Genomic DNA, 112,384 nt, shown 5'->3' with positions numbered 1-112,384 from the left:
CATCGCGGCCGCGACCGCCGAGCAGCTCGGCCTCGCCTTCCTGTTCGTCGGCGTCAGCTACCTGTTCCTGACCGGCTACGACGCGCTGGCCCTGCGCCAGCTCAAGATCAAGGTGCCGTACCGGATCACCGCGCTCGCCTCGTTCACGAGCTACGCGGTGAGCTTCACCCTCGGCTTCCCGCTGCTCACCGCCGGGACGATCCGCTACTGGATCTACGCGCGGCAGGGCCTCTCGACGGCCAAGATCGCCGCGCTCACCGTCATCGCCGGCTTCACCTTCTGGCTCGGCATGGGCGTGGTGCTGGGCCTGAGCCTGATCATCGAGGCCGGCCAGCTCGCCGGGCTCGCCTTCACGTCGATCCGGATCAACCAGGGTGTCGGCCTCGCGGCGCTCGCCCTGGTGCTCGGCTACCTGGCCTGGGTCTCGGCCAAGAAGCGCAGCATCACCGTGAAGCACTGGCGCCTGGAGCTGCCCGGGGCGTCCGTGTCGATCGGCCAGATGATCGTCGGCATCGGCGACGTCTGCGCGGCGGCGGCTGTGCTCTACGTCCTGCTGCCGCAGGAGACGACGCTGGGCTTCACCACCTTCCTGGCGATCTACGTGCTGGCCGCCATGCTGGGGATCGCGTCGAACGCGCCCGGCGGCATCGGGGTGTTCGAGGCCACCGTGCTCCTCGCCCTGTCGAGCCTGCCGCGCAACGAGGTGCTGACCTCGCTGCTGCTGTTCCGGGGCTGCTACTACGTCGTGCCGTTCGTGACCGCCCTGGCGATGCTCGGCCTCTACGAGATCGTGAAGCGTGCGGGCGGTGCCCGCGATCCCGGCCCGCCGGAGGGCACGGCCGGGCCGTCCGGCCGGGCGTGGCGCGACGAGTCCGAGTCCCGCTGATCGGCCGGCGCGCCCGCCATGTCCGGCCGCCTGCGCAGCTCCCCCGCCTGGACTGGCGCCGCGATCGCCGCGGGCCTGCTCGGGCTCGCCACCGCCCTGGCCGGGCGGCTCGACCTCCCGCTGATCCTGATCGGGCTCGCGGCGGTCTGCCTGGGCGGCTGGCTCGGCGGGCGCGGCCGCGAGGCCCCCGTCGCGCGACCGGCCGCCGCCACGCCGCGCCACGCCGTCGCCGAGGCGCTGCTCGCCCACGTGCCGGACCCGGTCATCCTCGTGGACCGGCGTACCCTGGTGCTGGAGGCCAATCCCGCCGCCCGGGCGCTGCTGCCGGCGCTCCATCAGGCCCGGCCCCTGTCCTTCGCGCTCCGCGACCCGGAGGTCCTCGACGGCATCGAGGCGGTGCTGAGTTCCGGCCTCCCGCGCCGGGTCGCGCTGTCGACCCGGGTGCCGCTGGAGCGGACCTTCGAGGTCCAGATCGGCGCGCTGCCGATGCCCGACGGGTCCGGCGTGAGCGCGCTGCTGTTCCTGCGCGACCTCACCTCGGCCCGGCGTCTCGAGGCGATGCGGGTCGATTTCGTCGCCAACGCGAGCCACGAGCTGCGCACGCCGCTCGCCACCCTGATCGGCTTCATCGAGACCCTGCAGGGTCCGGCCCGCGACGACGCGCAGGCCCGGGAGCGCTTCCTGGAGATCATGCGCGTCCAGGCCCAGCGGATGACGCGGCTGATCGACGACCTGCTGTCGCTGTCGCGGATCGAGCTGCGCGAGCACGTGGCGCCCACCGCGGTGGTCGATCTCGGGGCGCTCGCCCGCCAGATGGTCGACGCCCAGGGCCTGCCCGCCGAGGCGCGGGGCGCCACGATCCGGCTGGAGGAGGGGGCGGGCCCCTACGCGGTCCCCGGCGACGCCGACGAGCTCGCCCGGGTGATCGAGAACCTGATCGAGAACGCCGTGAAGTACGGCGGCGGCCGGATCAGCGTCGGGCTCGCCCGCGAGGACGACCCGCGCCTCGGGCGCCGCGTCGTCCTGTCGGTGGCCGACGACGGGCCGGGCATCCCGCCCGAGCACATCCCGCGGCTGACGGAGCGCTTCTACCGGGTCGACGTCGCGTCGAGCCGCGCCCGCGGCGGCACGGGCCTCGGGCTCGCCATCGTCAAGCACAGCCTCAACCGCCACCGCGGGCGGCTCGCCATCGAGAGCGCGGCCGGGGAGGGCACGACCGTGCGGGTCAGCCTGCCGGAATACGGCGCCGCGCCGCCGCAGGCCGCGGCCGATCAGGCCGGCCCGGCGTAGGGGCCGATCCCGAGCCCGCCCTCGACGCGCCCGACCCAGGCGCGGATCGCCGGGTAGTCCGCGAGGTCGAAGCCGCCCTCGTGGGCCATGCGCGTGTAGGCGACGAGCGCCACGTCGGCGAGGGTCAGGGTGCCGCCCGCCATGAAAGCCGAGCGCGCGAGGGTTCGTTCCATCAGCCGCAGGGCGTCGGCGCCGCGCTCGGCGAGCTTCGGGTCGAGATCCTCCGGCGACCGCGCGAGATAGTGGAGCTGGTAGCGGCGGACCGCGATGTAGGGCTCGTGGCTGTACTGCTCCCAGAACATCCACTGCAGCATGCGGGCGCGGGGCAGGGCCTCCGCGGGCACCAGCGCCGAGCCCTCCGCGAGGTAGACGATGATCGCGTTCGATTCGGACAGCACGGTGCCGTCGGACAGGACGACGATCGGCACGCGGCCGGCGGGGTTCAGGGCGAGGAACTCGGGCCTGCGCGTCCCGCCGCCCGGGACGTCGACGTCGCGCCAGAGCGCCGGGATGCCGAGATGGGCCGCGACCCACTTGACCTTGAGGCAGTTCCCGGAACCCGGGTCGCCGTAGATCGTCAGCGCTTCGCCCATCCGTGTCCCCGCCGCTCCGGTGGCGCGGACCTTGGCCGGGCGCGCGCGATTCGACAACGGCGGCGGCCCCGCATCGGCGGGCCCGACCGGGGAGGTCGCCCGCCAACCCCTTGACCTTCCCATGATGGGAAGCCCCATCTGACCGGGCATGGACGCTTCGAACCGGATCACTGCCATGTCGAAATCCGTCGCCCTCACCCTGCCCGTCGAGGGCATGTCCTGCGCCTCCTGCGTCGGCCGCGTCGAGCGCGCCCTCGCGGCGCTGCCCGGCGCCCGAGACGTGGCGGTGAACCTCGCCACCCACCGCGCCAGCCTCGTCCTCGACGGCGCCACGGGCCCGGGCGACGTCGCGACGGCGCTCGCGGATGCCGGCTACCCCGTCCCCGAGACGCAGAGCCTGCTGGCCGTCGAGGGCATGTCGTGTGCGAGCTGCGTGGGCCGGGTCGAGCGTGCGCTGGCCGCCGTTCCGGGGGTGACCGGGGCCAGCGTCAACCTCGCCGCGGGCCGGGCCGCGATCCGCCATCCCGAGGGCGTGGTGCCGATGGACGCGCTGGTGGCGGCCGTCGAGACGGCCGGCTACGAGGCCCGGCCGGTCGAGGCCGGCCATCCGGCCGACCCCTCGGCCCGTCAGGCCGAGGAGGGCCGCGCCCTGCGCCGCGACCTGATCGTCGCCGCCCTGCTGTCGGCGCCCGTCGTGGTCCTCGACATGGGCGGCCACCTCCTGCCCGCCCTGCACGGAGGCCCCGTGACGGCCCTGATCCAGGCGGTGCTGGCCACCCTGGTCCTCGCCGGCCCGGGGCGGCGCTTCTTCCTGCGCGGCGTTCCGGGCCTGCTGCGCGGCCATCCCGACATGAACGCCCTGGTCGCCCTCGGTGCCGGCGCCGCCTACCTGTACTCGCTGGTCTCGACGCTGGCGCCCGATCTCCTGCCGGCGGGGGCGGCGCACCTCTACTTCGAGGCGAGCGTCCTGATCGTCACGCTGATCCTGCTCGGCCGGACGCTGGAGGCGCGCGCCAAGGGGCGCACCGGCCAGGCGATCGCGCGGCTGATGGACCTGACGCCGAAGACCGCCCGCGTCGTCCGCGACGGTGCGGAGAACGAGGTCCCCCTCGACGCCCTGCGCGTCGGCGACGTGGTCCGGGTGCGCCCGGGCGAGCGCGTGGCGGCTGACGGCGCCGTGGTCTCGGGCACCAGCCACGTCGACGAGAGCATGGTCACGGGCGAGCCGGCCCCGGTGCGCAAGGGGCCCGGCGATCCCGTTGTCGGCGGGACGCTCAACGGCCGCGGCAGCCTCGACCTCCGGGTCGGGGCCGTGGGCGGCGCCACCGTGGTGGCGCACATCGCCGCCATGGTGGAGCGCGCCCAGGGCGGTAAGTTGCCGATCCAGGCGCTGGTCGACCGCGTCACCGGGCGGTTCGTGCCGGCGGTGATCGGCATCGCCGCGGTGACCTTCCTGGCCTGGCTGATCCTGGCGCCGGCCCCGGCCCTGGGGCCGGCCCTGGTGAACGCCGTGGCGGTGCTGATCATCGCCTGTCCCTGCGCCATGGGGCTGGCGACGCCCACCGCCATCATGGTCGGCACCGGGCGCGCGGCGGCGCGCGGCGTGCTGTTCCGCGACGGCGCGGCGCTTCAGGGCCTGCGCGACGTGCGGGTCGTGGCCCTCGACAAGACCGGCACCCTGACCGAGGGGCGCCCCCGGCTCACCGAGATCGTCCCGGCCGCCGGTGTCGCGGAGGACGCGGCGCTGGCCCTCGCCGCCGCGCTGGAGACCCGCTCTGAGCACCCGCTGGCCGGCGCCGTCGTGGCGGCGGCCCGCGACCGCGGCCTCGCCACGCCCGAGCCCGACAGCTTCGAGGCGGTGGCGGGTTTCGGGATCTCCGGACGGGTCGCGGGCCGGGCCGTGGCCCTCGGCGCGCCGCGCTACCTGGATCGCCTCGGAGTCGCCCTGGACCCGGATCTCGCCGCCCGGGCCGCGTCGCTGGCGGGCGCGGGGCGGAGTCCGATCCACCTCGTCCTCGACGGCCGCCACGCGGCGATCCTGGCGGTGGCCGATCCCGTGAAGCCGGGCGCCCGCGCGGCGGTGGCAGCCCTGAAGGCGCGCGGGCTCGCGGTGGCGATGGTCACGGGCGACGATCCCGTCACGGCGGCCGGCGTGGCGCGGAGCCTCGGCATCGACGCCGTGGCCGCCGGCGTGCTGCCCGGCGGGAAGGTCGAGGCCGTGCAGCGGTTCCGGGCCGCGCACGGGCCGGTGGCCTTCGTGGGCGACGGCATCAACGACGCGCCGGCGCTGGCCGAGGCCGATGTCGGGCTGGCGATCGGCACCGGCACCGACATCGCCGTCGAGAGCGCCGACGTGGTGCTGATGTCGGGCGACCTGGAAGCCCTGGTCGAGGCTCTCACGCTGTCGCGGGCGGTGATGGCCAACATCCGCCAGAACCTGTTCTGGGCCTTCGCCTACAACGCCGCGCTGATCCCGGTGGCGGCGGGCGTGCTGGTGCCGTTCGGCGGCCCGGCCCTGTCGCCGGTCCTGGCCGCGGGCGCCATGGCGTTCTCGAGCGTGTTCGTCCTCGGCAACGCCCTGCGGCTGCGCCGGGCCGGCGGGCGGCCCGCGGCGGCCGCGACGCCGGCCCTCGCCGCGAGGCCGGCATGAGCGCGGCGAACCTGACGATCGGCGAGGCGGCGCGCCGCACCGGCGTCTCGGCCAAGATGATCCGCTGGTACGAGGCGACCGGCCTGCTTCCGCCGGCCGCCCGGTCCGAGGCCGGCTACCGCCATTACGGCGAGGCGGACCTGCACACGCTGCGCTTCATCCGCCGCGCCCGCGACCTCGGCTTCAGCGTGGGCGCGATCGCGGATCTCCTGGCGCTCTGGCGCGACCGGGCCCGGCCGAGCGCCGGGGTGAAGGCGATCGCGCAGGAGCAGATCGCCGATCTGCGCCGCCGCATCGCCGAGATGGAGGGGATGGCCCGGACGCTGGAGCATCTGGCGGAGGCCTGCTGCGGCGACGCGCGTCCAGAATGTCCGATCCTCGATGATCTCGCGGCGCCGGATCACGGGCCGACGCGGCAGCGGGCGATCCGCGCGCTCGCCAAGCGTGGCCGTTGACGGCGGCTCTGGCCCCGGCTTTGCTGGTCCGACCCACCCGCAAAGGCCACGAGAGCCCCGACCCGATGCCCGTCCTCGAACGGATCCACGCCTTCGCCGACACGATGACGGCGTGGCGGCACGACCTGCACGCCCATCCCGAGCTGCTCTACGACGTCGACCGCACCGCCGGCTTCGTCGCCGAGACGCTGCGGTCCTTCGGCTGCGACGAGGTCGTTACCGGTATCGGCCGCACCGGGGTGGTCGGCGTCATCCGCGGCCGGGGACGCAGCTCGAACCGCGCCATCGGCCTGCGCGCCGACATGGACGCCCTGCCGATCCAGGAGGTGCGCGACCTGCCCTACCGCTCGACCGTGCCGGGCAAGATGCACGCCTGCGGCCACGACGGGCACACCGCCATGCTGCTCGGCGCTGCCAAGTACCTCGCCGAGACCCGGGATTTCGACGGGGCGGCCGTGCTGATCTTCCAGCCCGCCGAGGAGGGCGGCGGCGGCGGCGAGGCGATGGTCGACGACGGCCTGATGGAGCGGTTCGGGGTCGAGTCGGTCTACGGGATGCACAACATTCCCGGCATGGCGGTCGGCACCTTCGCGATCCGGCCGGGGCCGATCATGGCCTCGACCGACCGCTTCACCGTCACGATCGAGGGACGGGGCGGGCACGCGGCCCTGCCGCAGAACGCCGTCGACAGCGTGCTCGTGGCGAGCCACGTCATCATCGCCCTGCAGAGCATCGTGTCGCGCAACCTCGACCCGGTGCAGTCGGCCGTCGTCTCGGTCTGCGCGCTGGAGGCCGGCGAGGCCTTCAACGTGCTTCCGCAGACCGTCACCATGCGGGGCACGATGCGCACCCTGTCCCAGGCCGTGCGCAGCCAGATCAAGGCGCGGATCGAGACCCTGGTGGCCGAGATCGCCGGCGGCTTCGGCGCGCGGGGCCGGGTCGAGTACGGGGCGAGCTACCCGGTGACCGAGAACCATCCCGCCGAGACCGACTTCATGGCCGGCGTCGCCGCGGCGCTGGTGGGTGGGGAGAACGTCGACCGGGCGGTGGCGCCGATGATGACCGCCGAGGACTTCTCCTACATGCTCGGCCGCCGCCCCGGCGCGTACATGTTCATCGGCAACGGCGACAGTGCCTCGCTCCACCACCCGCACTACGACTTCAACGACGCGGCCGCGCCGTACGGGGCTTCCCTGTGGGCGCGCCTGATCGAGACCGGGCTGCCGCGCAGCGCCTGAGCGCGCCGCCCGCCGCCCCGTCGCTGGCCGAGGCCGTCCCGGTCTGGCTGCGGGTGGCGGCGCTCTCCTTCGGCGGGCCGGCCGGGCAGATCGCCGTGATGCACCGCATCCTGGTGGACGAGCGGCGCTGGATCTCGGAGCGGCGCTTCCTGCACGGGCTCGGGTTCTGCACCCTGCTGCCGGGGCCGGAGGCGCAGCAGCTCGCCACCTATATCGGCTGGCTCATGCACGGGCCGGCGGGCGGCCTCGTCGCCGGGGGGCTGTTCGTGCTGCCCGGGCTCCTCGCCCTGATGGCCCTGAGCTGGCTCTACGTGCTCTACGGCCATGTCGACGCGGTCGCCGGGCTGTTCTTCGGCCTCAAGGCGGCGGTGCTCGCCATCGTGCTGCACGCCCTGTGGCGGCTCGGCGGCCGCGCCCTGCGTGACCGGACGGACCGGCTCGTGGCCCTCGCGGCCTTCGTGGCGATCTTCGCCCTCGCGGTGCCGTTCCCGCTGGTCGTGGTCGCCGCCGGCGCGCTCGGCCTCGCCCGCGGCCGGCGCCCGGCCGCCGAGCGCGCGGTGGATCCGGCGGAGGAGGCGGACGTCCTGATCGGCGAGGCGGCGCTGCCGCGGGAGCGCGTCGGCGCCGCGTCCTCGCTGCGGACGGCCGCGCTCTGGCTCGCGGTCTGGCTCCTGCCGGTGGCGGCGCTGCTGGTCCTGCCCGGCGTGCCGCCGGTCTTCGGGCAGGTGGCGCTGTTCTTCTCCAAGATGGCCCTCGTGACCTTCGGGGGCGCCTACGCGGCGCTCGCCTACGTGGCGCAGCAGGCCGTGGAGCAGTTCGGCTGGCTGAAGCCCGGCGAGATGCTCGACGGACTCGGGCTCGCCGAGACCACGCCCGGCCCGCTGATCATGGTGCTCCAGTTCGTGGGCTTCCTGGCGGGCTTCCGGGCGCCCGGCGCCCTGCCGCCGCTGCTCGCCGGGACGCTCGCCGGGCTGCTGACGACCTGGGTCACCTTCGTGCCGTGCTTCCTGTGGATCTTCGCCGGCGCGCCGCTGATCGGGCGCCTGCGCGGCAGCCGCCGGCTGGCCGGCGCCCTCTCGGCGATCACCGCCGCGGTGGCGGGCGTGATCCTCAACCTCGCGGTGTGGTTCGGGCTGCGGACGCTGTTCGCCCAGGTCGAGACGGTGCCGCTCGGGCCGCTCAGGCTCGACCTGCCGGTGCCGGGCAGCCTGGACCCGGCCGCCCTGCTGCTGACCCTGGCGGCGATCCTCGCGGTCTTCCGGTTCGGGCTCGGGACGCTCCAGACCCTGGCGCTGTGCGCCGGGGCCGGGATCCTGCTGCGGCAGGCGGGGCTCGTTTGAGCCGCTCCGTCGTCCCGAGCGCAGCGAAGAGCGGCGATCAGCCGCCGTAGCGGGCCTTGAGCAGCGCGTAGGTCAGCCGCGCGGTCTGGACCTCGCCGCCCTCCGGCCGGCCGGGCTTGGTCGAGGGGTTCCAGCCGTAGAGGTCGAAATGGCCGTGCGCCCTCGTGTTGGGCGCGAAGCGGCGCAGGAACAGGGCCGCGGTGATCGCCCCCGCGAACGGCCCGCCGGAGACGTTGTTGAGATCGGCCACCTTGGAGTCGAGCAGGCTCGCGTAGGGCGCGTGCAGCGGCATGCGCCAGACCGGATCGATCGCCGTCCGCCCGGCCCGCGCCACCGCCTCGGCCAGCGCGTCGTCCTCCGTGAAGAAGGCCGGCAGGTCCGGCCCGAGGGCCACCCGGGCCGCACCGGTCAGGGTCGAGAAGTCGAGGATCAGCTCGGGCGCGTCGGCGTCCGCGAGGGCGAGCGCGTCGGCGAGGATCAGCCGGCCCTCCGCGTCGGTGTTGCCGATCTCGACGCTGAGCCCGGCCCGGCTGGGCAGCACGTCGCCGGGGCGGAAGGCGTTGCCCGCGACCGCGTTCTCCACCGCGGGGATCAGCAGGCGCAGGCGCAGGGTCAGGCCCGCGCCCATGACCATGTCGGCGGCGGCCAGCGCCGCGGCGGCGCCGCCCATATCCTTCTTCATCAGCAGCATCGCGGCCGACGGCTTGAGGTCGAGGCCGCCGGTGTCGAAGGCGACGCCCTTGCCGACCAGGGTCACGCGCGGCGCGTCCGCCGGCCCCCAGGTCAGGTCGATCAGCCGCGGTGCCCGGGGCGAGGCGGCGCCGACCGCGTGGATCAGCGGGTACCCCTCGGCGAGGGCCGCGCCCTCCGTCACCGTGACGGTGGCGCCGTGACGGTCGCCGAGTGCCCGGGCAGCCGCCTCGATCTCGGCGGGTCCGAGATCGTTGGCCGGCGTGTTGACGAGATCCCGGCCCAGCGCGACCGCGGCGGCGATCCGCTCGACCTCGGCCGCGTCGATGCCGGCCGGCGCCGCGAGCCGGGCCTTGGTCCCGCCGCCGGACCGGTAGCGGCCGAAGCGGTAGCTCCCCATCAGCCAGGCGAGGGCGGCCTCATGCGGCTCGGCGGCGTTCTCGAGGCGGAAGATCCCCTCCGGCAGCAGCCCCGGCAGCTTGCCGACGAGGAGACGGTCGTAGGCGGCCGCCTCCGGATCGCCGAGGCCGAACAGGACCCGCGCGAGGCTGCCGTCCGGGCCGGGCAGGAGCGCGAGGCTGCCCGCCTTCGGCGTGAAGCCGATGGCCTGGGCGAAGCTCCGCTGGGCCGGCTCCAGGCCGGACTCGACGACCGCCCAATCTCCCGTCGTGACCAGCGTCACCGGTACGGCCTGGGTGTCGCCGGGCAGGAGCCCGCGGGTCGTCGCCGGAATCTCGGCCTGGGTCATGTGCCTCTCGCGTGCCGCCCGGAGCGGCGGCTTAACCGGTGATTAGGGTTAACGCTCTATCACCGGCCGGCCGGGAGCGTGAAGCGCGTGCCATCGCGTCCGGTCCAGATGCCGGCGGAGCGCACCATGATGACGGCCCTGTTCCGGGTCACCCAGTCCCAGGCCCGTGCCGGACGCCGCGCGGCCCTCGCGGCCGCCGTCGCGCTCGGCCTCGCCGGCTGCAACACCGGCTCTCCGGAAACGACCGGCTCGATCGGCCCCCTCGGCGGCCCATCCGCGGCCGCCGCGGCGCCCTCGCGGCAGGACGTCGACCGGCTGGCCGAGCGCTTCAACGCCGACCCCGCCGACGGGCGCACGGCGATGGCCTACGCCCGCGCCCTGCGGGCCACCGATCAGATCAGCCAGGCCTCGGCGGTGCTGCAGCAGGCCGCCCTGCGCAACCCGCGCGACCGGGCCCTTCTCGGCGCCTACGGCAAGTCGCTGGTCGAAGCGGGCCGCTTCCGCGAGGCGATCGACGTGCTGGCCAACGCGCACACCCCCGCCAATCCCGACTGGCGCATCCTGTCGGCGCAGGGCTCGGCCTCCGCCCAGCTCGGCGAGCAGGCCCGCGCGCAGGGCTTCTACGAGGCCGCCCTCAAGATTCGGCCGAACGAGCCCTCGCTCCTGTCCAATCTCGGCCTGTCCTACGCGCTGTCGCGCAACCTCGATCAGGCCGAGCAGACCCTGCGGCTCGCCGCCGACCAGCCCGGCGCCGACGCGCGGGTGCGGGCAAACCTCGCCATGGTCCTGAGCCTCAAGGGCCGCTTCGCCGACGCCGAGGCCGTCCTGCGCCGCGACATGAGCGCCGAGGAGGCGGCCACAAACGTCGCGTCCCTGCGCCGGCTCGCGGCCCAGCCGAACCGGTCGAAGGCGCTGTCCGGCGCGGGCGCGCCGGGGCAGGGGTGATCGGCGACCCGACGGCCGGCCGCGCCGTCATTCCAGGGGGCCGAAGGCGAGGCCGGAGGCCAGGACCAGCGTCGCAGCCGGATCGCCCCGCGCCGGCGACTCTGGGTTCCGGGCTCCGCTGCGCGGCCCCGGAATGACGTTGCACTGCGGCGCGGGGCTGGCCCCGCGGTCACAGGGGACGGCCCGCGCCAGCCGACCGGAGCCGTATCTCTGCGCCCCGCGCCCGACAGGAAAACGCGCCTGTCATGACGACCCGGTAGCGGCCAGATTCGAAAAGTTCTATATCCCTCCGCGGCTGCGCCGCGCGGCATCACGGGCGTCCAAATCGCCCCCGCGCATCGTCCTGCCCGGGCACTCCCGGGGCGGCGCGCGCCCGTCGGGCGCTACACAGGCCGAACACAGATCTCGTAGCGCAGGTCTTGCCTGCGCGTGTTCGACAACCCGCAGCGAGGATAGAACCAGCCGTGCCCTCACTCGACAGCTTCAAGGCCCGCCAGACGCTCGAAGCCGGCGGCAAGACCTACACCTACTACTCCATTCCCGCGGCCGAGAAGAACGGCCTCGCCTCCGCCGCCGCGCTGCCCTTCTCCATGAAGGTGATCCTGGAGAACCTGCTGCGCTACGAGGACGACCGCTCGGTCAAGAAGGCCGACATCGAGGCCGCCGTCGGCTGGCTCGACCAGAAGGGCAAGGCCGAGGTCGAGATCGCGTTCCGCCCCTCGCGGGTGCTGATGCAGGACTTCACCGGCGTGCCGGCGGTGGTCGACCTCGCCGCCATGCGCGACGCCATGGTGGCGCTCGGCGGCGACCCGCAGAAGATCAACCCGCTGGTGCCGGTCGATCTCGTGATCGACCACTCGGTGATCGTCGACGAGTTCGGCACCCCGAAGGCGCTGGCCGACAACGTCGCCCTGGAATACGAGCGCAACGGCGAGCGCTACACCTTCCTGAAGTGGGGCCAGTCGGCCTTTGACAACTTCTCGGTGGTCCCCCCGGGCACCGGCATCTGCCACCAGGTGAACCTAGAATACCTTGCCCAGACCGTCTGGACGAAGTCGGAGAACGGCGCCGACGTCGCCTATCCCGACTCGCTCGTCGGCACCGATTCGCACACCACCATGGTCAACGGCATGGCCGTGCTGGGCTGGGGCGTCGGCGGTATCGAGGCCGAGGCGGCCATGCTCGGCCAGCCGCTGTCGATGCTGATCCCCGAGGTCGTGGGCTTCAAGCTGTCGGGCAAGCTGCCCGAGGGCACCACCGCCACCGACCTCGTGCTCACCGTCACCCAGATGCTGCGCAAGAAGGGCGTGGTCGGCAAGTTCGTGGAGTTCTACGGCCCCGGCCTCGACGACATGGCCGTCGCCGACCGGGCCACGATCTCCAACATGGCGCCCGAGTACGGCGCGACCTGCGGCTTCTTCCCGGTCGACCAGAAGACCATCGACTTCCTGAAGGTCACCGGCCGCTCCGACGATCGGATCGCCCTGGTCGAGGCCTACGCGAAGGCGCAGGGCATGTGGCGCGACGCCCAGACCCCCGACCCGGTCTTCACCGACACGCTGGAGCTCGACATGGGCGAGGTCCGGCCCTCGCTCGCCGGCCCGAAGCGCCCGCAGGACCGGGTGCTCCTCGACGGCGCCAAGGCGGGCTTCGCCGCTTCCATGGAGACCGAGTTCAAGAAGGCCGCCGACCTCGCCCGCCGCTACCCGGTCGAGGGCACCAACTTCGACATCGGGCACGGCGACGTGGTGATCGCCGCGATCACGAGCTGCACCAACACGTCGAACCCCTCGGTGATGATCGGCGCGGGGCTGCTGGCCCGCAACGCCGTCGCCAAGGGCCTGCGCTCCAAGCCCTGGGTGAAGACCTCGCTCGCGCCCGGATCGCAGGTGGTCGGCGAGTACCTGGAGAAGTCCGGCCTGCAGGAGCCGCTGGACGCGCTCGGCTTCAACCTCGTGGGCTTCGGCTGCACGACCTGCATCGGCAATTCCGGCCCGCTGCCGGAGGCGATCTCGAAGGCGATCAACGACAACGACGTCGTCGCCGCGGCGGTGCTCTCGGGCAACCGCAACTTCGAGGGCCGCGTGAACCCCGACGTGCGGGCGAACTACCTCGCCTCGCCGCCGCTGGTCGTCGCCTACGCGCTCGCCGGCTCGCTCCAGATCGACATCACCACCGAGCCGCTGGGCCAGGGATCCGACGGCAAGCCGGTCTACCTGAGGGACATCTGGCCGTCCTCGGCCGAGGTGCAGCAGTTCATCGAGGAGAACATCACCTCGGCGCTGTTCAAGTCCCGCTACGCGGACGTGTTCGGCGGCGACCAGAACTGGAAGGACGTCGAGGTCACCGAGGCCGAGACCTTCGCGTGGAACCCGGGCTCCACCTACGTGCAGAACCCGCCCTACTTCGTCGGCATGGAGAAGACCCCGAAGCCGGTCGAGGACATCGAGGGCGCGCGCATCCTCGGCCTGTTCCTCGACTCGATCACCACCGACCACATCTCGCCGGCGGGCAACATCCGCGCGGCGTCGCCGGCCGGCGAGTACCTGCAGTCGCACCAGGTGCGCGTGCAGGACTTCAACCAGTACGGCACGCGGCGCGGCAACCACGAGGTGATGATGCGGGGCACCTTCGCCAACATCCGCATCAAGAACCAGATGGTGAAGGACGCCTCCGGCGGCGTGGTCGAGGGCGGGTGGACGCACTTCCAGCCGTCCGGCGAGAAGATGTTCATCTACGACGCGGCGATGAAGTACGCCGAGCAGGGCACGCCGCTCGTCATCTTCGCCGGCAAGGAGTACGGCACCGGCTCGTCGCGCGACTGGGCGGCCAAGGGCACGAAGCTGCTCGGCGTCCGCGCCGTGGTGGCCGAGAGCTTCGAGCGCATCCACCGCTCGAACCTCGTCGGGATGGGCGTGGTGCCGCTGGTCTTCCAGGGCGACACGAGCTGGCAGTCGCTGGGCCTGAAGGGTGACGAGACCGTCACCATCAAGGGCCTCGCCGGGGAGCTGAAGCCCCGCCAGACGCTGACCGCGGAGATCAAGTCCGCCGACGGCTCGGTGAAGCAGGTTCCCCTGACCTGCCGCATCGATACGCTCGACGAGCTCGAGTACTTCCGCAACGGCGGCATCCTGCCCTACGTGCTCCGCTCGCTCGCGGCCTAGCCTCCTGCGGCGGCCCTCGGGCCGCCCGACCGACCCATGAGGCGGCGCTCAACCGGGCGCCGCCTTATTTGTTTCACAGGCCCGGCATTTCGCTTGCGCACAACCTTGTTTCGCGCGCGAGGCGCCCCATAACCCGGCTCCCGAAGCCAGGATGGGACCTCGATGAAGCATCTCAGCAAGACCCTCGCCGCCGCCGGCCTGACAGCCCTGCTGTCGAGCGCGGCCTTCGCCGCGCAGGTCGAGCGCGTCCGCGGGACCGTCGACAAGGCCGACGGCAGCACGCTCACGATCAAGACCGAGGACGGCAAGACCGAGACGGTCGACGTCGCCGGCGCCAAGTTCGCCTGGGTGGTCCCATCCAGCCTCGACGCGATCAAGGACGGCGTCTTCATCGGCACCGCCACCAAGGGCGAGAACCCGATGACCGCCCTGGAGGTCGTGCTCTTCCCCGAGTCCATGCGCGGCACGGGCGAGGGCCATTACGGCTGGGACTCGATCACCGACCACACCGCGGGCGCCGGCGCCAAGGTGAAGAGCGCGATGACCAACGGCACCGTGAAGGCCGAGTCGTCGAACGCCCCGAAAGTGAAGAGCGCGATGACCAACGGCACCGTGAAGGCCGACAAGGCCGCCTCGGGCGGCGAGCGCACCCTGACGGTGAGCTACGGCAAGGATGGATCCAAGGAGATCGTGGTGCCGTCCTCGGCGCCGATCGTCGCCTTCGAGCCCGCCGACAAGGCGATCCTGACGCCCGGCTCCAAGGTCTTCGCCGTGGTCGCCAAGGACGGTCCCAAGGCGGAGGGCAAGCTCGTGGCGGTCGGCAAGGACGGCCTGACCCCGCCGATGTGAGAAGGACCGCGGGGCCGGGCGCCGGACAAGACCGCTGCCCGGCCCCGCGGAGATCTCCGCGCGGTCGGCTGCACGGCAGAGCCGGTTCCCGACCGCGCCTCGCCACCCGTGCACGCGGAATATGCATACAGGCGGCGGCCAACGGGATTAAAAACGCCGGCTCAGCGTGTCGCGCGCTGGCACCCTGCACACAGATCGCGCATGGTCGCCCGCCGAGCGGCCCGCCAACGAGGCCGCGGCGGAGGAGTCCATCATGAGTGCTGGAGTGGCAGGCGCGATCGCGCCTGAGGGAACGCCGAGTCTGCTGTCGCGCGAGCGGATCGTCGCCAAGCCGGGCTTCAATCGCTGGCTGGTGCCGCCGGCGGCCCTGGCGATTCATCTCTGCATCGGGATGGCCTACGGTCTGTCGGTGTTCTGGCTGCCGCTGACCCGGGCGCTCTCCGTGGGCAAGCCGGCGCCCGCCGCCTGCCCCGACATGGGCGTGATGACGGCCCTGTTCACCACCACCTGCGATTGGCGCGTCAGCGACCTCGTCACGGTCTTCTCCATTGGCATCGTCGTGCTCGGCCTCTCGGCCGCGCTGTTCGGCGGCTGGCTGGAGCGGGCGGGCCCGCGCAAGGCCGGCATCGCGGCGGCCCTCTGCTGGGGCGGCGGCTTCCTGATCGGCGCCTTCGGCGTCTACATCCACCAGCTCTGGATCGTCTGGCTCGGCATGGGCCTGATCGGCGGCGTCGGGCTGGGCCTCGGCTACATCTCGCCGGTCTCGACGCTGATCAAGTGGTTCCCGGATCGCCGCGGCATGGCAACCGGCATGGCGATCATGGGCTTCGGCGGCGGCGCGATGATCGGCTCGCCCCTGGCCGACAGCCTGATCAAGGGCTTCCGGACCGCGGATTCGGCCGGCGTCTGGCAGACGCTGGCGGTGATGGGAGTCGGGTACATCCTGTTCATGCTGGGCGGCGCGTTCGGCTACCGGGTGCCGCCGGCCGGCTGGCGGCCGGACGGCTGGACCAGCCCGACTGCCAAGAACGCCATGATCGCCTCGGGGCACGTCCACCTGCGCGACGCCCACAAGACCTTCCAGTTCTGGATGATCTGGCTCGTCCTGTTCCTCAACGTGTCGGCCGGCATCGGCGTGCTGGCCCTGGCCTCGCCGATGCTCCAAGAGATCTTCGGCGGCGAGCTGATCGGCCTGCCCGGCACCGGCTTCTCGGCCCTCGACGCCGGCCAGAAGGCGCAGGTCGCGGCCATCGCGGCCGGCTTCGTCGGCCTGCTGTCCCTGTTCAACATCCTGGGCCGGTTCTTCTGGGCCTCGATGTCGGACCGGATCGGGCGGAAGGGCACCTACGCGATCTTCTTCGCGCTGGGCGGCCTCCTGTACGCGGCGGCGCCCTGGGCCGCCGGCATCGGCTCGCAGGCGCTGTTCGTCGCGATCTTCTGCGTGATCCTGTCCATGTACGGCGGCGGTTTCGCGACGGTGCCGGCCTACCTCGCCGACGTGTTCGGCACGCAGTTCGTGGGCGCGATCCACGGGCGCCTGCTCACCGCGTGGTCGATGGCCGGCATCGTCGGGCCCTTCGTCATCACCAAGATCCGCGAGGCGCAGGTCGCCGCGGGCGTGCAGGGGGCCGATCTCTACGGCCGGACCATGTACGTGCTGGCGAGCTTCCTGGCGGTCGGCTTCCTCTGCAACCTGCTGGTCCGGCCGCTGGCGCAGCGCTGGTTCATGTCCGATTCCGAGCGGGCCTCCCTGGACGTCCGCGCGGGCGCCACGGCCTCGGGACCGTCCGGCTCCTTCGGCATCGGCCGCGGCGGGTTCAGCGCCGGGGCCGCCGTGGCCTGGGCGGTGGTCGGCATCCCGATCGTCTGGGGCATCGGCATCACCCTGTCGAAGGCGTTCATCCTGTTCCGCTGAGCGGGCGCGCTCGGTTGTGGCGGGCACGGCGGGTCGCTAGGTTTCCGGCGCCTCGCCGTGCCGGGATGCCGTCGTCGTGATCGACAAGCTGGACTTCCTGCTCGCGCTCGCCCGCGAGCAGCATTTCGGGCACGCCGCCGAAGCCTGCGGCGTGACCCAGCAGACGCTCTCGGCCGGCGTGAAGCAGCTGGAGAACCGCTTCGGCGTGCAGCTCGTGCTGCGCGGCTCCCGCTTCCAGGGCTTCACCCCCGAGGGCGAGCGGGTCCTGGAATGGGCGCGGCGCATCGTGGCCGACGCGCGGGCCATGCACGAGGAGGTCACCGGCCTGCGCCGGGGCCTGACCGGCCACCTGCGCATCGCCGCCATCCCCACGGCGTTGCCGATGATCGTGAACCTCACGACGCCCTACCGCGAGCGGCACCCGGACGTGCGGCTGACGGTCGAATCCGCCACCTCGGCCGACATTTTCTCGTTGATCGAGAACCTGGAGGCGGATGCGGGCCTGACCTACCTCGACAATGAGCCCCTCGGGCGGGTGATCTCCGTTCCCCTCTACCGGGAGCGCTACCGCCTCGTGACGGCGATCGGCGGCCCGTTCGACGATCGCGCCAACGTCACCTGGGCCGAGACCAGCCGGCTGCCCCTCTGCCTGCTCACGCCGAACATGCAGAACCGGCGGATCATCGACCATCAGATCCGGGAGGCGGGTGCGGATCCCGCCGCGACCCTCGAATCGAACTCGATGATCGTGCTGCTGACCCATGTGCGCACCCTGCGCTGGGCCTCGATCATGCCGGAGATTCTGGTCGACGCCCTCGGCCCCATGGCGGGCGTGCGTAGCCTCCCGATCACCGCGCCGGACCTGGAGCACACGATCGGCCTCGTCGCCCCGCGGCGCGAGCCGTCCACGCCGATGGTCACGGCCCTCGTCTCTATCGCGCGGTCCCTGGCGCGGACGCTCGATCCGGATCTGGCAGCGTCGGGGCCCGCGTGAGCGATCGGCTCCGCGCCCGGACCGGGGCGCGGCGTGCCGGGAGCAATCCGCGAGTCGCACGGAGCGCGTGCACCGGCAGCGTCAGGAGGAGCCAGAGCGCGAGTACCGCCGCGGTGATGAGAAGCGCCAGCAGGATCCGCTGCATCGAACCCGCCCTCCACCTGTCGGGCTGGCCGAACCCGCGGGCCGGTGATCGGCCGGCGAATCGAGCAGCCTCCGGGACGAGCGACGGTTAACGATTCGTGCTGGTGCCAGGCTGTCGGCCGTTCGGGCCGCGGCGCTCCGAGTTCGCCCGGCCGCGGGCGGGATCGCGGTGTCGGGCAAAGAAAAAGCCGCCCCGTGTCGGAGCGGCTTCCCGTCGGCCGTGGGGCCGCGATGCGGCCCGCGGGCTTACTTGATCTTGGTTTCCTTGAACTCGACGTGCTTGCGCGCGACCGGATCGTACTTGCGCATCGTCAGCTTCTCGGTCTGCGTGCGGGAGTTTTTCTTGGTGACGTAGAAGTAGCCCGTGTCGGCGGTGGAGACGAGCTTGATCTTGACGGTGACGGCCTTGGCCATGGCGCGGCGCTCCTGCAGGGTGCGGCATTCCGCGTGAGCGAAACGCAAATGGCCGGGAGGGCCCGGCCGAATACGGGCGGGTGAATGCCCGATCGGGCCCGGCAGGTCAAGAGCGGGCGCGTCGGCGCTCCGTCGCGGCGAGCCAGCCGGCGAAGGCCAGGAACAGGGCGAGCAGCGCCAGCGCGAACCCGTTCGGCGGCACGAGGTCGAGCCCGCCGCCGATCACCGGCGGTCCCAGCATCAGGCCGACATTGTAGAGCACCACGAAGGCCGCGTTGGCGCCCGCGAGGTCGTTCAGCGGCGTGCGGTCGCCCAGCATCGCGAGGCCGACCGTGTAGAGGGTGCCGGCGATGCCGCCCCAGACGAGGAGGAGCAGACCGAACGCCGCCGGATGGCCGGCCGCGAGGGGGATCAGGGCCGAGCCCGCGGCGCCCGCGAGGCCCGCGCCGAGGAGCACCGCGCCCCGGTCGAGGCGGTCGGCGAGCCAGCCGAACGGGATCTGGAACAGGACGTTGCCCAGCGCGATCAGGCTGACGAGGCCGGCCGCCCCCTGCGCGTCGTAGCCGAGGCGCAGGCCGTAGAGCGGCAGGATGGCGAAGATGCCGGTCTCCACCGCCCCGTAGGCCAGGGCCGCCGCCAGGGCGCCGGGGGCGAGCCGGACGTAGCCGAGGATGCCGCGGCCGGAGCCCGTCTCGATCGTCGGGGACAGGCCGCGGGCCAGGGCGATGGGCAGGCCGCCGGCCAGCATGAGGGCGGCCCCCGTCGCGTAGGGCGCCAGCCCCTCGGTGCCGACCAGGGCCAGCAGCAGCGGTCCGACCGCGAAGCCCGCCGCCAGGACGGTGGCGTAGATGCCCATCACCAGACCGCGCCGCTCCGGCGGGGCGGCGGCGTTGATCCAGTACTCGGAGAGGACGAACAGCGCGCCGAGCGTCGCCGAGAAGACGAAGCGCAGGGGGAACCACAGGGCGATGCCCGGCAGGAGCGGGAACAGCGCGAGGCTGACCGCCCCGACGAGGAGCGCCAGCCCGAGCAGCGGGGCGACGCCGACCCGCGCGGCGAGGCGCGGCACGAACGGCACCGTGCAGATGCTGGCGATGCCCGCCACCGCGGTGTTGAGCCCGATCAGCGTGCTCGAGGCGCCGCGACGCTCCATCTCGATCGAGAGGAGCGGGATCGACAGGCTGAGGCCGATGCCGACGACGGTGACGCAGGTCACGGCCGCCGAGATCGCCGCCACCTCCTCCGACCTGATCCCGCGCCGCTGCTCCTGCTCCAATCCGTTGGAACCGCTCACAAGGCCACCCGCTCGCGCCGCCCGTAGCGCTCGTAGTGGAAGGGGATCATCCGGTAGGGCGCGAAATCGGCGGCGATCTGCGCCTCCAGATCGTCCAGGATCGCGCGGGTTATGGTGGGCAGGTCGAGCTTGCGGGCGGCGTCGAGCCTGACCCAGGCGAGCTCGGTGAACTCGGCGTCGGCCTGGACCCGCCCCGGCTCCTCGGCCGCCACCATGCGGCGGTCGACGGTGAAGAAGCGCGTGTCGAAGCGGCGCACCCGCTTCGGCGGGGTGATCGCGCGGGCGACGAGGTGCAGCGCCTCGAGGTCCGGCAGGACGCCGTGCCGCGCGAAGCCTTCCCAGCCCGCCGGAACGTCCTCGGGAGCGCCGTGCTCGGTCGTGCCCAGCAGCAGGCCGGTCTCCTCGTAGGTCTCGCGGATGGCGGCGAGCGCCAGGGCCCGGCCGAGATGGTGCGGGGGCCGGGAGACCTGCCGGGTCAGCGCCGCCTCGGCGTAGTCGGGCAGCGCCCCAGCCACCGGCATGTGGCGGTCGCCGAGCTCGATCCGACCGCCCGGGAAGACGAACTTGCCCGGCATGAAGGCGAGGTTCGGGTTGCGCCGGCCCATCAGGACCTTCGGGCTGCCCCGTCCGCGCCGGTCGATCACGATCATGGTCGCGGCGTCCCGCGGCCGCAGGCGCGCGGCAGCGGCGGGCTTCCGCTCAGGAGCTGTGGCGATCTGGGGCTCCTGCTGCGGCAGCGGCAAGGCGTGTCTCCTCCGGTCCTGGGGCGGGGCGGCTCCGCGGTAGCGTGGCGAAGCCGTGCATGCCAAGGGCGTATTGCAGCCCGACGACGGCGCCCTTCACGGGCTGGAGCAGGACCAGCGCGAAGACCAGGGTGAAGACCGGCCAGACGCCCATCTCGACCCAGAGCGGCACGTCGTAGGCGCTCTCAGTCTCGAGGATCAGGTAGCCGACGATGTGGGCGACGATGAAGATCACCACGTAGGGCGGCAGGTCGTCGGCCCGGTGGTGGTGCAGCTCCAGGCCGCAGACGTCGCATGCCGGCCGCACCTTGAGGAAGCGCCCGAAGATCCGGCCTTGGCCGCAATGCGGGCAGCGGCCGATGAAGCCCCGGGCCATCGCGGGGATCAGGCGGGTGCGCTCGGGTATCGCGTCGGCGGCCATGTCCAGGGTCTACACCGCCCGGGTCAGCGGCGCGAGCCGCGGTGGCGCGACCCGGTGTTGCGGATGCCGGGGGGGCGGCCGGGCGGCGCGGCCTTGAAGGCCCGGCCGCCGGCCTTCTTGCCGGGCCCGGCAGTCCGGCCACCGGAGCGGGTCCGGCCCTCGCTGAGCAGCTCGAAGCGCAACGCCCCGGCCACCGGTGCGGCCTCCACGAGCCGCACTTCGACCCGGTCGCCGAGGCGGAACGTCTCCCCGGTGCGCTCGCCCACCAGGGCGTGGCGGCCCTCCTCGTGGCGGAAATAGTCGGCGCCGAGCTGCGAGACCGGCACGAAGCCGTCCGCGCCGGTCTCGTCGAGCTTGATGAACAGGCCGGCCCGGGTGACGCCGGCGATCTGGCCCGCGAAGGTCGCGCCGACCTGGTCGGCGAGGTGGTGGGCGATGAGCCGGTCGATCGTCTCGCGCTCGGCCGCCATGGCGCGGCGCTCGGCCGCCGAGATCTGCTCGCCGATCTGCGCCAGCTCGCCGAGGGAGACGTCGCTCGCGAGCCCGTCCGATCCGAGCCGGCAGGCGGTGATCAGCGCCCGGTGCACGATCAGGTCGGCGTAGCGCCGGATCGGCGAGGTGAAGTGCGCGTAGCGGCGCAGGTTCAGGCCGAAATGCCCGAGATTCTCGGGGGCGTAGACGGCCTGGGCCTGGCTGCGCAGGATCACCTCGTTGAGGAAGACGCCGTGCTCGGTCTCGGCCGCCGTGGCGAGGATCCGGTTGAACAGGGCGGGGCGCAGCGCCCCTTCCTTGGGCAGCTTGATGCCCACCGAGGCCAGGACCTCGCCGAGCGCCCGCATCTTCTCCAGGGCGGGCTCGTCGTGGACGCGGTAGATCAGGGGCTGTCGGGCCTGCTCCAGGGTCTCGGCGGCGGCGACGTTCGCCTGGATCATGAACTCCTCGATCAGCCGGTGGGCGTCGAGGCGATCCGGCACGATCACCCGGTCGACCGCGCCCTCGGGCGAGAGCAGGACCTTGCGCTCGGGCAGGTCGAGGGCCAGCGGCCCCCGGCGGTCGCGGGCCGCGCGCAGGGCCGCGTAGGCCGCCCAGAGGGGGCGAAGGGCCGTCTCCAGAAGCGGCCCGGTCGCATCGTCCGGGCGCCCGTCGATGGCGGCCTGCGCCTGCGCGTAGGCGAGCTTCGCGCGGGAGCGCATCATCACCCGGTGGAAGCCGTGGCGGCGCTTCTCGCCGTCGGCGGCGATGACCATCCGCACCGCCAGCGCCGGCCGGTCCTCGCCCTCGCGGAGGGAGCAGAGGTCGTTCGAGATCCGCTCGGGCAGCATCGGCACGACCCGGTCGGGGAAGTAGACCGAGTTGCCCCGTTCCAGGGCCTCGCGGTCGAGGCTGGAGCCCGGCCGGACATAGGCGGCCACGTCCGCGATGGCGACGGTGAGGATGAAGCCGCCGGGATTGGCCGGGTCGGGATCGGCCTCGGCCATGACGGCATCGTCGTGGTCCTTGGCGTCCGGCGGGTCGATGGTCAGGAGGGGCCGGTCGCGCCAGTCCTCGCGGCCCTTCAGCGTGGCGGGCCTGGCGGCGTCGGCCTCCGCCAGGGTCGCGTCGGCGAAGACGTGCGGGATGTTGTGGAGGTGCAGCGCGATCAGGCTCACCGCCTTCTCGGAACCGAGCGAGCCCAATCGCTCGCGCACACGCCCCTTCGGCAGGCCGAACCGGGTCTCGCGCTCCAGCGAGACGCTGACGAGGTCGCCGTCGCGGGCCTGCCCCTCCTCGCCGGGCGGGATCAGGATCTCGCGGCCCTGCGCGCGCTTCTCGACGGGCACGATCCGGCCGCCCTGCGCGCCGGCCCGGTAGACGCCGATGATCTCGGCCTTGTTCTTCCCGATGACCTTGACGACCCGGCCGGCGTAGCCGCCTTCCGCGTCGCGCTCGACCCGGATCAGGGCGCGGTCGCCGATGCCCGGGGCCGGGCGGTTGCCCTTCCGGGGGCCGCGCGGCTGCACCAGAACGATGGCGGGCGGCTTGCCGGTCCCGGTCCACTCCACCGGGATCGCCAGGAAGTCGCCGTGGCGGTCGCGGGAGCGGATGTCGGCCAGCACGACCGGCGGCAGGTGGCCCGCCGGGGCGAGGCCGCCGCGGCCGCGGTCGAGGGCGCCGTCCTCTTCGATCTCCTTCAGGACGCGCTTCAGGTCGATCTTGGCGGCCCCCTTGATGCCGAAGGCCTTGGCGATCTCCCGCTTGCCGACGCACTCCTTCGACTCGGCCACGAAGGCGAGGATCTGCTCACGGGTGGGGAAGGGCTGCGGAGCGGCGGGCTCGGCCGCCGGGGCGGTGGTGCGTCGTGCCAAAAGGGGGGTGCCGGAGAGTTCTGCGATAGACGGGACCCGCGTGCGGGCGCGGGACCGAGGCGTCGGTCCTGTGAGGCTAACATGGGTGTCCGGCCCGCGCGCGGCAACGCCGTGCCGGCACTCCTCAACAGGCGCGATCAGCCGGTCGAGGCGCTCTTGCGGATGCGCGCCACGGCCTGATCCACGTCGAGGCCGGGTGCGAGGAGCTCGTCCAGGGTGAAGGGGCAGGCGCGCGGCAGGGTCAGGTTCACACGGCCCTCCAGCGGCGCGAGTTCCGGGCTCTCCGCCGCCTGGACGGCGAGCGTCCAGGCGCCGTCCATCCGCAGGCTCTCGGGCTCGGGCGGGTCGCCCGCGAGGTCGGCGAGCTTGGCGCGACCCGCGTCGCGGCAGGCGCGGCTCAGGCCGTCATCGGAGAGAAGTGCGGCCTTGATCAGCTCGGCCAGGGCATCCCTGACCCGTTCGACGCTCGCGTTCATGGGCATCCGTCTCGAAGGCCGCGGCCGGTCGCAGGTGCGTGGCAAGCCGGATGCCAGCGCGCCTCGTCCCGTCGCCGATGGTCTCCCGCGATCCGTCGGGTGTAGAAGGCGCGGATGATCCCGGTCCTGACCCGCCACACCGAGGCCGTGCCGCTCTACGCCGCGGCCTGCGCCGAGCTGCGCCTGCGCGGCTTCGAGGGCGACCTGACGCTGTCGGATGCCGACCGCACGGTCTTCTCCACGGACAACTCGATCTACCAAGTCGCGCCCGGGGGCGTGGCGTTTCCGCGCACCCGCGACGACCTCGTGCGCATCGCCAAGCTCCTCGACGACCCGCGCTTTTCCGAGATCGTGATCCGGCCCCGGGGCGGCGCGACCGGCACCAACGGTCAGTCGCTGGGCCACGGCCTCGTGGTCGACACCTCCCGGCACATGAACCGCATCCTGGAGATCGACGTCGTCAACCGCGTCGTCCGGGTCGAGCCGGGGGTGGTGAAGGACCAGCTCAACCGGGAGCTGGCCAAGCACGGCCTATTCTTCGCGCCCGAGCTCTCCACGTCGAACCGCGCCACGATCGGCGGCATGATCTCCACCGATGCCTGCGGGCAGGGCTCATGCCTCTACGGGAAGACCCGGGACCACGTCCTGGCCCTGACCTGCGTGCTCACCGACGGCACGGTCTGGACCGCCGAGCCCCTGGACGCGGAGGGCCTCGCCGCCGCCAAGGGCCGCGACGACCGCGTCGGCGAGATCCACCGCACCGTCGACGCCGTCGTCACCGAGAACGCGGCGCTCATCGCCGAGCGCTTTCCCAAGCTCAACCGCTGCCTCACCGGGTACGACCTCGCGCATCTGCGCGACGCGGCCGGCCGATTCGACCTCAAGAGCGTGATCTGCGGCTCCGAGGGGACGCTGGCGCTGATCGCCGAGGCGCGGCTCAACGTTCTGCCGATCCCGAAGGCCGCGGTCCTGGTCGCGCTGTCCTACGTGGATTTCGACGCGGCGCTCCGCGACGCGCAGGCGCTGCTGCCCTTCGGCGCCGCCTCGGTCGAGACCATCGACTCGACCGTGCTGGCGCTGGCCCGCAAGGACCCGATCTGGGCCGAGGTGCGGGCCTTCTTCCCCGACGACCCGGCCGGGCGACCGGTGGACGGCATCAACCTCGTGGAGTTCGTCGGCGACGACGAGACCGTCGTGGAGGCCGCCCTCGCGCGGCTCACCGGGATGCTGGAGGCCGAGCGCGGCACCGACACCAAGCGCCTCGGCTTCACCATCGCCCGGGGCGAGGCGATCGAGCGGCTCTGGACCATGCGCAAGAAGGCGGTGGGCCTGCTCGGCGCCGCCAAGGGCGACGCGCGCCCGATCCCGTTCGTCGAGGACACGGCGGTCCCGCCGGAGCGGCTCGCCGACTTCATCGCGGAGTTCCGCGCGCTGCTCGACGGCAAGGGGCTCCGCTACGGCATGTTCGGCCACGTCGATGCCGGCGTGCTGCACGTCCGGCCGGCCATCGACCTGAAGGATCCGGCCCAGAACGGCCTGATCCGCGAGGTCACGGAGGGCGTGGTCGCCCTGACCGCCAAGTACGGCGGCCTGCTCTGGGGCGAGCACGGCAAGGGGTTCCGCTCGGAATTCGTGCCGGCGACGTTCGGGCCGCTGATGCCGGCGCTGGAGGCGGTCAAGCGCGCCTTCGACCCGGGCGACCGGATGAACCCGGGCAAGATCGCCTCGGCCAGGGGCGCGGGCCTCACCCGGATCGACGGCGTGCCGCGGCGGGGCGAGCAGGACCGCGCCATCCCGGCGCCGGTCCGGCACGACTTCGACGCGGCGCTCCACTGCAACGGCAACGGCGCCTGCTTCAGCTTCGACGCGGACGAGGCCATGTGCCCGTCCTGGAAGGCGACGCGGGAGCGGCGCCACTCGCCCAAGGGTCGTGCCTCCCTGATGCGCGAGTGGCTGCGCCGCGCGGCGGAAGCCGGGGTCGACCCGGCAGCCGAACTGGCGCGGCAGCGCGCCGGGTGGCTGCGCGACGTGGCGGCGACCCTGCGGAGCCGCCTCCGCGGCCGGTCCGAGGCCGACGACTTCTCCCACGCCGTCAAGGAGGCGATGGACGGCTGCCTCGCCTGCAAGTCATGCACGGGGTCGTGCCCGATCAAGGTCGACGTGCCGACCTTCCGGGCCAAGTTCCTGGCGCTCTACCACACGCGCTACGCGCGGCCGCTGAAGGACCATCTCGTGGCGGCGCTGGAGCCGCTGCTGCCGCTGGCGGCGCGGGCGCCGCGCCTGAGCAACGCGATCCTGGCCAATCCGGTTGCCCGGCTCGCTCTGGCCCGGGCCGGGCTGGTGGCGATCCCGGCCCTGTCGCCGGTCGCTCTCGCGGCGCGGCTGGCGGAAAGCGGCGTCGCCGTCGCGACCTCGGACGCCCTGGCCCGACTGGACGCGCAGGAGCGCGCGCGGTCCGTGCTGGTGGTGCAGGACGCCTTCACCAGCCACTTCGACGCGGCGGTCGTGGCCGACAGCTGCGACCTCCTCGTCGCCCTCGGCTTCCGGCCCTGGCTCGTGCCCTACCGGCCGAACGGCAAGCCGCTGCACGTGCACGGCTTCCTGGCGCGGTTCGCCGCCGTCGCCCGGTCCAACGCCGCGATGCTGCGCGACCTCGCCGGGCACGGCGTGCCCCTGGTCGGGATCGACCCGTCGATGACGCTGACCTACCGGTCGGAGTACGCGCAGGCGCTGGGCGGCGATCTGCCGAAGGTCCACCTCCTGCAGGAGTGGCTCGCCGCCCGGCTCGACCGGATCGCGCCGGGGCAGGGCGGGCGCACGCTGCGGTTGCTGCCGCACTGCACCGAGCGCACAAACGCGCCGGGTGCGGTGCGGGACTGGCAGGCCGTGTTCGCCCATCTCGGCCTGCGGCTCGAGGTGCCGGCCGCCGGCTGCTGCGGCATGGCGGGGACCTACGGGCACGAGGCGCGCCACCGCGCCACCTCCGAGGCGATCTACGGCCTGAGCTGGGCCCGCCACGTCGCCGAGGCGCCCGGCTGCACGCTGCTGGCGGACGGCTATTCCTGCCGCTCGCAGGCCAAGCTGGTCGACGGCGTGCGGCTGCGGCACCCGGCCCAGGCGCTGCTCGAGCATGTCCGTGCGGCCGCGGCGGCCGCCGCGCCGTTCCATCCCGAGCGCGCCGCGGCGGTGGCGCCGTGAGCCCCGCCATGAACGTCGCGGTCGTGGGGGCCGGCGCGGTCGGCTGTTACTACGGATTTCTCCTGGCGCGGGCCGGCCACGCGGTGACGCTGATCGGCCGTCCCGCCCTGGTCGAGGCGGTTGAGAAGGACGGTCTCGTGCTGGAGAGCGCGGCCGGGACGGCCTCGGTGCCCGTCCGGGCGACCGATGCGGGGGCGGGCGTGTCGGGCGCCGACCTCGTGCTGGTCTGCGTGAAGTCGGGCGACACCGAGGCGGCGGGCGCGATGATCGCCCCCCACCTCGATCCGGCCGCCACGGTCCTCAGCCTCCAGAACGGCGTCGACAACGCCGAGCGGCTCGCCGCCGTGCTGGGCCGCCCGGTCGTGCCGGTGGCGGTCTACGTCGCCACCGCGATGGCGGGCCCCGGCCACGTCCGGCACAACGGACGCGGCGACCTGATCCTCGGCGCGTCCGAGACGAGCGCGCGCGTCGCCGCCGCGTTCGCGGCGGCCGGCATCCCGACCACCGTCTCGGCGAAGGCCGTCGACGCGCTCTGGGCGAAGCTGATCATCAACTGCGCCTACAACGCCCTGTCGGCCCTGACGCAGCTGCCCTACGGCCGCCTGGTGGAGGGCGATGGCGTGGCCGCGGTCATCGCCGACGTCGTCCAGGAATGCGCGCGCGTCGCCGAGGCCGAGGGCGTGTCGGTGTCGCCCCGCATCCTCGACGACGTGATGGCGCTCAGCGCCGCCATGGCCGGCCAGCGCTCGTCCACCGCCCAGGACCTGGCCCGCGGCCGGCCGAGCGAGATCGACCACCTCAACGGCACGATCGTGCGCAGGGGCGCGGCGCACGGAATCCCGACGCCGGTCAACCGGCTGCTGCACGCGCTGGTCAAGCTCGCCGAGCGGCGGGACTGAGGTCGTCCTTGCACGGGCATGGACGTCGGCGGCCCGGTCCGCGGCGGGCGGTCACGCCCGCGCGGCGGCGTTGGCCTTGCGGGTCGCGGCGGCCTTCCGGGCGGAGGCGGAGCGCTCCGCGGCCGTCCGCCCGGCCGAGGCCTTGCCGCCGGACGCGCCGCCCTTGTGGGCGGCCGGGTGGCCGGTGGCCTTGCCGCGGCCCGATCCGCCCGGCTTCTTGCCGCCGCCGTCGTCCTTGTTGACGGTGGCCCAGGCCCGGGCCTCCGCCTCCTTCTCCGGCACGCCGCGGGACTCGTACGCCTCGGCGATGTGCTCGGCCTTGCGCTTCTGCTTGTCGGTGTATTTCGACTTGTCGCCCTGGGACATGGGCCGTCTCCCGAAGCTCAGCCCACGCCGGTCGGACCGTCGAGGATCGCGCGCACGCGGCGGATCAGCTCCGTGCGACGGTAGGGCTTGTTCAGGAGATCAAACTCCGAGCCGCCGATATCGGTTCGCTCCAGGCTCGCCTCCGCGTAGCCCGTCGCGAGCAGGACCTTGAGCTTGGGCTGGCGGCGCCGGGCCTCGCGGGCCAGCAGCACCCCGTTCATGCCCCCCGGCATGATCAGGTCGGTGAAGAGCAGATCGACCTTCCCGCTCGAGTCCAGGATCTCCAGCGCCTCGCGGGCGTTGCTCGCCACCAGCGTCGTGTAGCCGAAGTCCCGCAGGATCGTGCGGGCGAGTTCGGCCACGTCCTCGCGGTCGTCGACGATCAGGATCGTCTCGGTGCCCTGGCGGTCCACGGCCCGCAGCGAGACCTTCGCGGGCGCGTTGACGTCGCCGTCGGTCGCGGGGAACGACAGGCGCACCGTCGTGCCGGCCCCCACCGCCGACTCGATCTGCGCGGCGCCCCCCGACTGCTTGGCGAATCCGTAGACCATCGACAGGCCGAGGCCCGTGCCCTTGCCCTCCTCCTTGGTGGTGAAGAACGGGTCCATCACCCGGGCGAGCACGGCGGGCGGGATGCCGGTGCCGGTGTCCTTGATGGCGATGCTGACGTAGCGGCCGTCGCGCAGCGGCCCGATCTCGCGACCGCGCGAGGCGACCTCGCTGTTCTCGGTGGAGATCCGGACGGTGCCGCCCTCCGGCATCGCGTCGCGGGCGTTGATCAGGACGTTCAGGATCGCGACCTCGGCCTGGGTCGGGTCGACGCGGCAGTTCCAGAGATCCGGCGCGAGATCGAGTTCGACCTTCACGGCCTCGCCCACCGAGCGGGCGACCATCTCGCCCATGCCCTCGATCAGGGTGTTGAGGTTGACCGCGCGTCCGTCCAGCCGCTGCTTGCGGGCGAAGGCCAGCAATTGCTGCGTCAGCGTCGTGGCGCGCTCGGCCGCCTGCCGGATGTTCTCGGTGGCGCGGCCGAGCCGCGCGCGGTCGGCGTCGGGCTTCTCCAGGCCGGCCGCCAGGATGTCGACGTAGCCGACGATCACCTGCAGCAGGTTGTTGAAATCGTGCGCGATGCCGCCGGTGAGCTGGCCGAGTGCCTCCATCTTCTGGGCCTGACCCAGCGCCTCCTCGGCGTCGCGGCGGCGCGAGACGTCGAGCTGCGAACCGAAGTAGTACACGAGCTCGCCGTCGGCATTGTAGACCGGAGAGACGAACAGGGCGTTCCAGAACGTCGAGCCGTTCTTGCGGTAGTTCAGGATCTCGGTGGCGAATTCCCGCTTCTCGGCGATCGCCGCGCGGACCTGCGCGACGCTGTCGCGATCGGTGTCGGGACCCTGGAGGAAGCGGCAGTTGCGCCCGATCAGCTCTTCCGGCGTGTAGCCGGTCATCGCCAGGAATGCCCGGTTGGCGAAGATGATCGGGTTGTCGGGCTGGCGCGGATCGGTGACGATCATCGGCATCCGCGTCGTCTCGACGGCCGCGAAGAAGATGTCGCTCTTGCGGTCGCTGATGTCGCTCGGGGCGCTGTCCCGGATCGGCGGACTCGGCCCGGAGGGCGGCGTTTCTGGCGTCTCAGACATGCGAGGCGGTCGTCACCTTCCAGGCCGGGAAAGACCTCTGCGCGCGGTCGATCACGAAATGCGTGCGCGAGATTAGCGGCCGGACGGCCGAAGTCGACCTTGTATCCCCAGCGGCGGTGTCGCGCGACGAGCTCATGCCGCGGCGGGCCGCGCCGCCTCGGAGGGCGTGCCCACGGGCGCCGGGACGAGCCGGGGCGGCGCGGGTTCACGGCAGGCGCCCAGCACCGCCGACAGCGCCTCGTTGAGCGACGTCACGAGAAAATCCGCCGAGGTCGCTCGGCGCAGCCGCTCCAGCGTCGCCGGATCGCGCTCCCGCCAGAAGCCGACCATGATGCGGACGCCCGGCACCGCGGCCCGGGCCTGCCGGACGGTGAACCGGATCTGCGACAGGCTCACCGGCTCCAGGTAGGAGAAGCAGATCAGCGCGAGGCCGTCCGGGTTCTCGGGCCGCTCCCCGGCGCGGATCGCCGCCATGGACAGGATCTGCGAGGCCAGCCCGTGGCGCGCGAGGATCTGGCTCAGCATCAGCGTCGCCGCCTCGTCGAATGGGCCGCGGCTCGACACGCACAGGACCGGCGTCGCGCTGCGCCAGTTCGGCGCGAGGTCCTCGCGCTCGAGGACGATGCCGGCCACCTGCCGGTCGGGTCCGACGGCCGCCAGCGCCGCCGCGGTCTCGGTGTCGGGCCCCCGGCCGGATCCCCGCCGGGACCGGCGGCCGACCGGTGCCGTGCCGAGGCGGTCCACCACCGTCCGGATCGCCGCGCCGACCTCCTCCTGCCGCGCGCGGTCCAGGGTGCCGCGCGACAGATCCTCCTGCGCCAGCAGCAGGCCCGCGAGGGCGACCTCGTCGTAGTAGGTGACGAGGGCGCGTTCCTTCAGGAACTGCCAGCCCTGGTCGATCGCCTCCACCGGGTCGCCGGCCAGCATGCGCTGGTAGAAGATCTCGGGCGGCGACAGCGCGGGCTGATCGCCGAGCAGCACGTCGAGGTACCAGAGCCGCTCCACGTGCCGGCCCAGCACCACCAGGCACACGGTGAGCGGCGTGGCCAGCACGAGGCCGATCGGCCCCCAAAGGAACGTCCAGATCGTCGCCGCCAGGATGACGGCGACCGGCGAGAGGCCGGTGGAGTGTCCGTAGAGCAGCGGCTCGACCACGTGGCCGCAGATCGGCTCGACCACGAGGAACAGGGCCGCGGTGGCGATCACCATGCTCCAGCCGGGATCGACGGCGGCGGCCAGGATCAGCGGCAGCAGGGCGCTGATCGCCGCGCCGATGTAGGGCACGAAGCGGAGGATCGCCGCGAGGACGCCGAACAGGGTCGGGCTCGGGACGCCGATCACCCAGAGTCCGAGGCCGATGACGAGGCCGAAGGCGATGTTGAGGGCGAGCTGGGCCAGGAAGAAGCGGCTCAGCCGGCTCGTGGCGTCGTCGATCGCCGCCGTCGTGCGCCGCAGATCGCCCGAGCCGCCGGCGAGCCGGATCGCCCGGTTCCGCAGGTCCTCGCGCTGGAGCAGGATGAAGATCGTGAAGATCAGGATCAGGCCCGTCGTGGCCAGCGGGTGCAGGATCGGGCCCGCGAAGGTCTGAAGCGTGTCGACGACGCTGGCGCGGGCGGGGGTGAGCTCGACCGTCAGGGGATGCGTGCGCGATCCGGGCTCGCCGCGGACCTCCGCGGCCGGCGGCGGCTGCAGGGTGGCGCTGAGATCCTGCACCATGTCGACGATCCGCGAGAGCGTGCCGGTCCCGGCCGTCGCCCCGCGCAGATCCTTGATCTTGGTGCGCATCACCTGGGTGTAGCGCGGCAGGTCGGAGGCGAGCTGGGACGCCTCGCTGGCGATCAGGCTGCCGATGCCGAACAGGGCGCCGAAGACGATCACCACCACCAGCAGGACCGCCGGGGCGCGGGGCACGCGCAGCCGCCGCAGCACGCGCACCGCCGGCACGAGGACGAAGCTCAGAAGGATCGCCAGCGTCACCGGCACGAGGATCTCGCGCGCCAGGTACAGGGCCGCCATCGTGGCGACGACGAGGAGGATCGACGCCAGCGCAACGAAGATCGGCAGGCCCTGCCGCAGGCGCTGGGCAGTGACGGGATCCTCGCTCACGGACACGCTCCACTCACATCGGGTCTCGGGGCCACAGGTCGCGCGTCCGTCGCGGGTCAGCTCGCCTGCGCGGTCTCGCCCAGGGCGGCGCTGATCTGGCTCAGCAGCTTCGAGAAATCGACGGGCTTCGGGTGGTAGTCGTCGCAGCCCGCCTGGATCGCCTTGTCGCGGTCGCCCGACATGGCGTGGGCCGTCAGCGCGATGATCGGGATCGCCCGCGTGTCGGTGCCGGATTTCAGCGTCCGGGCGACCGACCAGCCGTCGAGGACCGGCAGGTTCATGTCGAGGAGGATCACGTCGGGCTGGCCCGAGCGGGCCTGCCGGACGCCGGCCTCGCCGTCATGCGCGAGGATCACCTCGTAGCCGCGCCGCTTGAGGCGCCGGGAGAGGAAATCCCAGATCTCTTCGTGGTCCTCGACCAGCAGAATCTTCGCCATCAGAACTCGTAACCCCCGGCTCGCGTCGTGCCGGCCGGATGCCCAACGCGCGGCAACGCACAATCGCCCAACGTTCCTGCCGCGATTCCGGTCCCTGGAGAAGTGGCGCTCCGGTCCGCGGTTGACCCGTCGGTTCGCCGGTAAGAGCGTGCACGCCCACGAATCGACAATCCTCGGACGGGACGGAACGGCCAGTATGCCTGACATCGAGCTCTATCATTCGCCCAATACCCGCTCGTCGGGCGTGCGCGTGCTGCTCGAGGAACTCGGCGTCCCGTACCGGCTGCACGCGCTCAACATGCGCGCCGGCGAGCATCTCCAGGACGCCTACCGCGCCGTCAACCCGATGGCGAAGGTGCCGGCGATCCGCCACGGCGACGCCCTGGTGACCGAGCAGGCGGCCGTCTACCTCTACCTCGCCGACCTGTTCCCCGAGGCGGGGCTCGCCCCGGCGCCGACCGAGCCCGACCGGGCCACCTACCTGCGCTGGATGGTGTTCTACGGCTCCTGCTTCGAGCCGGCGGTGATCGACCGGTACCTTCAGCGGGAGCCGGGCCCGCGCGCCATGTCGGCCTACGCCGATTACGACAGCGTCATCGCGCGGGTGAGGGAGGCCCTGACGCCCGGCCCGTACCTGCTCGGCGCGCGCTTCAGCGCCGCCGACGTGCTGTGGGGCGGCGCCCTCGGCTGGACGACGGGCTTCGGCCTCGTCGCGCCCGATCCGGTGCTGAGCGCCTACGTGGAGCGCATCCGGTCCCGCCCGGCCTCCCGGAAGGTCGCGGCCGCGGACGCGCAGCTCGCCGAGGCGCACCAGGCGGCCGCGCCCGCCTGAGCGCGGCCGGACTCTTGCTGGGGCTCGGGCCGGGGGGCGGTTCCGGCGCGCGGTCCGGTCTCCCGCCGCCGGCTCACTCCGCCGGGCGGCCCCCTCGCGCGTCCGGAACCCGTCGGCCCATGCGTCTGCTCGCTCCCCTCCTCGCCGCGCTCCTTCTCGCCGCCCCTGCCGAGTCCGCCGAGCTCACCGGCACGCTCAAGAAGATCCACGACAACAACAGGCTGGTCCTCGGCGTGCGCGATACCGCCACGCCGTTCAGCTACCTGGACCAGAACCAGAAGGTCGTCGGCTTCGCGGTCGACATCTGCCTGAGGATCGCCGACGCGGTGAAGCGCGAGCTGAAGATGCCGGGCCTCGAGGTCGGGATGGAGTTCGTCAACTCGTCGTCCCGCATCCCGCTGATGACCAACGGCACGGTCGATCTCGAGTGCGGGACGACCACCAACAACGCCGAGCGCAAGAAGCAGGTCGACTTCACCAACACGCACTTCCTGACGGCGACCCGCTTCGTGTCCCGCAAGGACCAGCACATCGCCGGCCTGGACGACCTGCGCGGCAAGACGGTCTCGTCGGTCGCCGGCTCGACCAACATCCTGATGCTGATCAAGGCCAACAACGAGCGCAAGCTCGGCATCACGGTGATCGCCGCCAAGGACGTCCCGGAGGGATTCCTCATGGTCGAGACCGGCCGGGCGGCGGCCTTCGTCATGGACGACGTGCAACTCAGCGTGATCGCGGCCCAGTCCAAAGAGCCCGCCGCCTACGTGGTCAGCGAGGAGACCCTGTCCAACCCGGAGCCCTACGGGATCATGCTGCGCAAGGACGACCCGGCCTTCAAGGCGGTGGTCGACCGGGCGACGGCCGATCTCTACCGGAGCCCCGAGATCACGGCGCTGTACGACCGCTGGTTCCTGAGGCCCGTGCCGCCGCGCGGCCTCAACTACAACGTGCCGCTGTCGTCGGCCCTGCGCTGGGCCTTCGCGCACCCGACCGACAATTCGGATCCCGCGTTCTACGCGCACTGATCTGTCGCGCGGCGGGGTTCCGCTCCGGCGAGGGAGATGCGATGCCGCGAGTCTGATCCCGCCCGCGTCGCGAAGCGTGCCATGACCGACAGCACAGAGCCGGCTCTCTCGTCCCGTGCGGCCGTCTCCGCGCCGCCGGCCACGTCGATCCCGCGGCTGATCCTCGTGCTGGCCTGCGCGGGGTTCGGAAGCACCTTCGCGCTCCGCTCGGTCGAGCCCCTGGTCGGCGTGCTCGCGCGGGATCTCGCGAGCGACGCCCACACGGTGGCGCTCCTCTCCACCGCCTTCGCGTTGCCCTACGCCTTCATCCAGCCGGTGCTCGGCCCGATCGGCGACGCGCTCGGCAAGGAGCGGGTGATGAGCACCTGCCTCGCGGTGCTCGCCGTCGCGCTGACGCTGTGCAGCGTCGCGCCGGATATCGGCAGCCTGTTCGGCCTGCGCATGCTGGCGGGGGCGGCCGCGGGCGGCTGCATCCCGCTCTCGCTGGCGCTCCTGGGCGACCGGGTGCCGATGGAGAGCCGTCAGGTGGCGATCGGGCGCTTCCTCGTGGCGGTGATCCTCGGCCAGCTCTCGGGCTCGACCTTCGCGGGCCTGATCGAGGCGGCGATCGGCTGGCGCGGCGTCTTCGCGGTCACCGCCGCGGTGGCGGCCCTGGCCTGTGCGGCGACCGTCTTCGGCTTCGACCGGGCCGGCCGGGCCCCGGCCCGCCGCCCCGCCTTCGGCGAGGCGGTGACGCGCTACCGGACGATCCTGCGCAATCCGCGGGCGCGGGTGCTGTTCGCGGCGGTGTTCATCGAGGCGATCGCGATCTTCGGCGTGTTCCCGCATCTCGCGCCGCTGATCGAGGCGCGGGGGGAGGGTGGCCCGCGCGAGGCCGGTCTGGTCCTGGCGGGGTTCGCGGTCGGCGGCCTGCTCTACTCGGCGCTCGTCGGGCTGCTGGTGCGGCTGCTCGGCCTGCCGCGGATGCTGATCGGCGGCGGGCTGATCTGCGGCGCATCGCTCACCGTGGTCGGGCTCGCGGGCTCCTGGCAGGTCGACTGCGCCGCGCTCACCGCCATGGGCCTCGGCTTCTACATGCTGCACAACACCTACCAGACGCAGGTCACCGAGGTCGCGCCCAAGGCCCGCGCCTCCGCGGTGGCGCTCCACGCCTTCTCGTTCTTCTGCGGTCAGGCGCTCGGCGTCGCGGTGATCGGGCAGGCGCTGCTCCGGCTCGGCCAGCTCGGGGCGCTCCTGGGGTGCGCCGTCACCATCCTGGCGCTCGGGATCGCCACGGCCATCGCCCTGCGGCAGAAGCCGGCGCCGGTGGCGTTCCCCGGCTGAGGTCAGGGCCGCCGCAGCGCCAGACCTTTCAGGTCGAAGTCCGGATCGGCCGCCTGGTCGGGCGTCAGCGGCGTTCCGGCCGTGAGCAGGCGCCGCGCGATCATGTGGTCGCCCGCCCGGTCGACGGATTCCACCGCGCTCAGGTGCCCGTCGCGGAAGCGGAAGACCGAGAAGGCGTCGCCGGTCCCGCGGACGACGCTGGCATCGCCGGGCCCCGACAGGCCGGCGATCTGCAGCTTGTGGGGACCCTGGTCGCTCCAGAACCACGGCAGCGCGCCGTAGGAGGCGGGCTTGCCGGTGAGCCGCGCCGCGAGGCAGCGGCCCTGGTCGATGGCGTTCTGCACGGACTCGATCCGCACCGTCCCGTCCGGCGTCAGCCCGCGGGCGAAGGGGATGGGGAAGCGGGCGCAGTCGCCGATCGCCGAGATGGCCGGGTCGGGCGTCGCCAGGAACGCGTCGACCCGCACGCCGTCCTCGGCCGGCAGGCCGGCCTCCGCGGCGAGTTCCCGGTTCGGCAGGACGCCGATCCCCACGAGGATCAGGTCGGCCGCGAGTTCCCGTCCGTCCGCCAGGGCGACGCCGGCGGCGCGGCCGTCCCGCCCGACGATCGCCGTCACGCCGGCCCCGAAGGCGAAGCGCACGCCCATCGCCGCGTGGGCGCGGCGGAAGAACGCGCCCATCTCGGACGAGACCGCCCGGGCCATGGGCCGCTCGGCCGCCTCGATCACCGTCACCGGGAGGCCGCGCGCGGCCGCGACGGCGGCGAATTCGAGCCCGATGAAGCCGGCCCCGACGACCACGATGGCCCGGGCCGTCGCGAGCGATTCCTTGAGGGCGTCGGCATCCGCGAGGCCGCGCAGCTGGCGCACGCCCGCGAGCTCGGCGCCCGGGACCGGCAGGGGGCGGTTGCGCGCGCCGGTGGCGAGCACGAGGTGGTCGTAAGGGAGGTCGGTGCCGTCCGAGAGCTGCAGGCGGCGCGCATCCCGGTCGATCGCGACGGCGCGGAGCCCCGGACGGTGCGCGACGGCGTGCTCGGCGAAGAAGCCGGGCGGGCGCAGGAACAGGCCCTCCTGGTCGGTCTTGCCGGCGAGGTAGGCCTTCGAGAGGGGCGGCCGCTGGTAGGGCAGGGCGGCCTCGTCGCCCACCAGGGTGATCGGGTCCCCGAACCCGCCCTCCCGCAGGGAGGCGGCGAGCTGGAAGCCGGCCTGCCCGGCCCCGGCCACGACGACGCCGGCGCTCACGCCCTGGCTCCCGCCGGCACGAGACCGCTCTGGGCGACGCCCGGGAGGCTGCGCGCGCCCTCCGACATCAGGTAGGACCAGACCGCGGAGGCGGCCGGACCCAGCACCTTGTCGGCGCGCCGGACCGCGTACCAGTCGCGCCGGATCGGCAGGCCCCTGACGTTGAGGAGGACGAGGCGCCCGCTCTCCAGCTCGGCCGCCACGGAATGCACCGAGAGCAGCGCGATCCCGAGCCCGGCCATCACCGCCTGCTTGATGGTCTCGTTCGACCCGGTGTCGATGTCCAGCGGCGCCCGCTTGACCAGGACGCCGCTCATGAACTCCTCGAAGACCATGCGGGTGCCCGAGCCCTCCTCGCGCAGGAAGAACGGCTGGTCGGCGAGGTCCTCGCGGTTCAGGTCGGTCCTGCCCGCCAGGGGATGGCCCGGCGGCGCGATCAGCACGATCGGGTGCGGCCCGAACGTGGCGGCCTCGATCGGGAAGTCCCGGGGCGGGCGGCCCATCAGGGCGAAGTCGATCTCGTAGCCGCGGAGTGCCTCCACGGTCTGGCCGCGGTTGCGCACCGACAGGCTGATCTCGACGCCGGGGTGCTTCTTGACGAAGCCCGCGATCACCTGCGGGGCGAAGTACTTGGCGGTGGAGACGACGCCCAGTGCCACGCGCCCGCCCTCCGCGCCGCGCAGGGTGCGCAGGCGGTCGGTGCAGGTCTCCAGCACCGTGTTGATGCTGTCGATCGCCCAGAGCATCTCGCGGCCGGCATCCGTCGGCTTGAGGCCGCCCGGCGTCCGGTCGAACAGCAGCAGACCGGCCTCCTCCTCGAGCTGTCGGATGCGCGCATAGAGGGCGGCCGAGGTGACGTTCAGCTCCTGCGCAGCCCGGGTCATGGTGCCGAGGCGGGCCACGGCAGCGACCGCCTGAAGCTGCTTGAGGGAGAGGTTGCGCATGGCGGATTTCTCGGCGGACATCTCGTTTTTTTCGTCCTATGGCACAAGATCGCACAGAAATCTTGAAGGCCCGGCCGCGGGTTCCTGTCGATCCGGCGGCAGAGACCGCTATCCTGGCAGCGAGGCGGCCGCTACAGAGCCGGCGCGGAACGCGCGATCCCGGCGGACGGGATCCGAGCAGGAGGAGTAGGCCGATGGCAATTTCAGCGGCGATCGGGACCCCCCTCGAGACCTGCCTGGCGCAGGCCGTGGACGCCAATCCGGCGCTGAAGGACGCCGCCGCGGTGGTCGCGGCCGTGGCGCGGTCGGCGGTGGAGATCAGCGAGCGGATCGGGCGCGGCGCGCTCGGCGGCGACCTCGCGGCGGCCGGCGATCACAACAGCGACGGCGACGTCCAGAAGGCCCTCGACGTCATCGCCCACGAGAGCGTGACCGCGGCGCTGCGGGGCGCCCCGGTCGCCGAGGTCGCCTCCGAGGAGGCCGAGGAGGTGATGCGCCTGAACCCGGACGCGCCTCTGGCCGTCGCCATCGACCCCCTCGACGGCTCCTCCAACATCGGCGTGAACATGGCCGTCGGGATGATCTTCGGCATCCGGCCGTCGATCAAGGATCCCGCGAACCCGCTGGCCTCGTTCACGACCCCCGGCTCGACGCAGATCGCCGCGGGCTTCGTCACCTACGGCCCGGCCACCGCGCTGATCCTGACGCTCGGCGAGGGCACCCAGTCCTACGTGCTCGACCGTGCCGAGGGCCGGTTCAAGCTGACGAGCCCGGCCATGTCGGTGCCGGCCTCCACCAAGGAGTTCGCCATCAACGCCTCGAACGCCCGGCACTGGGACGCCCCGGTGAAGGCCTATATCGAGGATTGCCAGCGCGGCACCGAGGGGCCGCGCGACAAGGACTACAACATGCGCTGGCTCGCCTCCCTGGTGGCCGACATCCAGCGCGTTCTGACCCGCGGCGGCGTGTTCCTCTATCCGGGCGATGCCCGGAAGAACTACGCCCGCGGCCGCCTGCGGCTGCTCTACGAGGTCGCCCCCGTGGCGATGCTGGTCGAGCAGGCCGGGGGCGCCGCCACCGACGGCCAGACCCGCATCCTCGACATCGTGGCCAACGGCATCCACGAGCGGGCGCCGCTGGTCTGCGGCTCCACCGAGGAGGTGACGTGCGTCGCCACCTACTATGCCGGCGGCAAGCCCGATGCCGGCCGCTCGCCGCTCTTCGGCCAGCGCGGCCTGATGCGGTCATAACCGCACCGTGAAGTCGTAAAGGCATGTCGGCGCGGCACCCCATCATCTCGGTGACCGGCTCCTCCGGGGCCGGGACCACCTCGGTGCGCAACACCTTCGAGCAGATCTTCCGCCGCGAGGACGTGCGGGCGGTCTTCATCGAGGGGGACGGCTTCCACGCCTTCGACCGCGACACGATGCGGGCGATGATGGCGAACGAGCCGACACTGTCCCACTTCGCGCCGCGGGCCAACCTCCTGCCCGAGCTGGAGGCGGTGTTCCGCAGCTACGCCGAGTCCGGGACGGGCCGGACCCGTCACTACGCCCACGATCAGCACGACGCGCAGGTCTACGGCATCCCGGAGGGCAGTTTCTCGGACTGGGAGACGTTCCCCCCCGATTCCGACCTGCTGTTCTACGAGGGCCTGCACGGCTGCGTCGCCGATCAGGACGTCGACATCGCCCGCTACGCCGACCTGAAGATCGGCGTCGTGCCGGTGATCAACCTCGAATGGATCCAGAAGCTGCACCGGGACCGCTCGTTCCGCGGCTACTCCACCGAGGCGGTGACCGACGTGATCCTGCGGCGCATGCCCGACTACGTGCAGACCATCTGCCCGCAATTCTCGTTCACCGACATCAACTTCCAGCGGGTGCCGACGGTCGACACGTCGAACCCGTTCATCGCCCGCTGGATTCCCACCGCCGACGAATCGATGGTCGTGATCCGCTTCAAGGACCCGAAGGGGATCGACTTCTCGTATCTCGTCTCCATGATTCACGACAGTTTCATGAGCCGGGCCAACTCCATCGTGATCCCCGGCGGCAAGCTCGACCTGGCGATGCAGCTGATCCTGACACCGATGATCATGCAGCTCGTCGAGCGCCGCCGCCGGCTGGCCTGAGCCGATCCCGAAAGCCTCCCATGCTCGCACCCGTCATCGCCCCGTCGATCCTGTCCGCCGACTTCTCGAAGCTCGCCGAGGAGACGCGCGCCGTGGACGCGGCCGGGGCCGACTGGATCCACCTCGACGTGATGGACGGCCATTTCGTGCCCAACATCACCTTCGGGCCGCCGGTGGTGAAGGCGCTCCGGCCCCACACCCAGAAATACTTCGACGTGCACCTGATGATCGCGCCAGCGGATCCGTACCTGGCGGCGTTCGCGCAGGCCGGCGCCGACGGCATCACGGTCCACGCCGAGGCCGGGCCGCACATCCACCGCTCGCTTCAGACCATCCGCGACCTCGGCAAGCGCGCCGGCGTGGCGATCAACCCGGGTACGCCGGCCGCCATGGTCGAGCCGGTGCTCGACCTCGTGGATCTCGTGCTGGTGATGACCGTCAATCCCGGCTTCGGCGGCCAGAGCTTCGTCAAGGGCGCGATGGAATCGGTGGCGCGGGTGCGCGCCATGGTGGCGGGCCGGGACATCCGCATCCAGGTCGACGGCGGGATCGATCCCGAGACCGTGAAGGTCGCGAGCCGCGCCGGGGCCGACACGTTCGTTGCCGGCAACGCCGTGTTCAGCGGCGGCCCGGACGCCTACGCCGAGCGCATCGCGGCGATCCGCGAGGGCGCGGAGGGCGCCTCCGGTCGCGACCTGTCGTGCTGAGGGCGCTGATCTTCGACGTCGACGGGACCCTCGCCGAGACGGAGGATCTGCACCGGCAGGCGTTCAACCGCGCCTTCGCGGAGCTCGGCCTGCCCTGGCGGTGGGACGAGGCGCTCTACGCCGACCTGCTGGCCGTCATGGGCGGCAAGGAGCGGCTCGCCCACTTCATCGACAGCGCGCACCCGGCGGACGCGGAGGCGCTCCACGCGCGCGCGCCGGAGATCCACGCCCGCAAGACGCGCGCCTACGGCGACCTCGTCGCGCAGCACGGCCTGCCGCTGCGTCCCGGGATCGCCCGGCTGATCGCCGAGGCCCGGGCGGCGGGAATCCGGCTCGCCGTGGCCACCACGACGAGCCGCCCGAACGTCGACCGGCTGCTCGCCGCCAACTTCCCGCCGGGCGCCGCGCCCTTCGACGTGATCGCGGCCGGCGACGAGGCGAGCCGCAAGAAGCCCGCACCCGACGTCTTCCTGCTGGCGCTCGCCGGTCTGGGCATCCCGGCCTCCGAGGCGGTGGCCTTCGAGGATTCGGCCGCCGGCATCAGCTCGGCCCGTTCCGCCGGTCTGCCGGTCCTGGCGACCCGGAGCCGGTACACCGAGAGCCACCGGCTCGACGGCGCCTTCTCGGCTGTCTCGGATCTCGGCGAGCCGGAGCGGCCGCATCGGCACCTCGCGGGCGTCGCGTGGCCCGGCGGGGTCGTGGATCTGGCCGCCCTGATCCGGTGGCACGAAGCGCCGGACGGTCAGAGCGCGCCGTTCGAGGCGATGGGCACCGGCCGGTAGCCCGACCCGTCGCCTGCGCCTGATCGGCATCGCGATCGTACATCACGTGCCAGTCCGGGTGCTTCAGGAAGAGGGTCGGGATGTCGGTCACGTCGGACCGGGCCAGAGGGCGTCCGTCCCCGATGCGATCGCGACTGCCGTGTGGCCCGGCCTTCGGCCGGGCGCCGCTGCCGAGACCCAGGGCAGCCCCGCCGGCGAGCGCGCCGCGCACCGGATCGCGACGGTCCGTGACCGGCACCGGATCCTCCCAGAGGCCCGCGCCCACGGGGCGCGACGTGGCCCCGTGGGCGAGGCCCTCGCGGCGGCGCGACGGGCCCGCGAAGGCCCGGGTCCTAGCGTCGGCCCAGCCGGCGGTCGGCGCGGGCATCCGCACGTCCGTGCGCCTCGGTGGCGAACAGCATCGTGCCGGCGACGACACCGAGCGCGGCCGCGAGCCCGAACTTGAGCCAGCGGGGATCGGCCGCCGCGACGTCGCCGGTCGCGCGGGCGTCGAAGCGGCCGTGGGCGCCGGGATCGGTGTCCACCGGGTCGTAGAGGTTGTCGGGGCGGTTCTTCTGTGCCTGCACGCCGGTCATCTCCCCGCGATAGCCGTGCCGGGCGAGGTAGCCGTCGATCCAGCCCGGAATCAGCATGTTCCCGATGATCGCCTTCCAGGCCGAGGCCCCGATCCACATTTCCCGCGGCGCGTCGTGCGCCGCTCGGAAGACGTGCCGGGCGATGGCCTCGGGCTGGTAGATCGGCGGCACCGGCTCGAGCTTGCGCGGCAGCCGCGAGCGGGCCCAGTCGAACTGCGGCGTGTTCACGGCCGGAAGCTGCACCATCGTCAGGCGTACCCGGCTGCGATCGTGCAGCAGCTCGCTGCGCAGGGAATCGACGAAGCCCCGCACGGCGGCCTTCGCGGCGCAGTAGCTCGCCTGGAGCGGGATCGACCGGTAGGCGAGCGCCGAGCCGACATGCACGATCGTGCCCCGGTCGCGCGGCACCATGTGGCGGAGCGCCGCCAGCGTGCCGTGCACCTGGCCGAGATAGGTCACCGCGGTGGCGCGGTGGAACTCCTCCGGGCTCGTCTCCTGAACGGGCGCGTAGACCGTCACCATCGCGTTGTTGACCCAGACGTCGATGCCGCCGAACGCCTCGGCCAGCTCGTCGGCCGCCTGGGCGACGGCCTCCGCGTCGGCGACGTCGGCCGCGAAGGCCAGGGCCCGGCCTCCGGCCCGCTCGACGTCGCGGATCGTGCCCCGCAGCCCCGCCTCGCCGCGCGCGATCAGCCCCACGTTCCACCCGTGCCGGGCGAACTCGTGGGCGACAGCGCGGCCGACGCCGGCGCTCGCACCCGTGACCATGACCGTGCTGCGTCCGTTCCGGCTCGACATCGGGTTCCCAGCTGCGCGTGAAGTCCAGCGCCAACGCCCGAGGCGGCCGTTCTTTCCGCGGTCACGGGATTGCGAAGTCCGGGCGAGCCTGTCCGCCGACGCTGTATCGGACGGCGGCGGGCGCGTTGCTTCGTCCGAAGGCGGCGGCCTATATACGGCGCGACCTCACAGCCGCGACGGCGGGGTCCCGCACGCCCGCCCTCGCCAACGAACAAAAGTCTGAACCGTCATGGCAGGCCATTCGCAGTTCAAGAACATCATGCACCGGAAGGGCCGGGTGGACGCCGTCCGCTCGAAGGTGTTCGGCAAGCTCGCCCGCGAGATCACGGTGGCGGCCAAGCTCGGCACGCCCGACCCGGCGATGAACCCGCGCCTGCGTGCCGCGATCCTGGCGGCCCGCGCCGAGAACATGCCCAAGGACAATATCGAGCGCGCCATCAAGAAGGCCGCCGGCGCCGACGGCGAGAACTACGAGGATATCCGCTACGAGGGCTACGGGCCCGGCGGCGCCGCGCTGATCGTCGAGGCGCAGACCGACAACCGCAACCGCACCGCCTCGGACGTGCGCTCGGCCTTCACCAAGTCCGGCGGCAGCCTCGCCGAGACCGGGGCCGTCGCCTTCATGTTCGACCGCGTCGGCGTGATCGCCTATCCCGCCTCCGTGGCCGATGCCGACACGATGCTGGAGGCGGCGATCGAGGCCGGCGCCGACGACGTCAGTTCCGGCGAGGACGGCCACGAGGTCATCTGCGCCCAGGATTCCTACGGCGAGGTCACGAAGGCCCTCGAGGCGCGCTTCGGTGAGCCCGCCCGCACGGGCCTGATCTGGAAGGCGCAGAATACCATCAACGTCGACGACGAGACCGGCGAGAAGCTGATCCGCCTCGTCGAGGTGATCGAGGATCAGGACGACGTCCAGCACGTCTACGTCAACTTCGCCCTGTCGGACGCGCTGGTCGCGAAGCTGCAGGCCTGAGAGGCGTCGCCGCCCTGCCGGGTCTCGCTACCCGTGAGACGAACGCACCGCCATTCCGGTGCGCCGCAGGCGAGCCCCGGCTCGAAGGGGCCCGCCGAGGTTCTGAATGCCGGGCGCTGCCACGCAGTCCCGGAATGACGGAGCTCCCGCTCCGGGACGCGAGACGGTCTTGAAGCCCACGTCCGTTCCTCAGGTGCCGGCCGCCGCGAGCTCGGCCCCGAAGCGGTCCTGCGCGTAGCGCTCCACCGAGAAGGTGTCGTCGGGCAGCTGAACCATGAAGCGCTCGGCCACCTCGGTCAGCACGATGTTGGGGCGGACGCGCTCGATGTACGACCAGTCCAGCGAGGTGCTCCAGACGAAGTGCACCTCGCGGAACGTCTCGGCCAGCATGATCGTCAGCATGTACGGCATGACGTGAGAGAAGGAATCGCCGAACAGCGCCAACCGGCGCGGGTCGGTGGCCTTCGTGTTCCCGTAGATCACGTGCGCACCGACATGCAGCGTGTGCAGCAGGCCGGCCTTCTCCCGGGCTTCGACGATCGGGCTGCCGTAGATCCGGACCGCGTCCTGCTGCATCTGGACGGTGCGCGAGCGCGCCCGCCGGGGCGGATCGAAGGCGCTGCCCAGATCGCCGTCGTGGTCGGTCTCGAAGGACGGCCGCTCCCGCAGATCCTGCCGGGGCTCGGCGCCCAGCGCCCGGCAGATCTCCGCGTAGGCGAGATAGCAGCCGTCGGCGGACCAGTGGGTGTCGGTCCGGCAGTAGAGGTCGGCCGCGTCGCGCTGCGCCCGCATCGGCGTGACCAGGTCGATGCAGGTCTGCTGCCAGCGCTTCCGTCGGCGCCAGGCCGCGTACAGACCGACCGGACCCGGGAAACGGCCCGCCGGGGGCTCGCTGTGGAGGAGCCGGTAGGCCGGCGACGCGCTCGGCCGGATGGCGAGCCCGTCGAGCCGGTGATCGTAGATCATCAGCTTCTCCGGGGCGACGACGTGGCGGTACAGGATCCCCTGGGCGCGCAGGCGCCGCTCCCGCGTCGTCACGAGGCTGCGCCACTGCCAGATCAGCTCGGTCGTCTCCTCCGGCCGCTCGTACTGGCCGAGCACGTCGTTCGTTCCCGTCTTCAGGAACAGCCAACCGTCCTGGCCGACATGGATGTGGTCGGGCGTAGTCGAAGCCATGGCGCACTCGTGGGGGCGAAACGCCCGTCCCGGCGGCCGCCGCGGATATCGAATTCGGCCGCAAGGAGCGGGATGCCGGCGCGGCAGCGGACCGACACAGTCCTGCGCGCGTCATCCACCACCCGGCAGGCCCCGTCATGCCCCTCCTCAACGCCTACGCCAAGCCGCATAGTGCCGCCGCCATGAGCCCTGTACCCGCGACAGACCCCGACGATGCCGCGCGCTGGGCAGCCCTCGCCGCCCGCGACGCGCGGGCCGACGGCACCTTCGTGTACGCGGTCCGCACCACCGGGGTGTACTGCCGGCCGAGTTGCGCCGCGCGCGCGGCGCGCCCCGAGAATGTCAGCTTCCACCGGACCTGCGCCGAGGCCGAGGCGGCCGGCTTCCGGCCGTGCCGGCGCTGTCGTCCGGACGAGCCCGCCCTCGCCGAGCGCCGGGCCGAGGCGGTCGCCCGCGCCTGCCGCTCGATCGAGACAGCCGAGACGATGCCGTCCCTCGCCGCGCTCGCGCGCGCCGCCGGCCTGAGCGCCTACCACTTCCACCGGGTTTTCAAGGACGTCACCGGCGTGACCCCCAAGGCCTACGCGGCCGCCCACCGCGCCGCCGCGGTGGCGCGGCGGCTGCCCGGCGCCGCGTCGGTGACGGAGGCGCTCTACGAGGCCGGCTACGGCGCGGCGAGCCGGTTCTACGCGGGTGGCGCGCCGCGCCTCGGCATGGCGCCCGCCGCCTACCGGACGGGCGGCGCGGGCCTGCGCATCCGGTTCGGCATCGGCGCCTGCAGCCTCGGGGCGATCCTCGTCGCCGCCACCGAGGCGGGCGTCTGCGCGATCCTCCTCGGGGACGCGCCCGAGCCGCTCCTGCACGATCTCCAGGACCGCTTCCCCGCCGCGGAGATCGAGGGCGGCGACCCGGCCTTCGAGGGCTGGATGGCGCAGGTCATCGGGTTCGTGGAGGCCCCGGGCACCGGCCTCGACCTGCCGCTCGACATTCGCGGCACGGCGTTCCAGCAGCGGGTCTGGGCGGCGCTGCGCGAGATCCCGGTCGGCTCCACCGCGACCTACGCGGAGATTGCCCGGGCGATCGGCCTTCCGACGGCGACGCGCGCCGTCGCGCAGGCCTGCGGGGCGAACCCGGTCGCGGTGGCCATTCCGTGCCACCGCGTCGTGCGCTCGGACGGCGCCCTGTCGGGCTATCGCTGGGGCGTCGCGCGCAAGCGCGCGCTGCTCGATCGGGAGGCGGAGGCCTGAAGCGTCCCTGTCCCGCGCGCTCCGGTGCTCAGCACACGCTGCCCTAGCGTCGACCACCGCCGGGACCGCCAGGACCGCCGAAGCCGCCGCCGAAGCCGCCTCCGCCCGGGGCCGGGCCGGGTCCGCCGGGCGGCCCGCCGAAGCCCCCGGGTCCGACCGGGAACGCCCCGGGGCCTGCGGACGGCGCGCCGCCGAAGCCGCCGCGGGGCGCCCCGAAGCCGCCGGGGCCCTCCGATCCGGGGACGACCGCACCGCCCGGCCGGGTGTCGATCGCGGGGCCGCGCGGCTCGCCGATGCCGCCCAGGCCACCCTGGCGGCCGCCGGACCCGGCGCCGAAGCGGCCGGGCAACTCGTCGGGGAGGTTGCGCAGGTCGAGCCGGTCGCGCTCCCGCTCGAACCGCGGGGCGTCCGGTTGCTGCGGCTCGGGCGCGACGCGGTTCTCGATCCGCAGCCGCTCCACCGTCAGGTCCCCGTCCCGCGCGATCGCCGCGGTCAGCACCGCCCGCACGCTCCCGTCGCGCGGAACCCGCGCGACCGGACGGCCCGCCACGGCGTAGCCCGCGCCGATGTCGAGCCCGCTGCCGGCCCGGCCGATATAGGCCTCGATCGACACCCGCTTCAGACCCGGCGGGAAGGGCAGGCCGACCTGCGCGGCGCTGGTCACGGTGAGGACTCCGTTCGCAGCACGGCCCGTCACCAGGGCGCGCTTGCCCGGCGGCAGGGCGTCGGCGCCCGCGAGCCGGAGGCCGCCGATCCCGAGGCCGCCCGCGAGACGCCGCACCGGGCCGGCGACGCGGTCGGGACCGGAATCCCGCGGCTCGATCAGGCTCGCCACGATCACGCCGTCGGGCCGGCGCAGCCCGCTCACCGCGACCCGCGCGCCCGGCTGCCACGCGCCGCTGAGACCGGCGGTCGAGACCCGTTGCCCGAGCACCACGAGCCGCCCCGGCGCGACCGATTCCACCGGCCCGACCACCTCGCTGGTGACGTCGATCCGCCGCGTGGCGAGCCCGCCGCCCTCGGACCGCGCCACCACGTGGACGACCTGCCCGATCTTCAGGTCGGCGGCTCTCGCGGCCGTGCCGTCGATGCGCACCTCCACCTCGGGTGGGTAGGCGATGCGCAGGTCGTTGACGACGATCGAGCCGAAGCGGCGGATCGTGCCGATCACGCCGGTGCCGCCGATGCCGCGGTCGCCCTCGCCGAGGGACCCGTTCCGCGGCTCGTCGGTCCGCATCATGCCGGTGCCGCCGATGCCCTGGTCGCGCGGCGATTCCTGCGACCGGATCGTGCCGGGCAGCAGGGTCGCGGCGCCAGCGAGCAGGCGCAGGACGAACCGGCGGTTGAGCGAGGCGCGCACCGGCCGGCCTCTCACCGCTCGTCCGCTTGCCGCGCCGGCGGCGCCGCCTCGGTGTAGACGTAGAGGCCGAAGTTCCAGCGATGCGTGCCGCCGGGATCGGTCTGGCAGGCGGCGTGCGCCTCCCGGTTGGCCTGCTGCAGCGCCTCCATGGCGATCTCGCGGGCGCGTTCCTCGAGCCTGATCGCGAGGTCCTCGGACAATCCGTCGTAGTGGACCGCCCGCTCCAGGAAGCGGGGCGCGTCGCCGACGATGTTGGCGACCGCGGCCGCGATGTGGTCGTGCAGGTTGCGGCCGAAATAGTAGAGCTGCGGCCCCTCGGCGCCGTCGCCACGGGGGACGTAGGCGGCCTCCGCCAGCACGATCCGGTCCTGCGGATCGGTGAAGGCCAGCCCGCGGTCGAGCCACTCGTCGAGGACAGCGCGGGGCCGGAGATCCCGCGTCACGCCCGCGACCAGCGACTCGAACGAGGGCGCGCCGCCCTCGGCCGTGCGCGGGAGCTTCAGGGGCTGGCCCTGCGGATCGGTGAAGGTCGGGTCGGCGATCCAGCGGGCGATGATCCGACTGGTGCGGGAGACGACCGCCGGCACGGCGCTGACCGGAGCACCGGCGCCCCGCAGGCGCCGAACTTCCTTGCGGTGGATGCCGGTGAGGAGGGAGACGCGGCTGTCGGTCTGCTCCTTGCCGGTGAGAGCGAAGTCGTACTCGGCGACGTTCACGTAGAGCTCGCGCAGCAGGTCCGTGAGCGCCGGGAAAGTGATGCCGCGGGCGACGAGCAGGCGCACGAGAGGGCGCAGCAGCCGCGCCAGCGGCGCGTGCAGGCTGGCGCCCTCCCGCGGTGTATCGGCAGTCTCAGACATCGGCGCATCGTGACGGCTCGCGTCGTGGGATACAATCCCACCAAGTGTGGCGGCGCACACGCGACCGCTCTTTTCGCGTTGACGTGGGATTTTTGCACACGTACACCGATCTCGTGGTCAAATTTCCCACGCCAGTCCAGAGGCACCGGCCGATGACGGTTGAAACGCGCATCCTCGTGGCGAAGTCCCTGCCGCCGCTCACGCTGCCCGTGGCCCCGGCGGGCCGCCCGCGCCCGAGCGACACCCTTCCGCGGCTCCGGCGCCTCGTCTGCGTCGTCGCCGCGCTCTCGCTGCCCGTCCTCGGTGTCGCTGTCGCGGAAACGGTCCACCGCGCCAGTTCATCGCGGGCGCCGCAGGCCGCCGCTCCCGCCTTCCCCTCAGGCGGGGCGGCGGCACCCTCGAACGCCGTCGTGCCCGGGCGCGCCGCGCGGACCGCGAGGATCGCGGCCCGTTCCGACGAGAACCAGTGGGTCCGGTCGTGAACGCCCTGTTCGTCTCCGGGAGCGCCCGCGCTGTGCCGACCTGCGGCGGAGCGGCCATCCTCGATCTCGCCCTCTGCCTGATCCTGTCCGTGACCGTCGTCGGCCTGCTCCTCCTGGCCCTCTGATCCCGCGGCGCCGCCGCGTTCCAGAACGAGACACCCATGAACGCTCGAATTCACGCAGCCCTCGCGGGCGCCGCTTTCGGCTGCCTGGCCCTCGCCGCCCAGGCGGCGGATCTGCCCCGCCGCGCGCCGCCGCCGCCGCCGCCGTCGCTGCCGGTCTTCACCTGGACCGGCTTCTACGCCGGCGTGAACGCCGGGTACGCGTTCCCGACCGGCAGCGGCGGCTTCACCGACCCCACCTACGGCACCGTCACGGGCGGCGGCCGGTCCGGCGGCTTCGCCGGCGGCGGCCAGGTCGGCTACAACTATCAGTTCACGCCGGGTTCCGGCGTCGTCGTCGGCGTCGAGACCGACATCCAGGGGACGGCCTTCGCCAAGGCGGACGCCGCCTATCTCGGCACCGCGCCGTACTACAGCGTCCGACCGAGCCTCGACTATTTCGGCACGGTCCGCGCCCGGCTCGGCTACGCGTTCGACCGGGTCCTCGTCTACGGCACCGGCGGCTTCGCGTACGGCGGCGGGGCGCGCTCGACCTACGCGGCCTCCTACCCCTACACCCTGCCGTCGACCGACCGGACCGGCTACGCGGCCGGCGGCGGCATCGAGTACGCCTTCACCGAGAAGCTCTCCGCCAAGGTGGAGGCCCTCTACCTCCATCTCGGCCGCGGAACGACCGCCGCCACGTACTACAACGCCAGTGTTCCGGCATTTTATGGCGCCGGCAAACAGGATTCCGGCCTCGCGTTGGTCCGGGCCGGTGTGAATTACCGATTCTGAGTAGTATTCGCAGGCCGAGAGCTTGACGGGACGGCCGGGCTGGGCCGCAATGCCCGGCGTTCGGCTTCGCGAATCCGTCGGCCGCGCGAGCCTGTCCACGGCCGAGGGCTGTCGGTGAAGCCGGATACCGCGCGGGTCGCACCCCGCGGGACCAGGGTCTCTCTCCGAGAGGATCGGCCGTGAGCATTCCCAGCACGACCTCCCTCACGACAAGGCTGCTCGCCGTCGCGCTCGCCGCCTGCGCCGTCCCGGCGCGGGCCCAGGAGATCGTCCCGCCCGGGCCCGCCGGGCGGGGCGCCATCTTGATCTACGGGAACTTCTGCGGCCCCGGCAGCCGCGGCCCCGGCTACCCGCCGATCGACGCGCTGGACCTCGCCTGCGCGCACCACGACGCCTGCTCCCCCGAGCCGACCGCGGGAACGCTGCCGACCTGCGCCTGCAACCACCGCCTCCGCGTCGAGGCGGGGCTCGTCGCCCGGGATCCGGCCGCGCCGGCCCAGACCCGCCAGACCGCGCAGTTCATCTCGGATTTCGCCGCGGCGCTGCCCTGTCAGTAGGGCACGCCGCGGTGACCGCTCAGGCGGCGTCGGCCGGGTTGGCGGCCGCCTTCGGGCCACCCTTGGCGACGCCGACCAGGGCCGGGCGCAGCACGCGCTCGCCGATGACGTAGCCCGCCTGCACGACCTGCACGACGGTGCCGGCCGGAACCTCCGCGTTCGGCACCTCGAACATCGCCTGATGGCGGTTCGGGTCGAACTTCTGGCCCTGCGGCTCGACGATCTTGACGCCGTGGCGCTCGAGGGTCTTGGCGAGGTCGCGCTCGGTGAGCTCGATCCCGTCGATCAGCCCCTTCAGGGCGCCGTCGGCCGTGGCCTTCGCGTCGGCCGGGACGCTATCGAGGGCGCGGCGGATGTTGTCGGCGACGTTGAGCACGTCCCGGGCGAAGTTGGTCACCGCGTAGGCGCGCGCGTCGGCGACCTCGCGCTCCGTCCGGCGGCGCAGGTTCTCCATCTCGGCGAGGGTGCGCAGCGTCCGGTCCTTGAGCTCGTCGCGCTCGGCGGTCAGCAGGGCCAGGGCCTCCGCGACCGGATCGACGGTGGCCGACTCGCTGCCCTGACCCGCGGGCGCGGGATCCTGGGCCGCGCCGGCACCGGCTTCGACCGTGGTCTGGCGCTGGTCATCCTGGGGCATGTCGTTGCTCGTCATCACGTTTCAGTCGTGGGCGGGAATCGGTGAGGGATGATGGAATCGGCGCTGATATCTGGCCACGGGGCCGCGAAATCAACCCGCACGCTCACGCCTCGCGCGGCGGCGGCGCCGCCACGAGCGCCTCCAGACCCTCGGCCTTGAGGGTCGCGACGTCGTGCGCGAACACGTCCATCACGGCGGCCCGGATCGCGGCCTGCCGGTCGGGCTGCGTCACCCGCGTGCCGGTCAGGTCGGTGACGTAGAAGACGTCCACGGCGCGCTCGCCGAAGGTCGCCACGTGCGCCGACGTGATGTTGAGCGACAGCCGGCTGAAGGCGGTGGTCAGCTCGTAGAGCAGGCCCGGCCGGTCGAGGCCGGTGATCTCCACCACGGTCTCCCGGCTCGACAGGGCGTTGTCGATGATGACGTCCGGCGGGACCGGGAAGGTCTTGGCGCGGGTGCTCGTCGGCGGGTGCTTGTCGGCCACGAGGTCGGCGATCTTGATCTCCCCCTTGAGCGCCCGCTCGATCGCCGCGGTGATGCGCTTGGTCCGCCGCAGCTCGTCGTCGTCGCGCTCGAAGGCGCGGGAGATGAAGATCGTGTCGAGGGCGAACCCGTCCGTGGTGGTGAAGATCTGCGCGTCGACGATGTTGCTGCCGGCCGCCGCGCAGGCGCCGGTGACGATGGCGAGCAGGCGGGGATGGTCCGGCGAGTAGACCGTGATCTCGGTCACGCCCCGGACGGGATCGAGGGCCACGTCGGTCGCGCTGGTCCGCCCGTCGCGCACGACGTCGCGCAGGAAGATCGCGTTCTTGAGCTGGCGCGTGCCGTCGACCTTGAGCCAGTAGGCCTGGCTGTGGCGGGCCGCGTAGGTGTCGAACTCCTCCGAGCCCCAGCCGGGCAGCTGCTCCCGCAGGCCCATCTGGACGAGGCGCACCCGGTCGGTGCGGGCGATCTCGGAATGGCCGCCCGACAGGTAGACCTCGGTCTCGTCGTAGAGCGTGCGGAGCAGCGTGCCCTTCCAGGCTGTCCAGACGCCGGGCCCCACGGCGGTGATGTCGGCCACCGTCAGGATGGTCAGGAGCTTCAGCCGCTCCAGGCTCTGCACGCTCGCGGCGAAACGCTCGATGGTCTTGGCGTCCGAGAGGTCGCGGCTCTGCGCGGTCATCGACATCAGCAGGTGGTGTTCGACGAGCCAGCGCACCGTCTCGGTCTCGGCCTGGTTCAGGCCGAAGCGCGGGCAGAGCTTCTCGGCGATGGCGGCGCCCGCGATGGAGTGATCCTCCGGCCGGCCCTTGGCGATGTCGTGCAGCAGGATCGCCACGTAGAGCGCGGTGCGGTTGTGGATCGAGTGCACGAGGCGCGAGACCAGCGGGTAGGTCTCCTGGGCACGGCCCGACTCGATGTCCGCCAGCACGCCGACCGAGCGCAGCAGGTGCTCGTCCACGGTGAAGTGGTGATACATGTTGAACTGCATCATCGCGACGATGCGGCCGAAATCCGGGATGAAACGGCCGAGCACGCCCGCCTCGTTCATCTCGCGCAGCGCCTCCTCCGGCGCGTTCCGCGAGGTCAGGATCTCGACGAACAGCCGGTTCGCCTCGGGGTCCACGCGCAGCGACGGGTTGACGAGGCGCAGGGACCGGTTGGCCAGCCGCTTGGCATCCGGGTGGATCGCGAGGTTGTGCCGGTCGGCGAGCCAGAACAGCCGGATCAGGTTGACCGGGTCGCGCTCGAAGGCGTCCTCCGCGCGCAGGTTCACCCGGCCGTGGTCGATCCAGAAATCCTCCGCCTCCATGGCGGTCGCCCGGAAGCGGTCGCGGAACCGGCCGATCCAGCGGTCGAGCACCGGCGTGCGCTTGGCGTGGCGCGCCTCCAGCTCCGCGCAGACGATGGCGGTGAGATCGCCGACATCCTTGGCGATGCGGAAATAGGCCTTCATGAAGCGCTCGACGCCGGAGAGGCCGCCGCGGGCCTCGTAGCCGAAGCGCTCGGCGATCCGCGGCTGCAGGCCGAAGGACAGGCGCTCCTCGGCGCGCTTCGTGGCGAAGTGCATGTGGCAGCGCACCCGCCACAGGAACTCCTCGCAGCGCTCGAACAGCGCGTACTCCTCCGGGGTGAACAGGCCGGCGCTCACGAGCTCGATCTGGTCGCGGACCCGGTAGGTGTACTTGGCGATCCAGAACAGCGTGTTCAGGTCGCGCAGGCCGCCCTTGCCGTCCTTGACGTTGGGCTCGACGAGGTAGCGCGAGGTGCCGGCCTTGGACACGCGCATGTCGCGCTCGCGCAGCTTCGCCTCCACGAACTCGGCGGCGGAGCCGACCACGAGTTCGGCGTCGAAGCGCGTCACGAGCTCCTCGTAGAGGACACGGGTGCCGAACAGGAACCGCGCCTCCAGGAGGGCGGTGCGGATCGTCATGTCGGCCCGCGCCTCGCGCAGGCACTCCTCGACCGAGCGGGTGGCGTGACCGACCTTCAGCTTCAGGTCCCACAGGACGTAGAGCATCCCCTCGACGACGCTCTCGGACCACGCGGTCTGCTTGTAGGGCAGCAGGAACAGCAGATCGATGTCCGAGCCCGGCGCCATCGTGCCCCGGCCGTAGCCGCCGGTGGCGACCACGGCGAGCTGCTCGCCGGTCGACGGGTTGTCGTTGGGGTAGAGCCGCCAGACCACGGCGTCGTGGATCGCCCGGACCACCGCGTCGGTGAGGTTCGACAGCGTCTGCGCGCAGAGCAGCCCGTTGCGATCCTCGAGGAGCTGCGCCTCGGCGGCCCGGTGGCCCTCCTCGATCACCCGGCGCAGCTGCGGCACCAGCGCGGCCCGGAGCTTGGTGGGCTCGCGGGCCTCGCGGTCGAGGTTCTCAAGGACCGTATCGAGGGCGGCGACGGGATCGAACATGGTTCCCGTTAGCATGATATCCCTACGCCGCCAGCCATGCGGCGCCCGCCGCTATTCCGCGGCCGGCAGGTCGAGGGCGAGCAGCCGCGCCGTGCGGTTGCGGGTCGCGGCCCGGGGCTCGGTCTCGCTCGTCTGACGCCGCGCGTCGGCGATGGCCGCGTGCACGCCGTCGACCGCCAGGATCAGGGCGCTGACCGTCCGCGCGTCGATGCTGCGCTCGCGGGCGTAGCAGACGACGTCGGCCACCAGCCCGTCGGTCTCGATCGCGATCGCGTCGAGTTCGGCGGCGCTGGTCGCCGCGCGCACTTCGCGCATGATGTCGAGCAGCCGGTCGAGGACGAAATCGACGCGCTCCCGGCGCTTGCGGGCGAGGCGCTGGCCGATCCAGGCGAAGCCGGAGCCGATCGTGCCGCCGAAGAAGGCGAACAGGTAGATGTAGTCCTCGTAGCGGTCGAGGAAGGTCTGCTGCTCGCGCTCGAAATAGTCGACGGCGCCGGGGTGGTTCGGCAGGCGGGCCGAGGTCGCCGCCACCGTCGTGTCGAAGTCCGGCGCCTTCATCAGCTTGGCCACCGGCGCGGTCGAGGCGAGCCGCGAGCGCCACTCGAACAGGTGCTGCGTCGCCGAGGCGACCGCGACGCGGCTGACCGTGCCCCGGGCCATCAGCCGATAGGAGGCGCCGACGGTCTTGATCTCCTCGTCGGGCCGCTTCGGACGGCCGCCGAAGGTGCCGGCCGGGATCGTCACCGATTGCAGCTCGGGGAAGCGCTGCAGGATCGCGTCGCCGTCAGGGATCGAGACGAACCCGACCTTCCGGTCCGGCGAGCCCAGCTCGACGGCGCGGACCACCGCGGCGGCCGGTTTGGAGGCCGGGCTCGCGATCACCGCCACGGCGTCGACGCGCTTCTCGGCGAGCGCGGCCGTGACGTCGCCGACCTTCAGGGGCACCACGACCACGTGACCGGGCTCCGCCTCGGCGGCGTGGCCGGCCTCCGCCGCGTCCTCGCCCGCGCTGTCCGGCACGAGGTCGTAGAAGGAGAGCAGGTTCGTGAGGAACGACAGGTCGGCGCTGTGGCGGACCACGATGCCGAGCCGCTTGCGCGCCAGGGCGGGCACGTCGTCGATATCGGCCGCCTCGGGCGCCGCGATGACCAGGGCCTCGTCGTGCAGGATCGCCAGGGTCAGCCCGTTCTCGGGCAGGAACACGTCCGGCCGCACCACCGCGAGGTCGGCCTTGTTCCGCTGCAGCGCGAGGGCGCTGTCGCGCACGTCGCCGTAGCGCACCACCTTGAGCCGGACATCCTCCCGGGCCCGGTCGAGGGCGCCGGCGTAGGCCTCGATCAGCGCGGCCTCGGGCCCGTCCTGCGGGCCCACCGCCACCGTGAGGGTGTTCGGGCGTGACAGGTAGACGATCGCGGCGGCGGCCGCGGCGAGCCCCAGGGCCACGAGGACCAGGAGCCACTCGCGCCGCATCAGAATAGCCGCCGCGCCGTGCAGCCGCCGGTGCCATCGGCCCTGCGGAGTGCCGGGCGAAGAACGGTGGTTCGGGCCATGGCCGAGCCTGTCGCGTTGCGCGCGTTCCATACCCGAGTCATGGAACGCAAACCTGTCGAGATCGTGAAGAACCGGTGAAATCTCCATTCGTTGCAGGATCTGCGCCAGAACGTCGCGACCGGGAGATCAAGCCGCCCGGCCCCGTGAGCCCGGCCTGGCTCGAGCGGGCGGCGCTCCACTACCTAGAGCGCTACAGCGCCTCGACCGAGATGCTGCGCCGGACGCTCGCGCGCCGCGTGCAGAAGCGGGCGCGGGCCCGGGGCGAGGATCCCGAACGCTTCGCCGAACTCGTGACGGCGACCGTGGCGCGGGCGGTGTCGGCCGGCCTCGTGGACGACGCGCGCTTCGCCGATACCCGCCTCGCCACCCTGCGCCGCCGCGGCACGTCGAGCCGCGGCGTCTCGGCCAAGCTCGCCGCCAAGGGGGTCCCGCGCGACGTCGTCGAGGCCGCCATGCTGGCGGAGCGCGACGCCCTGCCGGTCGGGGAGGCGGACGCGGTCGAGGAGCAGGCCGCGCAGGCCTACGCCAAGCGGCGACGCCTCGGCCCGTATCGCCGCCCGGATCAGCGGGCGGCGCACCGCGACCGGGACCTCGCCGCCCTGGCCCGGGCCGGCTTCGCCTACGGCCTCGCCCGCCGGGTGGTCGACCGGGAGACCGAAGAACCCGACGCGCCTGCGTGACGGGTGCGGCATCGCGGCCCGGGGCGAGGGCCGCGCCGGCCTTGCACCTTCCGCCGCGTTGTTCATTGTCTGTTCGATGGACGAGACCCTGGCCAAGAAGCTGCGCATCCTCGCGGACGCGGCCAAGTACGACGCCTCCTGCGCCTCCTCGGCCGCGCCGAAGCGGGCGGCCGGCAAGGACGGGCTCGGGTCGACCACCGGCGCCGGGATCTGCCACGCCTACACGCCGGACGGACGGTGCGTCTCGCTCCTCAAGATCCTGCTGACCAACTGGTGCCTGTTCGACTGCGCCTACTGCGTGAACCGGCGCTCCTCGAACGTGCGGCGGGCGAAGTTCACCGTGGAGGAGGTCGTGAACCTCACCCTGAACTTCTACCGGCGCAACTACATCGAGGGCCTGTTCCTCTCCTCCGGCATCATCAAGTCGCCGGATCACACGATGGAACTCCTGACCCGCGTGGCGAAGTCGCTGCGGCGCGACCACGGCTTCGCCGGCTACATCCACCTCAAGTCGATCCCGGAGGCGAGCCCCTGGCTGATCGAGGAGGCCGGCCTCTACGCCGACCGCCTCTCGATCAACGTCGAGCTGCCGACCGAGGCGAGCCTGGAGCGGCTCGCGCCCGAGAAGGACGGCGCCGCGATCCAGGGGGCGATGGCGCAGATCGGCGAGCGCATCGTGCAGGCCAAGGCGGAGAAGCGCCGCTTCTCGCCGGCCGGCCACTCGACGCAGGTGATCGTCGGGGCGGATGCCACCACCGACGAGGCGCTGATCCGCAAGAGCGCGCTCCTCTACGGCAGCGTCGGCCTGAAGCGGGTCTACTACTCCGCCTTCAGCCCGATCCCGGACGGGTCCGCGATCCTGCCGCCGAAGCCGCCGCCGCTGCAGCGCGAGCACCGCCTGTACCAGGCCGACTGGCTGCTCCGGTACTACGAGTTCACCCCCGACGAGGTGGCCGACGCCTCCGAGGGCGGGATGCTGGCCCTCGACATCGACCCGAAGCTCGCCTGGGCGCTCAAGCACCGGGACAAGTTCCCCGTGGACGTGAACCGCGCCGACCGGGAATGGCTGCTGCGGGTGCCGGGGCTCGGGGCGCGGGCGGTCGACAAGATCATCCGGGCGCGCCGCCACGCGACCTTGCGCCTCGACGACGTCGCCCGGCTGACCTCCGGATTGAAGCGGGCGCGGCCGTTCCTCGTGGCCGCCGATCATCGCCCCGTCGCGCTCACGGACCGGCTCGACCTCCGGGCGCGGCTGGTCGAGCCCGCGGCGCAGCTGAGCCTGTTCTGATGGGGGCGGGGCACGCGCCGCGTCCCTCGCCCCGCGGTGACGGGGCGGATCCACGGTCGCCGCGCGCCGTCACGCTGCGCCCCGGCGCCGATCTCGACGGTTTCCGCAAGGCCGTCCGGAGCCTCGTCGCGCAGGGCGTCGCGCCCGGAGCCGTGACGTGGTCGGTGACGGACTCGCCCGGCCTGTTCAGCGGCGACGGGGAGCCGGCCGCCGGAGCGCCGCTCGTCCTGCCGAAGGCCGTCGCCAGCCTGATCCCGCAGGTGATCCCTCACCGCGATCCGGAGCGCTACGGCCTGCTCTACGCGCTGGTCTGGCGGGTCTGCCGCGGCGAGCGGCACCTGATGGAGGTCGGCAGCGACCCGCTGGTCCACCGTCTGCACCGGATGGCGAAGGCGATCGGGCGCGACCTCCACAAGATGCACGCCTTCCTGCGCTTCCGCCGGGCGGAGGGACCGGACGGCGAACGCTACGTCGCGTGGTTCGAGCCGGACCACCACATCCTCGAGGCGGCGGCGCCGTTCTTCGTGAATCGCTTCCGCGGGATGCGCTGGTCGATCCTGACCCCCGACGGATCCGCCCACTGGGACACCGAGACCCTGACCTTCGGGCCGGCCGGGGACCGCGCGCAGCTCCCCGAGGGCGACGGCTTCGAGGCGGGTTGGCAGACCTACTACGAGAGCACGTTCAACCCGGCCCGCACCAACCTGAAGGCCATGCGGGCGGAGATGCCCAAGAAGTACTGGCACAACATGCCCGAGACGGCCGCGATCCCCGCCCTGGTCCGGGCGGCGGCCGGGCGCACCGTAGCCATGATCGAGAGGGAGCCGACCTTGCCCACACGCCGCGAACCCGCCCGGGCCGTCGCCGCCATGGCCGACCAGGATCCGAAGACCCTGGAGGAGCTGAACGCGATCATCCGCCGGACCGAGCCGCTGGTCCCCGGCGCCACCCAGGCCGTGCTCGGCGAGGGCCCGGTCGGCGCAACGGTGGCCTTCGTGGGCGAGCAGCCCGGCGACCAGGAGGACCGGCAGGGCCGCCCCTTCGTCGGGCCCGCCGGCCAGCTGCTCTCCCGCGCCATGGCCGAGGCCGGGATCGACCGGGGCGCGAGCTACCTGACGAACGCGGTCAAGCACTTCAAGTTCGAGGAGCGCGGCAAGCGCCGCATCCACCAGAAGCCGACCGCCGGCGAGGTCAGCCACTATCGGTGGTGGCTCGACCGGGAACTCGAATTCGTCGGCCCGAAGCTCGTGGTGGCGCTCGGCGCGACCGCCGTCCTGGCGCTGACCGGCAAGGCGATCCCGATCACGCGGGCGCGCGGCCCGTTCCGCTTCGACCGGCACGACAACCGCTTCCAGGGCTTCATCACGGTCCACCCCTCCTACCTGCTCCGGCTGCCGGACGAGGCGAAGGCGGAGGCCTACGCGGCCTTCGTGGACGACCTGCGCCGGGTGGAGGCGCTCGGGCGCGAGCTCGCGGCCTGATCCACCGCTGCCGCGGTTCTGCTATGCTGGCGGCCGCCGATTCCCTCCGGTCCCGCCGCCATGGACAAGCTCGCCGCCCTCGACATCCTGCGCGCCAACGAGGCGGAACTGCGCCGCCGCGGCGTGCTGCACGCGGCCTTGTTCGGTTCGGTTGCCCGGGGGGAGGCGCGGGCCGACAGCGATCTCGACGTGATGATCGAGATCGATGTGTCGGTCGTGGGCGGTCTCTTCGGCTATGTCGGTCTGTGCCACTTCATCGATGATCTCTTTCCGATCCGGGTCGACGTCGCGGATCGGGCGGCCCTGAAGGATCGGGTTCGCACGCACGCGGAGCGCGATGCCGTTTCCGCCTTCTGAACGCGAGCGGGCCGCCTGCGCCGACATGATCGCCAACGCGGAGCGCGTCGCGCGCTTCGTGGCGGGATTCACGCTCGAGACGTTCGAGGCAGACGAGCGCACCCACTTCGCGGTCGTGCGCTGCCTGGAGATCATCTCGGAGGCGAGCCGCCGATTGAGCGCCGAGACGAGAGCCCGATATCCCGACGTGCCGTGGCGTCAGATCGCGGATGCGGGGAACGTCTATCGCCACAGCTATCATCGGGTGACGCTGGACATCGTCTGGCTCACCGTCCACCACGAGTTGCCCGTTCTCGTCGCGGCCTGCCGCGCCGAGCTGGACCGCGCGCCCGACTCCTGATCGCCCCGAGCCGCCTGAGCCCATGACCGACTCGAAGCCCGACGCGAAGCCCGACTCGAGCCCCGAGACCAAGCCCGTCGGACCCGGCGATCAGGTGATCCTGGTCGACGGCTCGTCCTTCATCTTCCGGGCCTATTTCCAGTCGATCAACCAGGACCAGAAGTACAACTCGCGCCCCTCCGACGGGCTGCCCACCGGCGCCGTGCGGCTGTTCTGCACCAAGATCGCGCAGTTCCTGCAGGACGGGGCCGCCGGCACGATGCCGACCCATCTCGGCATCGTCTTCGACAAGTCCGAGGGCTCGTTCCGCAAGGAGATGTTCCCCGACTACAAGGGCCACCGCCCGGACGCGCCCGACGATCTGAAGCGGCAGATGCCGCTGATGCGCGACGCGGTGCGCGCCTTCGGCCTGCACGCCGTGGAGCTGGAGCGCTACGAGGCCGACGACCTCATCGCCACCTACACCCGCCAGGCCGAGGCGCGGGGCGCGGGCGTCATCATCGTCTCGTCCGACAAGGACCTGATGCAGCTCGTCGGGCCGCAGGTCCGGTTCTACGACTTCGAGTCGGGCGCCAAGGGCAAGCCCGGCTACCGGCCCGAGCGCAACCTCGACGTCGAGGCGATCGTCGCCAAGTGGGAGGGCCTGCAGCCGAACCAGATCGGCGACGCGCTGGCGCTCATCGGCGACACCTCCGACAACGTGCCGGGCGTGCCCGGCATCGGCCTGAAGACGGCCGCGGCGCTGATCAAGGAGTTCGGCAGCCTGGAGGCCCTGCTGGAGCGGGCGGGCGAGATCAAGCAGCCCAAGCGGCGGGAGACGCTGCTCGCCAACGTCGATCAGGCCAAGCTGTCGCGCAGGCTCGTGGCGCTGATGGAGGACGTGCCCGTCCCGGTGCCGCTGGACGATCTCGGCGTGCCCCAGCCCAATCCCGAGAAGCTGGTCGGCTTCCTCAAGGCGATGGAGTTCAACACGCTGACGCGCCGCATCGCCCAGATGCTGCACGTCGACCCCGAGGCGGTGAAGCCCGACCCGCGGCTCCTGCCGGGCGCCCGGCCGCACGGCTACGGCAACGCGGCCGGCGGCAGCGACGCGGTGCCGTTCTTCGGCGATTCCGTGCCGCCGGATCCCGAGACCGCGGCGGCGGGGGCCGAGCGGCCGCCGGGCGCCGCCCCGCCGGAGGGCGGCGAGATCGATCCCTTCGCCGATCTCGACCTGCCGGACGCCCCCGCCAAGCCCCGGGCGCCCGTCGAGGCGACCCCCGGCAACGTGGTGGCGGCCCGGGCCGCGGAATCCGTGGCGCCGTTCGACACCGCCGCCTACGAGACGGTCTCATCGCTGGAGCAGCTCGACGCCTGGATCGCCGAGGCCGAGGAGGCCGGCGTGATCGCGGTCGACACCGAGACCGACTCGCTCGATGCCCACAGGGCCGGCCTCGTCGGCGTCTCGCTGGCGGTCGCCACCGGCCGGGCCTGCTACATCCCGCTCGCCCACGTCCAGGCCGCCAAGGTGCAGGCGGACGCCACCGACCTGTTCGGCGAGGGCGCCGCGCCGTCCGACGTGGTTGAGCCGGTGCCGGGCCAGATCCCCCTGAAGGAGGCCGTCGCCCGGCTGAAGCCGCTCCTCGAGAACCCGGGGGTCCTGAAGGTCGGCCAGAACCTCAAGTACGACTGGGTGGTGCTCGCCCGCTACGGCATCGAGGTCGCGCCGTTCGACGACACGATGCTGATCTCGTACGTGCTCGACGCCGGCAAGGGCGGGCACGGCATGGACGAGCTGGCCCGCCGGCATCTCGGCCACCAGCCGATCACCTTCTCGGACGTGGCCGGCACCGGCCGCAACAAGGTGACCTTCGACCGGGTCGCGATCGACAAGGCCACGGCCTACGCGGCCGAGGACGCCGACGTCACCCTGCGCCTGTGGCGGATGATGAAGCCGCGCCTCGTGGCCGAGCACCGGGTCGCCGTCTACGAGACCCTGGAGCGGCCCCTGCTGCCGGTGATCGCCCGGATGGAGCAGCGCGGCATCCGCGTCGACCGGGAGATGCTGAGCCGCCTGTCCGGGGATTTCTCGCAGATCCTCGTCCGCCTGGAGGAGGAGATCCAGGAGGATGCCGGGGAGAAATTCTCGGTCGGCTCGCCGAAGCAGATCGGCGACATCCTGTTCGGGAAGATGGGTCTGCCGGGGGCCAAGAAGACGCCGTCGGGCCAGTGGGCCACGCCCGCGACCCTGCTGGAGGAGCTGGCCCAGGCCGGGCATCCCCTACCCAAAAAAATACTGGAGTGGCGGCAGCTGTCGAAGCTGAAATCCACCTACACGGACGCGCTCCAGGCCCACGCCGACCGCGAGACGGCGCGGGTCCACACCTCGTTCTCGCTGGCGGCCACCACCACGGGGCGGCTGTCCTCCTCCGAGCCGAACCTGCAGAACATCCCGATCCGCACCGAGGAGGGGCGGCGCATCCGCCGCGCCTTCGTGGCGGCGCCCGGCAACCGGCTGATCTCGGCCGACTACTCGCAGATCGAGCTGCGGCTGCTCGCCCACATGGCCGACATCCCGGAACTCCGGAAGGCGTTCGAGGACGGGATCGACATCCACGCGGCGACCGCCTCGGCGATGTTCGGCGTGCCGCTCAAGGAGATGACCCCCGACCTGCGGCGCCGGGCGAAGACCATCAACTTCGGCATCATCTACGGCATCTCGGCCTTCGGCCTCGCCGACCGGCTCGGCATCGGCCGCGAGGAGGCCTCGGCGTTCATCAAGCAGTATTTCGAGCAGTTCCCGGGCATCCGGGACTACATCGAGACCACCAAGAAGGGCTGCCGCGACAAGGGCTACGTCACCACCCTGTTCGGCCGGGTGTGCCACTACCCGCAGATCCGCTCCAACAACCCCTCCGAGCGGGCCAGCGTCGAGCGGCAGGCGATCAACGCGCCGATCCAGGGCTCGGCCGCCGACATCATCCGCCGGGCCATGACGCGGATGGAGGCGGCGCTCGCCGCCAAGAAGCTGAACGCCCGCATGCTGCTGCAGGTGCACGACGAGCTGGTCTTCGAGGTCGCCGAGGACGAGGTGGAGCGGACGATCCCGATCATCCGCGGCGTCATGGAAGAGGCGCCGGCGCCGGCCCTGACGCTGAAGGTGCCGCTCGTGGTCGAGGCCAACGCGGCGGGCAACTGGCAGGAGGCGCATTGACGGGTCGGGTCGGATCGAGGCCGAGCCGGTGGCGCTCTGAACCGACGTCGCTGAACCGCGACCGGGCATCCTGGACAGGCCGCCGAAGACCGTCATACGCCGTACGCCCATGACCTGCACCGCTCAGAGCCCGTGACCGACTCCCTCGCCTTCCTCTCCGGCGGCGGCGAGGCCGCGCGGATGATCCGCGCGCGCGACTGGTCGGGTCATCCCCTGGGGCTTCCGGAGACGTGGCCGGCGGAGTTCCGCGCGGCCCTGTCGCTCGTCCTCAACTCCCCGGAATCGATGATCCTGGCCTGGGGGCCCGACCTCCACTTCTTCTTCAACGACACCTACTTCCCGCTCCTCGGCCCGCGGTTGCCCTGGGCGATGGGCGAGCGGTTCGACGTGGTCTGGGCGGATGCCTGGGATCAGGCCAGGCCGATCATCGACGCCGCGATGGCGGGCCGTCCGGAGCGCTTCGTCGACCTGCCGTGGCAGCTCGACACCGATCGGGGCGCCCGCGAGACGTGGTGGACCTTCTCGTACTCGCGGGTTCTCGATGCCGACGGCCGGGTCACCGGCCTGTTCATCCTCACCAACGAGACCACCGGCCGGGTCCGGGCGGACGCCGCCCTCAAGGAGAGCCAGGGGCGGCTCGAGGCGGCGCTGGCGGAGCTGCGCGATCTGAACGCCACCTTGGCGCAGCAGGTCGAGGAGCGCACGGCCGACCGCAACGCCCTGTGGACGCTCTCGTCCGACATGATGCTGCGCTGCCTGTTCGACGGGACGATCACCGCGGTGAACCCGGCCTGGACCGAGGTGCTGGGCTGGCGCCCGGACGAGCTGGTCGGAACGAAGCTCATCGCCCTCGTCCATCCGGACGATCTCGACCGCACCGTCGCGGGCGCGGGCCAGCTCTCCGCGGGGTCGAGCCTCGCGCGCTTCGACAACCGCTACCGCCACCGGGACGGCGGCTATCGCTGGATCAGCTGGGCGGCCCGGCCGGGGGAGGGGATCATCAACGCCGTCGGCCGCGATTTCACCGCGGAGCGCGAGCGCGCCGACGCCCTGGCCGCGGCCGAGGAGGCCCTGCGGCAGTCGCAGAAGATGGAGGCCGTCGGCCAGCTGACCGGCGGCATCGCCCACGACTTCAACAACCTGCTCGCCGGCATCTCCGGCTCGCTGGAGCTGATCCAGACCCGCCTCGGCCAGGGCCGCGTCATGGATGTGGACCGCTACATCAACGCGGCGCAGGGGGCCTCGAAGCGGGCCGCGGCGCTGACCCACCGGCTCCTCGCCTTCTCGCGGCGCCAGACCCTCGACCCGAAGCCCACCGACGTGAACCGGCTGGTGGCCGGCATGGAGGAGCTGATCCGGCGCACCGTGGGCCCCGCCGTAATGGTCGAGGTCGTGGCGCCGCCCGGCCTCTGGCCGGCCCTGGTCGACCCGCCGCAGCTCGAGAACGCGCTCCTCAACCTGTGCATCAACGCCCGGGACGCGATGCCCGAGGGGGGGCGCATCACGATCGAGACCGCCAATGCCTGGCTCGACGAGCGCGCCGCCCGGCGCCACGACATGCCGCCCGGCCAGTACCTCTCCCTCTGCGTCACCGACACCGGCATCGGCATGTCGCCCGAGATCGTCGGCAAGGTGTTCGAGCCGTTCTTCACCACGAAGCCCCTGGGGCAGGGCACCGGCCTCGGCCTGTCGATGATCTACGGCTTCGCGCAGCAATCGGGCGGCCAGGTGCGGATCCACTCCGAGGTCGGCAAGGGCACCACGGTCTGCCTGTACCTGCCCCGCCATCGCGGCGCGGTCGCCGAGGAGGACGCGCACGCCGCCGTCGGCGCGCCGCCGCGGGCCGCGCCGGGCGAGACCGTGCTGGTGGTCGACGACGAGCCGACCGTCCGCATGCTGGTCACCGAGGTGCTGGAGGATCTCGGCTACACGGCAATCGAGGCCGCCGACAGCGCGGCCGGCCTCAAGGTGCTGCAATCCGACGTGCGCATCGACCTGCTGGTGTCCGATGTCGGACTGCCGGGCGGCATGAACGGGCGCCAGATGGCCGAGGCCGGCCGGGTCACGCGCCCGGGCCTCAAGGTCCTGTTCGTCACCGGCTACGCCGAGAGCGCGGTCTTCGGCAACGGGCCGCTCGATGCCGGGATGCAGGTCATCACCAAGCCGTTCGTGGTGGAGGTGCTGGGCGCCCGCATCCGCGAGATGATCGGAACGGCTTGACCGCGCGGCCGGTTCGGGCCTGATCGGCCGGGAATTGCCGGGGAGGAGAGACGCCATGCGGGCGCTGCTGTGCACGAGGCTCGACGGGCCGGAGCATCTGGAGATCGTCGAGCGCCCCGACCCGGTGCCGGGTCCCGGGCAGGCGCTGGTGCGGATGCGGCTCGCGGCGCTGAACTTCTTCGACACGCTGATCACCGCCGGGCGCTACCAGGTGAAGCCGGCCCTGCCGTTCTCGCCGGGCGGCGAGGGGGTCGGCGTGGTCGAGGCGCTGGGTGAGGGGGCCTCGGGCGTGTCCGTGGGCGACCGGGTGATCGTCCATGCCGGGCACGGCTGCTGCGCGGAGCTGATCGCCCTCGACGCCGCCCGGCTCACCCCGGTGCCGGACGCCGTGCCGGACGCGCAGGCGGCCGGGCTCACCATCACCTACGGCACCTCGCTCCACGCCCTGGCGAACCGCGCCCGCCTGCAGCCCGGCGAGTGGCTGGCGGTCCTCGGCGCGTCCGGGGGCGTCGGCCTCGCCGCCGTCGAGCTCGGCCGGCTGATGGGCGCCCGGGTGATCGCCTGCGCCTCCTCGGAGGAGAAGCTCGCGGTCGCCCGCGCCCACGGCGCCGAGGCGGGCGTGGTCTACGACCCCGCGACGCTCAAGGACGAGCTGCGCCGGATCTCGGGCGGCGGGATCGACGTGGTCTACGACGCGGTCGGCGACGCCTACGCGGAGCCGGCCCTGCGGGCGCTCGGCTGGCGCGGACGCTTCCTCGTGATCGGCTTCGCCGCCGGCGCCATCCCGCGGCTGCCGCTGAACCTGATGCTCCTCAAGGAACTCGACGTGCAGGGCGTCCACTGGGGCGCCTTCCTGGATCGCGAGCCCGAGGCCCACCGGGCCGATCAGCGCCGCCTCCTCGGCTGGGTCGCCGAGGGCGAGCTCACCGCGCAGGTCCACGGCGTCTACCCGCTGGCGGAGTACCCGGAGGCCTTCGGCCTCCTGACCCGCCGGGCGGCCGTGGGCAAGGTTCTCCTGCGGCCCTGATCGGGCCGCGGCCGCCCTCGACCGGGTCGGCCCTCGACCCGCCGCACGGCCTCGGCGGGCGGCGAGTCATGCGTTCCGCGCTGATCTGCGGCGCGGGCCGTCTCCGAAGTAGAGGTTGCGGAAAAATCTGTCCTTCATCTTCATGGGTCCCGATGAGACGACGTCGTCCTCCGCGGTGCCCGAGATGAACTTGCGCAGAAGTGTCGTATCGAAGCTGATGCTGCCCTCGTTGATCGGCTTTTTGCTGTTCATCGCGAGCTCGACCATTGGCCTGATGCAGATACAGGCCATCAACGCCGCCGCCGTGGAGACCCGCGACGTCTGGGTGCGCAAGGACAACGATCTCCACACGATTCGATTCCTGATGCTGCGGTACCACACGACGACGATCCGCAAGGTGGTCGCCACCGACGACGGTGAGAACCGGGACCTCGATGCCGAGTTCGTCGAGATGGATCGGACCATCCCCGAGGCCTTCCGGAGCTATCGCGCGCGCGCGACGACGCCCCGGGAGCGCGCGCTCTGGGACGCGTTCGAGGGGCGGTGGAAGGTCTATCGCGTTGCCCAGGAGGCGATCCTCGCGCCACTCAGGCGCGGCGACCGGAACGCGGCCCGCGACGCCATCGCGCCGGCCCGCCCGCCGCTGGTGGCCGCCTTCGACGCCCTGGCGGATCTGGCCCAGGTCGCTGCGGAGGGCACGAACGTCTCGGTCCGGCGCTCCGAGGACGCGTTCCGGACGGCGTGGTCCGTCACCATCGCGCTCTCGGTGATCGGAGCGGCGATGACCGGCGCGGCGGTCTGGTGGGTCTGGCACCGGGTCGCCCGCCCGATCCGGTCGCTGGCCGAGATCATGGGCCGGCTCGCGGCCGACGACCTCGACGTGGCCGTCAACGGTTCCGAGCGAGGGGACGAGATCGGCGTCATGGCGGCGTCCGTCCGGGTCTTCAAGGACGGCCTGATCCGCGCGCGGGCCCTCGAGCACGAAGCCGCGCAGGCCCGCGCCGCGGCCGAGGCGCGGCGGCGGAGCGGCGTGCAGGAGATCGCCGACGCCTTCGAGGGCACGGTCGGCGGCATCATCGGCACGGTCTCGGCCGCCGTCGCCGCGCTGCAGGACACGGCCTCGGCCATGAGCGAGGCGGCCGGCGACACCGCCGATCGCTCCGGCCGGGTGGCGAGCGCGGCCGAACTCGCGGCCAGCACCGTCAACGTCGCGGCGGCGGCGGCGGAGGAACTCGGCGCCTCCGTCCAGGAGATCAGCCGCCAGGTCGCGGGTTCGACGGCGCTGACGCAGTCGGCGGTCGCGGACGCGGCGGCGACCGCGCACTTGGTTCAGGATCTGAACGGGGCGGCGGTCCAGATCGGCCACGTCGTGGGCCTGATCTCGAGCATCGCCGAGCAGACGAACCTCCTGGCGCTGAACGCCACGATCGAGGCGGCGCGGGCGGGCGACGCCGGCCGCGGCTTCGCCGTCGTGGCCGCGGAGGTGAAGGACCTGGCCGGCCAGACCGCGCGGGCGACCGACGAGATCGGCGCCCACGTCGCCCGGATCCAGGCCTCCACCGGCGACGCCGTCTCGGCGATCGGGCGCATCGGCGGCCGGGTCCAGGAACTCAGCGCGGTGGCGACGCGGATCGCCAGCGCCGTGGAGCAGCAGGGCGCGGCGACGCAGGAGATCGTCCGCAACGTCTCCCAGGCCGCCCAGGGGGCGGCCGACGTCACCGGCACCATCGCGGGCGTCGCCGACGCGGCCAAGGGGACCGGCGCGGCGGCCGACCAGGTTCTCACGGCAGCCTCGGAGCTGTCGCTCCGGTCCGGGCATCTCAGGGACGAGGTGACGCGCTTCCTCGCGACCGTCCGCGCGGCCTGAGCGCGCGGGATCGGCGCGGACGCGGACCTCTCCGGCCGCGCGCCCGGCGCGCCGGCTCAGAGGAGCCCGCGCGCCTTGGCCAGGCCGATCAGGTCCGCCTGCGGGCGGGCGCCGATGTGCTGGATGACCTCGGCGGCCGCGAGCGTGCCCAGGCGGGCGCTGGCGACGTTGTCCAGCCCGCGGGCGTGGCCGGCCAGGAAGCCGGCGGCGAACAGGTCGCCCGCGCCGGTCGTGTCGACCACCGTCTGGACCGGGCTCGCCTCGACGGCCCGGACCTCGCCACCCTGCACCACCAGGGCGCCGTCGGCCGAGCGCGTGACCAGGCCGAGCAGGTGGCGGCCGCGGGCGTTGCGCTCGTCGCGCAGGGCCGCGACGGCGGCCTCGGGATCCTCGGTCTCGTAGAGGCTCTGCAGCTCGGCCATGTTGGCGAACAGGATGTCGATGCTGCCGTCCCGCACGAGGCCGAGGAACTCGTCGCGGTAGCGGCCCACGCAGAACGCGTCCGAGAGGGTCAGCGCGACGGCGTTGCCCGCCTGATGGGCGAGCTGCGCGGCCTTGCGGAACGCGTCCTTGGCGGCCGGCGGATCCCAGAGATAGCCCTCGAGATAGACGACGCGGGCCGAGCTCACGAGCGTCTTGTCGACATCGTCGGGCGACAGGCCCTGGCAGGCGCCGAGATAGGTGCTCATCGTGCGCTCGCCGTCCGGCGTCACGAGCACGAAGCACCGGGCGGTGGCCGGACCCTCGGCGGCGGCCGGGACGGTGAAGTCGACGCCGGTCGCCTTGAGGTCGTGGCTGAACAGGCCGCCGAGCTCGTCGTTCCGGACCTTGCCGACGAAGCCGGTCCTGGCCCCGAGGAGCGCCGCGCCGACCGCGGTGTTGGCGCCCGAGCCGCCCGACACGATCGTCGCCGGTCCCATCGCCTGGAACAGCGCCTCGGCCCGCGGCTCGTCGATGAGCTGCATCGCGCCCTTGGTGACGCCCTGCGCCGCCAGGAAGGCGTCGTCCGTGCGGGCGATCACGTCGACGATCGCGTTGCCGAGCACGAGGAGATCGAGGGGTGCAGTCATCCGGGCGTCCTGATTCGCGTTCGCGCCGCTGTGGCATCCGCCTCGGATCGGATCAAGCGCCGTCGTCGGCGGGCGCGAGGTCGGCGAACAGCTCGGGCACGGGCAGGCGCAGGCCGGGCGGCGTCAGGTCCAGCGTCTCCCGGGTCGCGATGCGGGTCTCGATCAGGCCGCCCTGCGCGCGGCGGTGATGGATGACGTGGCGCTTCACCGGATCCACGATCAGATAGTGGATGACGCTCTCCAGACCGAAGTAGCGGGTCAGTTTCAGGCCCGAGTCCACCGCGCGTGCGCCCGGCGACTGAGCCTCGACGACGATGACGGGATCGGTGATCTCGGTCGCATCGGGGTCAGCGCGCATCCCGCAGTAAACGAGGGCGTCGGGCTCGAAGACCGTATCCCGACCGACGCGAACGCTGATGCCATCCGGCAGCGCGTAGCAGGCGCTCCCCGCCTGCTTCAGTGCCGACCGGAGCGCCAGATAGGTGGCCGCCTTGACCTCGGCATGCCGAACGCGCTCCGGCGACATCGCGAACACCTCGCCGTCGACCAGCTCGAAGCGTCCCGGCTGCCCCTCGGCCCAGGCGAGAAACTCGTCGACCGTCATCCGGGATCTCGGCTGAGCGACCATGCCCGAGGCCAGCACGGATTCGGCCTGCCGGGAGCCGTGCTCCTCACGCGCCTCACCCCGCGATCTTCTCCAGCGCGACGTCCCGCGTCCGGGGACCCAGCAGCCCGACGAGCAGGCCCGCGGCCAGCATCGCCGCCGAGATGAACAGGAACACGCCCGGCGTCCCGGCCTCCCGCAGCACGAACGCGATGACGAAGCCGGTGAAGATCGCCGAGAAGCGGCTCCAGGAATAGACGAAGCCGACCGCCCGGGCGCGGATGCCCGTGGGGAACAGCTCGGCCTGATAGGCGTGGAAGCTGTACGACATCACGTTCGAGGCCAGCGTCAGGCCGATGCCGAGCGCCACGATGACGGCGACGTCCCGCGTCTGCGCGAAGGCCAGGCCGCAGGCGATGTAGAGGAGGGCGGCGGCCACGATGACGTGCTTGCGCTCGAACCGGTCGGCGATGGCGAGGCCGATCAGGGGCCCGACCGGGGCGGCGAGCGCGATCAGGGCCGTGTAGGCGAGGCTCGACGTCACCGTGATGCCCTGGGCCACCAGGAGGGTCGGCACCCAGTTGGCGAAGCCGTAGAAGCCCACCGTCTGGAAGACGTTGAACCCCGCCATCATCAGGGCCCGGCGCCGGTAGGGCTGGACCCAGAGATCGCGGAACGCGCCGCGCGGCTGCACCGGCTCCGGCGCGGCCGGTGCGGGAAGCGGGCCGCCGGTCTCGGCCGCGATCCGCGCCTCCAGCTGCCGCAGGACCGCCTCGGCCTCCGCCAGACGGCCGTGCTCGACGAGCCAGCGCGGGCTCTCCGGCAGGCCCGCCCGCATCCACCAGACCACGATCGCCGCCGAGGCGCCGATCAGCACGACCCAGCGCCACCCGTCGATGCCGAGGGGCGCCGCCGGGATCAGCAGGTAGGACAGGAACGCCACGACCGGCACGGCGGTGAAGCCGATGCCCTGGCACAGGGCGAAGGCCCGGCCGCGGATCGCCTTCGGCACCAGCTCGGAGAGGTAGCTGCCGATCGTCACCATCTCCAGGCCGAGGCCGATCCCGGCGATCAGGCGCCAGAGATTGAGGCCGAAGGCGTCGCTCTGGCAGGCCATCACCACGTTGGCGGCGGTGTAGGACAAGAGCGACCACGTGAAGATCGCCCGCCGGCCGAACCGGTCGGCGAGCCAGCCGCAGGCGAGGGTGCCGATGAACAGGCCGGTGAACAGGGCGGCGACGAAGCTCGCGACGCCGCTGGCACCGAACAGGCCCGGGGTCGTCGGCGTCAGGATCCCGGCCTTGACGAGGCCCGGCGCGACGTAGCCGGTGAAGAGCAGGTCGTAGAGCTCGAAGAAGAAGCCGAGCCCGAGCAGCACCACGAGGCGCCAGACCGTCGGCGTCGCCGGAAGCCGGTCGAGACGGGCCAGGATGGCGCCGGGATCGAGACCTTCATCGGCAGCCCGGACCGCCGTACGCGTCGCCATGCCGATAAACCTCGTCTCGGCGCCGCGGCGCCCCGCCGGCGCAGTGCCGCGGAAGCGCGCGCCGCGCAAGGGGGCGCGACGCCGGCCGGGAGGGGACCCTCACGCGCCGAAGACGGACCAGCCCATGCGCTGCGTGAGCCGCTCCAGGGCGATGCGGCCGAGGTGGGAATTGCCCGCCGCGTCGAGGCCGGGCGACCAGACGGCGATGGACGCCTTGCCGGGCGCGATCGCCAGGATGCTGCCGCCGACCCCGCTCTTGCCCGGCAGGCCCACGCGGTAGGCGAACTCGCCCGACCCGTCGTAGTGGCCGCAGGTCAGCATGATCGCGTTGATGCGGCGCGCGCGCTCCGCCGAGACCACCGAGTGGCCGGTCGACGGGTTGACGCCGTTATGCGCCAGGAACCGGCCGGCCCGCGCGAGCTGGCGGCAGTTCATCGCGATGGCGCAGTGATGGAAGTAGACGCCGAGCGTGTAGTCGACCGGATTGTCGATGACCCCGAACGACTTCATGTAGTTGGCGAGCGCGGTGTTGCGGAAGCCCGTGCGCTTCTCCGAGGCCGCCACCGTCTCGTCGATGATGATGCCGGAATCCTGGGCCAGGAACTGCATGAAGCGCAGGATCTCGCCCAGCGCCTCGCGGGGCTCGTGACCCGAGAGGATCACGTCGGTGACCGCGATCGCGCCCGCGTTGATGAACGGGTTGCGCGGCACGCCGCGCTCCCGCTCCAGCTGGACGATGGAATTGAACGGGTTGCCCGAGGGCTCGCGGCCGACGCGCTTCCAGAGCCGGTCGCCGACCATGCCGAGGGCGAGGGTGAGCGTGAACACCTTCGACACGCTCTGGATCGAGAACGGCGTCTCGCTGTCGCCGCCGGTGAAGACCTGTCCCTCGGCGTCGATCACCGCCATGCCGAACTGGTCGGGATCGACCCGGGCGAGCTCGGGGATGTAGTCCGCGACCGCGCCCCGGTCGGAGCGCTGGGCCATCTCCTCGGAGATCTCCCGGATGACGTGGGCAAGGTCGGGCACGGTCGGGCTCGGGCGTCGCGTTGCGTCGGAACCGGGCCGGTTCGCGACGTCTCAGGCGATGCAAGGTCCGGTCCGGCCCGGCGGTGATCTAGCAGCGCCGGACCGGCCTGGGAACCGGAGCGGCCGCGCTCACGCGACGATCAGCCGGCGGGCGTCGGCCGCCGGGCGGTCACCCGATCCGCACCGTCATCGCGCGCGCGGCGACCCGGAGCGGCGCGACCTCGGCCAGCGCGGCGCGACCGGATTGCTTCGCGGCGCCCGCAGAGGCGGCAGCGGTGCGGCCGCTCGACGAAGAGGATTCTCACGCGGCGGCGAGCGCCATCGCCATGGATTCCTTCTTCATCAGCTCCCGGAAGAAGCCGTCGAGATGGGTCAGCTTGTCGGGCGAGCCGTCCTGCGCGATGCGGCCGCCGTCGAGGACGACGATCCGGTCGAAATCCTGCAGCGTCGAGAGACGGTGCGCGATGGCGATGACGGTCCGGCCCTTCATCAGGTTGGCGAGGGCGTGACGGATCGCCTGCTCGGATTCCGCGTCCAGCGCCGAGGTCGCCTCGTCCAGCAGCAGGATCGGCGAGTTCTTCAGGATCGCCCGGGCGATGGCGATGCGCTGGCGCTGGCCGCCCGAGAGCTTCACGCCGCGGTCGCCCACGATCGTGTCGAAGCCCTCCGGCAGGGCCTTGATGAAGTCGGTGCAGTGCGCGGCCTCGGCCGCCTGCCACACCTCCTCGTCGGTGGCGTCGGGCCGGCCGTAGCGGATGTTCTCGCGCAAGGAGCGGTGGAACATCGAGACGTCCTGCGGGACCACCGTGATCGCCTCGCGCAGGGATTCCTGGGTGACGCGCTCGATGTTCTGGCCGTTGATGCGGATCGCGCCGCTCTGCACGTCGTAGAACCGCTGGATCAGCGAGAACAGGGTCGACTTGCCGCCGCCGGACCGGCCCACGAGGCCGACGCGCTGGCCGGGCTCGATGACGAGGTCGAAATCCGTGAAGACCGGGCGTCCGTCCGGATAGTTGAACGCGACGTGCTCGAACTCGATCTTGGCGCCCTGGCCGGTCAGCGGCTGCGCCTCCGGATGGTCCACGAGGTCGTGGGGCTGGAGCAGGGTGTGCAGCGCCTCGGAGAGGCGGGCGGTGTGCTGGGTCGCGTCGACCAGCGCCACCGCGAGGTCGCGGGTGGCGGCGAGGATGCGGATGCCGAGCGTGCAGACCAGGACCACCTGACCGTTCGTCGCCTGGCCGGCCTCCCACATCTGGATCGCCCAGTAGAGCAGGCCGAACACGGCGAGCACGGTGAGCACCGCGTGCACGATGCGCAGCTTCTCGAGATAGAGCAGGGACGAGCGGCGGGCCCGCATCTCGGTGGCGATGGTGCCCTCGAAGCGCTGGCCCTCGCGCTTGAAGGCCGAGAAGGCGCGCACGAGCGACATGTTGCCGACGAGGTCGACCATCTCGCCGTCGACGGAGGCCGCCTTGGCGGCGAAGTCGTGGTGCAGCGGCTTGCCGGCCGAGGCCATCTTGAACATCAGCACGACGACGGCGGCGAACACGCCCGCCAGGATGCCCGCCATGGTGAGGTTCACGGTGGCGATGTAGGCGATCGACCCGAAGGCCGCGACCGTCGGCGGCATCACGTTGAACACGAACATGTTCTCGACCGTGAAGATCGCGTTCGAGGTCGCCGTGATGCGCGACGCCAGGGTGCCCGGCTGCCGGTCGGAGAAGAAGGTCGGCGAATGGCCGGTCAGGTGCCGGAACAGGTCGCGCCGGATGTCGCCCGTGATGCCCACGAAGGTGAAGGCGCCGGTCAGCGCGGCCACGCGCCAGAGCATGTTGTCGGCGGCGATGAAGGCGATCAGGACCGCGAGGGCGCTCCAGACCACGGTGTTGCCCGGGCCGGGCCCCTTCGTCAGCGCGTCGACCACGCCCTTGAGCGCGTAGTCGGTGGAGACCGAGAAGCCGACGGCGCCGAGCACCGAGATCAGGATGACCAGGTGCGGCAGCCAGCGGCGCCGGAGATACCGCCCGACGAAGGCGAAGGGCCTGTCGGCGTATCGGTGCAGCTCTTCCATCGCGGTGACCATTCCGTATTCGCGCGGCTTTGGCTTACGGGCTGAGGCGGAGTGCAGCGCGGGCGCAGTCTGACCCGCAGCGGCAACGCGAGAGCGTTGCCATATGTTTCACCGGCCCGCACCTTCGTTGCGCTTTTATCCGCAGAACCTGAACGCCGCTTGAGCGGCGTGGAAACACCCAAGCGAATCCGATGCCGCCGCTGGTCAGGCCGCCCGCTCCGACTGGCGCGTCTCCGGCATGATCAGCGCCACCAGCATGAAGGCCGCGAAGCCGACGACCGCGAGCCCCAGGAAGGCGCTGTGGCTGCCGAGATGGTCGGCCATGATGCCGGCGAGCGAGGTCGAGAGGGCCGCGCCGATGCCCATGGCGGTGCCGACCGCGCCGAGGGCGAGGTTGAAGCGGCCGGTGCCGCGGGTGAGGTCCGACACGATCAGCGGCACCATCACGCCCAGCACCGAGGCCGAGATCCCGTCGAGGACCTGGATGGCGACGAGGCCGTAGGGGTTGGTGGTGTAGGCGAGGAGCAGGCCGCGGACCGGCAGGGCGCCGAAGCCGAACAGCAGGACCGGGTAGCGGCCGAAGCGCTCGGCGGCCCGGCCGACCGCCGGGGCGCTGACCGCGAGGACGGCCTGCGGGACCATGATGCAGGCGGCGACCAGCGCGGTGGCGGTCTCGCTCGCCCGCAGGGTCAGGACGCTGCCCACCAGCGGCAGCATCGCCGCGTTGGCGAGGAAGAACAGCACCATGCAGGCCGCGAAGCACAGGAGGCCGCGGTTGGTCAGCAGGGCGCGGATGCCGTCCTGGCCGGAGGCCGGCGCCGCGGAGGCCGGCGCCGCCTGGGCCGCGGCCGGCTCCTTGAACACGCTGGCATCGATGTCCTGGGCGCGGATGCGCGCCAGCGCGATCACCGTCGGGATGCCGAGGGCGGCGGTCAGGTAGAAGACGGCGCCGTTCGACAGGTAGTAGCCGATGGCGCCCATGCCGGCCGCGCCGAGGGCGTTGCCGAGGGCGGCGAAGCTCGCGTTCCGGCCGAGGCGCTCGCCGGCCCGGGCGCGCCCGACCAGGCCGATGCTGATCGCCGCGATGGCCGGCGTCAGCACGCAGCTCGCGGCCGAGTGGAGCGCCATCGCCAGGAGCACGACCAGGAAGCTCGGCCAGACCGCGAGCGCGAACGCGCTGCCCGCGATGCCGATGACCGCCACGGCGGCGGCGAAGCGCTTCGAGCGCACGACGTCGACGAAGGCGCCTCCCGGGACCTGGCCGAGGAGCGCCACGAGGCTCCCCACCGTGAGGGCGAAGCCGATGTCGGACTGCGTCCACTTGGCCTGGGAGAAGTAGACCGCCAGGAACGGGCCGAACCCGGTCTGCAGGTTGGCCACGAAGAACGCGAAGGCGTCGAGGCCGTAGCGGCTCGCCGACGAGATCGCGCGTCCGCCGTGGGCCGCCGAGGCTGCCGGCGAGCGCGCGGCCTCGGCCGCCTGATCCTTCAGGCGGGCCGGACGGGAGCGGATGTCCTGCCGGGGCACGTCGCGCTCGCGGGCGGCGGCGGCGGTTCTGACCTTCAACCGGGCCACCGTCACTTATCCGGTGCTTTCTCCGGGGGCAGGGCGGGTGCGGGCGCGGCCGGGGCAGAGGCCGGCGGGGTCGCGGCGGGCGGCGCCGTGCCCCCGGAGGCGGCGTTGCCCGGGACGGTCGATGCCGGCCGGCGCGGCGGGGCGGCTGCGGCGGCGTCGCCGAGCCGGACGCGGGCGCTGCCGCCTGCTCGCCCTCCGGCGCGGGCGCGGCCGGGCTGGCGGGACCCAGGACCACGATCGGCTCGCCGGCCTTGTATTCCGGTGAGACGCGGACCTGGTTGCGGGTCAGCGCGACTGACAGCTTGCGCTCCTTCCCGCCGTCCGGCGTGAAGCGCAGGGCGCGCCAGTCCACGGCGATCTTGCGGGTTCCGACACCGAGGAAGCCGCCGAAATCGATGATGGCGGCGCGGGGGTGGCCCTCCTTGTCGATGATGATGTCGATGACGCGCCCCAGCTCGTCGCCGCCGGCGCTGCGCACGCTGCGGCCGAGCAGGCTCTCGTAATCCTGGGTGTCGAGGACGGTGGCCGGCGTTCCCTGCTGCTGTGCCTGCGCCGCGGCGGGCGGCGCGCCCGCGGCAGCCGGCGGGCTGGCGGGCGGGGAGGCCGGCGTCGCCGCGGGCGGAGGCGGAGGCGTCGGCGCCGGTGGCTGGGCCGGAGGAGCAGATTGCGGCGCGGCCGGAATCTGCGGCGCGGCCTGACCGGCAGGACCCTCGCTGCCGCCCGGCTGGGCCTGCGCCGCGGTCCCCGACGCCCAGAGGGCGAGCGTCACGGCCGCGATCATCCGGTTGGTTCTGAACACGCTTCGTCCTCTGAGGAAAGGCCGGGCTGCACCGGCGCGCCGGCGCGTCCACGACCGCATTCGGCCGGTCCCGGGTCCGCCGCCGGCAGGACCCCGCCTGCGGATGGCGTCGTGCCGCAGGACCTGGGCGAAGTTATGGACCGCGGCGGCCCGACAGCAAGGCTCGAGCCGCGCCTGTCGGCCGAGCGGCCGAGGGTGTCCGGCGATCATCCCCCGGCGTCCCATGGCGCTGTCTGGTTTTCGCCGCATCCCCAGCGTAGACAACCGCGCATAAACCCATGCGAGCCGCGGATGACACCGCGGCCACTGTCGAGGACCAAACGATGTCGACCCTCACCACGTCGCGATGCGCGGCAGCGCGCGGCCTCGCGCTCGGCGCCGCTCTGGCCGGTCTCGTGGCCGGCTGTCAGGCGCTCGGCGGAGGCGGCGGCGTGATGCCGGCGACGGAGGTCGGGCTGCCGCCGTCGCTGCGCGGGTCTCTGCCGAACCGCGAGCCGCACAACGCCGCGGTCGACGCTGACGGTCAGCCGCTCCAGACGGCGCCGACGAAGCAACTCGCGATCCCGAAGAACGCCGGCGGCGCCACGCGGACGGCCGACAGCGGCGAGCGTCGGATCCGGCGCGAGGATCTCGACGGCGGCAACGCGGCCGTCGGCGGCAGCGGCGGGAGCGGCTCGATGGGCCCGATGCTGTCGCCCGGCGGCAGCGTCGGTCTCGGCGGGAAGTTCTGAGCCGATCCGTCCGAGCGCCCGCACCGGTCCGCAACGCCGGCACCCGCGCGCCGTGACCGGAGGCGGTGCGGGCGCGTGAGCCCGGTCGACGAGCTCGGCCGAGTTCGGCCTAGCCGACCGCCTGGCTCGGCGCCTCCGCGAGCACGCCGGGCTCGATGTCGACCACGTAGCCGCCGAGTTCCGTGCTGTAGCTGAGGCTCTTCCACGGCAGCGGATGGTGGGTCTCGCCGAGCCCGAGGAAGCCCCCGAAGGCCAGAACCGCGTAGGCGACCTGTCCGGAGACCTTGTCCACCATGAAATTGTGGATCGCGCCGAGGTGGCGGCCGCTGCGGTCGTAGACGGCCGTGCCCTCGACCATGTTGGACGCGATCAGCCGCGGCGTCTCGTCGATCGCCATGCCCTCGCCGGTGGGGTCGAGTTCCAGCGTGCCGGGCTCTCTCAAGGTGCGCTCGTTGGGCAGGTCCGTCGGCATGGTCTCTCCCGGTTCGCGCGCGGGGCAAGGCCCGCGTGGCGGCCCCTCGGCTCACTAAGCGCGCGGGTCGGGACGGGTTCCGCCGGCCGGCCGGGCGTTCGGGCCCGCACCGTGCGCTCAGCGGTCGGGCGGCATGCCGGCGCTCGCCCGCCGCTGGTTGATCCGGTCGCGGACCGATCGGTTCGCCAGCAGCATCTCGAACCCGAAGGCCACGAGGGCGCACAGCGTGCACAGGATCGCCGCACCGAACAGGCCGAACAGCAGGGTCGCGACCGTGCTGTCGCGCAGCGCTCCCACGAACAGGGTCAGCACCGAGCCGCAGGTCGCCACGCCGCCGAGCGCGGCCAGGAACACCGCGGCGTCCAGGGCCAGGGAGCGCCGGTGAAGGCGGTCCAGGCGCTGCCCGAGGCGGACGCGCTCGGCATCGCCGGCCCCCGCCAGCAATCCGGAGACGTGGTCGGCCTGGTCCGCCACGCGCGCGAGCCGGGCGCCGAAGACGTTGAGGAGCGTCGCGATGCCGGACAGGAGGAAGACGGGGCTGAGCGCAACCTGGACGACGTGCGCGGTGCTCTCCAGGCTGGCGAGGGTGATCGGGTCGGTCATGCGGTCGGGCTGATGCACCCGACGGACCGGCGCGGCAATCCCGGCGCGCTCAGATCAGTCCGCGGACCGGTGCGACGCCGGAGGCCGTCGTCTCCGCGCGGATCACCAGGCCGAGACCCGTGACCAGTCCGGTGGCGAGCAGAAGCGCGAGCGTGAGGGCCGGGGCGAACATGCCTGTACTTCGCGCGCAGGATTGTTAAGAGCAGGTTTCGCACCCGGCATCTGGCCGAATAATCTTCACGACGGCATCGATCGGGCGATCCCACGGGGGATTCCCGTGCGTGCCTTGTGGATGAGCGTGCTTCAAAGGCAATTTCCCCTTGGAACGGCGGCGGCACCGCTTAGTTGCTGCTATGCTGGCTCGGCCGTGGGGCGATCATGCCCCGGCCTGCGGCCCGAGAACCGGAGGAAGTTTATGGCCACAAAGACCGAGAAGGCTGCGCCGAAGGCGGCCAAGACCACCAAGACTGCGGAGAAGGCCGCCCCGGCGAAGGCTGCGAAGCCGGCTGCCGCCAAGTCGGCCGGCACAAAGCCCAACGCTCTGCAGCAGCCGCTGAAGCCGTCGGCCGAGCTCGGCGCCATCGTCGGCACCAGCCCGCTGCCCCGCGGCGAGGTGGTCAGCAAGGTTTGGGATTACATCAAGAAGAACAACCTTCAGAACCCGCAGAACAAGCGCGAGATCGTCGCCGACGACAAGCTCAAGAAGGTCTTCGGCAAGGACAAGTGCTCCATGTTCGAGATGAACAAGCACCTCGCCGCCCACCTGAAGGCCTGATCACGACCTAGAGCCCAGTCCGGCGTCTCGTCCGGGCCGACGGCTCTAGGCGCCTCCGTGACGCGCCAGTCGGGCCGGAAGACCGGCCGAAATGGTGCGGCGCGCCGCGGGCGAGAGCCCGGTATCCGGAGCCATCGGCCGTTCCGGAGGTCTCGGGCCATCCGCTGAGCCGGACGCGTCCCACGGGTCTGGATCCGGGGCTTCCCTGCGCGCTCCCGCCGAGGCAAAGCCGTCCCGCGCCCGCAGGGTCGCGGACAGGGCCGGTCGTCCGGCGACCGGCCGGGCGCGTCCGCGCCGAGCCTGCTCCCGATGTCAGGTGCTGCCCGATCCTAGGCGAGGCCCTGCAGGACACCGCCATCGACCCGCAGAGCCGCGCCGGTGGTGGCGCTCGCGGCCGGGCTGCAGAGGTAGGCAACGAGGTTCGCCACCTCCTCCACCCGCGCGAGGCGCTGGATCAGCGAGGAGGGCCGGTGCTCCGCCACGAACTTGCGGCCCATGGCTTCGAGGTCGGCATCGGCCGCGCCGCCGGCCATCTGCTTCATGAACTCGGCGACACCTTCCGACAGGGTCGGGCCGGGCAGGACGCTGTTGACCGTCACGCCGCTCCCGGCCACCGTCTGGGCGAGCCCGCGGGAGATCGCGAGCTGCGCGGTCTTGGTCATCCCGTAATGGACCATCTCGGTCGGCGTGTTGATGCCGGACTCGCTGGAGATGAAGATCACCCGGCCCCAGCCCCGCTCCGCCATGCCGGGCGTGTAGGCCCGGGACAGGCGCACGCCGCTCATCACGTTGACGTCGAAGAAGCGCTGCCAGTCGGCATCCGGGATCTCGAAGAACGGTTTCGGCTCGAAGATCCCGGTGTTGTTGACCAGGATGTCCACGGCCGGCAGCGCCTGGACGAGCGCGGACACGCCGTCCGCGGTCGCGACATCACCCGGCGCCGCGAAGGCCCGGCCGGCCCTGGCCTCGCCCCGCAGCTTCGCCAGCGCTGCCTCGACGCGCTCGGGCGTGCGGCCGTTGATGCCGACCTCGGCGCCGAGATCGCAGAGTTCCTTGGCGATGGCGTAGCCGATACCGCCGGTCGAGCCGGTGACCAGGGCCTTCCGGCCGGTGAGATCGAGATCCATGGGACGCTCCAGCACGTGACTCGTTCCGTCAACGCGGTCCGGTGCCCGCGGTGGCATACGGGACCGGTCTAGCCGCTCCGACTCCGCCGCAGGACGCTGGCGCAGCCGCCAATCACCGAGAGCGCCACCGCGCAGGACAGCGAGATGGTCACGGCCCGCTCGGCCCCGAGCCCGTGGGTCAGGCCGAAGATCACCGCCACCAGGGCCGCGCCGAGCGACTGCCCGGTGAGCCGCGCCGTCGACTGCATCCCGCTCGCCCCGCCGGCCCGCTCGCGCGGTGCCGAGGTGACGATGACCTTGTTGTTGGGCGACTGGAACAGGCCGAAGCCGAGGCCGCACAGGGTCAGCCGCCAGACGATGTCGAGGATGGCGGGCGCCGCGGGCAGGAGGGTCACGCTGACGAGCCCGGCGGCCATCATGGCCAGTCCGATGCCGCCGAGGATGCCGGGCGGGTAGCGGTCCGCGAGGCGGCCGGAGATCGGCGCCATCGCGGCGACCGCGATCGGCCAGGGGGTGAGCAGGAAGCCCGTCTGGGTGCTGGAGAGGTGCAGCACGTCCTGGAAGTAGAAGGGCAGCGCCACGTAGGAGACCATCTGGGCGCAGAACGAGGCGACCGACGTCGCCATCGACAGGGCGAAGGCGGGGATCCGCAGCAGGTCGACCGGCAGGAGCGGTGCGGGCAGCCGGATCTGACGCCGGACGAACACCGCGCCGACCACCAGGGCGGCCGCGAGTTCGACGATGGCGACGCCCCGGGCTTCCGGATCGCCGAGGCCGTCGATCCCGATGATCAGCAGGCCGAAGGTCAGGGCGTTGAGCACCGCGCTCACGAGATCGAACGGCCGGCCGCTCGCCGGTGTGACCGGCAGGGTCCGGGACGCCACCGTCAGGGCCAGGAGGCCCACGGGGATGTTCACGAGGAACAGCCAGGGCCAGGTCGCCACCGACAGGATCGCCGCGGCCACGGTCGGGCCGGCGGCCGAGGCGACCGCCACCACGAGCGCGACGTTGGCGACCCCCTGGCCGATCATCCGGTGCGGGTAGATGAAGCGCACGAAGCCGATGTTGACGCTCATGATCGCCGCGCCCCCGAGACCCTGGACGATGCGGGCCGCGATCAGGAGCGACAGGTTCGGCGCGACCGCGCAGGCGAGGGAGGCGGCGACGAACACCGCGAGCCCCGGCAGGTAGACCTTCCGGAAGCCGAAGATGTCGCCGAGGGCCGCGAAGGGCAGGAGGCTCGCCGTGACGGCGACCTGATAGGCGTTGACCACGAAGATCGCGTCGGCCGGCCTGACCGAGAGGTCCTTCGCCATGACGGGCAGCGCCACGTTGACGATGGCCCCGTCGAGGACCGCCATGGTCATGGCAAGCCCGATCGCCGCCATGGCGAGGACGCGCTCGCGGGGCGGCAGGCCGTCCTGGACGGGCGCCTGCGGGGGCGGCTGGGGGCTGCCCGGCGCGCCGCCTGTCGGACCGTGCGGGACCTGCGCCATGGGTGCGCGCTCCTGCGGCGTCCCGGCGGGTCCGTGACGTCGATGGCTGGGAAATCCGGACGCGGGACGCGAGGCGGATGCTGCTCCCTGTCGCGCAGGCGGTCGGTCCCGTCGAGGGGCGCCGTGTGTCCTATGTCACGGCGCGGGCGGGTCCGTTCGCGCCGGATCGGCCCGCCGTCGGCAGCACGCCGCGCGGCCCGGGCGCTCGATCGGTTCGGGAGCGCGCGGCGCGCGCCGGGCGCGACCCGGAGCGTCGCGGGTCCCGACCGGGATCAAGCCAGCATGTATGTCAGCAGGGAGCGGAGCTGGGCCGGCTTGATCGGCTTGTGCACGAGTTCCGCTCCGGCGGCTGTGACGCGATCCTCGACCGCGCTGGAATGGTCGGCGGTGGTGACGATGACCGGGAGCGGCTCGGCCCGCAGCGCGCGGAGATAGGCGGCCACGTCGAGGCCGCAGGCGCCCTCGTCGAGATGATAGTCGAGCACCAGGATGTCCGGCGCCCCGGCGCCCGCCTCGACGGAGGCCTTCACCCCCGCGAGGTCGCGGAAGGTCGAGACCCGGGCATCCCAGTTCTGGAGGAGGCGCGCGAGGGCGTCGGCCGTCGAGGCGTCGTTCTCCACGACGAGGACGTGCGCTCCCGAGAGCCGGGTCGCCACCGGGGCGGGCGGCGCGGCCGCGGCCGGGACCGCGCTCAGGGGCAGCGTCAGCGCGACCCGGGTGCCGTGGCCGACCCGGGAGCGCAGCCGCAGGGGATGGTCGAGGGCCAGGGCCATGCGGCGGACGATCGACAGGCCGAGGCCGAGGCCCGGCTCCTCGCCGCTGCCGGTCCGGTCGCCGCCCCGGAAGAACTCGTCGAAGACGAGGTCGCATTCCTCGGCGGCGATGCCGCAGCCCGTGTCGGTCACTTCGATCCGGACAGCGCCGGACCGGCGCCGGGCCGCCAGGACGATCCCGCCGGTGCGGGTGTACCGGACGGCGTTGGAGACGAGGTTCTGGAGGATCCGCTGCAGGAGCACCACGTCGCTGGTGACGGTGACCTCCGGACAGTGCACCGACAGGCGCAGACCCTTGCGCTGCGCGAAGGGTTTGAAGCTCTCCGCGAGCTCCGCCAGCAGGTCGGGCAGGAAGACGGGCTGGACCTGCGGTCGAACGACCCCGGCATCGAGTTTCGAGATGTCGAGCAGCGTCTTGATCAGGTCCTCGATGGTCTGCAGGCCCCGCTCCACCTGTCCGGCGATGGCGCGCGCTTCCGGCGGGACCTCGAGGTCGGCGAGCGCCGAGATCGACAGGCGGGCGGCATTGACCGGCTGCAGCAGGTCGTGGCTCGCCGCCGCCAGGAACCGCGTCTTCGAGCGGTTGGCGGTCTCGGCCTCCTCCTTGGCCGCGGCCAGCGCCTCGTTGGAGCGCTCCAGCCGGTGCATGAGCCCGGTCAGCTCCTCGGTGCGGGTGCGGACCCGGCCCTCGAGCATGATCGCCGTCTGGAACAGCGAGTAGGCGCTGCCCCGCTGATCCATGGAGCGCTCGACATGGGACATCAGCGCGGCGTTGATGCGCTCGAGCTTCTCGATCCGCCGGTGCAGGGACGCGTCGGTCTCGAGGCCGTTCGGGTGCAGGGTCACGACGCGACCGGGGCGGCGGCCGCGGCCGGCGCGCCCGCGGCGAGGGTCTTGCCGATGGCGATGCCCGTGAAGGTCTGGTTCAGGTGCATCGCCCGGTACTGCTCGCCGAAGGTCTCGAAGCCGACGACGTTGTAGCGGCGGTAGAGGTCGGCGATCCCGTGGCGCACCTGCCGGCTCTCGGCGTCGAGGCGGCGGAGCACGCACTCGAAGCCGATGATCAGGTCGACGCCGCCGAGCACGGCGTCGAGGCGGGCCAGCTCCGCCCGGGTCGAGGCGACGATGTCGCGCGGCTCGGCGAGGGTCAGCACCACGCCCTCGTCCACCGCGCAGAAGAAGCTGAGCGAGCCGTCCTCGTTCATCCGCCGGATCGAGCGGCAGAAATACTCGCCGCCGACCTTCACGGCGAGCGGGTAGGCGGCGAAGCTCATCGGCGACAGGCCCTCGGGGTCGAGGCCGATCGCCATCGCGTATTCCCGGGCCGCCGGCTCCGCGTTGAGCTCGTGCACGGTGCGGCGCTCGCCGTCCGAGGCGGTGACCACGAACTTGGTCCGCGTCGGCTCGAAGTTGTCGCTCTTGAAGATCTCCACCGAGAAGTCGGTCTCGACGAGCACCAGGACCGCCGCCTTGCGGTGGATCTTCCCGCCGTGCAGCATGACGGCGTCGCGGAAGCGCAGGTCGTCGCCGGCCGAGCCGCCGACGATCGGGATGCCGTCGAGTGCCCAGGCGATCGCCGAGACCACCGTCTCCTCGGCATTGGCGAGCCCGTCGATCAGCGACAGGGCGAAGCGGTGGCCCGTGCCGGCCGCGTCGACATCGCGGCACCGGTCCAGCGGGTCGAGGGTCCGGCGCAGCGCCCGGACCGCCGAGGCGGTCCGCTCCACGTCGAGGTGGTCGATGGCGTCGAGGACGGTCGAGACGATCCGGAAACGCTCGGCCGGGAACGCGATGACGACGAGCCCGCGGTCGAGGCCGCCGGCCGGGGCGATGCCGCCCGACATCGAGCAGCCGGCCACCGGCACGCCGGGGAACCGGGCCTCCAGCGCGCGGGCCAGGATCTCGGCGTCGTAATCGGCGGAGAAGAACGCGACGACCTGCGACAGGGCGGTGTCACCGACCGCGAGCGCGACCTCCGCGGCCGCGTCGGCGGCCGCGGCCGCGTCCGTCCAGGCCGTCCAGATGCCGCACAGATGGCGGCGCACTCCCGATCCTTGAGCCACGTTCCACCCCCTGCGACCCCCTCGGCAGGCTTGGTGCCCGCTCTTCAGCGTCTTGCGCGGAGTATGTCGTGCGCAACCGAGCGGTGCAACGGGGCGTGTTGCCCCCGGTCCGGTTCACAGGCGAGGCCGGACCGGGGAGTGGCGCTCACTTCATGCAGGCATCCTCGGCCTTCTCGAAGGCCGCGGGCTTGGCCTCGTGGTCCGCCGGCCGGCCGCGGCCGATCGCGCCGTCCGAGCGGGCGCGGAGATAGGTGTATATGTCGGGCAGGTAGCACATGACGTTCTTGTTCTCGCCGAAGGCCGGCATGACCAGCTCCTGCGAGGCGTTCACATCCCGCTTGCCGCCCACGACGATGCCGGCGAAGTGCGCGTAGTCCATGCCCTTGAGAGCGTCGACCAGGGACGGCGCGTAGGTCGAGCCCATCCCGTCTGGCCCGTGGCAGGCCAGGCAGTTCGCGCTGTACCGCACGTAGCCGGACATGGTGTACCAGTCGACCTTCTTGCCGCCCTCCGTGATGTGGTACGTCGGGTCGCCGTTCTTGTCGGTGTACTGGCCGTCCTGGACTTTCGCCGGCTGCGTCGGCCCCTCGCTCTTCAGGTCGGCCGCGGGCGGAGCGGCCGTCGGAGCCGCGGCGGACGCCGGCAGCATCCCCAGGGTCCCTGCTGCGAGCCCGGCCAGGACCAGGCTGGCGAGTCTGTCTGCAACGCTCCGCATCCGTCTTCCTCCTGCCGCCCACAGGCGTGTTCTCGGTGGCGCGGCGCCGGGATAACGGCGGATCTCGGTCGAGAACACCTTGTCACACCTTCACGTTTTCGCGCTTGGCCGGTGAGCGCCGCGATGAGTGGACGAGGGGGCGCTTATCCGCGTTGCGCACAGCATTAACCTTTTGTTAATCGGCGGATTGCCGCCGGCCCGCCGGCGTGAGAGCTTTCGTTAACGAGAGCTTAACGGTTGGGTCCCGGCGATGCGGTTCGCGGTTTCCATGATGCAGGGACTGGTCAAGGGACCCGCCTCGCGTCGGCTCTCCCGGAGCCGCTGGGCGGGCCTCGCTGCCCTCGCCGCCATCGGCGTCGCGGGTCTCGCCGCCCCGGCTCAGGCGCAGACGCTGGCGAGCCTGCCGACCGAGGCCGGTGCCCGGGTGCAGGGCGACGCCAAGCCGATCGCGGCCTGGGTGACGTTCTGCCAGACCTACGCGGCGGAGTGCGCGCTGGACCGGGGCGAGCCGGCCCGGATCAGCCTGACGCCCGCCACCTGGGCGACGATCGTGTCGGTGAACCGGCGGGTCAACAAGGCGGTCGAGCCGATGACCGACCAGGACCACCTGCACGTGGCCGACCGCTGGGACCTGGCCGAGGACGGCATCGGCGACTGCGAGGACTTCCAGCTGCTCAAGCGCCACATGCTGGCCGAGGCCGGGCTGCCGCGCCGCGCGATGCGCATGACCGTGGTGATCGACGAGAAGGGCGAGGGCCACGCCGTGCTGACACTCATCACCGACCGGGGCGACCTCGTCCTCGACAACAAGACCAACGCCATCCTGCCCTGGCACAAGACCGGCTACGTCTTCATCAAGCGCGAGAGCCAGGACGCCGTCGCCTGGGTCTCCCTCGGCGGCGTCACCTCCCCGGTCACCACCGCCAACCGGTGAGCAAGGCACGCGGCCGGCGGTGGAACCCAGGCCGCCGGCGCCGCGCCTTAACGGATTGCTAACCGTGCGGCGCCACTCTGTCGGGTGACGGAGTGCCTGAACGATGCCGCGAGCCCGCAACGTGACGCCGGTCCCGCTTCTCGCGGCCGTCCTCGTCGCCGCCGCCTGCGGCACCGCGCGGGCCGCGAGCGAGACCGAACTCCGCCACGCCGCGTGGCGCGACTGCGTCAGCCGCAACTTTCACATCCAGGCCGCGCTGACCGACCGGGATCTCGCCGCCGACGCCGCCTTCCGGGCCTGCCGGACCGCCGAGGACGCCTATCTCGCGACCCTCGCAGCCTCGCCGCTCCTCGACGGCGACGACGTCGTCCGCGCCCGGCCGCTCCTCGCCGGCCGGATCCGGGCTTGGCTGGTGGGCGATCGCGGCTGAACCCAGCGGCCCCCCGGGCCGCGCGACGTTCCGGGTCGCGGCAGCAACGATCCGCCGCACGGCACTGGCAGGGTGCCGGGGCGAGAGGCCGCCCGCCTAGGCTTTGAGCCGGGCCTTGATCCGCCGGGTCAGGCCGTCGCGGACGTCGCGGTAGGCGTCGAGGCGCTGCTCGCGGGACGCGTCCTGCACCAGGGTCGGGTCGGGGGTCGGCCAGTACTCGACATCGGCCGCGAGCGTGTGGGTCAGGTCCAGGGCCCGGTGATGCGCCTCCGGCGCGAGGGTGATGATCAGGTCGAAGTTCAGACCCTCCCAGTCCTCGAGTTCCTCCACGGTGCGCGGCCGGTGCCGGCTCGCGTCGATCCCGACCTCGTCGAGCGCCGCGATCATGAACGGGTCGGTGGGCTCGCCGGATCGTACCCCGGCCGACTGCACGTAGGTGGACTTGCCGAAATAAGCGCGCGCGATCGCCTCCGCCGCCACGGAGCGCACGGCGTTGTAGTTGCACATGAACAGGACGGACTGCACCCGCCGCTTCTTCGGGGAAGCGTCGGGAGGAGGCTCGGGAGCGGGCTCAGCCATCGCCGGTCGGCGCGGAGGGCGCCTAGCCCTTCCAGTGCAGCGCGAAGATCAGGGTGAACAGGCGGCGCGCCGTGTCGTGGTCGAGGTCCACCTTCCCCTCAAGCCGCTGCTTGAGCGTCTCGGACGCCTCGTTGTGCAGTCCGCGCCGACCCATGTCGATCGCCTCGATCTGCGACGGCGAGGCGGTGCGGATCGCGTTGTAGTAGCTCTCGCAGATCATCTCGTAGTCGCGGATCACCCGCCGGAACGGCGTCAGCGACAGGAGGTGCGTCATCACCGGCTCACCGTCCACCGTGGCGATGGCGAAGGACAGCTTGTTCTCGACGAGGCCGAGCGTCAGCGCGTAGGGCCCCTCCCGACCGGGGATCGTGAAGGAATTGTCCTCCAGGATGTCGAACAGCGCGATCGCCCGCTCGTGCTCCTGATCCGGATTGCCGCGGGCGATGGACGCCTCGTCCAGGCTCACCTTCGCGAGGCGGTTCGGCCCGCGCTGCTTCTCCGCCATCCCCAAAACCTCACAGGTTCAACCGGATCGCGACGGAGCGGGCATGCCCCTCCAGGCCCTCGGACCGGCCGAGGTTTATCGCCGCCGGGCCGAGCGCCCGCAAGCTCTCCGGCGTGCAGGCGAGGATCGTCGTCCGCTTCATGAAGTCGAGCACGCCCAGCCCGGACGAGAACCGGGCCGAGCGGGCCGTCGGCAGGACGTGGTTGGGGCCGCCGACATAGTCGCCGATCGCCTCCGGCGTGTGCGAGCCGAGGAAGATCGCGCCGGCATTGCGGACCTTGGCGGCGAGCGCCTCCGCGTCCTGCGTCTCGATCTCCAGGTGCTCGGGTGCGAGGCGGTCCACCAGCGGCACGGCCTCGTCGAAGGTGCGGACCCGGATGATCGCGCCGTAATCGCGCCAGCTCGCCCGGGCGATCTCCTGGCGGGGCAGGGTGGTCAGCGCGCGCTCGACCGCCTCCTCGACGGCCCCGGCGAGTTCGGCGCTGTCGGTGATCAGGATCGCCTGGGCGGCCACGTCGTGCTCGGCCTGGGCCAGCAGGTCGGCGGCGATCCAGTCGGGGTTGGCGTGGCCGTCCGCCAGGATCAGCACCTCGGAGGGGCCGGCGATCATGTCGATCCCGACCTGGCCGAAGACCCGGCGCTTGGCCGCCGCCACCCAGGCATTGCCCGGTCCGACGACCTTGGCCACGGGGGCGATGGTGGCGGTCCCGTAGGCGAGGGCCGCGACCGCCTGGGCACCGCCCACCCGGTAGACCTCGTGGACGCCGGCGAGCTGCGCGGCGGCCAGGACCAGCGGGTTCATCTGGCCGTCCGGTGTGGGCACCACCATGACGAGCCGCGGCACGCCCGCGACGCGGGCCGGCAGCGCGTTCATCAGCACCGAGGAGGGATAGCTCGCGGTGCCGCCCGGTACGTAGAGGCCGACCGATTCCAGCGCGGTCCAGCGCCATCCGGCCGTGACGCCGAGGGCGTCCGTGGCCCGGTGATCTTCGGGCCGCTGGGCCCGGTGGAAGCTCTCGATCCGCTCGGCGGCGAGGCGCAGCGCCTCCAGGGAATCCGGCGGGCAGGCCGCGACGGCCGCGGCCATCTCCGCGTCCGTGACCCGCAGCTGCGCCGCCGAGAAATCGGCGCCGAGCCGGTCGAAGCGCCGGGTGAAATCGACCAGCGCGTCGTCGCCCCGGGTGACGACGTCGGCGATGATGCCGCGCACGGCCTCGTCCACGTCCTCGGCGATCTCGCGCTTCACCGTCAGGAGGTGCGCGAAGGCGGCGGCAAAATTCGGATCGCTGCTGTCGAGCCGGACCATCGGGAAGCCTTCTGTCTCGCGTCAGGCCGCCGGGCCGGCGGCCGTATCGGTGTCGATGTCGTGTCCGGGACGGGTGGCCGATTCCCAGACCGGGCCGAGATCCTTCATCCGGACCTCGATGCACTCGACCTCCAGCCGCAGGGCCGCGCCGCCGGAGAAGACGAGGTCGATATGCCCGGAAGGCGCGTCCGTCGGCTCGAAGGTGAGGGCGAGCAGGCTCATGGGCGTGGCGTCGTCCGGCTTCAGGCCGCGACTCTTCACGCCCAGCACGCGCTCGACATGCAGGCCGGCGAGGCGGCGGCGCGGCGGGACGTTCGGCGTCCAGTCGAAGCGGCGCACGGCCATGAGGAAGCGCTGCTCGCCCGCGAGGTAGGTCAGGTCCTGCGGCCGCAGGATCGCGTCCTGCAGATGGGCCGAGATCACGGTCAGGTCCTCGGTGTCGAGGGCGGCGAGCCTGAGCAGCTCCATGCAGATGGTCCTCGGGGGATACGGGGCGCGGATCGGGCGGCGCGGGCCGGTCCGCGGCACGGCGTAGGTAGCGGCGCGGCCCCGATCGGGCAACGGCTGGTCTGGGGATCGCGATCCCGGTCGAGCACAGGCTCGGCCCAGCGTCGCCGTTTAGACGCGCTGGCGGACGAGCCGAGGCAGGGTCTCATATGGCCGCACTCACCGAGCGCGCGGTTCTGGCGGTGCTGACCATCGGGCTGCAGGCGGTCGGATCCGCCTCCGCGCAGGTCGGCCCGGACGCGCGGCCCTACATCTACGGCCGCCCGGCGCCGGATCGGGATGTCTACGCACCGCCACCGCCCGGCGGGCGCCCGCCGCCTCCGCCGGCGGATGACGGGTATGGCTGGCGTCCACCCCCGCCGCCGCCACTCGACGATGCGTATGACAGGCGCGGCCCGCGCTGGCGCGGCGATTTCGGGCGCCGGTGGGACGACAGCGTCTGCGTGACGGCCCGCGGCACCTGCACGGTGCGCCCGGCCCCTCCCGATGCGCCCTGCGGCTGCGATATTCCCGGCTTCGGCTACAAGCGCGGGCAGATCGAGGATTGAGCCCGACGGCCGTCGGACGCGATCGACGGCGATGGGCGGCCACGGCCGCGTTCGGACGCCGCGCGCGGCGGGACCGCGGCAGCCCCGCGCCGCATTGCCGGGGCGGGTAGGAGCGGCGGTACGCCCTTCGCGGCGCGGGCGACCGCGCCGAGCAGGTCGTGGTCCATGCCCGGGCTTCGTGGGCGGTCGCCGGCGCTCACGAAGGCCGCGCAGCCCCGGTCGGTGCGCCGCCGGGGCTCCGTGCTGAGCCGGACTTGCGGCCGCCGCAGGCGCCGCGCAGCCCCGGCCGGTGCGGACCGAGCGCTGCCGTTCAGGCCCGGACGCGCTCGATCTGCGCGCCGCAGCGGCCGAGTTTGGCCTCCAGCGCCTCGAAGCCGCGGTCGAGATGGTAGACCCGGTTGATCTGGGTCTCGCCCTCGGCGGCGAGGCCCGCGATGACCAGGGAGACCGAGGCGCGCAGATCGGTCGCCATCACGGGGGCGCCCTTCAGCCGGTCCACGCCCTCGACGATGGCGAGATCGCCCTCGAGGCGGATCTTCGCGCCGAGGCGGGCCAGCTCCTGCACGTGCATGAACCGGTTCTCGAAGATGGTCTCGCGGATGTGCGACTGGCCCTTGGCCAGCGTCATCAGCGCCATGAACTGCGCCTGGAGATCCGTGGGGAAGCCCGGGAACGGGTCGGTGGTGATGTCCACCGCCGCGATGCCGCCGCCGTTGCGGCGCACGCGGATCCCGCCCTCGACCTGGGTGATCTCCGCGCCCGTGGTCGACAAGACGTCGAGGGCCGAGTGCAGCAGGTCGGCCCGCGTATCCTTGAGCACGACGTCGCCGCCGGCCATCGCCACTGCCATCGCGTAGGTGCCGGTCTCGATCCGGTCGGGCAGGACCTCGTGGCGGGCGCCGTTCAGGCGGGCCACGCCCTCGATCTCGATGCGCGGCGTGCCGGCGCCGCGGATCTTGGCGCCCATCTTGTTCAGGCACTCCGCGAGGTCGACCACCTCCGGCTCGCGGGCGGCGTTCTCGAGCACCGTGGTCCCGTAGGCGAGGGCGGCGGCCATCAGCGCCACGTGGGTGCCGCCCACCGTCACCTTGGGGAAGGCGATCTCGGCGCCGCGCAGCCCGTTCTTGGTCCTGGCGACGACGTAGCCGGCGTCGATCTCGATCTCGGCCCCGAGCCGCTCCAGCGCCATGATCAGCAGGTCCACCGGGCGGGTGCCGATGGCGCAGCCGCCCGGCAGCGACACCTTGGCCTCGCCGAACCGGGCGAGCAGCGGCGCGACCACCCAGAAGCTCGCCCGCATGGTCGAGACCAGCTCGTAGGGTGCCGTGGTGTCGATGACGTTCGAGGCGGTGAGCCGGATCGTCTGGCCCGTCTCGGTGGTCTGACCGGGGCGCTTGCCCACGACCATGTGGTCCACGCCGTGATTGCCGAGGATCCGCGTCAGCGCGGCGATGTCGGCGAGCCGCGGCACGTTGATCAGCTCCAGCGTCTCGCCGGTCAGCAGGCTCGCGATCATCAGCGGCAGCGCCGCGTTCTTGGCCCCCGAGATCGGGATCACGCCGTTGAGCGGCGCGCCGCCGGTGATGTGGATGCGGTCCATCGTGTGTCCTCGGGCGGCGCATCCGCGAGGACGCGCGGCCGACCGTGCTGATCGCGGGCGCGGCAGCGCCCAGGCTTGGCCGTGCCCTATAGACCGGATTTGTCGGAATCAGGACCGCTTCCGTCGGATTCGCGCGTGCAGGACTGATCCGCGCCCGGTGACGGTCTCGCCTCGGCCCGTCCGCGGTCCTGCGCCTTGCGGCGGCGCAGGTTCTGGCGCAGCGCGGCCTTGAGGCGCTCCGCGCGCTCGTCCTTGGAGCCCGTCACGGCGCGACCCTTGGTCGCCGCAAGGTCGGGGCGGAGCGACCCCCGCCGGATGAGCCATCTGCGGATGGTGACATGAGCTGTTGCAGGGGGCAGGAGCCAAATTCGGATCGGAAGATCCTGCCGGACGCTAGCGGGTTCACGCGGGCCTCTCAACGGATGCAACGCTGCGATGTCGGAACCTTACCTTGAACCAGTTCCAGATCCGCGCGTATCTTGCGGCCCTCACGCGAAGGACTGGACCGAGGCCGGACCTCGATCGCGGGCCTGAGATGCCGCCTCGGCGGTGTCGCCCGCGCGGCCGAATACGCGAAGGACGCTCGATGACCGTCACCCGGATGCCCAGCACGATGCTCGCCCAAGCGGGATCGACGCGCGCCGGATCCGGCTACGAGCGCTACTTCCGCGGGGCCCTGGATCAGCTGCACGGCGAGCGGCGCTACCGGGTCTTCGCCGACATCGAGCGGATTTCGGGCCGTTTCCCGACGGCCAAGTGGCGCCAGCCCGAGGGCAAGACCACCGAGATCACGGTGTGGTGCTCCAACGACTACCTCGGCATGGGCCAGCACAAGGAGGTCGTGGCGGCCATGACCGAGACCGCCGCCCGCTGCGGCGTCGGCGCCGGCGGCACCCGCAACATCGCCGGCAACACCTCGCCGCTGGTCGATCTGGAGCGCGAGCTCGCCGACCTGCACGGCAAGGAGGCCGGCCTCGTCTTCACCTCCGGCTACGTCTCGAACCAGGCCGGCATCTCGACCATCGCCAAGCTGATCCCCGACTGCCTGATCCTGTCGGACGCCTTCAACCACAACTCGATGATCGAGGGCGTGCGCCATTCCGGCTGCGCGAAGAAGATCTTCCGCCACAACGATCTCCAGCACCTGGAGGAGCTGCTCCGGGAGGCCGGCGACCGGCCCAAGCTGATCGTGTTCGAGTCGGTCTACTCGATGGACGGCGACGTGGCGCCGATCGGCGAGATCTGCGACCTCGCCGACCGCTACGGGGCGATGACCTACCTCGACGAGGTCCACGCCGTCGGCCTCTACGGCCCGCGCGGCGGCGGCATCGCCGAGCGCGACGGCGTCATGCACCGGGTCGACGTGATCGAGGGGACGCTGGCCAAGGGCTTCGGCTGCGTGGGCGGCTACATCACGGCTTCGGCGGCGATCTGCGACGCGGTGCGCAGCTTCGCGCCGGGCTTCATCTTCACGACGGCGCTGCCGCCTGCCGTGGCGGCGGCGGCGCGGGCGTCGGTGCGGTATCTCAAGCGCTCGGGCGCGGAGCGGGAGGCGCACCAGCGCCAGGCGGCGGCCACCAAGGCGGCGCTGCGCGCGGCGGGCCTGCCGGTCCTGGAGACGGAGACGCACATCGTGCCGGTGATGGTGGGCGATGCCGAGCTGTGCAAGGCGGCGGCCGACCATCTTCTGGAGCACCACGCGATCTACATCCAGCCGATCAACTACCCGACGGTGCCGCGCGGGACCGAGCGCCTGCGGATCACGCCGTCGCCCTTCCACGACGCGGCGCATATCGAGCGCCTGGCTGCGGCGCTGACGGAGACCTGGGAGGCGCTGGACCTGCCCCGCGCCGGCACGGTGTTCGTCGAGGCGGCGGAGTAGGATCCGCGCCGCCTCTCCCCGAGAGGCGGTGCTGCGGGCGCCCGCTTCCGCGAAGGGGGCGAAGCAACCCGGGGGGCCCGTTCACCGACGGCCTGCTGCCCTGGATTGCGTCGCTCCGCCCGCGGAGACGGGCGCGACGGCGTTCTGACACCGGCCTCGACCCCGCGGCTCGGCGCTGAGGCGGCCGCCCGCACCGCTCCCATGTCCCGACCCCATCTCGTCTTTTCCGGCGCCGACCTGTAACGACGGCCCCGATCCTCACCCGCGAAAAGTCCGCCCATGATCTCCTCCCCGCTCATGACCGTGATGGTCGATGCCGTGCGCAAGGCCGCGCGCGGCCTGCGCCGCGACTTCGGCGAGGTCGAGAACCTGCAGGTCTCGCGCAAAGGTCCGGGCGACTTCGTCTCCGCGGCCGACCGCAAGGCCGAGGAGGTGCTGCGCGACGCCCTCATGAAGGCGCGTCCGGGCTACGGCCTCGTGCTGGAGGAGAACGGGATCATCGAGGGGACCGACAAGAGCCACACGTGGCACATCGACCCTCTCGACGGCACGTCGAACTTCCTGCACGGCGTGCCGCATTTCGCGGTCTCGGTCGGTCTCGAGCGCGAGGGCCAGATCGTGGCCGGCGCGATCTTCGACCCGATCAAGGACGAGCTGTTCGTCGCCGAGCGCGGCAAGGGCGCCTATCTCAACAACCGGCGCCTGCGCGTCTCCGGCCGCCAGGACATGGCGGACGCGCTGGTGGGCTACGGCACGCCCTATCTCGGTCGCGGCAGCCATCCGCGCCTCCTGCGCGAGCTCGGCGCCGTGATGGCGGTGGCCGGCGGCACCCGCCGGATGGGCTCGGCGGCCCTCGACATGGCCTACGTCGCCTGCGGCCGCCTCGACGCCTACTGGGAGCGCGATCTCCAGACCTACGACTTCGCCGCCGGCGTGATCCTGGTGCGCGAGGCGGGCGGCTTCGTGACCTCGGCGGACGGCGCGGCCGAACCCCTGGCCCCGCGCTCGGTGGCCTGCGGCAACGAGGGGCTGCACCGGGACCTCGTCGCCATCCTCAAGAAGGTCCAGGCGGCCTGAGCCGCCGTGAACTGGTCAGGGCGCCGAGCTTCTGCTTTAAGCCCGCGGTTCTCCACGGAAGGCCGAACGCATGGAAGCCCGCCGCCACGTCGCGCTGAAGGAATCGGTCCGCTCGATTCCCGATTACCCGAAGCCGGGGATCATCTTCCGCGACATCACCACGCTGCTGAGCGACCCGCGCGCCTTCCGGCGGGCGGTCGACGCCCTGGTGCACCCCTACGCCGGCGGACAGATCCACCAAGTGGCCGGCATCGAGGCGCGGGGCTTCATCCTGGGCGGGGCCATCGCCCACCAGCTCTCCTGCGGCTTCGTGCCGATCCGCAAGAAGGGCAAGCTGCCCCACAAGACCGTGTCGATGGCCTACGCCCTCGAGTACGGGACCGACGAGATCGAGATCCACGTCGACGCCGTCCGGCCGGGCGACAAGGTGCTGCTGGTCGACGACCTGATCGCCACCGGCGGCACGGCGATCGCGGCCGTGAACCTGCTCCAGAAGATCGGCGCCGAGATCGTGGCCGCCTGCTTCGTCATCGACCTGCCCGAGATCGGCGGCGCGCAGCGCCTGCGCGACCTGGGCGTCGAGGTGCGCACCCTCATGCAGTTCGAGGGTCATTAGGGCCCGCGAAACGTTGACTTCGCGGGGCCCATCCGCCATAAGCCCGCCACTCGCGACGTGGCGCCCCGCATGGGCGCCCTTCGTGTTTGCAGACAACCAGGACGCGTGGAGGTCGGGTGCAGCATCAGCTGCCCGCGAGCGCGCCTCGACCTTTGAAGGCTCTGAGCCATGAAGAGAACCTACCAGCCGAGCAAGCTCGTCCGTAAGCGCCGTCACGGGTTCCGTGCGCGCATGGCCACCGCCGGCGGCCGCAAGGTCATCGCGCGCCGTCGCGCCCATGGCCGCAAGCGCCTGTCGGCCTGAGGCCTGATCCTCGCCGGCGCGGACGCCCCGGGCATCCGCGCCACGAGGCAAGTGGTATCGGCCGGGATCGAACCATCGATGGCGACGATCGAGCGGCTCAAGAAACGACCCGACTTCCTGGCGGCGGCCGAGGGACGTCGCTTCCACACCGAGCGGATGACCGCGCAGGGGCGTCTTCGGAACCCGGACGCTTGTCCCGGCCTCCGTCTCGGGTTCACCATCACCAAGCGTGTCGGTCACGCGACGGAGCGCAACCGCATCCGGCGCCGCCTCCGCGCGGCCCTGAGCGTGGTCGCGTCCGACCTGCCGGGCGAGCTCGCGGGCCTTCCGGCCGACATCGTGCTGATCGCCCGCCGTCCCGCCCTGGAAGCCGCCTTCGAGACCCTCACCGAGGATCTGCGTCGCGCGATTCCCGCGGTGACCCGCCCGGCGGCGGCCCGCGGGGACAGGCCCTCCGGCCGGTCCGGTGGCCGGCGCTCCGGGCCGACCCCCGACAAGACCCTATCTCAGACGTCCTCTTTCCCGCACGAAGCCGGCCGCGCCTCCGCGCAGGCGGCCCCGACCGGCGGAGCCGACATCGGCCCGTCGCAGGGGTGCGACAGAGATCCCCGAATCACAGGCGCGCGCAGGTCCTCCAGGGCCGGCGACGCTCCTGTTGCCACTCCGAACGCGTGCGGCGGTGTCCCTGATGGGCAATGACAAGACGAACATGTTCGTGGCCATCGGCCTGTCGCTGCTGGTGCTGCTCGGGTGGCAGTACTTCGTGGCCGGCCCGCGCATGGAGCAGCAGCGCCAGATCGAGGCGCAGAACAAGGCCGCGCAGCAGCAGCCCCCGGGCGTGACCCCGGACGGCGTGCCCTCGCCGTCCCCGAAGGAGGGCGGCCCGGCCGCGCCCGCGCCCGGCACGCTGCCGACCGCCCAGGGCGGCCCGGTCTCCCGCGAGGCGGCGCTGGCCCGCTCGCCGCGCGTGCGGATCGAGACCCCGGCGCTCTCGGGCTCGATCGCCCTGAAGGGCGGCCGCGTCGACGACGTCTCGCTCAAGAACTACCACGAGACCATCGACCCCAAGAGCCCCGAGATCGTGCTGTTCTCGCCGGCCGGGACCGAGACGCCCTACTACGCCGAGTTCGGCTGGGTCGGCGCCAATGCCGGTCCGCTGCCGACCAACGACACCCTGTGGACCAGCGACGGCAAGACGCTCTCGCCCGGCATGCCCGTGACCCTGACCTGGGACAACGGCGCCGGCCTCGTCTTCAAGCGGATCATCGCGGTCGACGACAAGTACATGTTCACGATCCGCGACGAGGTCGAGAACAAGGGCTCGGGCGCGATCACGCTGTACCCGTACAGCCTCGTCTCCCGCTGGGGTAAGCCGCACACCCAGGGCTACTACGTCCTGCACGAGGGCATGATCGGCTATCTGGGCAACGACGGCCTGCAGGAATTCACCTACGACAAGCTCGCCAAGGAGGGCGCCTACGGCGGTGCCAACACCAAGGGCAAGGCCTGGACCGGCGTGACCGGCGGCTTCGTCGGCATCACCGACAAGTACTGGGCGGCGGCCGCGATCCCCGATCAGGACACGCCCTACACCGGCGCCTTCACCGACCGGACCGACGGTGCCACCAACGTCTACCAGGCGAGCGTGCGCGGCGACGCCGTGAACCTCGCGGCGGGTGCCTCGGCCACTGCGACGCAGCGGCTGTTCGCGGGCGCCAAGGAAGTCAACGTCATCAACAACTACGAGAAGGATCTCGGCATCAAGCACTTCGATCTGATGATCGACTGGGGCTGGTTCTTCTTCATCACCAAGCCGATGTTCCGGGCGCTGGACTTCTTCTACCACCTATTCGGCAACTTCGGCGTCTCGATCCTGGTGGTGACCTTCTGCCTGAAGCTGCTGTTCCTGCCGATCGCGAACCGGTCCTACGTCTCCATGGCCAAGATGAAGGCCGTGCAGCCGGAGATGGCCGCCATCCGCGAGCGGTACAAGGACGACCGCATGAAGCAGCAGCAGGCCACGATGGAGCTGTACAAGAAGGAGAAGATCAACCCGGTCGCCGGCTGCTGGCCGGTGCTGATCCAGATCCCGGTCTTCTTCGCGCTCTACAAGGTCCTGTTCATCACCATCGAGATGCGCCACGCGCCGTTCTTCGGCTGGATCCGCGACCTCGCGGCGCCGGATCCGACGAGCATCGTGAACCTGTTCGGCCTGCTGCCGTTCCCGGCGCCCGATTTCGTGCACCTGGGCGTCTGGCCGATCATCATGGGCATCACGATGTTCGTGCAGATGAAGATGAATCCCGCGCCGCCGGACCCGGTCCAGGCGCAGATCTTCACCTTCATGCCGATCGTGTTCACCTTCATGCTGGGCTCGTTCCCCGCTGGCCTCGTGATCTACTGGGCCTGGAACAACACCCTGTCGGTGATCCAGCAGTACGTCATCATGCGCCGCAACGGCGTGAAGGTGGAGTTGTGGGACAACCTGCGATCGACGTTCCGCCGCGGCAACGGCACCAAGGCGGCCGCCACCAAGAGCTGACAGGCGACACGCCGTGACCGACACCAACGACGACGCGGCCGACCTCGCCGAGGCCGGCCGCCTTCTCTTCGCCGGCGCCGCCGACTTCTACGCGGCCGCCCAGACCCTCGACCGTCTGCCCCCGATGGAGGGCGTCGAGATCGCCTTCGCGGGCCGCTCGAACGTCGGCAAGTCGAGCCTGATCAACGCGCTGACCGGGCGGAACACCCTGGCGCGGACCTCGCACACGCCGGGGCGGACGCAGCAGCTCAACTTCTTCCGGATCGGCGAGCGCCTGTCGCTGGTCGACATGCCCGGCTACGGCTACGCCGCCGTCGAGAAGGCCAAGGTCGAGGCGTGGACCCGTCTGATCCATTCCTACCTCAAGGGCCGCACCAACCTCGCCCGGGTGTTCATGCTCATCGACGCCCGGCACGGCTTCAAGTCGATCGACACCGACGTGCTCGACGGCCTCGACAAGGCCGCGGTGAGCTACCAGGTCGTTCTGACCAAGGGCGATTCCCTCAAGAAGGGCGAGGTCGCCAGCCGCATCGCCGGGATCGAGGCGGGTCTCGCCAAGCGTCCGGCCGCCTACCCGCAGGTGATCCTCACCTCGAGCCGGGACGATTCCGGCGTGCCGGATCTGCGCGCGGCCATCGCCAAGCTCCTGGTGGAGCGCGGCGCGTGAGACTCGCGGGGATCGACCGCGCGCTCGCGGCGCTCGCCGGCCTCGCCGGGCTGCTCGGCGTCGCGCTGAGCGCCGCCGCGGCGCACATCCCCGGGGCGGATTCGCAGAAGACGGCGGCGCAGTTCCTGCTGTTCCACGCCCCCGCGATCCTGGCGCTCGTCGGCTTCGGGGCCTCGGGCCTCGCCCGGGCCGGTCTCGCGCGCGTCGCGGCCGGACTCCTGATCGCCGGCCTGATCCTGTTCTGCGGCGACCTCTCGGTGCGCGCTTGGCTCCAGCACGCGCTCTTCCCGATGGCTGCGCCGACGGGCGGCTTCGCCCTGATGGCCGGGTGGCTCGTGGGGATCCTCTGCGCTCTGGTGCCTGCGCGACGCGCGGCCTGAGATCAGTCCCGAGCCTCGACGAAGCCGGAGGCGTCGCGCCGGCCGCCGCGGCGGTGCGTCCGAGCCTCAGCCCGCCCGCACCTGCAGGAAGTCCAGGGCCGGTCCCTGCGCGTCCGAGAAGATCCCGGCGGTGAGCGCGCCGCCGTAGACGGCCGCGGTGTCGAGGTTGGTGCGGAACCGGCGCACCTCCGGGCGCCCGCTCCGTTGCGGCGTGTGGCCGTGGACCACGTGCCGTCCGAAATCGTGGTCGCCCTCGAGAAACGGCTCGCGGATCCACAGGCGATCGTGCGCGTCCGAATCGCGGGCGTCCGCGCCGGGCCGCAGGCCGGCATGCACGTACCAGTGGGCGCCGTCACCGTGCAGCGTCGGGAGCGCCTCGATCCAGTCGAGGGTGTCCCGGGGAAGGCCGGCGGGGTCCCGCGCGCCGAACGCGTCGAGCGTCGCCTCGCCGCCGTTGTACATCCAGTGCGCGGCCGCGCTTCCCGTCTGGAGCGCGTCGAGCAGCATCCGCTCGTGATTGCCCATCAGACAGACGACGCGCTCGGGCTCGGCCCAGTTCAGGCGGCTCACGGTGCGGAGCACCGCGGCGCTGTCCGGACCGCGGTCGATGTAGTCCCCGAGGAAGACCAGCCGGTGGGGACGGTCGCCGGCATGGCCGGCGATCCGCTCCAGCAGCGCGTCGAGCAGGGCGGCGCAGCCGTGGACGTCGCCGATCGCGTAGGTGAGGGGGCCCGAATCCATCGCGCCATCGTCCACCGCGGCGTCGCGCTCCGCAAGGCCACCCGGGTGGGCGCGCTACGCCGCGAGGGCGCGCATCTCCGCGATCAGGTCCGACTTGCCCTCGAAGCCGATGCCCGGCAGGTCCGGCATGGTGATGTGGCCGTCCTCGACCCGCACCCCGTCGGGAAAGCCGCCGTAGGGCTGGAAGAGATCCGGGTAGCTCTCGTTGCCGCCGAGGCCGAGGCCGGCCGCGATGTTGAGCGACATCTGGTGCCCGCCATGCGGGATGCAGCGGGAGGCCGACCAGCCGAACTCGGCCAGCACGTCGAGGGTGCGCAGGTACTCCACCAGCCCGTACGACAGGGCGCAGTCGAACTGCAGCCAGTCGCGGTCGGGCCGCATGTTGCCGTAGCGCAGGAGATTGCGCGCATCCTGGTGCGAGAACAGGTTCTCGCCGGTGGCTATCGGCCCGGGATAGTAGGGCGCGAGCGCCGCCTGGAGCGCGTAGTCGAGCGGGTCGCCCGCCTCCTCGTACCAGAACAGCGGGTACTGCCGCAGCATCCGTGCGTACGCGATGGCGGTCTCGAGATCGAAGCGGCCGTTGGCGTCGACCGCGAGACGTCCCCGTCCGCCGATCTCGGCGAGCACGGCCTCGATCCGGCGCCGATCCGCGTCGATCGGCGCGCCACCGATCTTCATCTTCACGACCGTGTAGCCGCGGTCGAGATAGCCGCGCATCTCGGCGCGGAGGGCGGAATCGTCCTTTCCGGGATAGTAGTAGCCGCCCGCCGCGTAGACGAAGACCCGCGGGTCGGCGGCGACGCCCTTCCGCTCGGCGAGCATCCGGAACAGCGGCTTCCCGGCGATCTTCGCCGTCGCATCCCAGATCGCCATGTCGAGGGTGCCCACCGCCACCGAGCGCTCGCCGTGGCCGCCCGGCTTCTCGTTGCGCATCATCGCGGCCCAGACCCGGTGCGGATCGAGGTTGTCGCCCGCCTCCGTCAGGAGGCTCGCCGGATCGGCCTCCAGGATCCGGTCGCGGAAGCGCTCGCGGATCAGGCCGCCCTGGCCGTAGCGGCCGTTCGAGTTGAAGCCGTAGCCGACGACCCGCCGGCCGTCGCGCACCGCGTCGGTGACCACAGCGACGAGGCTCGTGGTCATCTTCGAGAAGTCGATGTAGGCGTTGCGGATCGGCGAGGCGATCGGCTTGGTGACCTCGCGGACGTCGACGATGCGCATGGCTGTCCTCCCGGTGTGTCCCGGTGCCGTAGCGCCGCTCGCACCCGGGCAGCCAATGCCGTTTCCGGCGCGCGCGATGCGCGAACGGCATCGGCCCGTCCTGTCGGAGAGGCGCGCCATGGATCTGGACTGGGTGAGGGATTTCCTCGCGCTCGCCGAGCACCGGACCTTCTCGCGGGCCGCCGAGGCCCGGAACGTGACGCAGCCGGCCTTCAGCCGACGGATCCGCGCGCTGGAGGAGTGGGTTGGGACGCCGCTGTTCCTGCGGAGCGCGCGAGGGGCAGGCCTGACCGCCGCGGGAGCGCGCTTCCGGCCGGGCGCCGAGGAGCTGCTGCGGGGCCTGGATCGGGCGCGCGGCGAGGCCCGGGCCGCCGGTGCGCGCGCGGACGCGAGCCTCGCGATCGCGGCGACGCACGCGCTGTCGTTCACGTTCTTCCCAAGCTGGATCCGGCAGCACGCGCCCTTCGAGATGCTCGGCGCCCTCAACCTGATCTCGGACAGCATGGCGGCCTGCGAGGCCATCCTGCTGGCCGGCGAGGTGCAGCTGCTCCTGTGCCACCATCGCGCGGACCTGCCCACGCGCCTGGACGATGGCCGCTGCGAGTCCGTCCGCGTCGGCGCGGACAGCCTGGTGCCGCTCTGCGCTCCGATATCCGGCGGGGCGCCGCTCTGGCCGCTAAGCAGGCCGGTCCGCTACCTCGCCTACGGCGAGGCCTCCGGGCTCGGGCGGATCCTCGCGGCGAGCGGGGTGGCGGCCGGCCACGAGCCGGCCTTCACGTCGCACCTGGCGGCGACGCTGATGACCATGGCGCAGGGAGGCGACGGTGTCGCGTGGCTCCCGGCGACGCTCGCGGAGGCGGCGATCGCGCGCGGCCTGCTCGTTCGGGCAGGTTCCCAGGAGCTGGACGTTCCGGTGGAGATCCGGCTGTTCCGGGCGCGGGGGAGCCGCGGCGGCGCGGCCGAGGCCCTGTGGCAGCGCCTGCACGCGCCCGGACCTGACCGGCCCGATCAGCCCGTCGCCACCCGGGCGTAGCGGCCGTCGTAGCGGCCGGCCCGGATCTGCTCCAGAACCTCCGCCTCGCGGGCCGCCTGCGCCCGCACGGCGTCGAGCAGGGCCGCCGCGTCGCCGGGCGGGAAGGAGACGACGCCGTCGGCGTCGCCGACCACCACGTCCCCGGGATTCACCGTCCAGCCGCCGACGCAGACCGGCCCGTTGATCGCGCCGGGGCCGGTCTTGAACGGGCCCCGCGGCGTCGCGTCACGGGCGTAGCAGGGAAAGTCCGAGCCCGCGAAGGCCGCCGTGTCGCGCACGGCGCCGTCGATCACGAAACCGGCCACGCCCCGGCTCTCGGCGATCGCCTTCATGATGTCGCCCACCAGCGCGCGGCTCGTGTCGCCGCCGCCGTCGACCACGATCACGTCGCCGGGACGGACCTCTTCCAGAGCCTGATGGATGGCGAGGTTGTCGCCGCTCCGGACGCGAACCGTGAAGGCCGTGCCGACGAGTGGTCCGCCGCGGTGGAACGGGCGCAGGCCGGCCAGGACCGGCATCCGCGCCAGGCAGTCGCTGATCGTGGCCGTCGAGACGTCTCGGAAAGCCGCCAGCACAGCCGGGTCGACGGCGGGCGGCGGCGGATGGCGGGTGATGGCGGACATCGGCCTCTGCGTCTCCCTGGCGTCATCGCTCCCGCGGCATCGCGGCGTATCGGCGGGGGCCTGGGGGATCCTGCCCCAGGCCGCGGCCGGTGTCGCGGCGGAACCCCGCCGCGATCAGTGATCGGCCGCCGGAACCGCGCCGCCGCCGCCGCCGGTCGCGAGCTTGCGACGGGCGTCGGCCTGACCGCTCGTCGCACCGAAATAGCTGGCCGAGTCGCCGAGCTGCACCGACGGCTGGCAGCCCGGCGTGCACGACAGGGATTCCCGATCGAGGCCGCGCTGCACCGTGATGGTCGAGTCCCGCGACGCCTCGACCCGGATGGTCGTCTCGGCGATCATGGCGCCGCCGTTGTCGAGGGCGATCAGGTTGGTGGAGCCGAAGCTCTTGCCGGTGAGCACGAGCACGCCGTTCTTCTGCGGCGTCACCTCGGCGATGATCGGGTTCCCGACGATGACGGTCGACGTCTTCTCCGGCAGGCGGAGCACCTTGGCGTTGTCCACGAGAACGGTCACGACGGGCAGGAGATCGGGCTGCCCGGCCGCGGCCGCGGCGCCCGTCAGCAGGACGACGAGGCCGGCTCGGCCCGCGATCGACAGGGTGCGACGCATCGGGGTTCCTCAAGACGGCGGGCGGTCCACGCGATCCGGCCCGATGCCTCAGGCTAGCGCGGAACCCGTGAAGGAAGCGCTAAGCAAGACCAAGTCGCGGCACTGTGCCGTATCGGGGAAACCCAACCTTCACCAAACTCGCAGCGAGACGGCGTTTTACGTCGGTGCGGGATCGATTTAACCGATTTTCAAGGCGTAATCGGCAGTCTGTGCAGGCCGCCGATCGAGACCTGAAAATTCTTCATCGGGCATCGCGCAAGTTTTATCTCGCTCTGTGTTGGTCGAAGGATCACCCTCTATGAAGACCCTGTTCACGCGTTTCGCTTCGGACGAGTCCGGCGCCACCGCGATCGAGTACGGCATGATCGCGGCCCTCATCGCCGTGGCCATCATCACCGCGCTGAAGACCGTCGGCACCAGCCTGACCAGCAAGTTCAGCCAGATCTCCGGCAACCTGAACTGATCGAGACCCGTCCGATCTGCGGCAGGTTCGAGACAGCCCGCCTCTCCCCGAGACCCGGAGAGAGGCGGGGGATCCCGGCCTGCCGGGATCGTCGTTCTTCGCGGCGGCGGTGGCCGCCCGGCACATCCGAGATCCGGACCGGCAGCGAGACCGCTGGGTCGGGTCGAATCCCGTGACGCGACAGGCTTCGACGAGATGGGCGCCGAGATGGTCGGTTCAGCGACGGCAAGCCTGGGACTGACCGGTCTGGGCCCGGCCGGTTTCGGCCTCCTGATCCTGTTCCCCTTCCTGATGGCCTACGCGGCCGCCAGCGACCTGCTCACCATGCTGATCCCGAACCGGATCTCCCTGGCCCTCCTGGCGGGGTTCGCGTTGCTGGCCCTGACGAGCGCGATGAGCTGGACCGAGATCGGCTTCCACTGCGCGGCCGGAGCGGTCGTCCTCCTCGTCACGTTCACGCTGTTCGCCTTCGGCATCATCGGAGGCGGCGACGCGAAGCTCGCGGCCGCCACGGCCCTGTGGCTCGGCTTCGACGGCCTCGGCGACTACCTGCTGGTGGCCTCGGTGTTCGGCGGCGCCCTGACGCTGGCGATCCTGTTGGCGCGGACGCACCCATTGCCCGTCCGGATCGCGCGCATGCCGTTCGCCCTGCACCTGCACGACGCCAAGACCGGGATCCCGTACGGGATCGCCCTGGCCGCGGCGGCGCTCCTCGTCCTCCCCGAGACCGAGGTCTGGACCCGGGCCCTCGCCGGCTGAGTCCGCCGCGGGGATTCAGACGCGCAGGATCTGGAGCCCCGAGCTCGGCTTAGCTAAAAGTCGCGCATGCCCCTCGCGCTGCTGCGTCGCCCCGATCCCGATCATCTTGAGGTCCAGCACGAGGGCGCCAGCCTTCGCATCGCCCTCCGTCGGCGACCGACCGCGCGCCGCATCACGCTCCGCGTCTCGGCCGCCACCGGCGAGGCGGTGATCACCCTGCCGAGCCGGACCGCCATCAACACGGCGCAGCGCTTCGCGGCGAGCCACGCGGGCTGGATCGCGGCGCGTCTCGCCCGCGTGCCGGTCCGCGTGCTGTTCGAGGTCGGCGCCAGCCTGCCGGTCCGCGGTGAGCTTCACCGGATCAGCCAGCGCGGCACCCGGAGCGGCCCCGTTCGCATCGAGTGCGTGGAGGGAGAGCGCGTGCTCTCGGTCTCGTGCGACGCCGCCCACGTGGCGCGCCGGGTCCGAGATTTCCTGGCCCGCGAGGCCAAGCGCGACCTGACCGAAGCGATCGAGCGCTACGCGGCGCAGCTCGGGCAGCGGCCGGTGCGCGTCACGCTGCGCGACACCCGCAGCCGCTGGGGTTCCTGCACGGCCCGCGGCGAGCTCAACTTCTCATGGCGCCTGATCCTCGCGCCGCCGACGGTGCTCGACTATCTGGTCGCCCACGAGATGGCGCATCTGCGCGAGATGAACCACTCGCCGCGCTTCTGGGCCCTGGTGCACGCGCTCTGCCCGCACACCGATGCCGCCGAGGCGTGGCTCAAGCGCCACGGCACCGGCCTGCATCGCTACGGCTGAGCCGTCGTCGTTAGGCCCTGCATCAGCCCTTGGCGCGAAGGACCCGCTGGCGCGCCACCGCATCCGCCGGCCAGCTCGGGCGGGGGTCGACCTGGCCCGGGCTGAGGGTGCGTGGGGCGACGCTGTCGCAGATCTCCCGCTGGCGGATGATCACCGGGTTGCCGAACTCGTCCCGGCGCCGGATCAGGCCGCCGTCGCGGCAGTAGCCGGCGATCGCCGCCTGCCCGTTGCGGCGGCCGTACGGGTTCGCCGCCACGGGCGGATGCTCGATCACCAGCGTGTCGGAGTGGTTCAGCGAGCGTTCGATGTAGGTGGTCTCTCCGACCGGCAGGGACTGGGCTCCCGCCTGCGCGAGGGTGGCCACCAGGCAGGCGGCCGAGAGAGTGAGCGGGCGCATCACGGCGTCAAGATCCGGCGCTGGAGGAGTGTTCGAACACAATCTAGGCCGCTGAAACCGTCACGGGTAGCGCCGACGCGCAACACCGCGCCCGCATCGCTTGACAGCGCGGGGCGGACCATGGTCGGAACACGCCCGATTGTACGGCTCCCGCCGGTCCTCGGCCGGAGCGTTCCGAAGGGATCGGTGGTGCCGCTTCACGCGAGGCTCGTTCGTTTCCGGCGCGCCGCGCTGCCGGTTCTCCTCGCCCTCGTCGCGGCGGCACTCGCGCCCGCCGGGCCGGCCGCGGCTCAGGGCATGGTGCGCAAGACCTTCGACGATTGGCAGCTGCGCTGCGAGACTCCGGCCGGCGCGAAGGCCGAGCAGTGCGCCCTCGTCCAGTATCTCGCCGCCGAGGATCGCCCGAACCTGACCCTCGTGGTGATCGTCCTCAAGACCGCCGACAATCGCGGTTACCTGCTGCGTGTGGTGGCGCCGCTGGGCGTTCTCCTGCCTTCCGGGCTCGGCCTGAAGATCGATCAGACGGATATCGGCCGCGCCGGCTTCGTCCGCTGCCTCACCACCGGCTGCGTGGCCGAGGTCGTCATGGATGACGGGCTGATCCGCCAGTTCAAGAACGGCACGCAGGCCACCTTCATCGTGTTCCAGACGCCCGAGGAGGGCGTCGGCATCCCGCTGTCGATGAAGGGCTTCGCGGCCGGGTTCGACAGCCTGAAATGACGGTGCCGTTCGGGAGCCGTGCGATGATCGGACATCGGAACAGGAGCGTCACGCGGTCCCCGGACATGGCCCGGCGCCGGACCGTCGCTCTCCGGCTCGGCGCCTCGGTGCTCGCCGCGTCGCTCGCCGCCACGGCCCCGGGCCGGGCCGAGGAGGGCAACATCTTCTCCAACCTGTTCAAGTACGGCGGCACGACGGTCCCGCCGTCGCAGCCCGAAGCCCTCGACCCGGCCTATTGCCCGACGGTCGAGGTCGCGGAAGGTGGGGCGGCCTCGCGCACGCTCGCGGGCGACGCGGTGCGCACCCAGTTCTCCCTCGGCCGCCTCGCCCGCGAATGCACGCGGCGTCAGGACGGCTCGATCACCGTCAAGGTGGGCGTCGAGATCAACGTCTTGCTCGGGCCGGCGGGCGCGCCGGGCCGGTTCGATGTGCCGGTCACGTTCCAGATCCGCCACGACGGCAAGACCGTCTCGAGCCGCACTGAGCGAGCCAGCGTCGTCGTCGGGGCCGGCGAGGCGCAGGGCTTCGCCACGATCGTCGCCGACGAACTGCAGGTTCCGGCCGCCATGACGGCCGATTACGACATCGCGGTGGGCGTCGGCACCGGCAAGGGGGCGGGCAAGCCCGCCGCGAAACCGCGCCGGCGCAAACCGGCTGTCGCCGCTGCGCCCGCCGGCGGAGGCGACGCTGCCCAGTGACGCCGCGGCGCGCCTCGGCGATCCGATCCCGCTGATCGCGAAGACCGGTCGCGACAGGATCTGGCTCGGCCGGCCTGTCCGGTTTTGGCTGGAGGCCACGGACGATCCCGCGTTCGATCGTCGCCTCGTGCTCCCGGATCATCCCGCCGGCTGGATCGTGCTGAGCTATGCCGGTGATCCGACGGCGGCGCCCCGGCGCCCGATCCTGCGCGTCCTGCGTGGGTCTGACGAGACCGTTCAGGACTTCGTCCTGCCGGGAGCCTCCCAGGGGCTCGCACACTGGCTCGGACTGATCCCCCCGGATGCGCGGGAGATCCGCCTCTCGGCCGGCGCCGATTTCGCCCTGGAGCGGGTCGGCGCCCGACGCGAGGTCGAGGTGCTCGCGCAGTGCCTCCTGCGCCGGCCCTGGCGCTGCGTCTCCGCCCTGTACGAGCGCGCCCGCGGGTCGGAGCGGCGCTACCGCGACATCCTGCGCGGCGCCTGCGCGGTGACGCCGATGGACCGGTTCCCGTCCTGGGCCGCCGCCCGGACCCGGCCCGCCCGCATCGCGCCCGCCGCCCTGCGGATCCGGTGCGTCCTGCTCGCGCAGCCCGGGGACGCGGCGGCGCTGTCGGCCACGCGGGACGCGCTGAACGCGCAGACGCACCGCCCCGAGTCGATCCGGGTCGCCTGGGCGGGGGCGCCGCCCGCAAAGGCCAGCGGGCCGATGTCGCACCAGGCCTGGGACGAGGCTGCCCGCTTCGACGAGCTTTCCGGCGAGGCGGACGCCCTGTGCCTGCTGCGCGCCGGCGACGTCCCGGAGCCGGAGGCCCTGGCGCTGCTCGCCCGCGCCCTGTCGGGCGCGGACATCGCCTACGGCGACGCGATCGATCCCGACGGCCGGCCGCGGCTGAAGCCGGACTGGAGCCCAGACCTCGCCCTGGCGACGGGGTATCCGGGGTTTCCCCTCCTGCTGTCGAGATCCTGGCTCGCCGCGGCCCTGGCGCGCCCCGCCGGCCGGATGGCCGAGATCGCGCCGGCCATCATGGCCGCCGCGATGACCAGCGCCGCGCGGGTGGCGCACGTCCCACGGATCCTCGCCCGCTCTGCCGGCGATGGCCTGAGCCCGTCCGCTCGGGCGGCGGCTTTCCACGCGCTCCGGGCCGGACGGCCTCAGGTCCGCGCCGGGATCCAAGACGGTGCCGTTCGCCTGGAATGGCCCCTGCCGGATCCGGTGCCGCTGGTCAGCATCGTGATCCCCTCGCGCGACCGCCTCGACCTGATCACCCGCGTCTGCCGCGGGGTGCTCGCCGAGACCGCCTACGCGCCGCTCGAGCTGATCATCGTCGACAACGGCTCGACCGATCCGGCGGTCCTCGACCATTACGCGACCCTGCGCGGCGATCCGCGCGTCCAGATCCTCATGGATCCGCAGCCCTTCAACTTCGCCGCGATGGTCAACGCCGGCGTCGCCGCGGCGTCGGGGACGATCGTCGTGCTGCTGAACAACGACGTCGCCGTGCTGGAGCCCGGCTGGCTCGAGGCCATGGTCCGGCAGGCCTGCCGGCCGGAGGTCGGCGCCGTCGGGGCGAAGCTGCTCTACGGGGACGGTACCCTGCAGCACGCCGGCGTCGTCGTCGGTCTCGGTGGCCGAGCCGGGCACATCCTGCGTCGCCGGCCCGGCGACACGCCGGGTCAGCTCGGCCAGCTGCGCGTCGCGCACGAGGTCTCGGCGGTGACCGCCGCCTGCCTCGCCGTCGCGCGGGAGAAGTATCTGGCGGTGGGCGGATTCGACGCCGAGGCCTTCCCGGTGGATTTCAACGACGTGGATTTCTGCCTGCGCCTCGGCGCCGCCGGCTGGAAGACGGTCTGGACGCCGGCCGCGACGCTGGCCCATCTCGAATCCGTCAGCCGCGGTCCGTCCGTCGGGGCCAAGCGCGCCCGCTTCGAGCAGGAGGCCGCCCGCTTCTCCGAGCGCTGGCGCGCCGTGATCCGGCACGATCCGTTCTACCACCCCGCCCTGTCGGTCACGACCTTCGGCGAGGATCTGGAATGACGCCGCCGGACGGCGCGTCGGGCCGCCGAGCGGCGCCGTATCTCGGAGCGTCGCGCCGCTCCTGGCGCGCGCTGGTGGGCGCGGCGCGCCACGCGCTCGCGCATCCGCGAACGGCGGCCGCGATCGTGGGCGCGCGCCTGACGGGGAAGCGGCTGCGCGCCCGGCAGGCGCTCGCGGCCCTGATCGGGATCGACCATCGGCTCACCCTGCCGCCGGGGATCCTCGACCGCTTCCCGCCGGCACCGGCCGGTCCGGGCGGCGCGATCCGCCTGATCGGCGACGGGGTCCTCGTCGCCGGTGCGCCCGGACGGATCGCGGCCCTGTTCGCGAGCGAGCCCGACCTTCAGGCCCTGTACGGCGACGCCTTGGTGCAGGAGCGACCCGGCGGCGCGGTGCTGCCGCTGCTGCCGCCGGTTTTCGACCCTGACCGGCTCGCGGCCTTCGATTATCTCGGGCCCGTCCTGGCCTGCCGATGCAGCGCCCTCGACCCCGGCGTCGATCCCGGGAGTCCCGCCGAGGCCGCCTTTCGGATCGCGGAGCGCTTCGGCCCCGGCGCGATCGGCCACCTGCCGGAGATCCTGTCCGTCCGGCGCGGCGAGGCGATCGCCGCGACGGATCGTGAAGCGCGACACGCGCCCCATCACGCCACCGTACGCGCCCACCTCGACCGGGCGGGCGGCGCCGGCCTGCGCGTGGCCGTGGGAACGGACGGCCTCGTCGCAGTCGAGCATCCCCTGCCCGAAACGCGGCCCCTGGCCAGCCTGATCGTTCCGACCCGCGACCGCCTGGATCTCCTGCGCCCCTGTCTCGAGAGCCTGCGCAGCTGCACGGACTGGCCGTCGACCGAGATCATCGTCTGCGACAACGACAGTCGCGAGCCCGAGACGCTCGCCTACCTGCGGGCCCTGGAGGGGGAGGGGAGGGGGCACGTCGTGCCCTGGCCCGGGCCGTTCAACTTCGCCGCCATGAACAACGCCGCCGCATCCTGCGCCCGCGGCAGGCTGCTGGTCTTCATCAACAACGACGTCGAGGCCTTCCGGCCCGACTGGCTCTCGCGCATGGCCCGGGAGGCCCTCCGCCCGGATGTGGGGGCCGTCGGTGCCAAGCTCCTCGACGGCGAGGGCCGGATCCAGCACGGCGGCATCGTGCTCGGAACCGGCGGCCTCGTCACTCACGGCCACCGGCACTTTCCGGGGGACGCCCCCGGCTATCTCGGCGCTCTGCGCGTCACGCAGACGGTCTCCGCGGTGACCGCCGCGTGCCTGGTCGTCGAGGCGGAGAAGTTCCGCGCGGTCGGCGGCTTCGACGAGGCGGTCTTCGCGGTCGACTTCAACGATGTCGATCTCTGCCTGCGCCTGAACGCGGCCGGCTACCGCACGCTCCTGGTCCCCGGGGCGGTCCTGCATCACCGCGAGGCCGCGAGCCGCCGCTGGACCCCCGAGGCCCGCGCCCGCCACGCGCGCGAGATCGCCGCGCTGAGAACGCGATGGGGGTCGCTGCTGGTGCAGGACCCCCATTACCATCCGGGTTTCGACCCGGCGCTCTCGACCCACGCGCGACTGCGCGCAGGTTTTCCCGAGGCCGGACCGGCGCCCCTGCGCCGGCCGACAGCCTGACCGGGCCTACTGCACGAGGCGCGGGCCGCCGCCCTGGACCTTCTCGTTCTCCGACATGATGCCGAGCCGCTTGGCGACCTCGGTATAGGCCTCGATCAGGCCGCCGAGATCCTTGCGGAACCGGTCCTTGTCGAGCTTGTCGGAGGACTTGATGTCCCAGAGCCGACAGGAATCCGGGGAGATCTCGTCCGCCACCACGATGCGCATCATGTCGCCTTCCCACAGGCGGCCGGTCTCCATCTTGAAATCGACGAGCCGGATGCCGACGCCGAGGAAGAGGCCGGACAGGAAGTCGTTGACGCGGATCGCCAGCGCCATGATGTCGTCGATCTCCTGGGGCGTCGCCCAGCCGAAAGCCGTGATGTGCTCCTCCGAGACCATCGGGTCGTTCAGCGCGTCGTTCTTGTAGTAGAACTCGATGATCGAGCGCGGCAGCTGGGTGCCTTCCTCAAGACCGAGCCGCGTCGCCAGCGAGCCGGCCGCGACGTTGCGCACAACGACCTCGAGGGGGATGATCTCGACCTCGCGGATCAGCTGCTCGCGCATGTTCAGCCGGCGGATGAAGTGCGTCGGCACGCCGATGTCGTTGAGGTGCTGGAAGACGAACTCCGAGATCCGGTTGTTCAGCACACCCTTGCCGTCGATGACCTCGTGCTTCTTCGCGTTGAAGGCCGTCGCGTCATCCTTGAAGTGCTGGATGAGCGTGCCGGGCTCCGGCCCCTCGTAGAGGACCTTCGCCTTGCCCTCGTAGATGCGACGGCGGCGATTCATAGGCGTGTACCGTGGTTTGAGGAAGTCCATGGGCCGAGGCTCCTGATGCGCGACGATTGGGAGGAATCCGCGGCGCGGCGACCGGACGCGAGGTCGGGCCGCCGGACGGCCTCTGCCCGAGGGCCCCGGCGACCGGCCGCCAAACTAGCGGATGCGGGCTTCCAGCACAACGCGTTAGCCCGCAGGGCGGGATTGCGGAGGCCGGCCGGGACGTGCCCGGAACGACCTCGGCAGCCCGTCACGCCGCCGTCACGCCGCCATCACGCGGTCGTCTTGGACGGGTAGCGGCAGAGGTCGGCGATGAGGCAGCGCGGGCATTCGGGCTTGCGCGCCTTGCAGGTGTAGCGGCCGTGCAGAATCAGCCAGTGATGGGTGTGGAGCCGGTAGGAATCCGGCACGATCGCCTCGAGACCGGCCTGCACCTTGTCGGTGGTCGCGCCGACGAAGAGCGGGATCCGGTTCGAGACCCGGAAGATATGGGTGTCCACGGCGATCCGCGGAACCCCGAAGGCGATGTTGAGCACCACGCTCGCGGTCTTGGCGCCGACACCGGGCAGAACCTGGAGGGCTTCCAGGCTAGCCGGCACCGTGCCGCCGTGCTCGTCCACGAGGATCCGCGAGAGGGCGACGACGTTCTTCGCCTTGGTGTTGAACAGCCCGATCGTGCGCACGAAATCGCGGACCCTGTCCTCGCCGAGGGCCAGCATCTTCTCGGGCGTGTCGGCGACCGCGAAGAGCGGGCCGGTGGCGAGATTGACGCCGCGGTCGGTCGCCTGGGCCGACAGCACCACGGCAACGAGCAGCGTGAACGGATTCACGTAGTGGAGCTCACCCTTGGGCTCCGGTTCCGCCGCCTGGAAGCGGCGGAAGATCTCGGCGAGCGTCGCCGGGTCGACGGCCTCGGGAGCCGTGTCCACCTGCGCGGTGACGGCGCGCCCGATCGGACCCG

At 72.3% G+C, this 112,384-nt stretch carries 104 protein-coding genes and 2 pseudogenes (1 of these 106 only partly in view); 56 read left to right on the top strand and 50 right to left on the bottom strand.

Annotated features, from left to right (window positions below; genetic code table 11):
• A protein-coding gene (locus BKE41_RS19030) for a lysylphosphatidylglycerol synthase domain-containing protein (protein WP_012320526.1) crosses the window boundary here: on the top strand, positions 1–886 show its 3' portion. 203 nt of this gene lie to the left of the window's left edge; 886 of the gene's 1,089 nt are visible here — the last part of the coding sequence; its start codon lies off the left edge, out of view; it ends in the stop codon at positions 884–886.
• An 18-nt stretch (positions 887–904) separates the two neighbouring features.
• Positions 905–2,176: an ATP-binding protein gene (locus tag BKE41_RS19025; RefSeq protein ID WP_012320525.1), complete on the top strand. Its 1,272-nt coding sequence runs from the start codon at positions 905–907 to the stop codon at positions 2,174–2,176.
• On the opposite strand, the gene BKE41_RS19020 is transcribed toward BKE41_RS19025, so the two are convergent.
• A complete protein-coding gene (locus BKE41_RS19020) occupies positions 2,158–2,769 on the bottom strand; it encodes a glutathione S-transferase family protein (protein ID WP_029359597.1) in 612 nt (203 codons plus the stop codon). The two genes, BKE41_RS19025 and BKE41_RS19020, sit on opposite strands and share 19 nt — an antisense overlap.
• Before the next feature lie 175 nt (positions 2,770–2,944).
• On the opposite strand from BKE41_RS19020, the gene BKE41_RS19015 reads away from it, so the two are divergent.
• From BKE41_RS19015 to chrA, 4 genes are all read left to right on the top strand, one after another.
• Positions 2,945–5,419 (top strand): heavy metal translocating P-type ATPase, encoded by a 2,475-nt coding sequence (locus tag BKE41_RS19015; protein WP_083374384.1) that lies wholly within the window; start codon positions 2,945–2,947, stop codon positions 5,417–5,419.
• The gene (gene cueR / locus BKE41_RS19010) at positions 5,416–5,874 is read left to right on the top strand and encodes a Cu(I)-responsive transcriptional regulator (protein WP_012320522.1); all 459 of its coding nucleotides are present in this window, start codon (positions 5,416–5,418) and stop codon (positions 5,872–5,874) included. The genes BKE41_RS19015 and cueR overlap by 4 nt, the downstream gene beginning before the upstream one ends.
• 65 nt (positions 5,875–5,939) lie before the next feature.
• Positions 5,940–7,112, top strand: a complete 1,173-nt coding sequence (locus BKE41_RS19005) for a M20 aminoacylase family protein (RefSeq protein WP_012320521.1) — start codon at positions 5,940–5,942, stop codon at positions 7,110–7,112.
• The gene (gene chrA / locus BKE41_RS19000) at positions 7,109–8,452 is read left to right on the top strand and encodes a chromate efflux transporter (RefSeq protein WP_043074201.1); all 1,344 of its coding nucleotides are present in this window, start codon (positions 7,109–7,111) and stop codon (positions 8,450–8,452) included. The genes BKE41_RS19005 and chrA overlap by 4 nt, the downstream gene beginning before the upstream one ends.
• Positions 8,453–8,489: 37 nt before the next feature.
• On the opposite strand, the gene BKE41_RS18995 is transcribed toward chrA, so the two are convergent.
• Positions 8,490–9,890 (bottom strand): leucyl aminopeptidase family protein, encoded by a 1,401-nt coding sequence (locus BKE41_RS18995; RefSeq protein WP_024829233.1) that lies wholly within the window; start codon positions 9,888–9,890, stop codon positions 8,490–8,492.
• A gap of 129 nt (positions 9,891–10,019) precedes the next feature.
• Here BKE41_RS18995 and BKE41_RS18990 point away from each other — a divergent pair, with 129 nt between their 5' ends.
• The 5 genes from BKE41_RS18990 (at position 10,020) to BKE41_RS18970 (ending at position 17,757) form a co-directional block, all read left to right on the top strand.
• Positions 10,020–10,835, top strand: coding sequence for a hypothetical protein (locus BKE41_RS18990; RefSeq protein WP_041372718.1), 816 nt, complete (start codon positions 10,020–10,022; stop codon positions 10,833–10,835).
• A 464-nt stretch (positions 10,836–11,299) separates the two neighbouring features.
• The gene (gene acnA, locus BKE41_RS18985) at positions 11,300–13,999 is read left to right on the top strand and encodes an aconitate hydratase AcnA (protein WP_012320517.1); all 2,700 of its coding nucleotides are present in this window, start codon (positions 11,300–11,302) and stop codon (positions 13,997–13,999) included.
• 162 nt (positions 14,000–14,161) lie between these two features.
• A complete protein-coding gene (locus tag BKE41_RS18980) occupies positions 14,162–14,848 on the top strand; it encodes a hypothetical protein (protein ID WP_012320516.1) in 687 nt (228 codons plus the stop codon).
• Between the two features lie 253 nt (positions 14,849–15,101).
• Positions 15,102–16,763 carry an OFA family MFS transporter gene (locus BKE41_RS18975; protein WP_024829235.1) on the top strand — a complete coding sequence of 554 codons (1,662 nt, stop codon included), beginning with the start codon at positions 15,102–15,104 and terminating at the stop codon, positions 16,761–16,763.
• A 76-nt stretch (positions 16,764–16,839) separates the two neighbouring features.
• Positions 16,840–17,757: a LysR family transcriptional regulator gene (locus BKE41_RS18970; protein WP_024829236.1), complete on the top strand. Its 918-nt coding sequence runs from the start codon at positions 16,840–16,842 to the stop codon at positions 17,755–17,757.
• Positions 17,758–18,147: 390 nt separating this feature from the next.
• On the opposite strand, the gene rpmG is transcribed toward BKE41_RS18970, so the two are convergent.
• The 6 genes from rpmG to BKE41_RS18940 all read right to left on the bottom strand — a co-directional run bounded on the left by rpmG (position 18,148) and on the right by BKE41_RS18940 (position 23,594).
• Positions 18,148–18,315 carry a 50S ribosomal protein L33 gene (rpmG, locus tag BKE41_RS18965; protein ID WP_012320513.1) on the bottom strand — a complete coding sequence of 56 codons (168 nt, stop codon included), beginning with the start codon at positions 18,313–18,315 and terminating at the stop codon, positions 18,148–18,150.
• A gap of 106 nt (positions 18,316–18,421) precedes the next feature.
• Entirely contained in the window at positions 18,422–19,609 is a 1,188-nt protein-coding gene (locus BKE41_RS18960) for an MFS transporter (RefSeq protein ID WP_234740692.1), read from the bottom strand.
• The gene (locus tag BKE41_RS18955) at positions 19,606–20,352 is read right to left on the bottom strand and encodes an NUDIX domain-containing protein (RefSeq protein WP_012320511.1); all 747 of its coding nucleotides are present in this window, start codon (positions 20,350–20,352) and stop codon (positions 19,606–19,608) included. The genes BKE41_RS18960 and BKE41_RS18955 overlap by 4 nt, the downstream gene beginning before the upstream one ends.
• On the bottom strand, positions 20,309–20,773 hold the full coding sequence (locus BKE41_RS18950; RefSeq protein ID WP_058606206.1) for a DUF983 domain-containing protein: 465 nt from the start codon (positions 20,771–20,773) through the stop codon (positions 20,309–20,311). The genes BKE41_RS18955 and BKE41_RS18950 overlap by 44 nt, the downstream gene beginning before the upstream one ends.
• 23 nt (positions 20,774–20,796) lie before the next feature.
• Positions 20,797–23,118, bottom strand: a complete 2,322-nt coding sequence (rnr, locus tag BKE41_RS18945) for a ribonuclease R (RefSeq protein ID WP_070999974.1) — start codon at positions 23,116–23,118, stop codon at positions 20,797–20,799.
• Positions 23,119–23,255: 137 nt separating this feature from the next.
• Positions 23,256–23,594, bottom strand: a complete 339-nt coding sequence (locus tag BKE41_RS18940) for a hypothetical protein (protein ID WP_012320508.1) — start codon at positions 23,592–23,594, stop codon at positions 23,256–23,258.
• A gap of 114 nt (positions 23,595–23,708) precedes the next feature.
• Between BKE41_RS18940 and BKE41_RS18935 the strand changes: the two genes are divergently transcribed.
• Both BKE41_RS18935 and BKE41_RS18930 read left to right on the top strand, forming a co-directional pair.
• Entirely contained in the window at positions 23,709–26,792 is a 3,084-nt protein-coding gene (locus BKE41_RS18935) for an FAD-binding and (Fe-S)-binding domain-containing protein (protein WP_070999973.1), read from the top strand.
• An 8-nt stretch (positions 26,793–26,800) separates the two neighbouring features.
• Entirely contained in the window at positions 26,801–27,691 is an 891-nt protein-coding gene (locus BKE41_RS18930) for a 2-dehydropantoate 2-reductase (protein ID WP_029359585.1), read from the top strand.
• 51 nt (positions 27,692–27,742) lie between these two features.
• On the opposite strand, the gene BKE41_RS18925 is transcribed toward BKE41_RS18930, so the two are convergent.
• The 4 genes from BKE41_RS18925 to BKE41_RS18910 all read right to left on the bottom strand — a co-directional run bounded on the left by BKE41_RS18925 (position 27,743) and on the right by BKE41_RS18910 (position 32,237).
• Positions 27,743–28,057 (bottom strand): plasmid stabilization protein, encoded by a 315-nt coding sequence (locus BKE41_RS18925; RefSeq protein ID WP_070999972.1) that lies wholly within the window; start codon positions 28,055–28,057, stop codon positions 27,743–27,745.
• 17 nt (positions 28,058–28,074) lie between these two features.
• Positions 28,075–29,694, bottom strand: a complete 1,620-nt coding sequence (locus tag BKE41_RS18920; protein ID WP_070999971.1) for a hybrid sensor histidine kinase/response regulator — start codon at positions 29,692–29,694, stop codon at positions 28,075–28,077.
• Positions 29,695–29,826: 132 nt separating this feature from the next.
• The gene (locus BKE41_RS18915) at positions 29,827–31,800 is read right to left on the bottom strand and encodes an AI-2E family transporter (protein ID WP_070999970.1); all 1,974 of its coding nucleotides are present in this window, start codon (positions 31,798–31,800) and stop codon (positions 29,827–29,829) included.
• A gap of 56 nt (positions 31,801–31,856) precedes the next feature.
• On the bottom strand, positions 31,857–32,237 hold the full coding sequence (locus BKE41_RS18910; protein WP_012320502.1) for a response regulator: 381 nt from the start codon (positions 32,235–32,237) through the stop codon (positions 31,857–31,859).
• 196 nt (positions 32,238–32,433) lie between these two features.
• Here BKE41_RS18910 and BKE41_RS18905 point away from each other — a divergent pair, with 196 nt between their 5' ends.
• The 3 genes from BKE41_RS18905 (at position 32,434) to BKE41_RS18895 (ending at position 35,417) form a co-directional block, all read left to right on the top strand.
• Positions 32,434–33,069, top strand: coding sequence for a glutathione S-transferase family protein (locus BKE41_RS18905; protein WP_024829243.1), 636 nt, complete (start codon positions 32,434–32,436; stop codon positions 33,067–33,069).
• A 119-nt stretch (positions 33,070–33,188) separates the two neighbouring features.
• Positions 33,189–34,094 (top strand): amino acid ABC transporter substrate-binding protein, encoded by a 906-nt coding sequence (locus BKE41_RS18900; protein ID WP_012320500.1) that lies wholly within the window; start codon positions 33,189–33,191, stop codon positions 34,092–34,094.
• Between the two features lie 81 nt (positions 34,095–34,175).
• Entirely contained in the window at positions 34,176–35,417 is a 1,242-nt protein-coding gene (locus BKE41_RS18895; RefSeq protein WP_024829245.1) for an MFS transporter, read from the top strand.
• Between the two features lie 2 nt (positions 35,418–35,419).
• Here the strand turns inward: BKE41_RS18895 and BKE41_RS18890 are convergent, their stop codons facing one another.
• Together BKE41_RS18890 and BKE41_RS18885 are read right to left on the bottom strand one after the other, a co-directional pair.
• Positions 35,420–36,658 (bottom strand): FAD-dependent oxidoreductase, encoded by a 1,239-nt coding sequence (locus tag BKE41_RS18890; RefSeq protein ID WP_024829246.1) that lies wholly within the window; start codon positions 36,656–36,658, stop codon positions 35,420–35,422.
• Entirely contained in the window at positions 36,655–37,602 is a 948-nt protein-coding gene (locus BKE41_RS18885) for a LysR family transcriptional regulator (RefSeq protein WP_024829247.1), read from the bottom strand. The genes BKE41_RS18890 and BKE41_RS18885 overlap by 4 nt, the downstream gene beginning before the upstream one ends.
• Positions 37,603–37,796: 194 nt before the next feature.
• Here BKE41_RS18885 and BKE41_RS18880 point away from each other — a divergent pair, with 194 nt between their 5' ends.
• The 4 genes from BKE41_RS18880 to BKE41_RS18865 are packed head-to-tail and all read left to right on the top strand — an operon-like array spanning position 37,797 to position 41,225.
• Positions 37,797–38,852, top strand: coding sequence for a class 1 fructose-bisphosphatase (locus tag BKE41_RS18880; RefSeq protein ID WP_070999969.1), 1,056 nt, complete (start codon positions 37,797–37,799; stop codon positions 38,850–38,852).
• A 23-nt stretch (positions 38,853–38,875) separates the two neighbouring features.
• Positions 38,876–39,736, top strand: coding sequence for a phosphoribulokinase (locus BKE41_RS18875; protein ID WP_024829249.1), 861 nt, complete (start codon positions 38,876–38,878; stop codon positions 39,734–39,736).
• Positions 39,737–39,756: 20 nt separating this feature from the next.
• Positions 39,757–40,443, top strand: coding sequence for a ribulose-phosphate 3-epimerase (gene rpe, locus BKE41_RS18870; protein ID WP_012320494.1), 687 nt, complete (start codon positions 39,757–39,759; stop codon positions 40,441–40,443).
• Positions 40,437–41,225, top strand: coding sequence for an HAD-IA family hydrolase (locus BKE41_RS18865; protein ID WP_012320493.1), 789 nt, complete (start codon positions 40,437–40,439; stop codon positions 41,223–41,225). Before rpe ends, BKE41_RS18865 begins: the two co-directional genes overlap by 7 nt.
• 332 nt (positions 41,226–41,557) lie before the next feature.
• Here BKE41_RS18865 and BKE41_RS18860 read toward each other — a convergent pair whose 3' ends face one another.
• Positions 41,558–42,598 (bottom strand): SDR family oxidoreductase, encoded by a 1,041-nt coding sequence (locus tag BKE41_RS18860; RefSeq protein ID WP_029359578.1) that lies wholly within the window; start codon positions 42,596–42,598, stop codon positions 41,558–41,560.
• 229 nt (positions 42,599–42,827) lie between these two features.
• On the opposite strand from BKE41_RS18860, the gene BKE41_RS18855 reads away from it, so the two are divergent.
• Positions 42,828–43,574, top strand: a complete 747-nt coding sequence (locus tag BKE41_RS18855) for a YebC/PmpR family DNA-binding transcriptional regulator (protein ID WP_012320491.1) — start codon at positions 42,828–42,830, stop codon at positions 43,572–43,574.
• Between the two features lie 189 nt (positions 43,575–43,763).
• On the opposite strand, the gene BKE41_RS18850 is transcribed toward BKE41_RS18855, so the two are convergent.
• Positions 43,764–44,750 (bottom strand): hypothetical protein, encoded by a 987-nt coding sequence (locus tag BKE41_RS18850; RefSeq protein ID WP_070999968.1) that lies wholly within the window; start codon positions 44,748–44,750, stop codon positions 43,764–43,766.
• A gap of 182 nt (positions 44,751–44,932) precedes the next feature.
• Here BKE41_RS18850 and ada point away from each other — a divergent pair, with 182 nt between their 5' ends.
• Positions 44,933–45,997, top strand: a complete 1,065-nt coding sequence (gene ada, locus BKE41_RS18845) for a bifunctional DNA-binding transcriptional regulator/O6-methylguanine-DNA methyltransferase Ada (protein WP_041372714.1) — start codon at positions 44,933–44,935, stop codon at positions 45,995–45,997.
• Between the two features lie 43 nt (positions 45,998–46,040).
• Here the strand turns inward: ada and BKE41_RS18840 are convergent, their stop codons facing one another.
• Positions 46,041–47,357 carry a DUF5666 domain-containing protein gene (locus BKE41_RS18840; RefSeq protein ID WP_070999967.1) on the bottom strand — a complete coding sequence of 439 codons (1,317 nt, stop codon included), beginning with the start codon at positions 47,355–47,357 and terminating at the stop codon, positions 46,041–46,043.
• Positions 47,358–47,368: 11 nt separating this feature from the next.
• Positions 47,369–48,214, bottom strand: a complete 846-nt coding sequence (locus BKE41_RS18835) for a DUF6502 family protein (RefSeq protein WP_012320487.1) — start codon at positions 48,212–48,214, stop codon at positions 47,369–47,371.
• Positions 48,215–48,366: 152 nt separating this feature from the next.
• On the opposite strand from BKE41_RS18835, the gene BKE41_RS18830 reads away from it, so the two are divergent.
• From BKE41_RS18830 to BKE41_RS18820, 4 genes are all read left to right on the top strand, one after another.
• On the top strand, positions 48,367–48,696 hold the full coding sequence (locus BKE41_RS18830) for a hypothetical protein (protein WP_070999966.1): 330 nt from the start codon (positions 48,367–48,369) through the stop codon (positions 48,694–48,696).
• Positions 48,693–48,821: a hypothetical protein gene (locus BKE41_RS32460; RefSeq protein ID WP_012320485.1), complete on the top strand. Its 129-nt coding sequence runs from the start codon at positions 48,693–48,695 to the stop codon at positions 48,819–48,821. Before BKE41_RS18830 ends, BKE41_RS32460 begins: the two co-directional genes overlap by 4 nt.
• A 36-nt stretch (positions 48,822–48,857) precedes the next feature.
• Complete coding sequence (locus BKE41_RS18825) at positions 48,858–49,595, top strand: outer membrane beta-barrel protein (protein ID WP_012320484.1); 738 nt, start codon at positions 48,858–48,860, stop codon at positions 49,593–49,595.
• A gap of 179 nt (positions 49,596–49,774) precedes the next feature.
• Positions 49,775–50,152, top strand: a complete 378-nt coding sequence (locus BKE41_RS18820; protein WP_029360505.1) for a hypothetical protein — start codon at positions 49,775–49,777, stop codon at positions 50,150–50,152.
• 19 nt (positions 50,153–50,171) lie between these two features.
• On the opposite strand, the gene grpE is transcribed toward BKE41_RS18820, so the two are convergent.
• The 3 genes from grpE to BKE41_RS18805 form a co-directional block, all read right to left on the bottom strand.
• Positions 50,172–50,786, bottom strand: coding sequence for a nucleotide exchange factor GrpE (gene grpE, locus BKE41_RS18815; protein ID WP_012320482.1), 615 nt, complete (start codon positions 50,784–50,786; stop codon positions 50,172–50,174).
• A 103-nt stretch (positions 50,787–50,889) separates the two neighbouring features.
• Positions 50,890–53,682 carry a [protein-PII] uridylyltransferase gene (locus tag BKE41_RS18810; protein WP_024829253.1) on the bottom strand — a complete coding sequence of 931 codons (2,793 nt, stop codon included), beginning with the start codon at positions 53,680–53,682 and terminating at the stop codon, positions 50,890–50,892.
• A gap of 51 nt (positions 53,683–53,733) precedes the next feature.
• Positions 53,734–55,152, bottom strand: a complete 1,419-nt coding sequence (locus BKE41_RS18805; protein WP_012320480.1) for a TAXI family TRAP transporter solute-binding subunit — start codon at positions 55,150–55,152, stop codon at positions 53,734–53,736.
• Between the two features lie 224 nt (positions 55,153–55,376).
• On the opposite strand from BKE41_RS18805, the gene BKE41_RS18800 reads away from it, so the two are divergent.
• From BKE41_RS18800 to BKE41_RS18765, 8 genes are all read left to right on the top strand, one after another.
• Positions 55,377–55,913, top strand: a complete 537-nt coding sequence (locus BKE41_RS18800) for a RecX family transcriptional regulator (protein WP_107645307.1) — start codon at positions 55,377–55,379, stop codon at positions 55,911–55,913.
• Between the two features lie 76 nt (positions 55,914–55,989).
• Entirely contained in the window at positions 55,990–57,201 is a 1,212-nt protein-coding gene (locus BKE41_RS18795; RefSeq protein ID WP_012320478.1) for a putative DNA modification/repair radical SAM protein, read from the top strand.
• Complete coding sequence (locus tag BKE41_RS18790; RefSeq protein ID WP_199825801.1) at positions 57,201–58,682, top strand: UdgX family uracil-DNA binding protein; 1,482 nt, start codon at positions 57,201–57,203, stop codon at positions 58,680–58,682. Before BKE41_RS18795 ends, BKE41_RS18790 begins: the two co-directional genes overlap by 1 nt.
• Before the next feature lie 60 nt (positions 58,683–58,742).
• Positions 58,743–59,039 (top strand): nucleotidyltransferase, encoded by a 297-nt coding sequence (locus tag BKE41_RS18785; protein WP_012320476.1) that lies wholly within the window; start codon positions 58,743–58,745, stop codon positions 59,037–59,039.
• Between the two features lie 25 nt (positions 59,040–59,064).
• Positions 59,065–59,379 (top strand): HepT-like ribonuclease domain-containing protein, encoded by a 315-nt coding sequence (locus tag BKE41_RS18780; protein ID WP_234740689.1) that lies wholly within the window; start codon positions 59,065–59,067, stop codon positions 59,377–59,379.
• A gap of 22 nt (positions 59,380–59,401) precedes the next feature.
• A complete protein-coding gene (gene polA, locus BKE41_RS18775; RefSeq protein WP_070999964.1) occupies positions 59,402–62,572 on the top strand; it encodes a DNA polymerase I in 3,171 nt (1,056 codons plus the stop codon).
• A gap of 132 nt (positions 62,573–62,704) precedes the next feature.
• On the top strand, positions 62,705–64,792 hold the full coding sequence (locus BKE41_RS18770; protein ID WP_029360496.1) for a hybrid sensor histidine kinase/response regulator: 2,088 nt from the start codon (positions 62,705–62,707) through the stop codon (positions 64,790–64,792).
• Positions 64,793–64,847: 55 nt separating this feature from the next.
• Positions 64,848–65,819 carry an NADPH:quinone oxidoreductase family protein gene (locus tag BKE41_RS18765; protein WP_029360495.1) on the top strand — a complete coding sequence of 324 codons (972 nt, stop codon included), beginning with the start codon at positions 64,848–64,850 and terminating at the stop codon, positions 65,817–65,819.
• Between the two features lie 66 nt (positions 65,820–65,885).
• Here BKE41_RS18765 and BKE41_RS31695 read toward each other — a convergent pair whose 3' ends face one another.
• Positions 65,886–66,071, bottom strand: coding sequence for a hypothetical protein (locus BKE41_RS31695; RefSeq protein ID WP_162471040.1), 186 nt, complete (start codon positions 66,069–66,071; stop codon positions 65,886–65,888).
• Here BKE41_RS31695 and BKE41_RS18760 point away from each other — a divergent pair.
• A complete protein-coding gene (locus BKE41_RS18760; RefSeq protein ID WP_024829261.1) occupies positions 66,004–67,686 on the top strand; it encodes a methyl-accepting chemotaxis protein in 1,683 nt (560 codons plus the stop codon). The two genes, BKE41_RS31695 and BKE41_RS18760, sit on opposite strands and share 68 nt — an antisense overlap.
• Before the next feature lie 56 nt (positions 67,687–67,742).
• Here the strand turns inward: BKE41_RS18760 and BKE41_RS18755 are convergent, their stop codons facing one another.
• The 7 genes and pseudogenes from BKE41_RS18755 to BKE41_RS30395 form a co-directional block, all read right to left on the bottom strand.
• Positions 67,743–68,756: an adenosine kinase gene (locus BKE41_RS18755; protein ID WP_012320470.1), complete on the bottom strand. Its 1,014-nt coding sequence runs from the start codon at positions 68,754–68,756 to the stop codon at positions 67,743–67,745.
• A gap of 52 nt (positions 68,757–68,808) precedes the next feature.
• Positions 68,809–69,360: a Uma2 family endonuclease gene (locus BKE41_RS18750; protein WP_245295811.1), complete on the bottom strand. Its 552-nt coding sequence runs from the start codon at positions 69,358–69,360 to the stop codon at positions 68,809–68,811.
• A 76-nt stretch (positions 69,361–69,436) separates the two neighbouring features.
• The gene (locus BKE41_RS18745; RefSeq protein ID WP_012320468.1) at positions 69,437–70,846 is read right to left on the bottom strand and encodes an MFS transporter; all 1,410 of its coding nucleotides are present in this window, start codon (positions 70,844–70,846) and stop codon (positions 69,437–69,439) included.
• Between the two features lie 99 nt (positions 70,847–70,945).
• Positions 70,946–71,875 (bottom strand): glutaminase, encoded by a 930-nt coding sequence (locus BKE41_RS18740; protein ID WP_012320467.1) that lies wholly within the window; start codon positions 71,873–71,875, stop codon positions 70,946–70,948.
• A 301-nt stretch (positions 71,876–72,176) separates the two neighbouring features.
• Positions 72,177–73,946 carry an ABC transporter ATP-binding protein gene (locus BKE41_RS18735; protein ID WP_012320466.1) on the bottom strand — a complete coding sequence of 590 codons (1,770 nt, stop codon included), beginning with the start codon at positions 73,944–73,946 and terminating at the stop codon, positions 72,177–72,179.
• A gap of 204 nt (positions 73,947–74,150) precedes the next feature.
• Entirely contained in the window at positions 74,151–75,527 is a 1,377-nt protein-coding gene (locus tag BKE41_RS18730) for an MFS transporter (RefSeq protein ID WP_024829265.1), read from the bottom strand.
• Positions 75,524–76,302 (bottom strand): annotated as a pseudogene (locus tag BKE41_RS30395) (PRC-barrel domain-containing protein). Before BKE41_RS30395 ends, BKE41_RS18730 begins: the two are co-directional and overlap by 4 nt.
• A 341-nt stretch (positions 76,303–76,643) precedes the next feature.
• Between BKE41_RS30395 and BKE41_RS18720 the strand changes: the two are divergent.
• On the top strand, positions 76,644–77,051 hold the full coding sequence (locus BKE41_RS18720) for a hypothetical protein (protein ID WP_012320463.1): 408 nt from the start codon (positions 76,644–76,646) through the stop codon (positions 77,049–77,051).
• A gap of 121 nt (positions 77,052–77,172) precedes the next feature.
• On the opposite strand, the pseudogene BKE41_RS18715 reads toward BKE41_RS18720, so the two are convergent.
• From BKE41_RS18715 to BKE41_RS32455, 3 genes and pseudogenes are all read right to left on the bottom strand, one after another.
• Positions 77,173–77,523: pseudogene (locus BKE41_RS18715) on the bottom strand (PRC-barrel domain-containing protein); the annotation flags it as partial.
• Between the two features lie 117 nt (positions 77,524–77,640).
• Positions 77,641–78,126, bottom strand: coding sequence for a DUF2721 domain-containing protein (locus BKE41_RS18710; protein WP_012320461.1), 486 nt, complete (start codon positions 78,124–78,126; stop codon positions 77,641–77,643).
• A 49-nt stretch (positions 78,127–78,175) separates the two neighbouring features.
• Positions 78,176–78,298: a hypothetical protein gene (locus BKE41_RS32455; protein ID WP_266284939.1), complete on the bottom strand. Its 123-nt coding sequence runs from the start codon at positions 78,296–78,298 to the stop codon at positions 78,176–78,178.
• Between the two features lie 243 nt (positions 78,299–78,541).
• On the opposite strand from BKE41_RS32455, the gene BKE41_RS18705 reads away from it, so the two are divergent.
• On the top strand, positions 78,542–78,901 hold the full coding sequence (locus BKE41_RS18705) for an SWIB/MDM2 domain-containing protein (protein ID WP_012320460.1): 360 nt from the start codon (positions 78,542–78,544) through the stop codon (positions 78,899–78,901).
• A gap of 329 nt (positions 78,902–79,230) precedes the next feature.
• Here BKE41_RS18705 and BKE41_RS18700 read toward each other — a convergent pair whose 3' ends face one another.
• The 5 genes from BKE41_RS18700 to BKE41_RS18680 form a co-directional block, all read right to left on the bottom strand.
• Complete coding sequence (locus BKE41_RS18700; protein WP_012320459.1) at positions 79,231–80,028, bottom strand: SDR family oxidoreductase; 798 nt, start codon at positions 80,026–80,028, stop codon at positions 79,231–79,233.
• Positions 80,029–80,096: 68 nt separating this feature from the next.
• A complete protein-coding gene (locus tag BKE41_RS18695) occupies positions 80,097–81,524 on the bottom strand; it encodes an MFS transporter (RefSeq protein ID WP_083374383.1) in 1,428 nt (475 codons plus the stop codon).
• 272 nt (positions 81,525–81,796) lie between these two features.
• Positions 81,797–83,143: a hybrid sensor histidine kinase/response regulator gene (locus BKE41_RS18690; RefSeq protein WP_012320457.1), complete on the bottom strand. Its 1,347-nt coding sequence runs from the start codon at positions 83,141–83,143 to the stop codon at positions 81,797–81,799.
• Positions 83,140–84,342, bottom strand: coding sequence for an FIST N-terminal domain-containing protein (locus BKE41_RS18685; RefSeq protein WP_245295810.1), 1,203 nt, complete (start codon positions 84,340–84,342; stop codon positions 83,140–83,142). Before BKE41_RS18685 ends, BKE41_RS18690 begins: the two co-directional genes overlap by 4 nt.
• A 163-nt stretch (positions 84,343–84,505) precedes the next feature.
• On the bottom strand, positions 84,506–85,075 hold the full coding sequence (locus BKE41_RS18680) for a c-type cytochrome, methanol metabolism-related (RefSeq protein ID WP_012320455.1): 570 nt from the start codon (positions 85,073–85,075) through the stop codon (positions 84,506–84,508).
• A 268-nt stretch (positions 85,076–85,343) separates the two neighbouring features.
• Here BKE41_RS18680 and BKE41_RS18675 point away from each other — a divergent pair, with 268 nt between their 5' ends.
• Both BKE41_RS18675 and BKE41_RS18670 read left to right on the top strand, forming a co-directional pair.
• The gene (locus BKE41_RS18675) at positions 85,344–86,009 is read left to right on the top strand and encodes a transglutaminase-like cysteine peptidase (protein WP_245295809.1); all 666 of its coding nucleotides are present in this window, start codon (positions 85,344–85,346) and stop codon (positions 86,007–86,009) included.
• Between the two features lie 103 nt (positions 86,010–86,112).
• A complete protein-coding gene (locus BKE41_RS18670; RefSeq protein ID WP_024829272.1) occupies positions 86,113–86,439 on the top strand; it encodes a hypothetical protein in 327 nt (108 codons plus the stop codon).
• A gap of 96 nt (positions 86,440–86,535) precedes the next feature.
• On the opposite strand, the gene BKE41_RS18665 is transcribed toward BKE41_RS18670, so the two are convergent.
• Genes BKE41_RS18665 through BKE41_RS18650 form a run of 4 tightly spaced genes read right to left on the bottom strand, consistent with a single transcriptional unit; the run spans position 86,536 to position 89,297 of the window.
• The gene (locus BKE41_RS18665; RefSeq protein WP_024829273.1) at positions 86,536–87,018 is read right to left on the bottom strand and encodes a low molecular weight phosphatase family protein; all 483 of its coding nucleotides are present in this window, start codon (positions 87,016–87,018) and stop codon (positions 86,536–86,538) included.
• A gap of 22 nt (positions 87,019–87,040) precedes the next feature.
• Entirely contained in the window at positions 87,041–87,523 is a 483-nt protein-coding gene (locus BKE41_RS18660) for a UPF0262 family protein (protein WP_012320451.1), read from the bottom strand.
• A gap of 10 nt (positions 87,524–87,533) precedes the next feature.
• Positions 87,534–88,829, bottom strand: a complete 1,296-nt coding sequence (hisD, locus tag BKE41_RS18655; RefSeq protein ID WP_053622261.1) for a histidinol dehydrogenase — start codon at positions 88,827–88,829, stop codon at positions 87,534–87,536.
• Between the two features lie 21 nt (positions 88,830–88,850).
• Entirely contained in the window at positions 88,851–89,297 is a 447-nt protein-coding gene (locus tag BKE41_RS18650) for a DUF2948 family protein (RefSeq protein WP_024829275.1), read from the bottom strand.
• Positions 89,298–89,485: 188 nt separating this feature from the next.
• Between BKE41_RS18650 and BKE41_RS18645 the strand changes: the two genes are divergently transcribed.
• Complete coding sequence (locus tag BKE41_RS18645; protein WP_053622262.1) at positions 89,486–89,884, top strand: hypothetical protein; 399 nt, start codon at positions 89,486–89,488, stop codon at positions 89,882–89,884.
• A 310-nt stretch (positions 89,885–90,194) separates the two neighbouring features.
• Here the strand turns inward: BKE41_RS18645 and murA are convergent, their stop codons facing one another.
• Complete coding sequence (murA, locus tag BKE41_RS18640) at positions 90,195–91,484, bottom strand: UDP-N-acetylglucosamine 1-carboxyvinyltransferase (RefSeq protein ID WP_012320447.1); 1,290 nt, start codon at positions 91,482–91,484, stop codon at positions 90,195–90,197.
• An 86-nt stretch (positions 91,485–91,570) separates the two neighbouring features.
• A complete protein-coding gene (locus tag BKE41_RS32200; RefSeq protein WP_043074169.1) occupies positions 91,571–91,750 on the bottom strand; it encodes a hypothetical protein in 180 nt (59 codons plus the stop codon).
• 320 nt (positions 91,751–92,070) lie between these two features.
• Between BKE41_RS32200 and hemA the strand changes: the two genes are divergently transcribed.
• The 8 genes from hemA to BKE41_RS18600 all read left to right on the top strand — a co-directional run bounded on the left by hemA (position 92,071) and on the right by BKE41_RS18600 (position 98,951).
• Positions 92,071–93,366 carry a 5-aminolevulinate synthase gene (gene hemA / locus BKE41_RS18635; protein ID WP_012320446.1) on the top strand — a complete coding sequence of 432 codons (1,296 nt, stop codon included), beginning with the start codon at positions 92,071–92,073 and terminating at the stop codon, positions 93,364–93,366.
• Positions 93,367–93,645: 279 nt separating this feature from the next.
• Positions 93,646–94,443, top strand: a complete 798-nt coding sequence (locus tag BKE41_RS18630) for an inositol monophosphatase family protein (RefSeq protein WP_024829277.1) — start codon at positions 93,646–93,648, stop codon at positions 94,441–94,443.
• 70 nt (positions 94,444–94,513) lie between these two features.
• Positions 94,514–95,059, top strand: a complete 546-nt coding sequence (locus BKE41_RS18625; RefSeq protein WP_012320444.1) for an adenine phosphoribosyltransferase — start codon at positions 94,514–94,516, stop codon at positions 95,057–95,059.
• Between the two features lie 168 nt (positions 95,060–95,227).
• Positions 95,228–95,362: a 50S ribosomal protein L34 gene (gene rpmH, locus BKE41_RS18620; RefSeq protein WP_007558110.1), complete on the top strand. Its 135-nt coding sequence runs from the start codon at positions 95,228–95,230 to the stop codon at positions 95,360–95,362.
• 78 nt (positions 95,363–95,440) lie between these two features.
• Positions 95,441–96,061: a ribonuclease P protein component gene (gene rnpA / locus BKE41_RS18615; RefSeq protein ID WP_070999961.1), complete on the top strand. Its 621-nt coding sequence runs from the start codon at positions 95,441–95,443 to the stop codon at positions 96,059–96,061.
• The gene (gene yidC, locus BKE41_RS18610; protein WP_012320442.1) at positions 96,051–97,904 is read left to right on the top strand and encodes a membrane protein insertase YidC; all 1,854 of its coding nucleotides are present in this window, start codon (positions 96,051–96,053) and stop codon (positions 97,902–97,904) included. Before rnpA ends, yidC begins: the two co-directional genes overlap by 11 nt.
• A gap of 13 nt (positions 97,905–97,917) precedes the next feature.
• Positions 97,918–98,571 (top strand): ribosome biogenesis GTP-binding protein YihA/YsxC, encoded by a 654-nt coding sequence (yihA, locus tag BKE41_RS18605; RefSeq protein WP_012320441.1) that lies wholly within the window; start codon positions 97,918–97,920, stop codon positions 98,569–98,571.
• A complete protein-coding gene (locus BKE41_RS18600; RefSeq protein WP_070999960.1) occupies positions 98,568–98,951 on the top strand; it encodes a DUF423 domain-containing protein in 384 nt (127 codons plus the stop codon). Before yihA ends, BKE41_RS18600 begins: the two co-directional genes overlap by 4 nt.
• A 66-nt stretch (positions 98,952–99,017) precedes the next feature.
• On the opposite strand, the gene BKE41_RS18595 is transcribed toward BKE41_RS18600, so the two are convergent.
• Positions 99,018–99,692, bottom strand: coding sequence for a metallophosphoesterase family protein (locus BKE41_RS18595; protein WP_029360663.1), 675 nt, complete (start codon positions 99,690–99,692; stop codon positions 99,018–99,020).
• A 54-nt stretch (positions 99,693–99,746) separates the two neighbouring features.
• Positions 99,747–100,910, bottom strand: a complete 1,164-nt coding sequence (locus tag BKE41_RS18590; RefSeq protein WP_059409599.1) for a mandelate racemase/muconate lactonizing enzyme family protein — start codon at positions 100,908–100,910, stop codon at positions 99,747–99,749.
• 118 nt (positions 100,911–101,028) lie between these two features.
• Between BKE41_RS18590 and BKE41_RS18585 the strand changes: the two genes are divergently transcribed.
• The gene (locus tag BKE41_RS18585; RefSeq protein WP_070999959.1) at positions 101,029–101,943 is read left to right on the top strand and encodes a LysR family transcriptional regulator; all 915 of its coding nucleotides are present in this window, start codon (positions 101,029–101,031) and stop codon (positions 101,941–101,943) included.
• On the opposite strand, the gene BKE41_RS18580 is transcribed toward BKE41_RS18585, so the two are convergent.
• Together BKE41_RS18580 and BKE41_RS18575 are read right to left on the bottom strand one after the other, a co-directional pair.
• A complete protein-coding gene (locus tag BKE41_RS18580) occupies positions 101,919–102,566 on the bottom strand; it encodes an RraA family protein (protein WP_012320436.1) in 648 nt (215 codons plus the stop codon). The genes BKE41_RS18585 and BKE41_RS18580 overlap by 25 nt on opposite strands.
• A 114-nt stretch (positions 102,567–102,680) precedes the next feature.
• Positions 102,681–103,175, bottom strand: coding sequence for a pilus assembly protein N-terminal domain-containing protein (locus BKE41_RS18575; protein ID WP_012320435.1), 495 nt, complete (start codon positions 103,173–103,175; stop codon positions 102,681–102,683).
• A gap of 298 nt (positions 103,176–103,473) precedes the next feature.
• Between BKE41_RS18575 and BKE41_RS18570 the strand changes: the two genes are divergently transcribed.
• The 3 genes from BKE41_RS18570 to BKE41_RS18560 all read left to right on the top strand — a co-directional run bounded on the left by BKE41_RS18570 (position 103,474) and on the right by BKE41_RS18560 (position 105,198).
• Positions 103,474–103,638, top strand: a complete 165-nt coding sequence (locus BKE41_RS18570; protein ID WP_012320434.1) for a Flp family type IVb pilin — start codon at positions 103,474–103,476, stop codon at positions 103,636–103,638.
• A gap of 207 nt (positions 103,639–103,845) precedes the next feature.
• Positions 103,846–104,397: a prepilin peptidase gene (locus BKE41_RS18565; RefSeq protein WP_043074175.1), complete on the top strand. Its 552-nt coding sequence runs from the start codon at positions 103,846–103,848 to the stop codon at positions 104,395–104,397.
• 66 nt (positions 104,398–104,463) lie between these two features.
• Positions 104,464–105,198 carry a SprT family zinc-dependent metalloprotease gene (locus tag BKE41_RS18560; protein ID WP_012320432.1) on the top strand — a complete coding sequence of 245 codons (735 nt, stop codon included), beginning with the start codon at positions 104,464–104,466 and terminating at the stop codon, positions 105,196–105,198.
• Between the two features lie 22 nt (positions 105,199–105,220).
• Here the strand turns inward: BKE41_RS18560 and BKE41_RS18555 are convergent, their stop codons facing one another.
• Positions 105,221–105,595 carry a hypothetical protein gene (locus tag BKE41_RS18555; protein WP_012320431.1) on the bottom strand — a complete coding sequence of 125 codons (375 nt, stop codon included), beginning with the start codon at positions 105,593–105,595 and terminating at the stop codon, positions 105,221–105,223.
• Positions 105,596–105,826: 231 nt separating this feature from the next.
• Between BKE41_RS18555 and BKE41_RS18550 the strand changes: the two genes are divergently transcribed.
• From BKE41_RS18550 to BKE41_RS18535, 4 genes are all read left to right on the top strand, one after another.
• On the top strand, positions 105,827–106,315 hold the full coding sequence (locus tag BKE41_RS18550) for an invasion associated locus B family protein (RefSeq protein WP_210383334.1): 489 nt from the start codon (positions 105,827–105,829) through the stop codon (positions 106,313–106,315).
• 65 nt (positions 106,316–106,380) lie between these two features.
• Positions 106,381–107,013: a hypothetical protein gene (locus BKE41_RS18545; RefSeq protein WP_024829284.1), complete on the top strand. Its 633-nt coding sequence runs from the start codon at positions 106,381–106,383 to the stop codon at positions 107,011–107,013.
• A 127-nt stretch (positions 107,014–107,140) separates the two neighbouring features.
• Positions 107,141–109,048, top strand: coding sequence for a glycosyltransferase family 2 protein (locus tag BKE41_RS18540; protein ID WP_199825800.1), 1,908 nt, complete (start codon positions 107,141–107,143; stop codon positions 109,046–109,048).
• A complete protein-coding gene (locus tag BKE41_RS18535; protein WP_070999957.1) occupies positions 109,045–110,664 on the top strand; it encodes a glycosyltransferase in 1,620 nt (539 codons plus the stop codon). The genes BKE41_RS18540 and BKE41_RS18535 overlap by 4 nt, the downstream gene beginning before the upstream one ends.
• Positions 110,665–110,670: 6 nt before the next feature.
• Here the strand turns inward: BKE41_RS18535 and purC are convergent, their stop codons facing one another.
• Complete coding sequence (gene purC, locus BKE41_RS18530; RefSeq protein ID WP_010684691.1) at positions 110,671–111,465, bottom strand: phosphoribosylaminoimidazolesuccinocarboxamide synthase; 795 nt, start codon at positions 111,463–111,465, stop codon at positions 110,671–110,673.
• 230 nt (positions 111,466–111,695) lie between these two features.
• Positions 111,696–112,376 (bottom strand): endonuclease III, encoded by a 681-nt coding sequence (gene nth / locus BKE41_RS18525; RefSeq protein ID WP_071000718.1) that lies wholly within the window; start codon positions 112,374–112,376, stop codon positions 111,696–111,698.
• Positions 112,377–112,384: the final 8 nt, after the last annotated feature.

The organism is Methylobacterium sp. C1 (genome assembly GCF_001854385.1).
Lineage (GTDB): Bacteria > Pseudomonadota > Alphaproteobacteria > Rhizobiales > Beijerinckiaceae > Methylobacterium > Methylobacterium radiotolerans.
Note: the sequence above shows the minus strand (reverse complement) of the source record. Positions and strands in the feature narration are given on the sequence as shown.

Bases quoted from the DNA above. Each gene is read 5' to 3' on its own strand.
- BKE41_RS18905 (WP_024829243.1), top strand. From the start codon at position 32,434: ATGCCTGACATCGAGCTCTATCATTCGCCCAATACCCGCTCGTCGGGC.
- BKE41_RS18535 (WP_070999957.1), top strand. From the start codon at position 109,045: ATGACGCCGCCGGACGGCGCGTCGGGCCGCCGAGCGGCGCCGTATCTC.
- BKE41_RS18755 (WP_012320470.1), bottom strand. From the start codon at position 68,756: ATGACTGCACCCCTCGATCTCCTCGTGCTCGGCAACGCGATCGTCGAC.
- BKE41_RS18700 (WP_012320459.1), bottom strand. From the start codon at position 80,028: ATGGATCTCGATCTCACCGGCCGGAAGGCCCTGGTCACCGGCTCGACC.
- rpmH (WP_007558110.1), top strand. From the start codon at position 95,228: ATGAAGAGAACCTACCAGCCGAGCAAGCTCGTCCGTAAGCGCCGTCAC.
- BKE41_RS18580 (WP_012320436.1), bottom strand. From the start codon at position 102,566: ATGTCCGCCATCACCCGCCATCCGCCGCCGCCCGCCGTCGACCCGGCT.
- BKE41_RS18625 (WP_012320444.1), top strand. From the start codon at position 94,514: ATGGAAGCCCGCCGCCACGTCGCGCTGAAGGAATCGGTCCGCTCGATT.
- BKE41_RS18720 (WP_012320463.1), top strand. From the start codon at position 76,644: ATGTCGACCCTCACCACGTCGCGATGCGCGGCAGCGCGCGGCCTCGCG.
- BKE41_RS32455 (WP_266284939.1), bottom strand. From the start codon at position 78,298: ATGTTCGCCCCGGCCCTCACGCTCGCGCTTCTGCTCGCCACCGGACTG.
- BKE41_RS18910 (WP_012320502.1), bottom strand. From the start codon at position 32,237: ATGGCGAAGATTCTGCTGGTCGAGGACCACGAAGAGATCTGGGATTTC.
- BKE41_RS18785 (WP_012320476.1), top strand. From the start codon at position 58,743: ATGGACAAGCTCGCCGCCCTCGACATCCTGCGCGCCAACGAGGCGGAA.
- BKE41_RS18555 (WP_012320431.1), bottom strand. From the start codon at position 105,595: ATGCGCCCGCTCACTCTCTCGGCCGCCTGCCTGGTGGCCACCCTCGCG.
- BKE41_RS18780 (WP_234740689.1), top strand. From the start codon at position 59,065: ATGATCGCCAACGCGGAGCGCGTCGCGCGCTTCGTGGCGGGATTCACG.
- BKE41_RS18920 (WP_070999971.1), bottom strand. From the start codon at position 29,694: ATGTCTGAGACGCCAGAAACGCCGCCCTCCGGGCCGAGTCCGCCGATC.
- BKE41_RS18880 (WP_070999969.1), top strand. From the start codon at position 37,797: ATGGCAATTTCAGCGGCGATCGGGACCCCCCTCGAGACCTGCCTGGCG.
- BKE41_RS19020 (WP_029359597.1), bottom strand. From the start codon at position 2,769: ATGGGCGAAGCGCTGACGATCTACGGCGACCCGGGTTCCGGGAACTGC.
- BKE41_RS19025 (WP_012320525.1), top strand. From the start codon at position 905: ATGTCCGGCCGCCTGCGCAGCTCCCCCGCCTGGACTGGCGCCGCGATC.
- BKE41_RS18575 (WP_012320435.1), bottom strand. From the start codon at position 103,175: ATGCGTCGCACCCTGTCGATCGCGGGCCGAGCCGGCCTCGTCGTCCTG.
- BKE41_RS18735 (WP_012320466.1), bottom strand. From the start codon at position 73,946: ATGGAAGAGCTGCACCGATACGCCGACAGGCCCTTCGCCTTCGTCGGG.
- BKE41_RS18665 (WP_024829273.1), bottom strand. From the start codon at position 87,018: ATGGCTGAGCCCGCTCCCGAGCCTCCTCCCGACGCTTCCCCGAAGAAG.
- BKE41_RS18925 (WP_070999972.1), bottom strand. From the start codon at position 28,057: ATGTCCCAGGGCGACAAGTCGAAATACACCGACAAGCAGAAGCGCAAG.
- BKE41_RS18750 (WP_245295811.1), bottom strand. From the start codon at position 69,360: ATGACGGTCGACGAGTTTCTCGCCTGGGCCGAGGGGCAGCCGGGACGC.
- BKE41_RS18680 (WP_012320455.1), bottom strand. From the start codon at position 85,075: ATGCGGAGCGTTGCAGACAGACTCGCCAGCCTGGTCCTGGCCGGGCTC.
- BKE41_RS18825 (WP_012320484.1), top strand. From the start codon at position 48,858: ATGAACGCTCGAATTCACGCAGCCCTCGCGGGCGCCGCTTTCGGCTGC.
- BKE41_RS18875 (WP_024829249.1), top strand. From the start codon at position 38,876: ATGTCGGCGCGGCACCCCATCATCTCGGTGACCGGCTCCTCCGGGGCC.
- hemA (WP_012320446.1), top strand. From the start codon at position 92,071: ATGACCGTCACCCGGATGCCCAGCACGATGCTCGCCCAAGCGGGATCG.
- BKE41_RS18590 (WP_059409599.1), bottom strand. From the start codon at position 100,910: ATGCGCATCGTCGACGTCCGCGAGGTCACCAAGCCGATCGCCTCGCCG.
- BKE41_RS18930 (WP_029359585.1), top strand. From the start codon at position 26,801: ATGAACGTCGCGGTCGTGGGGGCCGGCGCGGTCGGCTGTTACTACGGA.
- BKE41_RS18995 (WP_024829233.1), bottom strand. From the start codon at position 9,890: ATGACCCAGGCCGAGATTCCGGCGACGACCCGCGGGCTCCTGCCCGGC.
- yidC (WP_012320442.1), top strand. From the start codon at position 96,051: ATGGGCAATGACAAGACGAACATGTTCGTGGCCATCGGCCTGTCGCTG.
- BKE41_RS18650 (WP_024829275.1), bottom strand. From the start codon at position 89,297: ATGGAGCTGCTCAGGCTCGCCGCCCTCGACACCGAGGACCTGACCGTG.
- BKE41_RS18805 (WP_012320480.1), bottom strand. From the start codon at position 55,152: ATGCGGCGCGAGTGGCTCCTGGTCCTCGTGGCCCTGGGGCTCGCCGCG.
- BKE41_RS18565 (WP_043074175.1), top strand. From the start codon at position 103,846: ATGGTCGGTTCAGCGACGGCAAGCCTGGGACTGACCGGTCTGGGCCCG.
- BKE41_RS18585 (WP_070999959.1), top strand. From the start codon at position 101,029: ATGGATCTGGACTGGGTGAGGGATTTCCTCGCGCTCGCCGAGCACCGG.
- BKE41_RS18745 (WP_012320468.1), bottom strand. From the start codon at position 70,846: ATGGCGACGCGTACGGCGGTCCGGGCTGCCGATGAAGGTCTCGATCCC.
- BKE41_RS18810 (WP_024829253.1), bottom strand. From the start codon at position 53,682: ATGTTCGATCCCGTCGCCGCCCTCGATACGGTCCTTGAGAACCTCGAC.
- BKE41_RS18860 (WP_029359578.1), bottom strand. From the start codon at position 42,598: ATGTCGAGCCGGAACGGACGCAGCACGGTCATGGTCACGGGTGCGAGC.
- BKE41_RS18790 (WP_199825801.1), top strand. From the start codon at position 57,201: ATGGGGGCGGGGCACGCGCCGCGTCCCTCGCCCCGCGGTGACGGGGCG.
- BKE41_RS18855 (WP_012320491.1), top strand. From the start codon at position 42,828: ATGGCAGGCCATTCGCAGTTCAAGAACATCATGCACCGGAAGGGCCGG.
- BKE41_RS18975 (WP_024829235.1), top strand. From the start codon at position 15,102: ATGAGTGCTGGAGTGGCAGGCGCGATCGCGCCTGAGGGAACGCCGAGT.
- murA (WP_012320447.1), bottom strand. From the start codon at position 91,484: ATGGACCGCATCCACATCACCGGCGGCGCGCCGCTCAACGGCGTGATC.
- BKE41_RS18990 (WP_041372718.1), top strand. From the start codon at position 10,020: ATGACGGCCCTGTTCCGGGTCACCCAGTCCCAGGCCCGTGCCGGACGC.
- BKE41_RS18895 (WP_024829245.1), top strand. From the start codon at position 34,176: ATGACCGACAGCACAGAGCCGGCTCTCTCGTCCCGTGCGGCCGTCTCC.
- rnpA (WP_070999961.1), top strand. From the start codon at position 95,441: ATGGCGACGATCGAGCGGCTCAAGAAACGACCCGACTTCCTGGCGGCG.
- BKE41_RS18980 (WP_012320516.1), top strand. From the start codon at position 14,162: ATGAAGCATCTCAGCAAGACCCTCGCCGCCGCCGGCCTGACAGCCCTG.
- hisD (WP_053622261.1), bottom strand. From the start codon at position 88,829: ATGGTCCGGCTCGACAGCAGCGATCCGAATTTTGCCGCCGCCTTCGCG.
- BKE41_RS18760 (WP_024829261.1), top strand. From the start codon at position 66,004: ATGAACTTGCGCAGAAGTGTCGTATCGAAGCTGATGCTGCCCTCGTTG.
- rpmG (WP_012320513.1), bottom strand. From the start codon at position 18,315: ATGGCCAAGGCCGTCACCGTCAAGATCAAGCTCGTCTCCACCGCCGAC.
- BKE41_RS18830 (WP_070999966.1), top strand. From the start codon at position 48,367: ATGACGGTTGAAACGCGCATCCTCGTGGCGAAGTCCCTGCCGCCGCTC.
- BKE41_RS18670 (WP_024829272.1), top strand. From the start codon at position 86,113: ATGCCGCGAGCCCGCAACGTGACGCCGGTCCCGCTTCTCGCGGCCGTC.
- BKE41_RS18675 (WP_245295809.1), top strand. From the start codon at position 85,344: ATGATGCAGGGACTGGTCAAGGGACCCGCCTCGCGTCGGCTCTCCCGG.
- BKE41_RS31695 (WP_162471040.1), bottom strand. From the start codon at position 66,071: ATGAACAGCAAAAAGCCGATCAACGAGGGCAGCATCAGCTTCGATACG.
- ada (WP_041372714.1), top strand. From the start codon at position 44,933: ATGAGCCCTGTACCCGCGACAGACCCCGACGATGCCGCGCGCTGGGCA.
- BKE41_RS18765 (WP_029360495.1), top strand. From the start codon at position 64,848: ATGCGGGCGCTGCTGTGCACGAGGCTCGACGGGCCGGAGCATCTGGAG.
- purC (WP_010684691.1), bottom strand. From the start codon at position 111,465: ATGGACTTCCTCAAACCACGGTACACGCCTATGAATCGCCGCCGTCGC.
- BKE41_RS19005 (WP_012320521.1), top strand. From the start codon at position 5,940: ATGCCCGTCCTCGAACGGATCCACGCCTTCGCCGACACGATGACGGCG.
- BKE41_RS18595 (WP_029360663.1), bottom strand. From the start codon at position 99,692: ATGGATTCGGGCCCCCTCACCTACGCGATCGGCGACGTCCACGGCTGC.
- BKE41_RS18935 (WP_070999973.1), top strand. From the start codon at position 23,709: ATGATCCCGGTCCTGACCCGCCACACCGAGGCCGTGCCGCTCTACGCC.
- rpe (WP_012320494.1), top strand. From the start codon at position 39,757: ATGCTCGCACCCGTCATCGCCCCGTCGATCCTGTCCGCCGACTTCTCG.
- BKE41_RS18560 (WP_012320432.1), top strand. From the start codon at position 104,464: ATGCCCCTCGCGCTGCTGCGTCGCCCCGATCCCGATCATCTTGAGGTC.
- BKE41_RS18850 (WP_070999968.1), bottom strand. From the start codon at position 44,750: ATGGCTTCGACTACGCCCGACCACATCCATGTCGGCCAGGACGGTTGG.
- BKE41_RS18710 (WP_012320461.1), bottom strand. From the start codon at position 78,126: ATGACCGACCCGATCACCCTCGCCAGCCTGGAGAGCACCGCGCACGTC.
- BKE41_RS18695 (WP_083374383.1), bottom strand. From the start codon at position 81,524: ATGGCGCAGGTCCCGCACGGTCCGACAGGCGGCGCGCCGGGCAGCCCC.
- BKE41_RS19015 (WP_083374384.1), top strand. From the start codon at position 2,945: ATGTCGAAATCCGTCGCCCTCACCCTGCCCGTCGAGGGCATGTCCTGC.
- BKE41_RS18900 (WP_012320500.1), top strand. From the start codon at position 33,189: ATGCGTCTGCTCGCTCCCCTCCTCGCCGCGCTCCTTCTCGCCGCCCCT.
- BKE41_RS18705 (WP_012320460.1), top strand. From the start codon at position 78,542: ATGGCCACAAAGACCGAGAAGGCTGCGCCGAAGGCGGCCAAGACCACC.
- grpE (WP_012320482.1), bottom strand. From the start codon at position 50,786: ATGCCCCAGGATGACCAGCGCCAGACCACGGTCGAAGCCGGTGCCGGC.
- BKE41_RS18660 (WP_012320451.1), bottom strand. From the start codon at position 87,523: ATGGCGGAGAAGCAGCGCGGGCCGAACCGCCTCGCGAAGGTGAGCCTG.
- BKE41_RS18795 (WP_012320478.1), top strand. From the start codon at position 55,990: ATGGACGAGACCCTGGCCAAGAAGCTGCGCATCCTCGCGGACGCGGCC.
- BKE41_RS18570 (WP_012320434.1), top strand. From the start codon at position 103,474: ATGAAGACCCTGTTCACGCGTTTCGCTTCGGACGAGTCCGGCGCCACC.
- BKE41_RS18940 (WP_012320508.1), bottom strand. From the start codon at position 23,594: ATGAACGCGAGCGTCGAACGGGTCAGGGATGCCCTGGCCGAGCTGATC.
- BKE41_RS18950 (WP_058606206.1), bottom strand. From the start codon at position 20,773: ATGGCCGCCGACGCGATACCCGAGCGCACCCGCCTGATCCCCGCGATG.
- cueR (WP_012320522.1), top strand. From the start codon at position 5,416: ATGAGCGCGGCGAACCTGACGATCGGCGAGGCGGCGCGCCGCACCGGC.
- polA (WP_070999964.1), top strand. From the start codon at position 59,402: ATGACCGACTCGAAGCCCGACGCGAAGCCCGACTCGAGCCCCGAGACC.
- BKE41_RS18885 (WP_024829247.1), bottom strand. From the start codon at position 37,602: ATGCGCAACCTCTCCCTCAAGCAGCTTCAGGCGGTCGCTGCCGTGGCC.
- BKE41_RS18630 (WP_024829277.1), top strand. From the start codon at position 93,646: ATGATCTCCTCCCCGCTCATGACCGTGATGGTCGATGCCGTGCGCAAG.
- BKE41_RS18835 (WP_012320487.1), bottom strand. From the start codon at position 48,214: ATGTCTGAGACTGCCGATACACCGCGGGAGGGCGCCAGCCTGCACGCG.
- BKE41_RS18645 (WP_053622262.1), top strand. From the start codon at position 89,486: ATGGCCGCACTCACCGAGCGCGCGGTTCTGGCGGTGCTGACCATCGGG.
- BKE41_RS18545 (WP_024829284.1), top strand. From the start codon at position 106,381: ATGGCCCGGCGCCGGACCGTCGCTCTCCGGCTCGGCGCCTCGGTGCTC.